The sequence below is a fragment of the Cytobacillus sp. OWB-43 genome, assembly GCF_034651445.1.
GTDB lineage: Bacteria > Bacillota > Bacilli > Bacillales > Cytobacillaceae > Cytobacillus > Cytobacillus kochii.
The window spans coordinates 1-115,343 of sequence record NZ_JAYEFF010000007.1; the positions used below are offsets into that span (position 1 = coordinate 1).

Below are 115,343 nucleotides of genomic sequence, written 5' to 3' on the forward strand. Positions count from 1 at the left end.
CGCCAGCGTTCGTCCTGAGCCAGGATCAAACTCTCCAATAAAGTGTTTGATTAGCTCATTTGCACCTATGGTGCTTTGTTGCTGATAAATCAGCTTTTTAGAATTACGCTTGACGTTTTATGTTCGTTCAGTTTTCAAAGAACAATCTCGTTCGCTTTAAAAGCGACTTTATTATCATAACATCCCGTCTTCATCACGTCAACCATTTTTTTAAAATAATTTAAGTGATTAAATTAGTAAATTTTTCTTTTATCGGGAACAAAAATAACTATATCATGATTAAAAAGTGTTTGCAATATAATTTTAAAAGTTTTAATCAAGTTTTTCATATTTTTATTAAGTATCGTAACTATCATATAGTTAAGCGTTTCCATTAATTGATAACCACAAGAAACTATTAATTATCTTTTGCTTTACTTATATATAGATACTCTTCAGATACTCTTCAATCATTCTTCCCTTCTTCTAAGCTCCCGTCTTAACTCAATAAGTAATCTCTCTTTCTCTTCATCCTTATCATAAATATTTGTCATAAAGTTGAGAATGGGTCATATAATCTACTAATCTCATTCTATTATATATGAAAGGTGTGAATAGAGCTGGAAGATGTAGCACTATACGTATCAGTAATTATGGCCCTTTTTTTATTTTCATTCGCTTATGTGGAAGGTATTCGTATCGCTAATTCACCAGGTAAAGTTTATGGAGGAACTTTCATCTTCACCGTAACAGCTGCATTTATTTTTAGTAGATTATCCTATTTATTTATATAAAAAAGGTGAGCTCATTCTTGGCTCACCTTTTGCTTCATTTTCTAAACTTGATCTTCATTATTTGCCTATAATCGTTTCTTTCTTCTTCTTCTTTCATCTATTAAAAAGGAAGATAGCCCTACTATAACAAATAGCCCACCCAAAATTTGTGACCAAGCTATTCTTTCTTGTAGTACAAAATAAGCTAAAATGGCTGCACCCACAGGTTCAAACAAAGTAGCCATCGAAATAACAGAAGTACTTAAATACTTTACAGACCAATTAAATAATGTATGGCCTAATAATGTTGGAAAAAGTGCTAAGAGAATTAAAAAAATCCAGTCATTTACTTGATAAGGATACAAAGGTTGTTTGTTAAGCATGACATAGATAAAAAGTGTCAATGTGCTAATACTGTATACAATAAATGTATAAGTAATCAGGGATACTCTTTGACGGACGGTCTGCCCAAACAGTAAATACCCTGTTACTAGCCCACAGGCGATGAGTGCTAACAAATCTCCATAGAGCGCCTTTTCACTTAGTAGAAAATCACCCCAGCTAATAATGATACAACCGCCTATCGCAGTTATAGTTGACAAAATGGATTTCCAAGAAGTTTTTTCTTTAAAGAAGAGATAAGTACCTATAAATGCAAAAATCGGTTGTAAGGCAACTAACACAGTCGAGCTAGCAACCGATGTGTATTGAAGAGACTCAAACCATAAAATAAAATGGAAAGCTAAAAAAATACCCGCAATGATAGAAAACAGCCAATCCTTGCTTGTAATATGACGAATTTCATGAACATATTTTAAAAGAAAGATTGGCATCATAAGCACGACTGAAAAAAGGAGACGATAAAAAGCAATAATACCAGGGGGAGCTGAAATCAACTTTACAAAAATGGCTGAAGTTGAAACTGAAACAACTCCTATAGCTAATACAAAAAGCGGATTCATCTTAACTACCCCATGCTATCACCTTGTCTCTATATATTGATATTTAGGTATAGACTATTTTACACCTTAAACCTATAGTAAAGGTAACTTATTTAAAATTTATTAAATGATAAAGCAGGCGATATTATGTACGGATTAGAAATGGATGTCCTAATGAAGTTAGGGATTTCAGCTGTGCTTGGTCTTATTATAGGACTAGAAAGAGAACTAAAACGTAAACCAGTTGGCTTAAAAACAAGCCTAGTCATTTCAATCGTTAGCTGTCTTCTCACTATTGTGTCAATAGAATCAGCATACATATTTCCAGGTAATGACGATATTAATATTACAATGGATCCTTTACGTTTAGCAGCTCAAATTGTATCAGGAATTGGCTTTCTTGGTGCAGGGGTCATATTGAGGAGAGGGAATGATAGTATTTCCGGCCTTACAACAGCCGCCTTAATTTGGGGCGCAGCTGGAATTGGTATCGCTGTTGGAGCTGGATATTATATGGAGGCTGTTGCAGGCGTCGTATTACTTATTATTTCAGTTGAAGTTGTTCCCTACTTATTAGGGCTTATTGGCCCAAGACAACTACGAGAAAAAGAGATTACGATGAAAATGGCAGTTGAAACGAAGGAACAGATCACGACGATTATTCATACCATTAAAGAGCAGCAAGCGGCTATTCGCAGGATGAGAATTAAAGATACTGAAGAGGGCTACCCACAAGTTTATTTAACTATTGCAGTAGATTATCGTAAAAAAACAACTGACTTTTATCATACAATTTCTCAAGTGCCGGGAGTAAAGTCGATGGAAATAGAAAGCTTGCACTAATTTTTTATTTTGACTATTGAAAAATATTCATTCTCCCGCTATAATTTCAATATATCTAGCGGGGGATTAGCTCAGCTGGGAGAGCGCATCGCTGGCAGCGATGAGGTCAGGGGTTCGAGCCCCCTATTCTCCATACCAAGAAGCCTTGATTTATCAGGGCTTCTTTTATTTTTGTCTAATTATCCTCCCCCACTACAAACCTCATTCAACACCTTTAGAAGCATCACATAAATTGTATAAGCACATAATCAAGTGCAAACATTCTGAAAACAAGGGTTGCCATTAAAGTACATGCTGTAAACCCAGAAGATGAAGATGTTATTAGAGAGGAGCAGGGTTGGACAGAAAATGAATCGGTTCCATAAGTTACTAACTCGATTATAAAGATCCTGAATATACTCACCTTAACAATTGTTTCTCCTGCTTCTGCTGCAGGTGAAGTAAAACCACAAGAATGCACTAAATGGTATTGTCATATTCCATGGTAATTCTGTACCTCATTTGACTGAATAAGGCTAGTAAGTCCGTTGTTAAATGCAGCTCCTGTGCCTTATTCTCTTATTCTTCCACTTACTTCTACATCACTCCTCTAATCTTGTTTTTTAAATGCTCAACTAATCCTCTTTAACACGAACGTTTATTCGTGTATATTAAAGATATAATTTTCAAGGAGGATATTATGAACTCAGTTAATTTAATTATTTTAAACTTCAACGAAATTAGAAGAAGAAGTATTAAGGTCTGGACATCTATTCCTCAAGATAAGCTAGAATGGAAGCCTGATGATGAAGCCTTGACATGCCTAGAAATGATTAGGCATGTGTTAGAAAGCGAACATTATTATCACCTAGCAATTAAAAATAGAAGGAGTTTGTCCAAATTCAATTCTCCATTCGAAAATCGTCCTTTCACTTCTGTAAATGCAGAATTGGATTTTGCTGAACCTTATAGACAGCATTTTATAAATACAATTAAATCATTTTCAGAAGAAGACCTATTTAATATAAAAATTGACCGTTCCGATGCAGGTTACATACGAGATTTAGGTGACATGCTATTACGAATTGCTTATCATGAATCTGTTCATACCGGTCAGTTATTGGATTACTTAAGATCAGCAGGAATACCTAGAATCCATATATGGGATTAAGTCTCATTGGTGTTATCAACAACTCGCTGATACGTATGGTGTAGAGAATGAATACAAATTGATGGCTACAAAGTCTTTGAAAATTGGCTGAAATGATAACTTCTTGATATCCTGCTTTCATTCTGACGTTCTCAAGAAAAAGTATCGAGATTTAACCATTGATGGTTTTGTAATATTATCCAATATTGGTTATACTATTTTTTTGAAAGGCCACTTTCGTATATAAGAGCAACGTTTCAAGTAGTAAAGACGTAAGAATGAATCAAAAGAATAATAATCGTTGAGAGGATGGTTCAGATGGCAAAAACATCAATAACAACCCTTAATATGAAACGCAAATTTAATGTTCCAGCAGAAAAAGTATTTGACGCGTGGACTAAAGCAGACACGATTAAAAAATGGATGTTCACCATGGAACATACAAATAAAGTGGCAAAGAGTAATCCTCGTGTAGGTGGAACATGGGAAGTTGTGGATCATCGGGATGGGAAAGATTATCGAGCTATTGGAGAATACAAATTGGTTGAACCACCAGCGAAACTTGTTTTCACATTCAAAATGCCTCAATTTAGTGATTTAGAAGACGACATTACAGTGGAAATCGAATCGCTTGAATCAGGCTGTGAAATGATTTTCACACAAGAAATTAACGTAATCCATGAAAAAGATTGGACAACTGAAGATATTCAAAAAGCACATGAAGATTGGAAAAAAGATACCGAACAAGGTTGGCATTATATGTTCTTAGGTTTGAAAGAATTGGTAGAAAAAGGAAATATTACATATCCATCATTTTAATAAAAATAAGGCTAACTTTAACAAGAAACTTGTTTGAAGCAAAGTATAAAATAGTCAGATTCAATATCACAATTAGCAAAGAAGAGAAATTTAAAAGTTTCTCTTCTTTGCTTTTTTTATTTATTTCTGTGCAAGTTCAGAAGCAATTTTTTCGACTTCAATATAAGCATTTTCTAAAATTGTCTCTCTTTCTAGTAAAGCTGTCCCTTGCGCTCTAACCATATGATAATCTTCAATTCCAATAAAATTGAACATAGATTTCAAATATTTGTGTGAGTATTCGACTTCAGTATACCAGTCATTATTAGTATAAATACCACCACTTCCTTGTATCACCAACATACTTCTTCCATCATTAAGTAAGCCAATAGAACCATTCTCTGTATATTTAAAAGTCTCTTTCGCAATTAAAATATTATCCATATAGTCTTTTAATTTTGTTGGTACATTAAAATTATGCAATGGGAGAACGATTACATACTTATTCGCACTTTTAAATTGTTGTAACACTGCGCTCATACGGTTTGTTACTTCTTTTTCTTCATTCGTAAGTTCTTGATTCTTAGCAAGCTTAGCCCATGCATTTAAAACTATCTTATTTATCATAGGTACTTCTTCGCTATATAAGTCAATTTGTTCAATGACCTCATCTTCTGATTGTAATCCCTTATATACATTTTTAAAGTGATTAAGAACATTAAGACTAACAGACGAAGTAGATTCCACTTCTGGATGTGCATTTATAATAAGTAATTTGCTCATTAGATAATTCCTCCTGAATAAATGTTTCTTTAATGGGTAAACTAATTGTCTCTTACATAAATCGTCGATTAATCTTGTCGACGTTAATCAATATAACGCTATTAGTAATTTGTGTCAAACAAAAAAAACTATGTTAAGATACAAATACAATAAAAAGATAATTAAAGATGTTTTAAATAGAGCAGGTGATTACATGAAATATAGTGTTATGGTTGAATATGCGTTGCATAGTTTAGTGTACTTAATTGATGTACCATCAGATGAAGTTATTGGGATAAAAGAACTTTCAGAATTTCAAGGGCTTTCAGAAACATATCTTTCCAAAGCATTTGGTAAATTATCAAAGGCTAAAATTGTGAGTTCTGTTCCAGGAGTCAATGGAGGTTATAAATTAGCTAAGGCTCCTGAAGAAATTTCCTTTTGGGATGTAATAGAAGCTGTTGAAGGTGTTAAACCAATTTTTCAGTGTAAAAACATTTTAAGTAATAACCTTATGTATGTAGGTAAAGAAGAAAAAGAGGATAGAGACTGTTCATCTTGTATATCAGGTAATTCCACTTGTACAATAAATTTAGTAATGTTAGAAGCCGAACAGCAAATGAGAGAGTATTTACGAAACAAAACGATTGCTTGGTTAGATGAAGAACTTGATCGTGTTTTACCAAAAAAAATCCGTGTTGATAGCCGAGAATACTTTAAGGATAAAAGTCTTAAATAGCAAAAGAGAGTAGGAGAATGATTTCTACTCTTTTTTTGTCTTTTATTAATTAAAAATTAATATTTTGTTTATTTTATCCAAAAGATTATTTAGAAGGGGATCATAAGACAAAAATCTTGGAAGCATTCTTATAATAAATGTACTTATTTAAGGAGTTAATGAAGGGTTTTCCTTAAAGAAACGGAGAATTTAGGTGAAGAGGCTATTCATTTACTATGGTGAAATATGTATTTAAGGTAACATATAAAGGAGGCTAGATACTATAAGAAATGTTTGTAGAATAAAAGCAAGGGGGAAGAACTAACTTGAATATCACAACAGAAAGACTACTAATCAGACCTTTTAAGCGTAATGATTTACAGGATGTATTTGCTATTTATAATAATGATGATACTTGTAAGTTCTTATTACATGAGAAGTGGACTGACGAAGATATGAATAAAAGGTTTGATAAAAAGTTAGCAAACTGTGCACTCACTAAAGAATCCATGTTAAGTTTGGCAGTTATATACAAGAATAAAGTAGTTGGTGATTTATCCGTATGGTATACAGAAATGAAAGATACTGTTGAGATTGGTTATAGTTTTTCAAATGAAGTTGCTGGTAGAGGTTTGGCAACAGAAGCAGTAAGTAGTTTGGTCTATAAATTATTTGATGAATTTAATGTACATCGTATACAGGCTAATCTAGATGCACGAAATATAGCTTCACAAAAATTATGTGAAAGAATTGGTATGAGAAAGGAAGCACATTTCATACAAGATTTTTGGAATAAAAATGAATGGACAGATAGTATTGTGTATGGCATGTTAACTTCCGATTTGAAGTAACTGACTTATTAATTTGTATTAATGGTGACTTATGTTAAAAAGCCCTTCCAACTGGAAAGGCTTTTTAACATAAGTGCAAGTTCATTTAGTGGTATAAAATTTTTGTTTGTTTTTGCAGAAAATTTAATTGACCTATTTAGTAGTTATTAATAATTTTATAAGAGCTTGCCTCAATGATGTAGCAGGACGTTTTAATAAGAATTCCAAATCGGAATGTGTGGATTCTAAGCCACCTTCACGTATCCCTTTTTGAGTCATTACCAACATAGGGTGGTAAGCTTCTGGTACTCCGGCATCTTTTAACATTTTTTCAAAAGAAGCATCGTCTACTGCTACTAAAGGAACTTCCTTACCTGTTACTTGATTTAATATATCAACAAATTGCTGGTGTGTTAAATTTTCACCAGAAAGTTCATAAATGTTATTTTCATGACCATCTTCTACTAAAATATTTGCAGCTGCTTCAGCTAAATCTGGTCGGTATACCCAACCGATTTTCCCCTCACCTGCAGAAGTTACCCAAGGGGCACCATCCATACAACCTTGGATTGTATTAAGCTCATTTTCTATATACCAGTTGTTACGTAGAATTACATAAGGGATACCTGATTCAATAATAGCTATTTCACGTGCTCTATGAAGAACTGCTAGGAAGAAATCATTTTCTTCTGATCTAGTAACACTTGGATAAATAATTTGTTTTACGTTTGTTTCTTTGGCAGCTTCAACTGCATTTAAATGTTGTCGCATAACCGTTTCATAATCACCAAATGTTGATATAACAAATACTCGATCTATATCTTTAAATGCAGTAATTAGGGTAGCTTTCTTTTCAAAATCCGCTACTCGCACTTCCAAGCCTTTTTTCTTATAACCCATTGCTTTTTGAGACTTGTCGTCACGTACACCAACAACTACTTCTTCTACTGATAATTTGGCAAGTAAATATTCTACAACTTTAGAACCTAAATTTCCAGTTGCCCCAGTTATTAAAACTTTCATAGAAACTCCTCCACTATGGTGTATTTTTGATTTTTAATTCTAATATCTATACTATTTGTTATATAGGATTTATGTAAGTAGGCACATTTTAATAACATAGTCATAAAAATAGCACCTAGAGAAAAAGGAGGTTTTATTATGGCACGTTTTAGTTATCAAGATGAATCAATCACTGAGGAAATACAACAAGAAATCTGTCCATTAACAGTCACCCAAAATGCAATTGCGGGCAGATGGAAAATCGTGATTTTATGGCATTTAAGCCAAAATAATATCATTAGGTTTAATGAATTATTGAGAATGTTACCTGGAATATCAAAAGGAATCTTAACAAGACAATTGAGAGAACTTGAAGAGGACAACCTAGTACACAGAGAAGTTTATAAAGTTGTACCACCAAAAGTAGAATATTCATTAACCGAACAGGGGCGAAAATTTATACCTATTTTAGAAGCAATGCAAACCTGGGGTAAAGATTTGCTAAATAAAAAAATAGAGATGAATGAAAAATCTAAGTATTAATGAACTCTTACTAACTTACGAAAGAACTAAACCAGGCTACCATATAAAAAAAACAGCACCTAGTATTGTTTATTTAAAAAAATCTAAATACTACTTAAAGGTGTTTAAAATTTGTATAGCCCTCAATATCAAGAGGGCTCTCTTTAATATTCACTCATAAGCGCTAATCAAACCGATTTCTTCGGTTTTTTTCATACATTTAAGATTCTTAACATCTATTAAAAACATCCTCCTATATAAGATTAATAAGCACCAACCAATTAAATCTCTAAATTATTCACCTTCTATCAACTACGTATTTAGAAATAGATTTTTAAAATTCAGAAGATAACCCTTAAAAGGATGCTTCATTGATTTTCATCTGGTCAAAACGTTATAAATGATTGGAGCTTCTGTGTTTTTTCTAACATTCCATATTCTCTTGCTCACTCTCGGAGAACGTATTTGATTGGAGAAGTTACAGCTATACCCCTTCCGGCAATCTTCAATTCAATAAGGATTACTCCAACAAAGGGAAACAAGATTCCTAAACGACTAGAGCTATACGTTTTGTCTTCAAGCAATTAGAGAATAAAGCAGCACCATAAAATTGTGTATCCTCTTTTCAAAACTTTTCATCTTATAGTAAAATATACCCACAATGTATATAAGGAGGATCCATATGGATATTTTTAAGGGGATAGAATTTAACTACATGCAATTTATTGGACCATTGCTAATTCTGTTTATTACAATGTTTGGTGTAGCTTTCATTTATCGATTTTTGCTTTTTAAACTATTGCCAGTTAAACTCTACAATTTTTTTATCGGGCCAATAGCCTTATTAGGTTTTTTTATTTGGTTAATACCTATGGAATTAGGTTTCCATCAATTTTTTAAGTAGGCACCTTCATTTGGGTGCTTTTTTAAATAAACTTAAGAATTCTTTAATAAAGCTCATACATGCACCCAATCCCTTCAAAATCATAAGATGCTTTGAAGGAGTGATATCACCATGCCATGGCAACATAAAATTAATTATTTAATTGGCCAACCAATTGGTATCTCATTCACCAATGGTCAAGGGACATCAGGGAAACTTTGTGGTACATCTCAAAGAAAATTATTAGTGATTGAATATTTATATCAATCCCAATTCGCATTAAAACAATATGATTTTCATATGATTCAAGATATAAGTGGGTTTCCATCCTGTCATAACCAACAACCATTATATTGAAGCACAGCCCACATCAGTGGGCTGTTTTTTAAGAGACATTATACATAATCTGTAATTCATCCTGTGCTCGCAGATACATTGGTTAATTAAAATATACATCTACTTCGAAGCACATAATTCTGAGATTAAATACAAAAGCATACCTGGTAAAGAGCATGAAATATGTAAATGACTTTATAATTTATGAATACTTAAGTCCATTTAACGTCACTCTAAGTTAAGATAGTATACCTTAAAGGGGAGAGTTAAAATTAAGAGGATCCTCATTACCATGATTATGTTTCTTTTGTTAAGTGGATGTCAAAAGCCTGTAGAAATTCAATATCAAGCATACGCCATTGGTTTTGGTGTTGACTTTATTGACGAAGAATATGTGGTATATGTTCAATTCTTGGATTTTTCAAATGTAGCTAAGACCGAGAGCAGCTCTATTAATCAAGATAAACCTGTATGGTTGGGTGTAGGAACAGGCAATACAATAAATAAAGCATTAACTAATATTTATAAAACCATGCAAATAAAAATTAATTTTGATCATATCAATAGCTTTATTTTTTCAGAAAATATAATCAAGTATAAACTAAAGGAAACGACTGATTCACTATCTTCGAATTACAACATACGTGTCCATGGGTGGATTTATGGCACTAGTGAAGATTTAGAGGAAATATTGACACTTAAAATGCCTTTTTATTATCCCTATACAAGCAGTATTATTAATCAACCTCTAGACACACAAACACAAGTTTCAGAAGTACCTGCTATTGATGCAACTAAATTTCTTATTGGTTTAGGTGAAGCGACAAAGACTATCTTACTACCACGAATTGAAATAACTAATAATAATGTGAGAAAAAATGAATTGAAATTTTTAGTACCCTATTTTAATGGAGGATATTTTATTAAAGGCGGGAACTACAAAGGTTTTTTAAACTCATCTCAATTAAGTGGTTATATCAAAGCTAATAAGCAGGCAGATGTTGAAAGAAGTTTAATTCAAGTCAATATGGAAAATAAAAACGATCCTGTTGAAGTCGAACTTAGAGATCCTAAAACGAAATTAACGTTGGAGGAAGACAACTTTCATTCTAAATTCAAGTTAAACATAAAATCCACAATCATTTTAAGGGAGGGAGCCTCCGAAGTAAATCAAGATGCACTTAAACATAAAGTTGAAGATAAAATCAGAGATGAAGCGTTCTTATCTTTAAAATCTGGGAGGGAAAAAGGTATAGATGTATACCTTTTTGAAGATTACCTCTTTAGGCATCATAATAAAATTTGGATGCAACACAAATTTCAAGACATGTTTAAGAATATTACTGCCGAAGATATAAATGTAGAAATTAAATATTCTCATAGTCCAAATAAAGTATTTAAATCAAGAAGCAAGTAAAAGTGAGTAATTATTCGCTTAAAAGACTCTTACCTATTCATAGGACTTCAATTAAAAGTAATATAAGGGCATAAAGTAAAATAAAGAGAGGCAAAGGTCCTTTGAATGACAAATTTGTATTTTTTTCATCAGTTTCCTTTGCCATCTTCTCCTATGCCAAGTTTCAACTACCTCTCTATATCAAGCACCTAGGAATCCTTTTGTTACATATTGAGCAATTCATTCTTCACTTTCTAGCTTTCAAATAGCCCCTTAAAGTTTTAATTGAGTTATTCCTATAACGGTGTCCGGTAGCAATAGCCTGACTGAGACAAACTATTCATCTGGTACTCATACATTTAATGATGGCCACCCCTTTAGAAATAAAACGGTACATGACCTCCAATGTCTGCTACAAGATTATTACAAAAAAACTAATATAAGTTGGCAAACACTTTAATACAATGTAAAATTTTACATATTAACGAAGTCTATTGGGAGGATGAGGAGATGAAAGACAAACCATCATCAAAGAAAAGTAACTTCAAAAGTATCATTGGGTCAACTATCGCGATAAGCATCATTGTTCTGTTGGTCTTATCATTCGTTCTTGCTCTTTACTTTTTTAGTACTCTAGGAATCTTTCATTTACTTAACATCAAATTTGAATCCTTCCCATCCATCATTTCATTTATTTTGCTTTATTTTCTCATTGGAATCGTATCTGAAATTTTTATAGGAGCTCTCATTTTATTGATGAATCATTCGGGGAAATATACCCTGAAGCAACAGCAGGTTACATCTTTAGTGTTTTCTTTTTTGACAAACTGGGCGATTGTGTCTTTTTTGGATTATGTCATGCATTCCATCCAAATCGGATTGTTCGCTACAATTATTTTAGCTTTGATTTTTTCTTTAATAGAGTATGCATGTGAAGACTTAGGGAAGGATGAGGAAAAAGAATAGACTATAACAACTACCCATTTACTGCTTGCAATCATGAATACTCCCATAACGTAACAGCATTTTTTAGAATGGATGTACCAGAAAAAGAAGCTTGTACTATCTACTTAATATTTAAATATAATAGTCACAAAAAGGTTATCCATAGCCTGTAAGTCTTGCTTCATTTACTTTTCCTTCTGATTCCGTTATGATTATGATGAAAATATGTAAAAGAATTGAAAGGAGGGGAGCAGTCTAATGAGACATTTATCATTTAATCATACCATTCTCTTTGGGATGATATTTGCTGGTCTTTTTGAACTTGATTATCAAACGATTCATGACTTAACCTTAGCTGGTATTGTCTTAACAATCCTACTCCCCGCCTTAACGATATATTTCTTACAACGAAATACAGGCATGCTTTTTTATCGTCTTCAAGAAGCAGACGCTGATTTAATTAACCACTACGCATCTGTTCTTTCTAATGTGCTTAATTGGGCATGTAAACAAAACCGTTTACTTACAGTTCGTCGCAAAGAAAGTCCAGACGATAGCGATGAAGCATTTCTTTCTCTAATGACTAATTAAAACAATCATTAGAGGAGGAAATATTTTTGAAGAAAATGATATGGTTAGTAATTACAATTTCATTGGTTTTAGCTGGCTGTCAAGCAAATGGTGGTACAGACACAGGGTTTTTCCATCATTATTTTGTGCAGCCATTGATCTCTATCATCGACTTTTTTGCAGGCATATTCCACGGAAATTATGGTTGGAGTATTGTGCTAGTGACTTTATTATTAAGGTTGATCTTACTACCTTTAACCGTTAAACAAGTAAAAAGCTCTCAATCGATGAAGGTCAAAATGGAAGCGTTACAACCTGAAATGAAGGCTATACAAGAGCAAATGAACAAAACAAAAGATGAAGCTAAGAAGCAAAAATTACAACAAGAGCTTATTGGTTTATATGCGAAACATGGGGTCAACCCATTGAATATGGGGTGTTTGCCCTTGCTGATACAAATGCCGATTTTGATGGCTATTTATTATGCTATTAGAACATCTCCTGAAATCGCTACCCATGGCTTTTTATGGTTTAGCTTAGGACACGCCAATATTCCCATGGCTATTATCGCTGGTGTCATTTATTATTTGCAATTCAGAGTTTCCCTTATGCAATTACCAAAGGATCAACAACAAGGACCAATGAAAATCATGGGATACCTTTCACCGGCAATGATCTTGTTCATTTCCCTATCTGCACCAGCTGCACTGCCTTTATATTGGTCAGTGAGTGGATTATTCCTTATTATCCAGACATATGTCATCCAGAAAAAATATAAGAAATCACCCGTCGTGCAACCTAGTCTTTAATAATAGGTTAAAAAAAGTCCAATGATTAAATTAATCATTGGACTTTACTATCTGCTGAGGAAAAAAATTTAATCTCTGCCTACTAACTCACCACTTATCGCATTAATAATATAATCGATATCTTCACTACCATCTCTGACTTCGATTTCATACTGCTCTGTTCCATTCTCTACTTCTAATGTCCAACCGCCAATTTCATTACTCGTTTCTGCTTGAACAATTTTCATCGCTTCTGAAGGTGAAAGAATCTCATTTAAAGAAATACCTTGTTCTTCATCCCCTTTTTCAATTGCCTCTTCACTTTGATCTAAAATATCTCCAGTATGTGCATCAATCACAAGCTCATACTCTTTTTCATTAGAAGCTCCAGCCACATCATATTTCCATTGATCCATATCACTATCTAATTCAACTTTTGTAATATAATCCACTTCATATTCTCGCAGAAAGATATCTACGGCATTTTGAAGACTCACTTCAATTTCTTCATCTGCTAGATTAGGTTTATCAATGTTTCCACTCTGAGAATCGCCCTCACCATCGCCACATGCAGTCAAACAAAACAACGTCATTATCGATAATATAAGTAAAAATCTCTTCATCTTTAATCGTTCTCCTTTAACTATTATGTACTTATGTTTTATATTCCCTCTTCTTTCAAATAAAAAACAAGTATTAGATTGTATTCACTTAAAGTTAACCTTTAAGAGTAGGTGAATCAAGTTATTTGTTAAGTTTACTGCTAATAATTGGAGCTAAGATAATGGGATGAACAATAAATTTACGATTACTACTGGAGATATCTCTAGTATGAGCGCTACAGTTCTACTATATTTGCTAAAAAGGGGCAGAAGTAATTGTAACAGATATAGATGATCAAGTAAGAAAAATGCTTAAAAAAATTGAATGTTGCAAATGAGGGAAAGCTAAATGAATCAGACTTAACAGAATCCGATACTTGTACAAAAGAGTTCCTGAGGATAAAACAAATGATGAATAAAAAAAGTCAATGTTGATTAGATGTGAAATTCTTAAAAGTTCAAGCATTAAAGGAGACACAATCGACTGGCTACACTTCATGTTGCAAAAGAGAAGAAGATTCGTATGAATAGAGTCCAGCCAGGTTTCATTGCGATGAACTGGCAACAAACAATTTTAAAAAGATGAACTAATTGCCAAAAAACCGTTAGTCGATGAGGTTATGCTGTTGTACCTAGCTTCTAATGATTCGACTCTTACTACGGGTCGTGTACTAGTTAATAAATGGTCTTTATTTGGAAGAAGTAACCGGTAAATGTACATCTTTCATTTTTATCTCCTTAAGTACAAACCCACTTCCTTCACCACATACATATAATGAAGCGAGTATGGGAGGGATTAGGCCTGAATAGTCAACTAAAGGAGATTTTTGGCTCTGTATTGTCAACTATCGGTACAATTGAAGCAGCTTTAGGAAGTACTCCTCAACTCCCTATCAATGAACAGCTAAAAATTGATTTGCGTTTGCAAGGAAATATACTTCAAGCTACAGGCGAAGCACTTTCCGCTGATGGCCAAGGAACCTATTCACTTGAGCTTATTGGTGATGAAGTCCAAGCTGTTGGCAATTCTCTCGTTATCATTGGCATCCTTTTTGACCCAAATAAGGACTTGAACCAAAGAATAATCATTACTGGTAATTGGTTCCAGGCTTTAGGAAGTTTTGTTGCATTAAGTGATGAGTTTTTTGATTTAACACCCTCGGGTAGATTTTTAAATATAGTTGGTGGCTTCCTTCAAGGAATTGGCAATAGTATGCAAGCAAAAGGAGGGATTGAATCATTAAGAGACAAGAGTAGTGAGAGCGGTGAAGCATTGGGGTTTTATGGTAGCTGGATTCAGGCGATCGGGTCTGTTTTATCACTTATTGGTCAAATGAAAGAAGAGCTTCAAGAAATTGCACTTCATATTAATGAGTAAGTTTATAAGCCTCGTACAAGTAATCATGTTTACCTCTCTTTTTACATATACCTTTAAAGAAAGGATGTGTAAATTCATGAGTGAATTTGTACTTTGCAATAAATGTCAAGAGCTTGTTTATTATCATGAAATACTAATCGTAAAAAGAAAGACCATTTGTATGACTTGTTTAACTAAAAGAGTTGTTCACAAATCAAAATAAGCGGTGTCCCATATTTGATAATTACAAATATGGGATCCGCTTATTTTTTCTTAAATCTTAAAACCACGCCTTATTTTCAGTTTACGAGAATAGCATTGGTCACAAACACCATCATTATCGATATATTCATTCTTGTCTTCTATTACTTTCTCACATTTAGAGCAAATCCACTGTTGTTGTTTCACTTGTTTCATTACTCTCAGCTCCTTTTCAACTATCATTCGACAAATCTAGGTAAGTTCCTTTTCGTTTTTATATTTTTCGGAAAATAAATGTATCTTTCTTTGAAAAATAACAGAAGCTAATCCTATCACTCTTCTTAGGAGGGTTTTTTAATGGTATTTTTCATTGTATTGATGATTATAATGATTCCTCTTTTAATGGTTTTTGCTAATAAATATTGGGCACCTACACATATTGTGCTAATTTCTTTAGCTACCATTTCCCTTATCGTTTTTGAAAGTATAACAGCTACAACAGTTTATGAAATCATTAGCGAAAACTTAGTATTTATGACAACCGTCCATGTCGTCTTTCTCAACCCTTTATTTTTAATTACAGGGGGATATCTAGGGGTTTTCTTACTTTATTTACTATTTTTAAGACTTGCAATGAAATAACTAATTAGGTTTGAACCCATTTCTTTCACCATTCATATAGTATAAGGATTCTTTATTTGGTGGTGAACGGGATGATAACAATTAGCCTTTGTATGATTGTAAGAAATGAAGAGGAAGTACTTGCTGAATGCTTAAAAAGTGTGTCTGATTTATGTGATGAAATTATAATTGTAGACACGGGCTCAACAGATGAAACAGAGAAAATCGCTAAAGAGTTTACTGAACATCTTTTTCACTATGAATGGACAGATGATTTTGCCGCAGCAAGGAATTATGCTTTTGAGCAAGCCACACAAGATTATATTCTCTGGTTAGATGCAGACGATATACTTTTACCAGATGACAGACAAAAAATGAAAGACTTAAAAGGAGCGTTATCTTTTGACGTAGATGCTGTCGCAATGCTCTACCATTTAGCCTTTGATGAGGAAAATAAACCAACCTTTAGTTCTCGTAGACATCGGTTAGTTAAAAGAGACCGACATTTCAAGTGGCATGGTCCTGTCCATGAATATTTGGAAGTCGGGGGCCATATTATTGAGTCAGATATTGCCATTAAGCATAATAAAAGTAGGAAACAAACACATCATGAACAAAGTGACCGCAATATTAAAATATACGAGAAAAGGGTAGAAAAGGGTGAGGAGTTTTCACCAAGGGATTTGTTTTATTTTGCAAATGAACTAAAAGACCATGCTAGATTCGAAAATGCAATTTCCTATTATGCACAATTTTTACAGAGTAAAAAGGGATGGGTCGAGGATGAAATTAGGGCATGCTTATCTATAGCTGAATGTTATAAACATTTAAATATAGAAGAAAGTGAGCTTGAGGCACTCATTTTAACCATGAAGTTTGATACACCAAGACCCGAAGCCGCTTGTAAAATTGGTGATATTTATAAAGAAAAAAATGACTTTAATAAGGCCATTTTTTGGTATCAATTAGCAACTACGCTCAAGGAACCGACTCATTTTAATTTTAAAGATGAATCTTATACTACCTGGTACCCACATATTCAACTATGTTATTGTTACTGGCAAAATGGTAATGAAAATCAATCATATTTCCATCACTGTAAAGCAAAAGAGTACCGACCCAATGATTCAAGAGTCAATCATAACGAGCTTTTTTTCAAAGAATATTACATCAAATAAGCAATGTGAGGATAATGATTCCCACATTGCTCTTTTTATCCAATTTGGTGAATGGACCAAACAATGGGTAAAGTCCCTGATCCCAGATTCAAGCTAATTGTAAGCCCATTTGCATTATAGAATAAACCCACAGTATCTCCCGCATTTAAAGTCATATCACCTGAGAGAGTAACTGTTCCAGAACCCAATATAGTTCTCAGACTCAATAATAAAACAATATTCACATCTAGAATAGGAAATACACCAGTAATTAAATCAGTTGAAGTAGATATTCTTCTAACACTAAAAGTCGGACTAACTCCTGCACCGATAGCTATAGAAATAGTGGTAGTTGTTTGATAATTAATTGTTGCCTTAATAGAATATCTCCCTGTATTTGGTACTGTAAAAGTACCTGTAGTAGCATTAAAACTTGCACTACTATAGCTAGGCGAAGCAATATTCCAATTAGCAATTTGTTGCGAAGCACTAATCCCACTTAAGTTTGTTCTAGCCGAAAAACCGACAATAGGTACTGAAATGCCTGATGGACCAGTTACACCTGTGATTCCTGTCACTCCTGTTGGACCCGTGATCCCGGTAGATCCTGTTAGGCCAGTCAGACCTGTTACTCCCGTTGGGCCGGTTGTTCCTGTGAACCCTGAGGATCCTGTTAAACCCGTTAATCCCGTTAGACCGGTTGGTCCGATTGAGCCTGTTGAACCGGTTGGGCCCGTTAGTCCCGTAGGTCCTGTTGTTCCTGTTAAGCCGGTTGTTCCCGTTAAACCGATTGCTCCTGTGATCCCTGTTACTCCCGTTAGACCGGTTGGGCCTGCACTCCCCGTGATTCCTGTCGCTCCAGTACCACCCGATACTCCGGTACTTCCCGTGATACCGGTCACCCCTGTTGAACCCGTGACCCCCGTGGCTCCAGTTAGACCTGTTGCTCCACTCAAGCCTGTTGGACCTGTTAATCCGGTCAAGCCTGTTGGACCCGCTGTTCCTGTGATTCCTGTTGGTCCTGTTAAACCGGTGACTCCCGTCAAGCCGGATGGGCCTGTGGTCCCCGTCGCTCCTGTTAGCCCAGAATTTCCTGTCGCCCCAGTCAAACCGGTTACCCCTGTTAGGCCAGTTGATCCACTCAAGCCTGTTGGACCCGTTGTTCCTGTGATTCCTGTTGGACCTGTTGAACCAGTTACTCCTGTCAAACCGGTTGTTCCTGTTACTCCTGTTGTTCCAGTTAAACCAGTTACTCCTGTCAAGCCGATTGAACCGGTGATACCGGTCACTCCTGTTGAACCTGTTACTCCGGTTAAACCTATCGCTCCTGTGATTCCCGTTAGCCCTGTAGTTCCTGTCGCCCCTGTTAGACCCGTTACTCCCGCTATGCCTGTTGATCCAGTCGAACCTGTTACTCCAGTTACCCCTGTTAGACCCGTCGTACCGGATGAACCGGTGATTCCTGTTGAACCTGTAGCTCCTGTCAAACCGGTTGTTCCTGTTACTCCTGTTGATCCAGTTAAACCCGTTAATCCTGTCGAGCCGATTGAACCCGTAATTCCTGTTGTTCCTGTTATGCCCGTTGCTCCAGTACTTCCGGTGATACCGGTCACTCCTGTTGAACCCGTGGCTCCAATTAAACCAGTAGCTCCTGTCAAACCGGTTGATCCAGTTAAACCAGTTACTCCAGTCGAGCCGACTGACCCAGTAATTCCTGTGGTTCCTGTTAAGCCCGTTGAGCCAGTTAGACCTGGGATTCCCGTTAGCCCTGTGGTTCCTGTGACACCGGTTGAACCCGTATTTCCGGTCGTCCCTGTTAGACCTGTTACTCCTGTTAAACCTATTGCTCCGGTGATTCCGGTCGCTCCTGTTGAACCCGTAGCTCCTGTCAAGCCGGTTGTTCCTGTAATTCCTGTTAAACCTGTCAAACCTGCTGATCCTGTTATTCCTGTCGCTCCTGTTGGACCTGGTGCTCCAGTCAAGCCGATTGAACCCGTAATTCCTGTTGTTCCTGTTATGCCCGTTGCACCGGTAATTCCGGTGATACCGGTCACTCCTGTTGAACCTGTTACTCCGGTTAAACCTATTGCTCCTGTGATTCCCGTTAGCCCTGTAGTTCCTGTCGCCCCCGTTAGACCCGTCGTGCCGGATGAACCGGTGATTCCTGTTGAACCTGTAGCTCCTGTCAAACCGGTTGTTCCTGTTACTCCTGTCAAGCCGATTGAACCCGTAATTCCTGTTGTTCCTGTTAAGCCCGTTGCTCCAGTTGGACCTGTATTTCCCATTAGCCCTGTAGTTCCTGTGGCTCCAGTCAAACCGGTTACCCCTGTTAGACCTGTTAAACCGGTCAAGCCTACTGGACCCGTTGTTCCTGTGAATCCTGTTGGACCTGTTAAACCGGTCGAACCTGCTGATCCTGTTATACCCGTGGCTCCTGTTGGACCGGTGATTCCCGTTAGACCAGTTGAACCTGTGGCTCCAATTAAACCTGTAGCTCCTGTCAAACCGTTTACACCGGTTAGTCCAGTTGATCCGGTCAAGCCAGTTGGACCAGTTGTTCCTGTGAATCCTGTTAGACCTGTTACTCCAGTCAAGCCGATTGACCCTGTATTTCCTGTTGGTCCCGTTAAGCCCGTCGAACCTGTTGATCCAGTGATTCCTGTCACCCCTGTTAGACCTGTTACTCCGGTTAAACCTATTCCTCCTGTGACACCAGTTGGACCGGTTGTTCCCGTTACTCCTGTTGATCCAGTACTACCAGTAACTCCCATATTTCCTATTATGCCGGTCACTCCTGTTGAACCCGTGACTCCCGTGGCTCCTGTCAAACCGGTTGTTCCTGTTAAACCTGTTACTCCAGTCAAGCCGATTGACCCCGTAATTCCTGTTAAGCCCGTTGATCCAGTTGCACCTGTCACTCCTGTTGATCCAGTGATTCCGTTCGATCCTGTTAGACCTCTTACTCCCGTTGCGCCAGTTGAACCCGTGATTCCGGTCGTCCCTGTTAGACCTGTTACTCCCGTCAAGCCGGTTGAACCGGTGACTCCGGTGGATCCTGTTAAACCCGTTACTCCTGTCAAACCGCTTGACCCCGTAATTCCTGTTGCTCCTGTTAAGCCTATTGAGCCAGTTGGACCCGTTAGACCTGTATTTCCTGTGTTACCAGTTGAACCAGTAGTTCCAATGATTCCTGTCGGTCCAGTACCTCCTGGGATACCTGTCACTCCTGTTGAACCCGTTGGCCCCGTCAAGCCAATTGCTCCGGTGATTCCTATTGCGCCCGTTGAACCTGTGGCTCCCGTTAGACCCGTCGAACCGATTGAACCTGTCACTCCGGTTACACCCGCCAAGCCTGTTGGACCCGTGACCCCTGTCACTCCTGTTGAACCAGTAGTTCCCGTTATTCCTGTTGTTCCTGGTAAGCCCATTGAACCGGTGATTCCGGTTGATCCTGTTACTCCCGTCAAACCGATTGAACCTGTGACTCCTGTTGCTCCTGTTAAACCCGTTATTCCTGTTACTCCGGTGTTGCCAGTGGTTCCGGTACTCCCTGTAAGACCCATTAAACCAATTGGGCCTGTGATTCCAGTAGGTCCAGTCATTCCCGTTGAACCTGTGACTCCTGTCAAACCAGTAGGACCGGTTGAACCCATTATTCCAGTCTGGCCTATTGGCCCAGTGTTGCCTGTTGCACCAGTACTTCCCGTCACACCTGAAACTCCCGTAGCCCCTGTCAAGCCTGCGACTCCTGTTGCACCTGTTAATCCTATTTCTCCAGTTAGACCCGTGACACCGGTATTTCCTGTGCTCCCAGTGATACCTGGCGTGCCTGTGGGACCAGTAACGCCTGTGACTCCTGTTTCTCCAGTTGTTCCCGTCACCCCTGCGCTACCTGTTAAGCCAGTAGGTCCAGTCATTCCCGTTACTCCTGTCACACCATTAGGGCCGGTGGTTCCTATTGAACCAGTTACGCCAGTGGCTCCGGTTAATCCCATCACTCCAGTAGGACCGGTGATACCTGGCGCTCCAGTTAAACCATCTACCCCTGTTAGACCTGTCACTCCAGTAGCTCCAGTTAGACCGGTGTCCCCCGTTATACCAGTGATTCCCGTACTTCCAGTTAAGCCTATCGCACCAGTCATACCCGTTGGTCCAGTTGCACCTGTTATTCCTGTCTCACTGCCTGGTGGACCTGTTGGACCTGTTGCCCCTGTAGGACCCGTTATTGTTAATCCGCTTCTCCCAGGTATTCCTGGATAACCCCTCGGACCCATTGCACCTGTCGACCCTGTTGCGCCAGTCATACCTGTTACTCCGGTAACTCCTGTTGCACCCGTTACCCCTCTTCTGCACCATCTACACATCCGACAATTACATCTTTGATTACAAGCATGAGGGATATTTATTTCACCAGCTGCTCCTTCACTTACTTCTCTCAAGATTGGAACTAATATGGGATCTTGTAAAATCTCAGCCAAGAGTCTAAGAGACTCACCAGGAATCTCATGAATTTCCGGTGAAAATTCACCTATTCTATCCGGAAACAGCAATTGAAAAAGATATGTGAGCCTCTCTTCTACCTCTTCAACATCGAATAGGCCTTGGTCATACATATTACTTAACAATTGCCTCAATTGATTGATTTCCTCGATGATTCTCACATATCTCAAATTTCCTCTCTCCCTTATAGATTTTAATAAACTTTTTATCTATTTATTTTATATTCGTTTCATATTCAATTACCTATATGCTATTCCCATTAAAGTATTCTGTTTGTGTATTCGCCTGTAAAATAGACATTTGTAACAAAATAAACGGAATAAAGAAGCTTTAATTGAAGAGAAGAAATGGACACTGCAATTCACCACTTATACCTTTTCTTAACAATATAATAAACAATGAAAATACCGATAAAGTTCTTAAAAATATCAACAAAAGAGAAAGAACGATAAGGAACATATAATTGATGAATTTCATCAATCAGACTATAAAGTAAAGACAAAATGAAACAAACAATCATTTTCTTTTTTGTAAACTCTCCATTAGGATTGGCCTTAAAGGTACAGATAAGGAAAATAAATAAAATGCCAAACTCGATAAGATGCAATAATTCAAAAACAGTGCCAAGAATTACTAATATAGGAAAATCTAGTCTATAAGCATATATTTCAATTAATTGGGGGTTAAAATATTCAGATTGAAGCCAAATGAAAACCATATAACCAATCGTCATGAGCATCCAACTAACCTGTTTTCCGTATCTCCAAAGTACCAATGATTTACCCCCTAAGAATACGCACAGCTTTATTTTTCAATCGGTTTAATCCTGTTCTGAAGAAATATTTCCACAACAATAATTTATTTCTCCGCAAGAAAAGTGATTGTATGATTGTATCATCCTTCATTATTTGTTCTATCTGTATTACAACTGGAATAAGTGATGCTTCTGATCTGACAGTTTGTTTATCGACCCGTATCATTCGTCGACCAACAGACATTTTTAAAAGTCTATATAACTTTTTCTCTAATATAGCTATATAATATTTCGGCTGATGAAGAAGGGCATGATCATAAATGATTTCAAAAAAATGAAAGAAATACCCTTGTCTATGATAATCTTTATGTAAGCATAGTTTATCTATCTCCCATACCCGATCCTGTTGTTGAAAAATAGATGGGATTTTAGAAAAGCGAAAATACCTTTCTACTTCCACTTCTTCATGATAAGGAATAAATTCAATCGTACCGATAACGGTCGGGTCTCTTTTAGATAACAATAGTTGATACCTCTCGCCTGTTTGTGCATAAGGGTCTTTATGCCAACCATTTCTCTCACAAAAATATTCCCATGTAGCAGCAAAAGCCTCTTGTTCCTTCTGACTAGTTACTTTTTTAAACATATACTCACCACCTAAATAAAAAACGCAGAGCGCCCTGAAATAAACAAGTTAATCTCTTTTCTAGTAAAAAATCCTTATGTACAAAAGTACATAAGGACATTTCCTCAACTGTAGATATCTGTTTCCGGCTCTGGATCAGCAGGATCCTTAGGATCCTTTCCTCCCCCATGTCCTCCACCTTTCATGGTCATTTTTACATCTAGTACTTCCAGTTTTACTTCTCCCCACGGCTTTTTCATAAAATCACGAATCCTTTCTATTTTTTCTTTAGGAAAAGGAAATATTTACATTGCCTCCACCTGCCTCTGTAACAGTTGACTAAATAACTGGTTCTTATCTTTAGATAATTGAACAAATTCTCCGACTTGAACAACTTTACCTGCATCTAACACGATTACTTGATCGGCATCTCTAATGGTGGAGAGGCGATGAGCAATTACTATGATTGTCATTTTTCCTTTTAATTGTTCAATACTCTCTTGAATGTTCTTTTCATTTTCGGTATCTAAACTACTCGTTGCTTCATCAAGTATAAGAATTAAAGGATCTTTCAAAATAACTCTTGCTAAAACAAGCCTTTGTTTCTCACCACCAGATAACTTTATTCCTCGATCGCCAATGTAAGTTTCTAAAGATTCAGGTAATTTTTTCACAAAATCAGCTGCTGAAGCAAAGGACAAGGCTTGCCATAGTTCTTGATCTGTCGCATTCGGGCGAAGTAGTAGCAAGTTTTCTCTAATCGTACCGTTAAATAAGAAAGGCTCTTGAGAGACATAACCAATGCTCTGCCTTAATAAGGCAAGCGAATGATTGCTAATCTTTTGTCCATCAATATACAATGCGCCTTCCTGTGGTTGATTTAAGCCCATCAGTAAATCCACGAATGTACTTTTACCCGCACCTGATTTGCCGACAATTGCTGTCATCTTTTTTGATGGGATTATTACATTAATATCCTTTAAGGCATATTTCTCTTTAACGTAGCGAAAAGACACCTGTTGATAAGTAATACTGTTCTCTAATTTGAGTTTTTCATCTGATGAAATAAGTTCCTCGCGAGCTTGTTTACATTCACTTTGTAATAATTTTACCGCTTTAAAAGATGGGATAGCTGTTGTTATTTGTTCTAAAGAGGATTGAATACCTGCAACTCTCGGCCAAAGGCGAGAAAATATAACAACAATTAGTAATAGTGTTGCTGATTGAGCTTGAAATAATTGAATAGATAGATAAACAAAGACCGCGATGAATACAGCTAATGAAATTTTATAATTCAACTGTGAACGTAATCTCGTATTCATATAATTCACTTGCTCTTCTTGCATTTGAGCCGTCATTTCACCAGCCCAGCGTAGTTGTACTTCTTCTAAATGGTTAGATTTAATTTCCTTGATTCCCCCTAATTGGTCTGTTATTCCGGCTAGGAATTTTTTTCCTAACGTATAATTTTGTTTACCAAAAGCTTGTGTCAGCTTCAAATATTTCCTGTTCATATAAATGGCCACCATGCCAAGCAAAAGAACAAAGCTTGTAATATATGGAGACAGAATAAACGCCATGCCAATTTGCACGCAAGCGAAAATCAGATTCGTACATAATTGTAAAATAGACCTCGTACCACCACTTGTTTTAGCAATCTCGGTTAGCACGGTATGGATTAAATCGGAACTGCTCTTTTTCAGGAAAAAAGACCAATTACTCAACAATATGTCCTGATAGATACTCATCCGTAAATGTGTCAAAAAACCCATTTGTATGCGCGTATGCTTTATCATCACAGCTTTTTCAATAAGATGATGAACAGCTACAATGACAACAAAAATCAGTAAGATCAACGGCAGTACTACACTAGATGGTACATACTCGAATAAGGAAAAAGAGGATAAAAAGGAGTTTTCTAAGCCGAAATCGACCATACCGGTAAAATGAATCAATGGGATTAGTAAAAGGATAGCTAATCCATCTAAAAGACTGACAATTGTAACTGCTATTAAGCTAGCGAATAGTCTCCAACCAGCGTATTGGTAAACTTGTTTTAAAAAATAGATAATATCCTTCAAGTAACCACCCCTTGTTCCTAAAAAGAACATTTATATTCTATATAACGAACTAACATTATCAATTTACCATGATTCACCACTAGACGTCAATAAAAATTAGGTTAAACGAACTATGTTTAATTACATTCATAATGGTTTACACTGATTTCCTCATCTAAAGTACTATTAAACACAAATATATAGTAAAAAAGCGACAGTAAGCGCATAAGATAACCTATCTAGAAAAGGAGGCGAGAAAAAGTGATTTTTATTATCAAAGATTATTTCGAGAATAATGCACCAACGATTAAGAATTACGATACCGCGATGATTCGTTTAAAAATAACAAATTTACATCCAACCACTTCGTTGTCATTTAACATTCACAACATCACGATTACCGTTAGGGCAAATGAAACATTCGAGGGAAACTTTGCTCCGTTTAACACGCTCTCTGTGCAATCATCTGTCCCTTTTAGATGTTATGTAAGTTCTTGGTTAAATAATGACGAACTCAAACCTGAGCCTGAATCACCTCCAAGAAATGTAGAAAACTTAATGATTCATCAAGTAACTGCTACTAGCGTTACGTTACAATGGGACCCACCTCTTTATCATGATGGAATTACCTCTTATGACATTTCTCAAAATGACCAATTTAGAGAGAATGTCGTCAATCCTTCTGTCACTTTAGCAAACTTGTCCCCATCCACCTTTTATACTTTTACCGTACAAGCAAAAAATGAAGCTGGTCAAACCTCTACAGGGGTTAGCATTACCGTTACTACCTTAGAATTAGACGAAACACCACCTACTTTAACGGTGACACCTAGTGGCTTTTTTTCACAATCACACGAAATTACTATTACTTCAAGTGAACCAGCGACGATCTATTATACTTTAAATGGAGACGAACCCACTTCAACAAGCCCGGTTTATTCAGGTCCATTTATAATTACTGAAACCACAACCTTACAGGCTTACGCAATAGATAATACTGGAAACAAGAGTGCGCTACAATCTGCCTTATATCAAAAAATTGGCATTCAAACTGAGGGTATTATTCTTCATTATGACTTTACCAACCGTTCAGGGGAAACGAATAATTCTATTAGTGATACGATTCATGGGGTCGTTGCTTCCTTAATAGGTCTTTCACATGATGGAGTGAGCGATGGTTATGTGACAGATCAAGGTTTATTAGTCAATCGCGAGGATTATGTAGAAATACCGACAAATGCCTCCCCACTGAATCAACTCATTACTTTTGAAAATGGATTAACTATCCAAATGGCCAGCTTCAACACAAATGGATCGCACTGGAAAACAGTAGATGGGAAATTCACAGCTGCACGCTCAGATGTATTTATTCCGTATTTGACTACAACAGGACAGCAAAACACAAGAGCAATTAATTCATATTGGTTTAAAGATGAACAAGGACAAAAGAAAAGTTATCAAGATTGGCTAAACCCTATTGATTCACATGCGATTAATCTCTTTACACTCAGATTTAATACCGATCAAACAGCCAGTCTCTTTATCAATGATGCAATCAATGATAATGGTCCAAGACCTGTACCTAATGATTTTGCTAGTACCGTAAATGCGCTTATTCAATCACCACTTCAATTAAGAAAGGACTTTGTCGCACACAATCAAGCACCTGAAATCATTGTGGCTTTTGCAATTTATAATCGCGCATTAACGGATGAGGAAGTAAAAAACAATTATGACTATTATCAGCAAACAGAACAATTAATTGGCATTTCTGCGTTACCACAAACCATCTCTTTAGCCATTGGTGAAAGCCAAAAGTTATTTATTGAAGCCATTCCAAGTCAATACACTTCAGACCTCACCCTTGATTTCCAAAGTAATAATGAACAAATAGTAGAAGTAGATAACAGAGGCCGTATAAAGGCATTAACCGCAGGGACGACGTCCGTAAATGTAATGGCTGCCTACGAAGAACAGAGCTTTACGACAACTATTCCTATAGATGTGCAATTATCTCCCTCTCTCCCCCCATCTAATCGGACGATCACCGAGATTGTTATTAATAAGAAGAAGGAAACGATGGTTGTTGGTGAAGCGACTGTATTGATGGCGACTGCATTATCAGAAGGATTACCTTTTGATGTGCTAAATGATAATATTGTCTTCTGGGAAAGTGAAAATATTCATATCGCCACAGTACAATATGGAGTGGTTGAAGCACTTACGAGCGGTACAACGACTATTACTGCTTATGATAGTAGTAAAACAATTGCTGCAAGCTTTACTTTGACTGTATCTGAACGAGCGGAGCAACCGATTGAGGAAGCCGACATTTTGTATGTGAATGCAGAACAATATGATATACATTTGGATGAAACAAACGCTCTTGCAACTACTAACGGGATTCAAGCAGCATTTGATGATGCCTTACTAGGCCCATATAAAAAAGTCATTTTCCCCTACGGCCATTATTTAATTAATCCAACTGTTAGAACATTGTTTCCTCCGACTAATATCATCATTGATTTCAGTGATAGTAAGATTCAAATTGAAGCAAGTGAAAAGACAAAAACTGGGTACAGAATGTTCTATTTTACTAATCTTGAAAATACAAAACTCTTAAACGCCCATATTTATGGCGAAAGAAACGATACAACTGTTGCAGAATCTACTGAAGGTTGCCTGAGTGTGCTCATTGATGATTGTAAAAATGTCTCCTTTGAGTCATGTACGTTTAATCAATCACCAGGATTTAATTTCATCACTGGAACAATTCATAACCGTGAGCTCGGAGAAGTGAAAAGTGATACGGTTGTTAGCTGGTCACATTTTGAACCAGGAGATATAGATGATCAAGGGAATGCGCGTGCAGAAATAAACAATCATCGTTTTCGCTCATCTACCTATTTAAATATTTCAGGACTGGGTAGTTATTATTTGTTAGGTTACACTCAAGGTTATCAAGGGTTCCGTTATTTACGATCCAGACTGTATTCTATATACTTTTACGATGAAAATCACCTATTCATTTCTTCCCAAACTTATAATCTACAATTTTACAATTATGATAAGCCACAAGCGGCAAAATGGGTCAAAATTGTCATTTATCAAGAAGCCCCCCCTGCAGATGGCGATACCGACTTTAACGGCGCAGTCGCTTTCCTTCGTACCATTGGCATGCCAAGACAATGTAAAATTAAAAACTGTCATTTTGAAGAAAACACCAGCACAGGACTTGCGATGTGTGGTGGTCAAGAATGGTTAATTGAAGGAAATACATTTGTTAATAATAAAGGACGAACACCAGGCTGTGACATTGATTGGGAAGATGGCTGGGATGCAATGGCGTTGGATGTTGTTAGGTATAACCGTTTTACTTCGCCTCTAGGTATTATCTTAAGTGCTGGTAGCAGTTTAGCTATTTATGAAAACGAATTTACTATGTCAACAATGAAGGCATGGGGAAGAACACAAAACTTTAGAATTTATAATAATATTTTTATGGGTAAAGGCGCAATCACCAATGACTTTAGTACGCAGGCAGAATCCATTCTCGCCAGAAATATATTTACCGATGGTGCCGGTTTTACCACTGGTAAAGAACATGAGAATGGATCCTATCAAGTTCACACTTACCAGAATACTACTATTTAAAAAAGCCAATATCACGTCTAGGACTAGACAAGAATCACCTAAAATATTGCTGCTAAGAAGAGAGCATTCTATCTCTTCTCTTCGCTTGCAAGCGTCTTAGTATAGTCAAAACCATTTTTAAAATATATTGGAATTCGTCCGTTCGGTAAAATACGATTATATATAATAAATTAGGCAGCACTAAACTTACAAATAAGTAAATAAGAAAAGTAGAAAAACTGACAGGAGAAAACTGCATAAGAATGATTTTCGTTAATAAATAAGCTACCAATCCTATCAACATAAGAGACAAATAAGAAGTAAAATATTGTCTTACTGGTAGCTTAAACAATTTTTTATAGACCACATAGGGGGTAAACCAAAAAGGAACGAAAAGAGCACTAAGGAAATGCCCTAAAAATATGCCAGTAATCCCTAGAAATTGTACAAGGACAAGTGCAAATATTAAGCTGATTCCTGCTTGTAATAGCGGTGCATATTGATCTTCTCGAAATAAACCCGCTGTTGTTTTTATTGCTGATATAGAATTTCGCATGCCACGTTCATAGAACGTCAATAACAGAATGACGAGTAACGCTTCTTGATAAAACAAGAAGTCGCTTCCTAACCAGATTCTTATAAACGGCTCTAATGTAAATGCCAATACAATGGTTAACGAAGAATACAGCCAAAAATTTACTAAACGATAACATTTATAAATCGCTATGATCTTCACCATCGATTCATTAGCCACGAGATTGCCAACACTATGATACACATTACTAAATACCTGGTTAATAAACGTACGAGCAATATCAATGACCATTTTATAATTCGAATAAATTCCAACAGCCACTAAGCTAACAAAGGATGCAATCAGAAGATGCTCTGTCCCGAATAATAAATAATTCCCTATGTTTTGAATAACAATCGCCTTCACGTTGGTAGTGATTTGTCCCTTTGTTATTTCATCTAATTTACCCTCCACCTTCTCGCGCAAATATGGGTACATTCGATTGACCATCACAGCAAGGATAATGGAATTGGCAATTGTAATAACACTATCAATTATTAAATAAAGTAAATAATTTTGAGTATAAGATAAAATAGCTATTTTCATTACGGCCGTTACTATCGATGAAACTGTGTAAACAGCTGTAACAATATAACCACGCTGTGCGACATTCAGAAATGAATTTTTATGAATGTAAAAATAGGGAGCAACTGTATTAAGCAAAAAGATAAAGTAAATGAGTTCTACATCCTCAATATTCGCCCCTTTTACAAAAAAATCAAGGAACGGAAAAAGCAATAAACCGAGTACGAAGACAATTGCTGCAATAACCATATACGCTTGACGATAAAATTTCATAAGAATGCGGATCTTCATATAATCATTGTCCGCAACAGGCTTATATAAACTGTACATAATGCTAGCACCTAGTCCTGCTTCAGCGAGCGTAAGCATCGCTAAAAGATTCGTAAACAAACCATTAATCCCTAAATATTCTACACCTAATGTTTGGATAAAAATTGTTCTTGATAAGAAGCTTAACATGGTAATAATCAACTGATTGGTTAAACCTGCTGTTATATTAATTAGAGAGTAGCGTGATCTCATTTTGTCCCCTTCTCACTTTCTTTGTTCACACCCATTAGCTCACAGCTTGTCTATCTTTCTTTGTCTCCTGATATCTTCTTTTCTCTGCCAATAACCTTAGCGACATCCCTTGCGTAAACGGAAGGATATCAAACAATTGGGAATAAACGCCAATATCCTTTGTGTCTCCTTGTGAGAAGTCAATCGCTCCCGTCCTTCTCGTTACCTTCATCAAATAATGAATAGCTTTATCTCTACCTTGGCAACACTGATCCGCAATCTCCTCGATATAAGCAGCATGAGCTAAGAAATATCCTAATGTCGCCGTTGTCGAAGAGTCCGCTCTCGCTTCTTTTCTAGTCATTAACCAACTCCAGGAACCAGAGTCTTGCTGTAGACTCAAAATGACTTTTGCCAATTGTGTTATCCTTAACTCTAATTCATGTTTATAATGATGATGATTCGGTAACTCCTTCCACGAATCAATCACGCCTAGCGCTAACCATGCCATTCCTCGTCCCCATCCATATAGTCCAGTCCCCACCTTTGATTTTATATGATAAGCATGAGCGGGTACTGCCATCTGACTACTCATCCCATAAGTAAAAAAGGATTCTATTTGATGAATCGCAAGGTCAATGCATTCCGGCTTATTATTTTTCACACCGTAAGTAATCAGAAAAGGGCAAATAAAACCAATCGTATCGACGTACCGATAGTCTACCATTGACTTTCTATACATGACGGTTCCATCCTTCCCAATATGTGCTTGAATCACTTGCCACATTTCATCCATTGCTTGCTGATAACACTCACCATTTAACCGATTATTTTTAAGGATTGCATAAGCTAAGATTGCACCATCTATCTGTTGTGGACATGTTTTCCATTCACCAGAGGGAGTGATTTTCTTATTGATAAAACGATCGACTTCTGAAATAAACTGGGGTGATGGTAATGCCATTAACAAAGCTGCCTCTTGCCAATATTGGATCTCGCCTCTTGTATATTGTCCTTTGATGATATCTAAAGCCACCCAACGCCTTTGGTCGGTTAAAGGTACTTTCGGTGTTCGCTTTAACCAACGAGCGACTGTAGTGATGATAGGTTTCTCCCAATCGCGTTCATTTTCATATTTGCCAAAATGAATCCGTGAAAACCAAGTTTTAAATATAAGAAATAAATCCAAACCGATTGCTCCAACCAAAATCAGTATGAAAAAGGCTAACGGCCATATAATCATTAAAGATTCGCCTACCCTACTTTTATATATTGGTAAAAACGCTTGATTTCGTCTTCTGTTCCAAGTTTCTCTTTCCCTAGTCCCTCCATTAACTGATGCTGTAAAGATTCATCTGCAAATAATTGTACAATCGTTTCTGCAAGTGATTCTGCTGTCATATTTGCGATTAGCCCCGTCTGTCCATGATTAATTTGATCGCCTGCTGTGCTATAGTTTGTGACAATCACTGGCTTGTACAATATTTTGGCTTCCTCAACAGCAACTGACTTTCCTTCAAAGCGCGAAGGCTGAATATATATATCTGCCCAGCGAATATATGGATAAGGATTCTCCTTTATTCCGATAAATTTCACTTCTTCTTCTAATTGATACTTTGTAGATAACTGGATTAAATTCTCCCTTTCGCTACCTTCTCCTAAGATGAGCCATTTAAATGGTACACCTTTTTTCTTCAGTAACGCAGCTGTCTCTAAAGCTAAGTCAAAACCTTTTTGTCGATGTAATCGTCCAATAGATAAAAGCTTCAATCCTGGAAATGGTAAAGGCATCTCATTCATAGACAACGTTTGAATAGTCGATTTAGATAAGATATTTTGTATGACTTTTATTTTCTGTTGATATTCTGGAAATTGTTGACGTAATACTTCGGCACAGGAATCTGACACTGTCATAATACCGTCCAACTGCTGAAAGTATGGAGAGTCCAACGTTTTATCCATGCCCATTTGTTTATAATCATTATGGATAAACCCTATTTTCCTCTTTGCTTTTACTTTTTCTAGACAAAAATAAATAGGATTCTTTTCTAAGAATCCTATGGCAACATCATATTCTTTTTTTACACTAGATAAGCATGGGGATATATATTTCCACACTTTTTGTTCACAAACAGCTCCATTATTTTCCGTTCTAAAAATACGGGCTGCCCTTATACGAGAAATGGCGAGATCAAACCTTCGAGATGAAATAGCTTTTAACACATTATCGATGACTCTGCCATCAAAGTAACGAAATTCCTCTTGTTCATTTAAAATGGTTACTTCATTTGGCACGATATTCAAAAATACACCTTCCTTTTTAAATAACAGCAAGTCCACCTCATATCTTTTATAGTCAATGGCATGTAATAATGAGATAAGTGCCTTTTCTGCACCGCCACATTGGAGGTTATTCATCACAAAGAGTAGTTTTGTTTTCATGCTTATACCCCTCTATACGATTTGATAAAACTTGTCTATTTCAGATTCTGTTCCATAAGAGTGCCCGCTTAAATTGACTGTTAACTGTTCTCTTAAAGCATCATCTTTCATTAATAAGCTAATTCCCTTTTCGATCCCATCCACGTTTAAATCTACGATGAGTCCCGTTACTCTATCTATAATTTGATCTTTTGCTGTCGTATAGTTTGTTACGACAATCGGTTTGTGCAGTATTTTTGCCTCGTCTATAGCAATTGCCTTACCTTCAAACCTTGATGGCTGTACATAAATATCAGCTACATCGAGCCAAGGATAGGGGTTCGCTTGTTGTCCAAGCAAAATGAAGTGTTCCTCTAGTTGATGAATTCTAATCAATCTTTCCAATTTGGTTCTTTCTTGCCCCTCGCCAATAATGTACCATTTCAGTTTCATTCCTTTTCGTACTAAACGGCTACAAGCCTCAATTGCCATATCTAGACCTTTTTGCGGATGCAAACGGCCAATGGTTAGTAACGTAAACATTTGCTTTTGTAACGGTATGGACTGACGTGACATTTCGTAAATGATTGTTGGTGACACAATGTTATGAATCACCTTTACTTTATATTTCAATGAAGGAAACTGTTCGATAAACACGCGTGCACATTCATGAGAGACTGTGACAATAGTGGACATTTCTTTAAAATAAGTATGATCGTATGTTGCATCCATACCCATTTCATTGTAATCAATATGTACCCACCCAATTTTCTGTTTCGCATTTACTTTCTCCACACAAAAATAGGTTGAAGATTTCTCTAAAAATCCGATCGCTGTATCGTACGTTTTGACTAGTTGTGGACATGCTTGTTTTAAATATTTCCAGGCATACTGTTCTTTTTGAGCTGTATTTCCTATTCTTCTATTAGCTAAAAAGTATAATAGACGGTTATACACGAGCTTCCATCTGCGTCTCTTGGCTAGAGCCCATATAGCTGAATGGACTGGTAAAGAGAAATGTTCAAAATCTACGGAGTGATTTAGCACAGACACTTGAGGAGGTAGAAACGATAGAAATACACCTTTTTTGGCAAAAAGAAAAACATCCACCTCATACTGGTCATAATCGATTTGTGATAGAAGATTGATCAAGCTTTTTTCTCCTCCACCTGCTGCTAAACTAGGGATAATAAATAATAGTTGTCTTTTCATTATCCTAGCAATTCCTTTAAAGAATGCACGGCTTCATACGAACGGTTTTGTATAATGGGGATGACTTTTAGCAATTGCTCTTTAATCTGGGCTTCTTGTTCTACCATTTCACCAAAATATTGAATCAGTTTATTACTATTTGACACTTCCTCAATCGAAACTACAAATCTTTCACTATTGAATAAGTCATAGGCGATACCTCTTGACTTCACACTATAGCCTAAAACGAGGGTCGGGACAAAACTGGAATAGGCCGCAATGGTTGCATGTGTTCTTGCGCCAATGAAAAAACGCATTTTTGCAATATACCCTTTATACTGTAATGCGTTTAAATCCGCTGGTAGCAATATGACTCTTCGTGAACTTTTATATTTTTGATAGTATTCTTGTAATAAATCATAATCATTATTCCCCTTTTGCATGACATGTGGTGTGAGCGCGATGACAGATTCGGTATTTTCTAAAATATATTCAATTAAATGAGAGACAGCTTGTTTACTACCTTGATTCTTACTAACTAAAAGTGGACTGATATTTAAGCCAATCGTATCCCCATCTTTCCAACCAAAGGGCAGGTCTACTTCTTCTTTCTCTAGTGTAAATGCAGGATCACCACAAAGTGTCACATGATGAATGCCTCTCTTTTTTAACATTTGGTACGTATATGTCTCTCGAGCCAAAATTAAATCAAATGTTTTGAGATCTGCTAGCTTTCTTGCCGACATATCTTCCTCTCCGATCGAACACCCCCATAATACTAATTTTTTCCCTTTCTTTTTGACCATTTTATCAACTTCATACCAACCGGGCTGTTCACCATAACAGTAATTATCTCCGCCAATTGAAAGACAAATGTCAGCCACATCAATTTGATTAATCGTTTTTTGTTGCGCTTTTTGCAAGGCGTATGTTTCGTCTTGAAAGAGTTTATTCCGAATCGCAGCCTTCCACCAATCTGTTGAATATTTTCTTATGATTGTTTCTGAACCATCAAAGATTCCATCTAGCTGTTGTATATGTTGATCTGTTTCAGGTTGATAAGAGGAAAGAAAAACAGCCACATCTTCCACTTTTTCTTTGAGCATAGTTGACGTTGATCGTACAATCGCCTCACAACCGCGATTCTCACTTCCTCCATGGGCAAACATCAATATTTTCATGAATGAACCTCCCCTTTTTATCTATTTCGCCACCTACTATATGCAGTTGCACTATATAAACCAAGAAGCGATTGATGCTTTATACACTTCATTAAGAAGCGGTCATATCTGCCGAGCATTCTTACCTTTTCTAACGGGTAGAGTCGTAAAGCTTCTTGAACAACTGGATGATGAATCATTGTTTGTACATATTGCCTTCTTTCTTTTTTACTTAATTCATTTGTAGGTAAAATATAGATGTGAATATAAGCTAACACTTGATGAAGCAGCTTCATAGCCTTTAGTGTCTTGATTTGAGGGCTACTCATTTCAATCCGATCTGGTATACTACGCTGATAAGAGCGTAACGCATGAGAAAAGTAATCTTTTTCTTGGAGATTTCTTGTCGCACTGCCTGCTACTTCACGATAATAATAACCAGGAAAATCGCTATAAATCGCTGAATTCGCACATAAAAAAAAGGACCAATTAAATTGTCCATCTTCCCCAAGTACCTCGTTTATCGGAAATTGCAGTCGAAGCTTATTCAATGTTTCTCTTCTATATAACTTGTTACACACACTATTAAAATCTTCTTTTTGTAACATATGTGGAATGATAAACTCATGAATGTCCTTTTTATGTAATTTTACCCGCATTGGAAAGGGATAGCTAATCACTCTTTGAATGCCATTGACCTCTTCAACTAAGTGAAAAATAACGACCTCACTATCGAATTGATTAGCAAGCTGATATACGTGCTGATAAGTATTTTCTGTTATTGTATCATCAGCATCTATAAATCCGATGTATTCACCTTTAGCTATTTCAACCCCCTTATTCCTCGCATAGCTGACCCCGTGGTTTTCTTGATTCAAAAGTTTAATGCGATGATCTTTTTCTTGATAAGCTTCAATGAGTTGTTGACTGTGGTCACTAGACCCGTCATTGACGAAGATAAATTCACATTGTTGTAAACTTTGCGTAAGTAAGGATTGAATACATTCTTCCAAATAATCGGCTGCGTTATAAACGGGGATGACGACACTTACTTTAGGTTGTTCCAATGGCCCTATCCCCCTTTTTTATTCACAAATAGCATGTAATTTTTCGAGCTCGGCTTCATTACTAAAGTTCGTTCGTTGACAATTCTTGCTCAACCTCTCCCTTTCCTCCGGATGTTCATATAGCTGAATAATGCTTGAAGCTAATTCCTCTGGATTGTTGCCAGCGATATAACCATCCACTCCAACACGAATTTGGCTTTTTGCTGTAGGATAATTCATAAGTAGTACTGGCTTTGCTAGTATTTGCGCTTCACTTACTGTAACGGCTTTCCCTTCATAACGAGAGGGTTGAACATAGAGGTCACATGCCTTCATAAATGGATAAGGGTTGACCTTTTTACCAAGTAATATAAACTGACTTTCTAAATTACAAGCTTGAATGAGTTGTGTCAGTTCTTTTTCATCTCCACCAAAACCAATCACATACCAAACAATGTTGTGATAACCTTTTTCTTTAACTATTTTCATCGCCTGTATGGCAATATCTATTCCTTTTGCTTTTGAGAGTCTAGCAACTGTAACAATAGTAAAACGATGATCTAAGAGAATAGGATTTTCGACTATTTCCTCAGACAATTCTTGTATAAATGTCGGCGATATCAGATTTTCCATCACCATCACCTTATCGGCTAACTGTGGATAAACGGTAAGAAATGCTTCTCTACAAGCATCAGAAACTGCGATAATATGATCAAATAACCTCCAAACTTTTTCATCTTCATTCGTATCAATATGAAGAGAGGAAAAGTCAGTATGAATCCAAGCAATCTTCTTTTTAGCCTTTACTTTATAGGCTACAAAATGGTGGGGCCATAAATAACTAATAGCCACATCGTAAGTTTTATCCATTGTAGGAAGGAAGGGTGATGAATATTTACCGATTTGCTGCATCTGATAGTAACCCCACTCTTCATCACGTGCGTGCAGGCTTTTCCATTGTGTTTGCCATTTGGCTAGTAGTCTTACAGAAGCCAATAGCATATGTTTCTTTTGGATTGTTTCAATAATGGACTGACGAAAAGTAGCCATACTTGAAAACTCTTGCAACAAATGCACTTGTTTAGGAAGCAAATGAAAAAAATCGCCTTGATGACGATATAATAATAGATCCACCTCATACTTTTCGTAGTTAAGTTGTTTCAATAATTGTAATAAACTTCTTTCTACCCCGCCAATCTCCATATCATATGTAGCAATGAATATTCGGCTCATGACCTCACTCCCGAAAACTTCTTACGTAAATTAGCTAATTTTTCTCCGCCAATCAATTTGACTATATTCCTTTTCACGATTCGTTTAACTAACACATGAGGAGGCAACCAACTCTGATAAAAATGATGCTTCGTTACTGTTTCATCTGATTGCAGGTCGCGACAATTAATATAATCATATGGGGAGAAAATAGCTTGCTCGAATATTACTCCCAAATCTTCTATCACTTGCTTTTGTCCGTTACATATAACACCTTTTTTCTTCATTTCTTCTGTTATGGCGGCAACATTTGTCCATTCGTTAAAAGTCCCGTCATCATTGATAAAATGATTAGATTGATAGGATTCTAAAAAATACTGGATAAGCGGATGCCCCTTACTGGCACCAATCGTGCTTGTTGCAATATAATTGCCTTCTTCAAATCCCCAAAAGGATGGATAATGAAGGAAACGATCAAAAGATTGATAAACCTCGACATCTGTATCAAGATAAACCCCACCTTCTGTATACAAAGCATACATTCTAAAATAATCACTCACAAAAGCATACTTTTTCGCTTGATACGCTTCGTGTACATAAGCATTGCATGTTACATCTACATTGCTTTCATCCCATTGCTTTAGCTCATAATGAGGGAGATGTTCTTCCCAGGACCTTATACACTGTTTCATTAACTCTGGCTTTTCCCCGCCACCAAACCAACAATAATGAATAATTCTTGGTATCTTCTCCATCATTCCAGCGCTCTCTTCCTTTTCTTAAAACTGAGTTATTTATTCTTTACTTCATAAATTCTTTGTTTAACTGTCTCCATCTGATCTTTTTCAATACCTAACTCTCGCATTTCCTTAATAAGTATTTGCCATTGTCTATTTTGCTCCGTGATATAAACGCCTCTGATGACTTCTTCTATTTCAACACCGAGTACGAAAATAATTTTTTCAATGACTTGAATAGAAGGATTTTGATGGACCTCCCTTTCAATATTACTAAGATATGACTTCGCTACGCCCGCTCGTTCGGCTAGTTCTGTTAATGTTAATCCTTTTTGTTTACGTAGTTTTGCAATATTCTTTCCAATCATTCTCTGCCACCTATCCTAATAAATATGGATGCAGATGAAGATTTGAGGTAATGGTTGTTTGAATACAATGTATCACTCTGTTTTGTTGCTCAATTGTCAAATCAGATCCTGAAGGTAAACAAATTCCTTTTTCGAATATCATTTCAGAGATAGATTCGTGCTCGACATCATGTGGATAAAAACTATAACCTTGAAATAACGGTTGTAGATGTAATGGTTTCCATACTGGACGAGCCTCTATATTCTCATTCCTAAGAGCGAAAATTAGCTCCTCGACAGTTACACCAATTGTCTCACTATCAATCAATATAGTAGTTAGCCATCTATTGGAATAGGTTCCCGGAAGCTCAGGTAAAAATGAAATGCCTTCCAATCCTTGAAGCCCTTCTTCATAACGCTGAAAAATTTTCCGACGTGCATTTATTCTCTTTTCCAGATAGGTCAATTGGGCTCTACCAATACCGGCAGCGATATTACTCATACGATAATTAAACCCGATTTGGCTATGCTGGTAATGTAGTGCTATATCTTTTGCCTGTGTGGCTAAAAACGAAGCATACTCCACACCTTCTTTATGATTGGAAACGAGCATCCCCCCTCCAGAAGTAGTAATGATTTTATTACCATTAAATGAGTAAATACCATAACTGCCGATTGTGCCGGTTGGCTTCTCCTTGTATGTAGAACCGAGAGATTCAGCAGCATCTTCAATTAAAGGCACACCATAACGTTGACAAATCATTAGCAATTCATCCATTTTGGCAGGTTGCCCATATAAATGAACGACAATTACCGCTTTTGGTAAATTTCCATTTGCACTCGCTTCCTTTAGAGCTCTTTCTAACGCATCAGGAGACATATTCCAAGTTTCGGGTTCTGAATCAATGAATACCGGTTTTGCCCCAATATAAAGAATAGGATTAGCCGTAGCTACAAATGTAAATGTAGAACAAAAAACGGTGTCTAGAGAGCTAATACCAAGTGCTAATAATGAGAGGTGAATGGCAGCAGTACCCGAGTTCACCGCTAAGCAAGATTGGACATTCACAAGTGTTGACATTTCTTGTTCGAACAAATCGATATGAGGACCGACAGGTGCCACCCAATTATCCGTAAATGCGGATTGTACATAATGAATTTCTTCACCAGTCAAATGGGGAGGCGATAAATAAATACGCTCAGTCAATGTCATCACTCCATTTCAATATTTTCTTTGCTTGTGCGGGTAATCCCACTGCCATTACTCGCTCTGGTATTGAATGAATCACTGTCGAACCTGCCCCTATGACAGACCATTTTCCTAATGTTACTTGTGGAATGACAACAGAAGCAGAACCGAGATGCACCCCCTCTTCAACTTTTACTGATCCAGTTAAAGTTGAACGCGGGGAGATGTGCACATAATCACCAATTTCATTATCATGTTCAATCACTGCTCCTGTATTAATGATTGTATGATGACCAATCACCGCATCCGCATTAATAACCGTCTGCGGCATGATGACGGTTCCTTTACCAATTATTGCGCTCGGACTAATACAAGCAGAAGGATGGATACAAGTGGTGTAGTATTCTATTGGTAAAGCTAGCCTTTCGAACATTTGCTTGCGGATTTTATTATTGCCTATAGAGATAACAAACCGCATATTAGGGTTGATTTTTAGGACATCATGCACATAATCAATCGGTGCTAAAAACGCATTCCCTTTCATTTTTAATGAGCGATGCTTATCATCAAAAATACCAACCACTTTATTTTTTTGCATTGTAATAATGTCAAAGATTACTTTGCTATGCCCGCCATAACCAATTAATGCAATATCCATTTATGTCACTCTTTCATTTTTATTTGGCTTCCCTTAAACACTTCAGTTGTGGCAGCACCTGGCTGATTAATTCCTTCTGAACGGATGACCTTACTAATCGTAAGAAAAAGAATTTTTAAGTCTAGTAAAAAATGTTGATGATCGACATACCATACATCCATTTTTAATTTTTCTTCCCAACTAATCGCATTGCGGCCATTTACTTGTGCCCAGCCTGTGATTCCAGGTTTGACACAATGTCTTCTTGCTTGTTCTGGTGAATATAATGGTAAATAATCTATTAGTAACGGACGAGGTCCAACCAAACTCATTTCACCTTTTAAGACATTAAGCAGTTGTGGTAATTCATCCAAACTATATTTTCTTAACTTATTACCGATTTTGGTCAATCTTTTCTCATCTGGTAACAGATGACCTTGCTCATTTGTTTCATCAGTCATTGTACAAAATTTATATAAGCGAAAGGATGATCCATTAAGTCCAGGTCTTTCTTGTCTGAAAAAAATGGACGATCCGTTGATAAGCAAAACGGTAGATATAATTGCCATTACAGGTGCAAATAAAAGAAGCAGTAAACATGCGCTAATAAAATCAAATAATCTTTTCATTTCCTTCCTCTTCTTATACGGGTTCCGACATCTTATTAAGAAAAAGAAAAAGCCCCACTTTGCATTAAGTGCGGATTTTTCTTATCACTATATCCAGTGGGGTTATTTTTCTGCCAACGCCAGGCGTCTATACACATTTCCTCTAATCCTCTTTGAGCCTTCCAACCTAACCCCGTCGCAGCAGCTGTTGGATCAGCATAACTAATAGGGATATCACCCATACGGGCATCCGTAATGATATACGGTATATTCACATGATTTACTCTCTCAAAAGTTTGGACAATTTCTAAAACACTATAGCCTTTCCCTGTACCTAAATTATAAAAATTAAAACCGGTTACCTTTTTTAATTGTTCTAGTGCACAGATATGTCCCTCAGCTAAATCCATTACATGGATATAATCTCTTACTCCTGTACCATCTTTAGTAGAAAAGCCATCGCCGAATATTTGTAATACCGGTCGTTTACCAATAGCTACTTGGGTAATATAAGGCATGAGGTTATTAGGGATACCTCGTGGATCTTCGCCTAAATTTCCACTTGGATGGGCACCGATTGGATTAAAATAACGTAAGCATGTAATCGCCCAATCATTATCGGATGCATAAATATCTCTCAACATATCTTCGATTATTAGTTTTGTTCTGCCATATGGATTAGTTGCCGATAGATGAGCATTCTCCGCAATCGGTACCTGCTTTGGTCTACCATAAACAGTCGCTGAAGAGCTAAACACCAGTTTTTTTACGTTAAACTGTTTCATTACTTGCAATAAGTAAATCGTGGAAATGAGATTATTATCATAATAGGAAAGTGGATTAACAACTGATTCTCCAACTGCTTTATACCCTGCAAAATGAATCACTGCCTCGATTTCATTATCAGCAAAGACAGAATGAACTGCGTCTTTATCCTTTAAATCAATCGAATAGTACTTTACCTCTTTCTTCGTCATATGCTCAATCCGCTGCACCACTTTTTGATTACTGTTGGAAAAGTCATCAAGAATAATGACATCCATACCACGGTTTAATAAAGAGACACATGTGTGACTGCCAATATACCCTGCTCCACCGGTGACGAGAACACTCATTTTTTTCCCCTCTTTCTCTCGTTATCCTAACCAATCACTTTGGTACTGAATATTTAAACTAATGACTGTTTCATAAAAATAATAGAAAAAATATAGCACAAGGATACAATAATAAATAAAGCGTTGATCCTTTGGTTGAAATAATTTGACTATCCAAGCAACAAGAATCAATTGATAAAGACTAAAATAGATAGAAAATCGCGCAAAAATCCAGTTTTGTGTAGAAATAATCATAAATACTAAACCAACTAGTGCCATATTCACAATAAAATCACTTTTAGGAAAGATAGTCCTTAACTTCTCTCGCCCAAGATAAGCGATGAATAAAGGGGTTGCTTCCACAGCCACGCGTAAAATATTTGCTCCTCCTTCTTGGAATTCTGCATATTGCCCATATTGTGTATCTTCTATCGCTGAAAAAAGGAGTGTCGAAAACTCATTAAAGCCGACAACAATAAGAACGGCTATCAGAAGTAATATCAACGTCGCTTTCGACCAAGCCTTATAACGTACAAAAAAGTAAATAGGTAATAAAATGAGCGCACTTTGATGAATTGAAGAAGCAAGGATAACAAATAAAAAGTACACAGGCCAATTCCCATTTATAAGGAACTTTGTTGCCGCAAATACTATCGCCGCTGCTAAGCATTGGCGAATACCATTCATCGTAACTAAAAATAAACCACCAGTTATATAAATATAAATACTCAACTCAAATAATCTTGCATAGTGTGCGAGAACAAATACTATTAAACTGTTCGTCAATAACGAGACAACGAAAATTAACACTTGCGGGTCATCAGTATAAAACTTCAGAACCATTTGTAATAATCCGAAGCCAATATCCTTTCCCTCTACTATTGTTGCCCAGCTAAAATCATTGACTTCATATGCATGCATATAAAAAAAAGTATCGCCAATATTGGTTCTTGCCCCTGAAACAGCAATAAGAATGAAAGCAACACAAGTAATCATCAGTTTATTAGGATAAACAGTCTGAACTGAATCCCCTACAAGTACAGGTCTAGAAAAGTATCTAGCTATTAAAGCAACACTAAAACTTGCGAATAAACACATCCAAAAAACAGTCATGATTACTGGTCACTTCCCATGGCATTCCTCTTTCGTTGCTCATAGCGTACATAAAATGAAAGTAGATATCCAAATGGTAGCGCAACAAATGTCATTCCTTTTAAAGGTGACGCTTGAATGAAGTGTTTCTTTCGACTTAATAAACAACTAGAAACATAATGTATACATTCTCTTAATTTTTCTTTCAATGATGGAGCATGGATCATTGCTGTTTGACGAAAGAATGCAAAACCTTTCGGGTTTTTATAATATTGATTAAGCATATTTAAACTCGATCCGTCTGGTAAATATTCGACATGGCATAATACTTCATTGAGAAGTAATAACGGTTTTAACTGATCAATAAAAATATACTTATAGCTTAATGGGTAATACTTTTCTCCTGAGAAAATCGGATAAGCAGGGGTCGTTTTTGTCAATGCTGTTCGATAGACAAGCTTCTTATCACCCTTCACTTTATGAACACCATACAATTCCCCTAGAGTACAAGTAGACAAATCAGCGGGTAATTCGGTCCCTATGATATCCCCATTTTGATAGGCATCAAGCCCGACAATTCCAGCTACCTCCTCACTCCCAAATTGGTTCCAATAAGTAATGATTTTCTGTACCGCATCCACTGGCATATAATCGTCAGAATCAATGCACACATTCAATTCTGTTTCGATTAACTCATAGGCTGTATTATGTGCCCCATGCATACCTGAATTTTCCTGGTAATGGTAGCGAATAGAAATGATTCCCTCTTCTATCCACCCTTGAACCAATGACCTTGTTCCATCATTCGAACCATCATCAATGATTAACCACACAAAGGATTGACATGTTTGTTTCTTTAAACTTTCATAGCCTAAATGTAGGGTGTAAGCACGGTTATAGGTAGGGGTAAAGATTGTTAATATTGGTTTCATCTTATCTCGTCCCGCTTGCATGATGTTTAGTATCGTTATATTCGTTATAAAAGGTAGATAACCACTGACTCGTGGTCTCGATATCATAACCAGCTACTTTTAACTCCGTAGAGGTATCCTTATGTTGGTTATCTAATTGCAACAGTTTATCTGCCCATTCAGAAGCCTTTCTAGATAAGCTCACAAATGTTACCCTATTCGTCAGATTCACTTCTGCCGTTATCGTATCAGAGACAAGGCAACTGAGACCTGCAGCTTGTGCTTCAATTAAAACTACAGGTAAACCTTCAAAATGAGAAGGGAATAAAAAGACGTCCAAGGATTGCAAAAGCGAAGGAATATCTTCTCTAACACCTAAAAATTTCACTTGTTGTTCTAGCCCTAGCTTGTGAACTTTTTTCTTTATTTGTGGCATTAAGTCACCATCTCCAGCTAAAATTAAAACAGCGTCTTTTCTTTTATCAGATATAGATTGGAAAATATCTATGATGAAATCATGATTTTTCTGATAATTAAAGCGCCCAATATGACCAATTACAAAAGAATCATCCACGCCCAATTCTCTTCTTATCCGCTTTCGCTCTGGCAAATGATAAAGATATTGACTCACATTTACTGCGTTAGGTAAAACAATTACCTTGTTCTTAGATGATGATGTAAATAACCATTCCCCAGCACGTTCTGAACATGCAAAGTAATAATTAGGATATTCCTTCATGCATAATCTTGCATACTTGCGAAACGGCCATTTAAAATCTATATGTAAATCGCTCAAATGGCTATGCGCAATCCGACACGGCACTCCAGCATCATATGCTGCACGCATAACAAAACTACTGTTTTCGTTTAAATGAGCATGTACAATTCGATAATATGCGTGTTCGGCAAAAAAGGTGTCCAATTGTTTAAAGTATTTTTGGTAATTGCCTGGGCGAATGGATGGCATATGAAATATACGACCACCTAGCCTCTTAATTTCCTTGTCATAATGACCTTCTTCCTGCCGATGGACAATGAAGTCAAATTGAATGCCAACATGCCTAAGCCGACGATAATAATTCATTAACATGGTCTCTAACCCACCACGATTCATAATCGTTACCACTTGCAACACTCTTAATTCCATTATGACCTACCCCCCCAGCGTTTTTTTCTTAATTTATCAATCATCATAAGCATATAGTAGACACTGCTAGCTGAACGTGAACGGGCACAAACAAAAAATACCCTCCAAACGAATGGAAAGTAGCTGAGATCCAACGCTTTAAAAGCCTCTCTAACAATAGGTGCACTTAATATGTTATCTATTTCATTGATTTTTTCTCGTATCGTTAGTTGGCTTTTAGAAGCAAGGATATTTAAGCCTAAACCAATCATATTTAAGCAAATACGATTATTTAAAGCTGATTGGGCATGACGACTGAATGAATATTCCTTTATGCAATGATTCATTTCATCATAAAGTTGTTGCCAAAGCTGAAATAAATCCGATTTATATTCACTCGTTTGTGAATGTTCATTTTCTTTCCAGTAATGATATAAAGGCCGATCGACATAAACAAAAGAGTCAGCTAGGCTCATCACTTTCATATTGAAAAGGGTATCCTCATTTGATCCAATATGATGTAAATCTGTAAAAAAGATAGGTTGTTTTGTTAATAAATTTTTACGGTATAACTTTGACCAAACGGTTCCCATAGCATCAAGCATACTAGGATCAGATACTTCTTCCTTAATTGGACCTACTAATCGCCTGACAATTTGTTCTTTATAGGCTTGATCTCTATAGGTTTTTTCTTTCAAGTGATGGAAGTATCTTTCCTTAGAAAAGTGTTGATACGCTCGTGTGTATCGGCACATAGCGATATCTGCCTGCTCTCGTTGAAGCGCTTCATATAATGCCTCATACATCTCTTGGTGAACCCAGTCATCAGGATCGACAAAACCAATATACTCTCCTTCCGCGTGCTTTAGTCCAAAATTACGGGCCTGGGAGACACCTTTATTCTCCTGGTAGAAGACCTTCAGCCTTTTATCCTTCTCTTGAAATTTTGAAAGAATGTCCCCCGTTTGATCGGTTGAACCATCATTGACGGCAATAATTTCAATTCTTTTAAATGTTTGTGTGAGCAAACTATGTAGACATCTTTCAATATACATTTCCATATTATATATAGGCACGATAATGCTGATGATTGCTTTCATCTTTCTTCTCCTGCGTGTATTTAGCGTAAAGGATCATTAATTCTTCCATGACGACTTCAGTTGAATATTTGCTAATAAGTTGCCTATTTGCTTTAGCGAACCTCTCTCTCTCTTGTTCAGAATGTATAAGACTCTCCATTTTTTCGGCGAAATGATGAACATCAGTCGCTGCTATAAGATATCCATTATGCCTGTCCCTGATCAATTCATGATGCCCTCGATTCATAGTAGCTACAATGGGTAGGCCACAAGCCATTGCTTCCAAAATATTCACTGGGAGGCCCTCCCTTAAACTAGAAGCCACAGCCACATCACTCATTTGTAACCATTCCTTCACTTCATTTGTAAAGCCGAGAAATACTACCTGACGATCAATTCCAAGCTCAGTAGCAAGCCTTTGACAATCTGATAACAGCGGTCCTTCTCCTGCTAATAGTAATTGGCTAGATGGGTGTTGTTTCGCTATTTTCTTAAACGCTTGTAGTAAAAGCCTTTGGTTTTTGTTTCGATTAAACTCTGCTGCATAAAAAAATAAAAAAGCCTCTTTTTCAATCAGATGCTTTTCTCTTAGTTTTTCCTTTATTTCCTTATCAATTGGCTGATATTGCGCTACATTGACGCCCACTCCATGGATAAAAGCTATTTCCTTCGCTTTCAATGCCTTAGTGGCTAAGGCATAATCTTCTTGATTAATCGTAATTAAACAGTCCGTTTTCCGCGCCAAGGTTTTTTCAATAGGATAATAGATAAGCCAATTAAGTAGTGGTGCACCTTTGCAAAAATGAAATCCATGGGCAGTATAAAATAGTAATGGCTTCTTCTTCAAACTAAAAGTTGCCAATCTACCAAGTAATCCACCAGTGGGTGTATGGCAATGAACAATATCGTATTGATGAATCTCCATTAAGCTTTTCAACTGCTTGTACGCATATAGATTGGCTTTTTTCAACGGATGCCTTTCTATTGGGAGGCGATGCTGTTTGGATACAAAAGGTAAGGTTAAGTCTCCTTTAGCCGCTATATGGATTTCCCAACCTTGTTCGTATAGTTGTCGCATAAAGGGGAGATGAAATGCCTTGAAATGATAGTCGACTGTGGCAACTAATAGCAGTTTCTTTGCTGTCATTTGATTGGATATCTTTCTGTTATCGTTTGTAGAAAACCTAACAGCTCCTCTTGTAAATCCTCACGTTTTAAAGCAAATTCAATGGATGTTTGAATATAACCAAGTCTCTCACCAACATCATAGCGCTCTCCTTGAAATTCGAATGCAAATATCGGTTCACTATGATTTAAAGTAGCTAACGCATCTGTTAGTTGAATTTCATTCCCCCTCCCTGGCTCTTGATATGAAAGAATATCAAAAATACTCGGTGGTAGGATGTATCGCCCCATGATAGCTAAATTAGATGGTGCCTGATTAAGGTCTGGCTTTTCAATTAAAGAACGAACCGTATGAAGTCTTTCCGTCACTATTTCACCATCAATGATGCCATACCTTGATACTTCTTCGTCTTTCACTTTTTTCACCCCGAGAATCGTGCCTTTATGCTCTTCATACTGTTCTATCATTTGAGCTATGCAAGGCGTAAATCCTTCAATAATATCGTCACCTAACAAGACCGCAAACGGCTCATCGCCAATAAACTTCCGTGCACACCATATGGCATGTCCTAACCCAAGCGGTTCTTTTTGTCTGATATAATGAAGGTTGGCCAGTTGAGATGACTTCTTCACTTCTGATAATAATTCAAATTTACCTTTGCTCATTAAATTTTGTTCTAGTTCAAAAGAATAATCAAAGTGATCCTCTATTGCCCTTTTCCCTTTACCTGTAACAATAATAATATCTTCAATACCAGCAGCAACTGCTTCTTCTACAATGTATTGAATTGCCGGTTTATCGACAAGTGGTAGCATTTCTTTTGGCATTGCTTTTGTTGCAGGAAGAAATCTAGTTCCTAAACCGGCAGCTGGAATAATCGCTTTTCTTACTTGCCTCATACTTACTCACTCCTTCTTCATTAAGATAGTGATAACATATTAGCAATTTCCTGCTGTTTCTCTGGCGTTTCTTTTCGGTTTGCAAGGGTTAACAATCGTTCTCTTAATTCCTCTTTACTCATCACAGGATATAAATCAATTAAACTTTCAATCTCTTCAATATAAAGAGTGGCGCTTTTCCCAATATAAATATGTGGGTAAATTTGCTGATCGTCCATTTCTTCCTTATTCAATAGTTCTTCAAATAACTTCTCCCCTTGGCGAATACCAGTGAATTTAATACTTATTTCCTGAGTTGTATAGCCGGAAAGTTTAATTAAATTTTTTGCTAAATCATATATTCTTACCGGTTTACCCATATCTAAAATAAATATCTCACCACCTAATGCTAGTGCACCTGCCTGTAGCACAAGCCTTGACGCCTCAGGAATGGTCATAAAATATCTCACCATATCAGGGTGCGTGACAGTAATTGGTCCCCCTTTTTCGATTTGCTTTTTAAAAAGGGGAATAACACTCCCTCTACTACCTAATACATTGCCAAACCTTACCGCAACAAAACGAGTTGTACTTACTTTATTCATTTGTTGAACAAGCATTTCTGCAAGACGCTTCGATGAGCCCATTACACTTGTTGGATTTACTGCTTTATCTGTTGACACCATTACAAATACATTGACTTGTGACTGATGAGCTGCCTCTGCCATATTCCTTGTACCAATTATATTATTTTTTACTGCTTCCTCTGGATGTTCTTCCATTAATGGTACATGCTTGTGGGCGGCTGCATGATAAACAACTGCCGGTTGATATTTTTTCATGACTTGAATCATGCGTTCTTTATCTTGAATATCAGCAATAACAGGAATCAGTTCGCTATCACTTTTCATATCTACCAGTTCTAATAATATGGAATAAATGCTGTTTTCTCCATGACCGAGAAGAATCAAACGCTTCGGTGAAAAAATTAAAATCTGTCGACAAATCTCTGAACCAATTGAACCACCTGCACCAGAGACAAGTACCGTTTGATTGGCAATATACTCCGAAATGCTATTGTCCTCTAAGAGAATCGGCTCTCTTCCGAGTAAATCTTCCACCTTTACATCTCGTATATGATTGACTTTTACTTCTCCCATGACAATATCTTCAATAAAGGGTAGTGTTTGTGTCTTGCTATTCGTTTTGGTACATTCATTAAAAATGATTTCGAGCTCTTCTTTTTTAAGTGAAGGGATAGCAATGATTAAATGCTCTATACCCATTTCCTGAACAATCTCTCTTAATTGTTCTACCTTCCCTAAAACCTTTAAGCCTGCTAAATACAAGCCTTGCTTCCTAGAGTCATCATCAATAAATCCGACTGGAATTAATTGATCATGTCCTTGCATCAATTGTTTGGCAAGCATCCCTCCTGCTGAACCAGCACCAATAATTAATGTTTTTTTCTTATTAATAGCTAACTCTTGCATTTGTTCTCGATAGACTCTTACGCCATATCTCGAACTTGTTAATATAATAAGCAACACTAAACTATAAATGATTGTAAATTGTGGAAGAAACGCTTTTAATAACATGTAGTATGTAATCATTGTTAAACAGACTGTCGTTCCTACAAGCCTGAGAATAATGAGAAATTCTCGAATACTAGCATAGGACCATAATTGCTCATAGAATTGCTCTTTATAAGCAAAGATATAATAAAATAGAAGTGATAAACTATAAATTATAATAGCTTGATTGTATGAGATCGAAGTTGGGAGTAATAGATACGTAAATATAAAAGAACTCAATAGTAATACTGCATCCATCAATAACGAAAATATAAGCTTTAGTCTGTATGACACAATATCATCCCTCCCTTGCTTCAGGATTTCAAATGACTTATACCATCAGTGAATGATTAGAACTAATACAAGTCTCAACACATGTAAAGACATTAAATATTTTAAAAGTAAAACAGGGCATCTAACCCCCCCTCTCACCACACTCTTGACGACAGGGCGTCTAAGGTTTCTTTCAACCCACAGCATGACCGAGTATCTCTCTTAGATAAAGGCAAGGAGACATCACCTTAAATATTCTTTATAACGAACAATCATAAAAAAATTAATGGCTTCCATTCAAGATGGTGCCAATAATGTTCGACTTTGCATATTGTAGTGTTTTTTTAGCATTGTAGACATGTTCTGCTTTTGTTTGCCCTTGTTTTACGACGAGTATCACACCATCACTAACATTCGCTAACACCTTTGTATCAGTAACATCTAATAAACAAGGGGAATCAATTAAAATTACATCATATAATGGACTAACTTTAGCTATGAGCTTCTTCATGACACTAGAACCAAGTAGTTCTGAGGGATTGGATGGAATCTTCCCACTAGGCAATAGTTTTAGGCCAGGAATTTGCGTAGAAATAGTCACTTCTTCCTGTATTGCATCGCCTTTCAATACATCTGTTAAACCAGGCTCTTGAGCTGCCATAAACATTTGATGTAATGCTGGATTTCTTAAATTAGCATCAATCAAGAGTACTTTCTCTTTTTGGTTCGCAATTGATACAGCAATATTGCCTATCATTGTCGTTTTACCTTCATAACGATCTGGTGAAGTAATAAGCAAGACCATATGCTTTTTCTCACCATTGATAAATTGGATATTTGTTCTTATCGTGCGGAATTGTTCAGAAATGATAGAATGAGGGTACAAATAAGTGACTAAGTTTCGTCCCTTATTGCTCGTACCGATTTTCCATTTCCGCATATTGACCATTAGTCTTCCTCCTTTCTTTCATTGTTTGTTTTTGTTTCTTTTGTTTCAAATTTTTTGTATGTATGATTGAAACAGTACCAATTGTTGGCACATCGATTAATCTCTCAAGCTGGCTTTCTGACTTTACAGAATCATTTAATGAGTCTAATAGAAAAATAAAGCCTATTCCCGCAACTAAACCTAATACCCCTGCAATTACTATTATATTCAGCCCATTACTTTCATTAATAGGGGTCGGGTTTGTTCTTGCCTCCGACAAAATGCTGACTTCATCAAAATCCATAATTGTCGGGATTTTTTCAATAAACACTTTTGCTGTAGTATTAGCAATTAAAGCGGCTCTTTCTGGATGTGAATCAACTACGGTTATATTCACCACCTGCGTATCATCAACACTCGTAACAGCAATCTTATTCGCTAATTGATCACTTGTTTCCGCTAATCTCAATTCTTTAATTACTTCCTCTAACACCACTGTGTCTCTAATGATGACCTGTAGAGTATTTCGATACCCTACTTCTGCCCCAATAATAATATTCGTATCACTTTGATAGAGTAACGTTGGTTTATTTAATAAGTGATAAATAAAAGCAATCCCACAAGCAAGCAACGTAAAAAGAAGCACCAGCCAAAACCTTTTCTTAATGACTTTAAATAGTTCAGGTAATTGTATTTCTTTAGCCTCAGGTTCATTCAAATATCTGTTCATTTGTAATCCACCTTTTGTATTTTCTTTATAAAGAACAAAAAGAGTAAAAAAATAGAATTAGATTAGATTGATTTTATTTTAGTTCTTTATAAAGAACAAGTCAACAAGTTTTCTTTCTTGCATTTTGTAGTATTTGCCGTTTCCTATTTAGCCATAGAAAAGGTTTTATCACATAATAGAGTGGGAACCATTTTTTCGGTAACGGGAATGCTTGATAATCTTCGGACAAAGGATAGAACCATTGCAAATAATGAATGAACTTCTGCTTCAAAGTAAATAAACTACGTAAATATTGCGCATGATAATGAGCAATTTCCTTTGGTACATGATGATCATGTAACGAAACCAATTGGTGAAAATAAAACGATGCCCCTCTTGCTAATTTTATTGATGCGCGCTTATCCATGCATGTTGATTTTACATTTGAATTAAATAGTTTCACTGATAATAATAATGCCTGCCCAGCGATTTTATCGTATTTGTATTGGGTTAAATGATGTGACCAGTCCTTATCATTCACAAAACTTCCCTGTAACAAGATCTGATGAATGTCGAACAGCCATCTTAACCTTGACCAACCGTGCCTAGCACCGTGAGTACTTAAGAAATAGAATAAATCTTTTTCACCTAAATAAGGAAAGCTAATTTGACTACTCCATTGGCTTTCTCTTCTTCTCTCCCATAACTCGGTAAAATGGGGCTCTGTGCTTGGTGCAGGGTGAAGGCGCCAGTGAACTTCTACCTTCGTTCGATGTTGCTTATGAAAATAGGTAAAGTGGTGATGTCGCCATTTCCAATCATCCAGCACCGATTCAATATATTCATCTTTTTCATAACCTTGTAGGAGCATTAATTGTTCTGCTTGTTCAATACGTTCAATCGGCACCAGCAAATCAATATCAGCACAAGTACGCAAAGACAGATCACCGTAAAGCTCTTTAGCTAGTATCGGACCTTTGAGAAAAAGAAGCGGTAGAGATGCTTGTTGAAACTGCAAATAGAGTGTGTGCATTTCCGCAGTCAAATGCAGCATACGATAGATATTCTGCTCATAATCTTTCTTTATTTTTGTAAATATATATGCTGGCATCTTATCAGCTACCCTTTGTTCATTTATTGCATGATATATTTGCGGGAATATTCGATGATGCTTTACTGCTAGCAGGAACTGATCCCAATCTACCTTGGTACATAATGAAAGTACTAATTGCTTTTCATTTTTCATCAATGATACGATCAACTGCATTTCTAAAGGTAAATTTTGATTATCCAATGACGTTCTTACCATCTCTCCTTCTCCTTTTTCGGTATACATGCAAACATACTAACAATTGTAAACTTATCTTTTTCATGCGCCCCGCTCAGAAAGAAAGTACCACTTCTTAACCATGCATGAGCGACAAACTCACCGTAATCATCCCTTGCAGTCCCTAAATATAAAGTACTTTCTATTCCTCTTCTTTCAAGCATTTTCATACAAGCAACAGCCTTCACTAAGCATTCACTCTCCCAAAACGTATACCGACTCATATGATGTACTGCTTCAGAAATTTGTTGAATAGGATTCTCTCTATGAAGGTCCTGTGTTTGTTCTGTCTCTTTCATATGCTTACCTAATAGATGTGAAACTTTAGAAAATGGTAACTGCTTATAGATTCTTGCATAAGCTAGATAAATTAGGGCCTCTATTAATAATTGTTTTTTCTCCCAGGGAAGAGCAAGAAAATGTTTAAGTTTATGAAAAAGTATGCTATTCATGTTGATGTACTTCAATAAGCCCTTCTTTTAAAAGCTGATCAAGAAAGGAAAACACCTCTTCTTCACACTTGATTTGCTCCACTTCGTATTCTGCTTGCATTTGCACAATGAGAGAAGAGATTAACACGCCTTCTTGCATCTTTCCCCAGATTTCACCACCAATGACACCTAAATTATAATACTTACCGTTTTCAATATTCAGCATCACTTTCTCACCGTTCATATCACTTACCATATTTCCACTTACTTGTTTCACGATATCATTGATTGACAATGGCTTCTTTGTTATCATTCTGCTCCTCCTCAAACAAGTTATGAATCGTATCTGCCAGCTCATATGCTGAAAATAAGTTCGACCGCTCGATCGCATACATAGGAATTTGACTAGCAATCTTAACCGATAAATCAAAATGCCAAGCTAATAGTCCTAACCGCCCGATCATAAAAGGACGATATGTATGAGCATCCAAAACTTCAATTTTTTGCAACCCATTTAAAGGGTGTATTTCTTTTGGTCTTTCATTCACCTGATGTAGGACGAAAATACCTGCAAGTGGAACCGAGTGATGTGTGAATACATTCTGTACAGGTATAGCATATTTATTTTCTCTATCAAAAAGAGGATGATAACTTGTAACTGATAAACCTAACTTTTTAATACTTTCATCCCATAGTTTTTGTTGTGGGTAGCTCGGTACTACATAGGCCGTGCCGTTTACTAATTGAATAGGTATGACATCATCACTTAATAACGACCATCCTTTAAGAATAAGCGTCGAAGCTAGTGTCGACTTTCCTGCCCCTGAATCTCCGACAATTAAATAGGCTTTGCCATCCTTCATTACTGCACTTCCATGAAGGGGTAATATCCGCCTTTGCATTAACAGTACACCCATACACGATCCTAATATAAACAAACGGACCTTATCTATTGAACTACTAGGATGGGGATCAAAATAAATGCTCCTGCCCCCCTCAATATAGAAAGTTGCCGTTTCATTAACTGTAAATAGAACGGATTGATCTGTTAATACTTTAAATTTTCTTTTCTCTCCATAATTATCCCATATAGATGATAAATCTCTTTGTTTAATACTAATCATCTCAATAGGATTAGAAGGCTCAGATTCTTCGGTAGCAACAAGTTCTTTAAATGGAATATCACTTAATACATATAAACCGAATGCCCGATATTTATGTGTCTTCTTATCCAAAACGATCCTCCTTTCTTAGAAAAGCGCCAGACACCACTGCCTATAAGCGTAAAAGAAAGGACGCTGCTTATCCTGTTTTTTTAAGCTATACCAAAGAGTAATAGCGTCCATATTTAGCGCACGAAACGTCAATTAAACTAATTATCTCTCCAACTCTTTTCTAAGAAGCCCTTATACATAAGCACAAGGGCCGTTTCCTTTAATGTGCTTACGAATGATGAATGGTTTCATCTTCATCTGGTTGGACAGCATCCGGGATTTTTAATCCTGGTCCTCCCATTGTTCTTTTTATTTCAAGTTCTTGCAAAGTGGGTGTTTGCCAAATTTTTGTCACTTGTTTCACCTCCTTTAATAAGAAAACGGTAAAGAATGAGTGTCCGCATCGCTATGCGAAAATCATCATCAAACACCTGGTTTGCTTGTGGTTGCTGAATACGCTTTAGATGGTTCCGGATGACTGACACATCGATAAAGTACTGAATGCGCTGATCGTTTAGTGCTTTTTCCATTTCATTTAGAAAAGACGACCAATTTGGTAGGAGACGCAGCAGCCCATCTGCACCTTGCACACCCTTGCTTTTCACATTTAATCGATTAAGATTCGGTAAATATCCTTTTGTTGCTCTACGAATAAAGGCACGATTGAATCCATTTTTCACAAATTGATCCTCCGGAAGCGATAAACAAAAACGGACCACTCGTAAATCATCTGTAGGATCTCTAGGAATTACTCCATATTTCAAGGCCATTTTTGCGCCATATACCCCTGTTGTATGCCAATAATAGAGGTCATTGAATTGTTTTTCTCTCACTTGATATGCATTAGTTAGCCCGTTCCCCGCTTGGTCAATGCCGTTGTCTCTTAATTTTTCATACACCTTTGTTTGCCTTGCAAATGCAGGATGAATAAATTGTGGAAAAGGATGCCCCCGATTCACATGGGATGCTCTTATTTTTTTATTTATAATAGTCGACCAAACTTTTTTTCGATCAACACCTAAAGCGATACTATAGGAATTAGTCTCTTTAAAAAAATGTAATAATCGATACTTTTTAAGAAGACTTGCATAGTAATCAAGCGCTGGACCCCAAGAAATGGTCCAATTGCCACGTTGGCCATTGAGGAGAATACCTATATCTAAAGCTGATGCTTGTTCGTAAATCCCTCGTAACCAATACGTATTATCGAAGTATTTATAAGGTGATTCAATCACATTCAACCACTCATCCATTTCTGTATAAGCATTACGGTCAGAGAAAGATAAGAAGTGCGGAACGAGAGTAGGGTATAGCTTAAGCATCTCTTCAATCCATGGTCTTTCGTTCGCTTGTCTGCTTTTGGGTGTCCAATCGTCAAACTTGGGAATAGGGATGTAACTGAAAGTATGTAACGGTTCCCCTTGTAATGATTTGGCCGCAAATGCAGTGACTGTACCTGAATCCAACCCCCCACTTAAATGAGCACCTTTTCCCTTAAATGTTCTTAATTTAGAATCAACTACTTTTTGAAATAATTCTTGAAATGCTTCAATATATTGTTCATCATTCTTTAGTTTAAGCGGTTCTCTTTCTTCTAGTAGGTGACAGTATTGTTTAAACTGCGTATGATGTTTCGTTATCGTGATTGAGTGTGAAGGTGGAATTTGATAGATTGATTGATAGACTGTTGAGGTTAAATCTACTGATTCTATCGTTAATGGATTAGCAAGATATTCAGCGATCCAGTTCTCATTATATGTATCTTCTACTTCTGGTAAAGTCAGTAGTGCACCCATAGTCGATGCGAATGAAAAGAACAAAGCATTTTTAGTAAAATATAATGTTCTCGTGCCTGAGAAATCTCTAGCTCCAAACCATGTTTGTTTTTTGTCATTCCAAATCATGAATACAAAATCACCGACTAAAAACCTAGGACAATCTTCTCCCCATTTTTCATAGGCATATAAAATCAGTTGACTATCGGTAATCATATATCTCTCATACTTCCGAATATTTAATAGCTGGTATAAGTCTTCGCGATTATCAATAATACTATTGCATATAATAGCTAACCCTTTTTCTCGATTATAATAAGGAATTTCCTCACCCATAGATTGTGGTGTAATCCAATTTAAAGAACAACTTAAGAATAGGCGGCGCTCTCTTATTGTTTGCACTTGATCATAACGGAACCCTTGAAACTGTTGCAACATCCTATCCCCATAATGAACGGGAATTTCCCACTCATTGAAGCTCCATATACCAGTAATTGCTGTCATGCGCTACCTCCCTCTTTGTTAGTTCTTTATAAAGAACATGTAAGTACTTTTAAACTAACATCATACAAATCAACTGTCAATATTGTTTTTGATACAAATGGCTTATTTTTTTAAAATTAAAGTTATTTTGTTTATTGCTAAAATGAGCCTGCCTTTCATTCTCGTGAAGTAAAAAAAGTCTGGTTGAAATGTAAAAAAATTTACAATTATACCAGACTTACTCTATTCCACTTTTACTGTTCATCATCCCAAATAGCAAATGCCCATTCAGGATTATCAATGAAGGGATTGCGGTTATTTTGAAATTCTTCATAGATGAATTGATTTCTACGTTGTTCATTCTCATCTACAGGGTCCTCTTTATGCCACTTTAACAAAACGGATAATTTTCCATGCAAAGGCGTGCGTCCATTATTGACTCTATCGTTCAATTCTAAATCTAACTCGCCATCATCTCCCTCATAACGTACCGCCATATAGAAAAGCATTCTGGCAATATCACCCTTCACTTCATCACGAGGTTCAAAAGAATCATGATCATAATAATTACCCTTTGCTTCCTGATGTTCTTTTCCACCATTATCAAAATCTAAGTTTCCTCTAGAAGCATTTACACTTACATCCGTCGGCCTTAAATGATGCAGGTCTGTTCCTACACCTGGATCAGTATCAAATCCACCATGGGATTTTGCCCAAATATGTTCACGGTTCCAGTCATCTGCATCTGGACCTTTTAAGTCCTTGTCTTGCGATCTTCCACTATAGAATAAAATTACATTGTCTCTATTTTGTGGATCTTCATCTGTCACCATTAACGCTTCCCATACCTCACGATAAGTCAGTTCATTATGATCATCTATAATCTCATGAAGTGCTGCTTTTAATTCATCTCCCGTTTTCCCTTTTGCCTCTTTATAATAGTCACTATCAACCTGATAATCATTTGTTTGTCTTCCCTCTGTAAATGGGGATTCCCCTTCTGGCGTACAACTAACTAACAAGCTCAATAAAACTAATAATGGGATAAAAGAACGTATGCCCATTGTTTCCTCTCCTTCATAAAGTACTTAAAAGAATATTATCTATGAAAAATAAATATTTGAACAGCACCAACAGGAAGGTTTTATTTAATAGAAGTTTTCCTCCCCTCATATGACTATTTTTTATGCAATGAATGCTGAAAGTAATATCTATCTAAAAACTGCAGCAATGAATTGGAAATATCATTTTAGGCAGCTGAGTACTCTTCGTCGTTTTTTAATTTGAATTGGAGGGATTCCTTATATGAAGAAAAATTCATGAGTATGTCGGCAACGAAATTATAAACAGATTGTTTCCAAATGAAACTAGAGCAAATTCTCTATTAGAATTTGCTCTAGTTTCTTTCTATTTATTTCCATGTCTCTGTATTTTTTTTACTAAATCCCTTTTAGCGCCTCACCTATCGTTTCCTCCCCTGTAACGAGGTCGAATGATTTATGAATGGTCTGATCATTATGAAGCACCTCAACGATTGTTGCAGCCACATCTTCACGTGGAATTGTATTTCTTTCAAGAGAAGCAGCAGCCTTCACTTTCCCTATTCCTGGTTCATTTAATAAGCCACCAGGACGTACGATCGTGTAGTCTAATGAGCTATTCATCAGCATTTTATCAGCATAATGTTTAGCTGCCATATATGGCTCAATCGCTGACCATTTTTCTCGGTCATTCGCATGTATGGCACTAACCATCACAAATCTAGAAACGTCGGCTTTTTCCGCTGCTTCGATTGCTTTACCTGCGCCGTCTAAATCGATGAGCAATGTTTGGTCATATCCTGTATGGCCTCCTGATCCTGCTGTGAAGACAACAGCATCACATCCTTGCATAGCCTTAGCCAAATCTTCAACCGTACCAGTTAATGATGCATGGACCGCTTCCATCCCACGGTTTTTAAAATCAGTTAATTGTTCTTCTTTTCTTACCATTGCTACAGGTATATCACCGGTTGTTTCACTTAATTTATCCATCACTTGTTTACCAATTTGCCCGTTCGCTCCTATTACTAATACTTTCATTCTCTTTCTCCTCTCTTCCTTTTCATTTATCGGTGAAAATCGTTTATGAAAATGGATTTTCACCTATACTAAATAATACTATTTTCTAGGGGAGTTTATAAAATGCCACATTATCTGTATTCTTATTTCACTCGCTTACCATTGGTCTTTCGTATACTCATCATGGCACTGATGACAATTATCCTATTTGGCGGTTTTGTTCACTTATTAGAGCCAAATAGTTTTCCTACTTGGTTTGATGGTATCTGGTGGGCTGTCATAACTGCTTCAACTGTCGGGTATGGTGACTTTGTGCCTCACTCTGTTGTCGGAAGACTAGCAGGAATTGTCCTTGTTTTGACAGGAGCAGGTTTTATTGCTTCTTATTTCGTTGCATTGTCTACTGCCGCTGTCGCTAAGCAAAATGACTATATTCAAGGAAATTTCAAGTTTAAAGACCGTGATCATATTATTGTCATCGGTTGGAATGCTCGTTCGAGAGAAATTTTGAAAACGATATGTAGCTATGTTAATAGCGTACCCGTCACATTAATTGATGAAACATTGGAGGAAAATCCATTGCCCCACCAAAACCTTCATTTCGTCAAAGGCAATCCACAAAGAGATGATGTGCTCATGAAAGCAAGTGTAATGGACGCTAGACAATTGATTATTACCGCTGATCAAAACAAAGACGAACACCAAGCAGATATGCACAGTATCTTGACGTTAATTGCTGTTAAAGGAATGAATCCATCCTTACCTTGTATTGTAGAAATCCTAACAACTGAACAGATGAAAAATGCGAAGCGAGCAGGCGCAGATGAAATCGTGCAAACGAACTTATTAACAAGCTTTGTCATGATTAGTAGCCTTACTTCAAGAGAAATGGTTACGGCATTTCTCAGTTTACTAAGGCAAATTGATCAAAGAAGACTAGGTATTGAGCCCATATTGACTGACCATATTGGGGCTAATTTTCGTGATGTAAGTATTAGCTTAATGAATGAAGATATATTGATTCTTGGCATCAAACGAGGAGAAGAGATGATTATTCATCCCCCTCACCCGTTTTCACTTCAAGCAGAGGATTTGCTTATCACGATAAAAAATTAATATTGCAAAATCCCCTCTAGTTCTTTAACAAGCTCGTGACCTATAGCTACATATCTTTCGGTAACTTCTCCGTCCTTATCAACTGGTGCCTGAAATTGATTAAATGAAGCAGAGAAATTACCGATATTTGCGTTATTTTCATCAATATTGCTCTCGTAAATATGTGACAAGAGGTAAGGTGTTCCCAGTTCTACTGTACAATTGCTTGTATCTAATTGACCATCTATGGATTTGAAGGGTATACGTAAGAAATGATAACCATTGTTCGTATCAATCTTGTAATCAAACGCACCATGGTCATAATCCCAATTCCCTCCAATTGTATAACCCATTGGTTTTAATAACTGCTCCAGTTTAAACAAGTGATATTGCTTTCCCTCGATATTAGAATGAATTTCTCTCATTGCTTTCATTCCTTTCAACATCATATTTTGCTTAGTTTTACCCTATTCCCTCTCACTAATACTAGCGCTTTTCACTTCTCTTTAGGCTTCTTCGCAAAAATAGCTAACCTTAATGGACAAACATACAATCGTGATAAGTGCTCAACTCATAAGTTAAAGCAGATGAAGGGTAAATGTATACAGAGTGCCTTCAGTTAACCTCTTTTAAAAATACATCTATATAATTTTATTAACCCGTATGAAAGGAGAGAATTATGTAATGGCAGAATGTAATCGCAATGCAAATGGTGCCTGTTCTGATGCAGGTGGAATAAATACAAATGCAAACGGTGAAGCTGCTCACGCGGAGGGGAATTCAACGACTGCTGATGGTAATGCTTCTCATGCGGAGGGGTTTGAAACATTAGCTACTGGAGTCGCTTCTCATGTGGAAGGGAGCCAAACAAATGCTATTGGCACAGCTGCTCACACAGAGGGGTTTCAAACCACTTCTGTTAGTGACGCTTCTCATGCGGAAGGGAGTTTAACAACTGCTGAAGGTGAGTCAGCTCATGCGGAAGGAACACTCACCTTAGCCAGTGGTCTTAGTGCCCATGCAGAAGGGAATACAACAACAGCTAGTGGTGACTACACGCATGCGGAAGGAATGGACACTGAAGCAAGTGGTTTTGTTGCTCATACAGAAGGAAGAAGTACAGTTGCAAATAATTCTTATGCTCATGCGGAAGGCTTTCAGCCAAATGCTTCTGGGAGTATTTATCATGCAGAAGGGCAAGGGTCTATCGCTTCTGGTACTAACTCTCATGCAGAAGGATATTTAACGACTGCATCTGGCTCCACTTCACATGCAGAAGGTGGTACCAGCGTAGCATCTGATAGCTTTGCTCATGCAGAAGGTCTTTTCACCCAAGCAAGCGGTTATGTTTCTCACGCTGAAGGAAGTTCAACTGTTGCTTCAAATGCTTTTACCCATGCCGAGGGAATAGAAATGACAGCAGCAGGATACGCGTCGCACACCGAAGGATCTCGTACAAGAAGAGAAGGTATAAACGCTCACGCTGAAGGAAATACAACACTAGCAAGTGGGGATTATTCTCATGCAGAAGGAAGAGGAACCACCGCTAGTGGAAACTATGCACATGCAGAAGGGTTCAATAATATCGCCTCTGGAAATGGGGCCCATGTGGAAGGGGAGCGAATGCAAATAACGCTTCTTTACCCAATACTGCTTCTGGTAATAGTTCGCATACTGAAGGTTACGGAACCACCGCAAGCGGCACAGGTGCTCATGCAGAAGGTTTAAATACCCTATCTACAGCGAATGCCTCACATGCGGAGGGTGTCAACAATAACGCGACTGGTCAAGCCGCTCATGTAGAAGGACAAAATAATGTAGCCCAAGGTGTTTTTTCTCATGCTGAAGGGTTTCAAAATATAGCTACAAATATCGGTTCACATATAATGGGAATATATGGAGAAACAACAGACAATTATTCTTGGCATGTCGGTAATGGAACAAGTGCTAGCAACAGAGGTTCAGCTGCGCTACTCCAAGGATGTACAGGAGATTTATTTATCGATGGTACACTTCATGAAAATGGCGCTGACTATGCTGAAATGTTTGAAACGATTGATGGAAACAGCATTACACCAGGTAGATTTATCACATTACAAGGTAAAAAGGTGAAAATAGCAACCAGCGCAGACAGCTATATTTTAGGCATTACAAGTGCTGCCTCCGCCATTAAGGGGAATGCCGCTGAACTGCATTGGCATCATAAGTATCTAAAGAATCAATGGGGCCGTACTCAATATGAACAAATTCCAAGTGACTCTAATGATGAGTACCTCGCAAAGTAACGCGAGTGGCACCAAAATTAACCCCCGCATACGATTCACAGCAATCTTATATACCAAGAAGTAAACGTAAAGAGTGGGTAACAGTTGGATTACTCGGTCAATTGCTAGTGACTGATGATGGTAGTTGCTCAATTAATGGTTACTGTTTACCGAATGATGAAGGAATCGCCACATATTCAGAAACAGGTTACCGTGTGTTGGATAGAATAAGTTCTAATCAGATACTAGTCATGTTTAAATAGAGTTGGCAAGTACTATGGAAGGATCAAAGTTAACTGAGCACAGAGACGTTTCTCATAGCTATTATCGAGAGCTGGTTAACTTATAATTACCACTCTTAAGCCGGTTCTCCTATTTTTCGATTATCATTTCCACCTTTTGGCTCCTCTCAAGAATCTCCAAGGAATTATAATAGGCTACTTTTATGGAAAGAATGAAGTAGGATTACCCTAATTATAAAAGAGAGGATGGATGGATATGAAAGAAAAAATCATCTATATATATCACGATTTTGGAGGTACCCATACCACCTCTTTAGCCGCTGCCTATCACCTAAATATTTTGAGTGATACTAATTTAATACCAAGTAAAGAAGAGATTTTATCTGTTCCGTACTTTAACAAGCTAAAAAAGAAGGACGCTGGGGAGTTTATTTATCATGGAATTGATAGTGATGGTAATACGGTTTATACTATCGGGAGAAGATCATCCAAACTAACTGTAAAATCACTATATAATTTTAGTGAACTTTTATCTCTACAGCATCAAACTATGAATAAAAAAATAATATTTTCTAATACCTCTCCTGTTGTACCGTTAGCTATGACACTCGGAGGCTTTTTTTCACGAGGTCTTGGAATTGATTCCATAGGGGTGCCACTTTTAATTAAAGGGGCACAGCGTTGTAGCGAAAACATCTTTCAACTTGTAATGGAGACAAAAAAAGTGGCTAAAGAATCGAATCAATTAATCGTTAAAATCGAAAACAAAAAATACCAGGCTTGATGTTCTTTAAAGTATATAATAAGGTTGTCACTTATACAAAAAAACCCTTCTATATAGAGGGGTTTAACCATTTAAAAGTCTCATATAAGCTTGGTAACCTACAATTGCTGCTATTAATGATCCAATTAAAAATAAAACTGACCCACCCAATGTAAATAATCTTCCTATATAAATATTTTTAGCTTCTTCGATTTCAATTGAACTATTACTATTTTTATTCATATTGAACTATACCTCCATCTAAATAATCTAAGATATGAAGGATCTGAATAATATAAATCCTATACCTAAACGCCCAGAGTTGTTATTTTTGAATATACTTAAATTATATAATTAAAAAGAAGAACAGCTTTAAATGCATAAAATACCAACAACTTCTAAAACCACACAATGACGATATCAAATGCAATATTTTTCATCTAATAAATTTATGGTACAGTTCGTCTTTTAGCATTATGATATTAGCCTAGAAATGTTTCTTGGCTAATATCATCATTTCACCTGATTTTTTCTGCTTATCATATTTAATAATTGAGCTAAGAAATAAGGAGTTAAACAAATTGAGCATGATAATTGAATAATTATTTCTAATCCTAGATTAAGAACAAGTAAAAAAATTCTCCAGGATGCTTTAACAAAATTAAATAATGCAGTAAATGCGACAGGTATTTTAACTAGAGATCAAATCCCCTTATTAAAACTCTTTATATAATTACACCTAAAATAATATAAACCATTCCTTATTAGCATATAAGTTTTACTTGTTTTTTTTATTTATTTTTTCTATCATTTGCATTGTAGCTAAATATAGTTCTGTTTCTATTTTTTCTAGATTAACAAAATGGGTACTTAAATTTTCAATTTTGATATTTGGTGATCCCTTTATTTCCTGTAATAAATCTTCTAAACATATTATTAGTTTCCTATATGCTTTTACTAAAGATTTAAGCTCACTGTTCATTATTGTTGATTTTTCAGTATTTTCTATCGAAAATAAACAATTATAGCCTGAATTAATGCATTTAGTAATATTATCAATATATTCAATTTTATTTAATATAAGTCTATTCTTATTTATTTTTGGAGATATCACTTGAGAAATATTAATGATATTCCCACCAATTAGTTGTATTGTTTGTGCATATTGTTTACTCATAATAACACCCCCTTACTAACATTTCTCCTTAAAAAAAGTTTGTAAAAGAACTAAGTGACAAACTCTTTATTTATTGCGAATATTAAAATAAAAGATCCGATCACTTGTAACCAACTTCCAATGAAAAGTATTAAATCTCCTTTATCTCTAAAATTATTTAATATAAAGATATTCCCAATTGCTACAACAAAGGATCCGAAAGATATAAGTCCATTACCTAAAATGCCTAGAGCTCTAAAGTTTGAATCCTCCGAAATATATGCACCATATGCTTCAAGTCCTGCACCTAGACCTTGAACTTCACTACCAAGAGTATCAATGAGAATTCCATCTTCTTCTAACCCTGACAGTTCAATACTTATTCCTACCGCATTCCCTGTATTTCCTGCAGCTTCTAGCCATGCTCCTGTAATAGTATAAAGCTCTGAAGGTGTGACCTCTCTTTTGTCATTTAGTAGTAGCGTTCTCCCCACAGCCTGCAAAGAATTCCCAAATGCTTCAACTGAATTTCCTTCTACAATAAGATCCTTACCTAAATCTGTGCCCGTAAAAGATGATTCTGTTTGACCTATGCCCTCAACAACGGCACCTATAGCAAGTATAATGGCTCCAGAAATTACAAGCTTTTCTCCTGAAATAATCATTAACTTAATAATCCTTTCGACAACTAAAGGGGTAATTGATACTCTTACTTATTAAAGAGTTATGTGCCGTTGTTTTCATTTTAAGGTATTATATTTTCATAAATGTTCCCTATACCATCTTCAGCTAAAATCTGTTCTCCTCCAATTGCTTGTAGCCCTGCTCCTATGGATTGAAGTAAATCTCCGGCAACCGCAATTTCTTGAAATTTAAGCAATGTTAGATCGTCTAAAGTTTCTAATTGTTTAGTTACTCCAGTAGCCTCTACTAATTGTCCTATTGTTTGTACCCATATGCCAGATAATATTTTACCCTCCCCAGTTAAGTTTATATTGTCGTTATCTTTTAAGAGATATAGTTTAGTAAGAAGAACAGCTTCGGATAAAACGCCAACTACTTGTATCCACTGTGTAATTACAATATTGCTTTCGATGTTCTTAATTTTTTCTTCAACAGATTTCTCAGATTTATCAGTAGAATTAATTGGCATAAATAATGTCACTCCGGCTCTTTATTATTTTCCTTCTTTCTCTTGCTTTTCGTTCATCCATACTTTTTCTTTTTCACTGTTACTCACCTTTTATACATTATGATATCAGCCTACAAATGTTACTTGTTTAAATCAAAGTTTCCTCATAATTTGTAACCGCCATATAACTTCTCTAAAAAAACTATAATTTCACCTAAAGTCCATGAGTTACCATTATTGAAAGTTCTGAATGTGAAGAGATAAAATTGAAGGTAGAACAAATGAAAGAAATTTTACACAAAGCTTTTAAAGAACCATGGGCGGTGTATCTCCTAAACGATTAAACATTATTTACCACATGCCTTGACCTGTATTAAAGGTGCTCGTTCCCCGTTACCCTTTGAATAGATACCCTAATTAAAAAAAGAGCTTAATCATTTTTTCTTCGGTAGCTCTTTTAAAAAGAAATTCTTTCGTCATAGGGTCTTCAAATCACTATGTACCAAAGACAAGCCTCAGCTATAAATTCTTTTACTTAATGGGGAGGAATGAGAATTGTTTTTCACCAATTTTCACCTTATTCCCTATAGCGGCCTTCCACCCTCTGTTTAGAGCATGGGTGAAACCGTTGAGTTTGTTCATCACCATTATTCTCAGTACTAGTAGTCTTAATAATTCTTGTGGACAAATTCCTTAATTTTTCAAATTGCATATTCTAAACTGATTTAGATTAAGGAGTTGATTAAATGTACTATATGAGTAAGCCAATACAATTCAGAGACAATCACGAACTTATAATGGATATTTCTAAAGCCATTAATGGTGAGTACTCTGCAATTAATTGTTATAAGAAACTTCAGCAATTAGCACCTAATGAGAAAACTAGGACTATTATTAAAGAAATAAGACAAGATGAGAAAAAACATTTTAGGATTTTTAACGAAATATACAGACAACTAACAGGGCATGAGCATTCGCCTCAATTAACTGATCAATGTCCAAATTCTTATCAAACTGGTTTAGATTATTCATTTAACGATGAGCAACAAACTGTGGATTTCTATTTAGAAATTGCCGATAAAACCAGTGACCCATATATTAAAGAACAATTTATTAGAGCAGCTAAAGATGAGCAAAATCATGCTGTTTGGTTTGTCTATTTAATGAATAGAGGATATTAATTTTCATTATTCTTCAAAACATAACAAAAAAGTAGTAATATAAACCCTTCACGCTATAAATACCGATACCGGGATAAACAAACCCATAGCCAATATGTATTTCATTTACTGATCTTCATTTACTGATCTTATGTTTCGGTACGCTTATCTAGTAAACGAAAACAACCTAGGGCATTTCTCTATCTATGACCTATTCGGACTTTCAGTATCGAAGCAAGGAAGTGCTCGGTGGATGGAAAGTAGCATCTAAGACCAACCAGGTCTTATTTTTTTAAAAATAAGAGCATATATTTTAGAGGAGAATGTAAAAATTGTTGATTAACATACCTAAAAGGAGATATTGAAGGTTATATGAAAAGAGGCTGGGTATCATTTGAAGAAATACAAGTTAATCTTGGACATAGAAACCTTATGATTGATAAAATCTCAAAAATATATGGCTGATCTATAGACTTTATGCATGAATTGTGGTCAATCAGCCATATACAATTGTTTTATGTTTACTTATTAGACCATTAAGAGTTGAAGGCTTTTATTTCAAGCGTTCTTCAAGCTCTTTTTTCTTCTCTTCATAACCTGGTTTACCTAGCAATGCAAACATATTCACTTTATATTCTTCCACACCAGGTTGGTCAAATGGATTCACCCCAAGTAAATACCCGCTAATAGCGCAAGCTTTTTCAAAGAAATAGACAAGATAACCAAAAGTGAATGCATCCATTGCTGGAATCGTTACAATGAGGTTAGGTACATCTCCATCTGTGTGGGCAAGCATTGTTCCTTGAAATGCTTTATGATTCACAAAATCAATCGATTGATTAGCTAAATAGTTTAAACCATCTAAGTCATTTTCAAGGTTTTCAATTTTCACTTCATGTCGTGGTTTCTTCACTTTAATAACTGTTTCAAATAAATCTCTTCTACCTTCTTGCACATATTGACCAAGTGAATGAAGATCAGTAGAAAAATTGGCAGATGAAGGATAAATTCCTTTTTGATCTTTTCCTTCACTTTCACCAAATAATTGCTTCCACCATTCTGAAAAGTATTGTAACCCCGGCTCATAATTAACAAGCATTTCAATTGTTTTGCCCTTATTATAAAGGACATTCCTTACTGCTGCATATTGATATGCGATATTCTCTTCTATATCGGCAGAACTTAACTCTTTACGAGCGGCTTCAGCCCCCTCCATTACTTGATTAATATCAATATTCGCAACGGCAACTGGTAATAATCCAACGGCTGTTAACACAGAGTATCTTCCACCAATATCATCCGGAATAATAAATGACTCATAGCCTTCTTCATTCGCTAATGTTTTTAACGCGCCCTTTTCTTTATCAGTGGTAGCGTAAATTCGTTTTCTAGCTTCCTCTACGCCATATTTCTCTTCTAATATTTTTCGAAATAAACGAAAGGCAATTGCTGGTTCTGTCGTTGTTCCAGATTTAGAAATGACATTAATAGAAAAGTCTTTACCTTCCAATAAATCGATGACATCATGTATATAACTTGAGCTAATATTATTGCCTACAAAAACGATTTGAGGTGTTTTCCTTTTTTCTTTTGAAAGAGCATTATAAAAACTATGTTGTAACATCTCAATAGCAGCTCTTGCGCCAAGGTAAGAACCACCAATTCCGATTACTAAAAGAACATCAGAATCTTGCTTGACTTTTGTTGCTGCCTGTTGAATTCTTGCAAATTCCTCGCGATCATAATTTTTCGGTAAATCTACCCACCCTAAGAATTCATGACCTGCTCCTGTTTTATTTTCTATAGCGGTATGCGCTGCTGTTACCGCTCCTTTTAAGTATGATAATTCATGCTCACTAAAAAAGCTAAACGCTTTCGTATAATCAAACTGTATATGAGTCATCGTTATTCCTCCGCTTATGTATTTCATGAATCAATAGTCCTCTATCACTTTATCGAAAGACAAGGAATTTTTCAAGAATCAGTCTTCGCCACCGACGGTTTGCACAACCAGTTTAACCGTTATATAGTTCATGATTACATCATTTCCAAAAATAAGGTTTATAACCCATCACTCGTGCATAAGCCAAATTATCCTTCACATTTTTTACTATGCTTGTATAAAGCAAACTCATACCAGGTGATCACATTTCCATTAAACCCAAATATGATAAGAACCTATAAAGAAAGCTCCCGTTTCACACGAGAGCTTCTTCCTTATAATGCTGAACGATAGATTGAAAGAACATCCTCTTTATCTAATACTTGAAAACGACCAAAAGGACCATTATGAACGGCTTTATTTGCCATATCTTCTAGTTTGCTATCGTCTATACCATAATCTGATAATTGTTCTGGTGCATCAATACTGTTCCAAAACAGTCTTAAACGAGCAATCCCTTCTAATGCGACTTCCTCATCTGTTTTACCTGTTGGATCGACTTCAAACACTCTTATTGCTAATTGTTTCATTCTCTCAGGCTTGGCATGTAATGTATGCTTAATCCAATGAGGGAATAAAATGGCCAAACCGCCACCATGAGGGATATCATAGACTGCCGAAACGGCATGTTCAATATTATGCGTTGCCCAGTCTCCTTTATAACCCATATTGAGAATACCGTTTAACGCCATTGTACCGCTATATAAAATGGTCGCACGATGCTCATAATTTTCTAAGTCATCTATTAGTTTTGGAGCTGTATCCATTATCGTTGTTAAGAGAGATTCGCACATACGATCTTGAAAGTCCGTATTTTCTTCCAAATGGAAATAATGCTCAAGTACATGAGACATCATATCGACTATGCCATAAATCGTTTGGTCTCTTGGCACTGAATATGTATGTTCTGGATCTAAAATTGAAAATTGAGGGAATACAGCTGGGCTTCCCCAAGACAATTTTTCATGTGTTTCCCAATTAGTAATGACCGCTCCAGAATTCATTTCAGAACCCGTTGCAGCTAATGTAAGGACAGTACCAAAGGGAATCGCTTCTTCCATTCTTACTTTATTTGTCACCATATCCCAAGCATCACCAGCAAATTTCGTTGCCCCCGCAATAGCTTTTGTACAATCGATAACACTCCCACCACCAACAGCTAGAATGAAATCAATTTCTTTCTCGCGGCAAATATTCACACCTTCACGAACAGAAGAGACACGAGGATTTGGATCAACCCCACCTAGTTCATACACTTCTGCATCCATTTTCTCAAGCTCATTCATTACCTTATCATATAGACCATTCCTTTTAATACTTCCACCACCATAAACTACCAGCACCTTACGGCCAAAAGGAGAAATCTCTTCACTTAATTTACTAAGTTCACCTTTACCAAAAATCAATCTCGTTGGATTCCAAAATGTAAAATTCTCCATTCTATCACCTTCCTTTTTTGTTATTATCATTTTTTTTACTAAGGATTGCAAAGAATACATCTTTTTTTATTTATTTTAAAAAATAAAATAAATGCCTCTCTGTAATTGTTTCTCCCAAGAAACTAAATGATTCTTTCATTCAACAAAAAAAGACACCGAGATTTCCCGGTGTCTTCTATGAAGCTGAACTAGCTTATTTTTTGATTAAATCTTCACGCTCAGATTGTGCAATCCACTCTTGCAACTTATCTTTTAGTGTATTGAAACCTTGGCTACCATTATCCTCTACTTTTTGAGCTACAGGATTATTTGGACGCTTACGAGGTTTTTTCTCTTTTTCTGTTGGAGCTGGTGCTTCTTGTGTTGCACGAATAGAAAGACCGATTTTTCCGGCATTTTCATCAATAGAAAGTACTTTTACTTGTACTTCATCTCCAACACTTAAATGTTCATTAATATCTTTAACGAAGCCATGAGTAACTTCTGAAATGTGAACAAGTCCTTGTGTATTTTCATCTAATGCAACAAAGGCACCATAAGGTTGAATACCTGTTACTTTACCAGTAATCACGCTGCCTACTTCAATTTTCTCTGACATGGGAACACTCCTAATTATTAATATTTTATCGTTTATATACGCAATAAAAAATTATATCATACTCTGTAGCTAATATCAAAAGTAAAATGGATAGTCAATAAATAGTCACAATTAATTAACGAAATGTTCATACAATTATCCATTAAAAAAGTTTATTGGTGGTAAAATAAAATATAGAAGGGGGGATAAAAATGAATCACATTGGTGAAAACATTCGCTTAGTCCGTGAACAACATGGGTTAACAAGATTTGAACTTGCAAAAAGAGCGCGGGTAGGTAGTGCAGTAATCGAAAGATATGAGTCAGGTATTTCCACCCCAGATACGCTAACAATCCTCAAGCTATGTACAATATTGGACATCCCAGTATCAACTATTACAAATCCACAAGTTGACCTTCAAAATCAGAACGAGTTGAACCATCCTATGCTTCATCAACAGGATACGAATGAAACTATTTCCAATTTTTACGTATAAACATGTAGGTATTCGGAAAGGCTTGTATTGTAAGTCTTTCTAGAATTCCCCCTTTGTTGAAGGCAATCTGTTATAGGATTGCCTATTTTTTATTTTATGCCGAAAATACAATGTTTCTCCTTGTAAGTAATGGCCACGAATGATATGACTTATAGTAACACCTTACATCACTGTAAAGAAATGAGGACAACCATTGCCAAACGATAAAATGCTTCTAAATGGAAATGACTTTTATTATGAATATTACCCACACCCAACCCCTAAACAATCATTTGTATTATTGCATGGGTTTCTTTCTTCCAGTTTTAGTTTTCGAAAGCTCATACCATTGCTACAAAAAGAAAATACAGTACTCACAATTGACCTCCCACCATTTGGGAAGAGCGGAAAAGCAAAAAAGTTTATCTACTCTTATGAAAATATTGCTTCAACTATTATTTTACTTCTTGAAAAATTATCTATTCAACAAATCGTGATGGTTGGGCATTCAATGGGAGGACAAATTTGCCTAAACATTGCTCATCAAAGACCAGACTTGCTCGAGGCTGTAGTCTTATTATGTAGCTCTTCTTATCTACCGAAAATGCCAGCAAAGTATGTTTACGCAAGTCACCTACCTTTCTTTTCTCATTTTGTAAAAAGATATCTTGAGAAATCAGGTGTAGAAAAAAACTTAAACAACGTTGTATATGAAAAAGAAATGATTGATGATGCCATGAGGGATGGTTATCTAGAACCATTTTTAAACAAGGATATCTTCTATTCCTTAGCGAGAATGATACGTGACCGGGAGGGAGATTTGGATGAGACCTTATTAAAAACAATTAACACTCCTTGTTTACTCATATGGGGGGAGGCAGACAAGGTGGTCCCTCTCTCTATCGGTCAAAGGTTACAGGGAGACCTACCGCATAGCGAATTACATATCCTTAAGCAGGCAGGACATCTTATACCCGAAGAAAAGCCTGAGGAGATTGTAGCAATTATCGAACAATATTTACAGAAAAAAGAGAATGGTGGGGTGAGATAATTTTTATTCCTTCACCCATTCATTCAATCTCGCAAGAACTATTATTTTTTATAACCAGGAGTTTCTTCGCGTATTTTTTACATTGAGCAAGAGGAATTACTTCATCAAAAGAGAATTCATATATAGCTTGGATGTTATGGGCCAATTCATTAGTATCGTCAACAGTTTGTACTATTTGGAGGATATCAGCTATTTCCGTATCGTAATTGCCTGTACCGATTTGAAATGGGTCCCAATCATTTAAACAATCTACTAACAATAGATTCATTTGTTGTGTATTCATTATACATTCACCTTATTATTTTTCATTTATGTTTACATATCTTATCATATAGATAGAAATCGATAAATAAAGAAATGGTGGGATAGAAGTGGAAAATCAATATTTTCATGAAATTTTTGATCGTAAAAATACGTCATCAGTGAAGTGGGAATTGACCAAAACGGTTTTTGGAGAAGAAGACGTCCTTCCAATGTGGGTCGCAGATATGGATTTCAAACCGCCTAAAGAGGTAACAAATGCACTACAAAAACGTTTAGATCACGGAATTTATGGTTATACATTTGCGTCCCCATCCTTACCAAAAGCAATCAAGGATTGGGTAAGTGTTCATCACGGCTGGGATATTCCCCTGCAGTCCATATTATACAATACCGGTGTGGTTCCATCTTTGGCAGCGGTCGTACAGACCTATACAGAAGAAGGGGACAATATATTAATACATACCCCTGTTTATCCACCATTCACAAATGTCATTGAAAGTAATCATCGTAAAGTTTTACGTTCTCCACTTAAGCTTGTTAATGGACATTACAAAATTGATTTTGATGACTTTGAACAGCAACTCAAAAAAGGGGCGAAAATGTTTATTCTCTGTAATCCTCATAATCCAGGAGGAAATGTGTGGTCAAAAGAAGATTTACAGAAGATCGGTGACTTATGTATCGCTTATGATTGCTTAATCCTATCAGATGAAATTCATGCAGACCTCGTCTATAAGCCAAAAAAACATGTCGCTATCGCTAGCTTAAGCGAGGAACTGAGAGGCCAGACGATTACATGCATTGCACCAACGAAAACTTTTAATATTGCTGGGTTGCAAGCATCCGCCCTTATTATTCCAAATGAGACATTAAGGAAAAAATTTGAAGATTTTCAAGCAAGACAAGGCTTCCATCAATTATCCATCTTTGGAATGGTCGGCATGGAAGCTGCTTATACCCATGGAGCAGAATGGTTAGAAGCTTTACTCTCATATTTACAACAAAATATCCAGAGTGTAAAAAGTTTTATTGATAAAGAATTGCCTGATATTGATGTCGTTGATCCAGAAGGGACGTATTTAATCTGGCTAGATTGTCGTAAACTCGGCTTAACTGATGATGACATTCAGCAAAAGCTTGTAAAGAAAGGAAAACTTGGATTAGAGCCAGGACCAAAATATGGCCCAGGTGGTGAAGGGTTTGTCCGTATGAACATCGCCTGCCCTCATGATATACTTATGGATGGACTTCACCGTTTAAAAACAGCATTTTCATAAGGATTCTGTAAAAACATGTCCGAAAAACTATTTCCGACATGTTTTTTTATTTCAATAAATTCTCTTCTATATGCTTTTTTATTTCTAGCCAATCTTCTATTGTCACACTATACATCACTGTGTGACGAATTTCTCCATTCCTACGAATCATATGATTACGTAATATTCCCTCCTTCTTAGCACCTATTCTCTCAATTGCCTTTTGTGATTGGAGGTTCTCATGGCCTGTTTTTATTTGTACTCGATTAAATTTCAGTTCTTCAAAACAATAAGACAATAAAAGGTGTTTACAATTTGTATTGATTGCACTGCGCCAATAATGAGGATGAATCCATGTTGAACCGATTTCTAACCTTTTATGGGTAAGGTCCACATCTAAAAACCAGGTACAGCCAATAATTTGCTGCTCCTTTTTATTAAAAATAACAAAAGGGAACTCTCTTCCTTCTTCACGCTTTTTGATACCCGCTTCAACATATGTAACGACGTCACTATATTGGGTTAAATCCACTGACATATGTGTCCAAATTGACTCGTCTTTCGCTGCCTTGCTTATCCCTTCAATATGACAAGTTTCCATTGGAATCAGTTGTACTACACTATTTTCTAGTAGCTTCATAAAGTCCCCTCCCTTTAACCTATTAAAGCATATTTACTATAAAATAAATACGCTTTTTACATAATATTCTTACTTTTATTCACGCAATGATTTTCATAAATTTTATTTTAAAAAACTTATGACTCACTTCGTTCACTTAATGGTTTACTCTCTTCCATCGATAAACCAGCCTAGTTTTTTATCGTTTCCTAAGCAATAAAAAAGAACAAATTCCTTCCAGAATTTGTTCTTTCTTCCATTCATATAATATTGGTTAACTCTTACTATTTTGTGCTTCTTTCTGCTTTGGTTCTTTGTCTTTCGAAATCACTCCACAGGCAATTCTTTCCCCGGAGTCGCCAGAAGGCTGTGTCATTCCATCATCTGTTTTTTCATCAATGACAATAGATGTACCATCTTTTGTTAATAATGAAGACTTTTCATCTTTCATTGTAACTTCAGCTGCAACTAAGTCTGTCTTCACTTTCCCATTATCTTCCACAATAATATTAGGTAAATCACCCGCATGATGACCATCTTGATTCAGTAAACCATGATCTTTATCTTCGGGATTAAAGTGATTACCAGCCGATTTAAAGTCAGGAGCCTCACACTCACCTTTCTCATGGATATGAATAGCATGATCCCCAGGTGGCAGACCTTTTAAATCTAACCCTAACTTGACCCCACTGGCTTGCTCTTCTAATTTAACCTTACCAAGAGAATCCCCAACTGCGTTAAACATCTCTACATCTACCTTTTTTACTTCCTGTTCTGTACAACCCATTAATAAAACAGATAGACTAAATAATAAATAAACTATCTTCTTATTCATAAAGAAAGCCTCCAAAAAGAAAATCATGCACTTAGCTTTTCCCAATCCAAAAAAAATACAACCACTACTCAAAGTGGTTGTCGAAAAGTTTACAAACATGAAAGTTGTCTTCAATCAACAGAAGAGTTTTTACTTTTTTGTTTTAATTGGTCTTCGAGTTCGCGTGTTTTTTCACTCTCTTTTTTTGAGTGGTGAATAAACCATCTCATTACAAATGCTGCGAGAATCATAAAGGCAACTAACCATATAACGGCCGGAATATATTCTGTCTTGTCTTCTGGAAAATAAAGAAATAAAGAAAACACATAAGTTTGAAGCACGGCTATGTTCCTTTCTTACTTTCGTTGATATCCTTATTATAACAGTCGATGTAATCTATACCAACCTTTATTCGATGACTTGTATTTTCTCAATAATCACGTCTTCTACTGGTTTATCGTTTTCATTTACTTCTACTTGTGCAATATCATCAACAATATCCATTCCATCTATCACCTGTCCAAAAACAGTATGACGCCCATCTAGCCATGGCGTTCCACCACTTTCCACATATTTCTCAATAATTTCAGCTGGATATTCATTATCTTTCATCTGTTGTTCTAGGCCATCCCCTAATGTTGTATTCTGAACAATGAAAAATTGACTACCATTTGTATCAGCACCTTTGTTAGCCATCGATAAGGCACCGCGAATATTAAATAATTGATTAGAGAATTCATCCTCAAAGTATTCCCCGTAAATACTTTCTCCACCAAGTCCTGTGCCTTCAGGGTCTCCACCTTGGACCATAAACTCTTTCATAACACGATGAAAGATAACGCCATCATAATAGCCTTCTTTACTATGAGTGATAAAGTTTTCTACTGTCTTTGGTGCAATATCGGGAAAAAGTTTAATCGTAATTTCGCCTAATGATGTTACCAACTTAACGACTTGCTCATTTTCCCCTACTTCATTGGAAAGCTGTGGGAAACCTTTTACTTTAGCAGCTTCGCCTGTATCATCTTCTTGTGTTTTTTCCTCTGCTGTTGACTTGTCCTCTTTGTCTGCATCAGTTGTATCGTTATTCTCACCACAACCAGCAAGTAATAAAAGAAGCGTGGCAAATAAAACAAACCATTTTTTTCTCATTTTCTCACTCCCAAGCATATGTATTATACTACCATTATTTTAATATTGTACCGCTTTGTAAAGAGCCTATCTATCTGTTTTATGGATTGTCTTTCATTTCTTTCTCATTCATAATATAGGCAAGATCAATTGTTAGGAGGTACATCAATGAGTGAATTAAATATTGGAGATAAAGTTACCGGGATATACAAAACAGGGAAATATATTGGAGAAATCACAGACATCCGTCCGCAAAGTTATTTGGTAAGGGTCTTAGCAGTGCTGAAGCATCCTACACAAGGTGATCTTCACCATCCTAAAGAAGTAGACGGCGTTTTCTTTCAAGAAAGAAGAGCCTTGGCATATAGGGAACAAACGAATGTCCCTTTAAAAATGGTGAAACCTTTTACCGAAGATATTCCCGACTATCAAGATTCACTTCAAGAAGCCATTGAAAAAATGCGTGCAGAATTACTTAGCAAAAACACGCAATGGGCAGAAAAAAGCTTAATGAACTTAAAATCATTAGAAAAAGACTATTTTAAATAATTGTTTTTAAACGAACTGTCACAGATTGAGTCCTAAATCACATTGAGTAATTTAGGACTTAAACACCCCTTAACAGTCCATCTCTTTTGCCTACAGTTCTGGCTGATTTTGAAATCATTTATGTGGGCATTTCTTTGTACTCCATATTTCTAGTTAGCTCCTTTGCTTTTCTGATATTTGCTTTCTCAATAGTATGTGTGCGCTTCGGCTTGCTAACCGTCATTCCTTCTCTCACACCATGAATCCAATGCAAGCTAGTACTGGATTAAGTGGAGTAGATTAGCAACAGTACTGTAAAAACAGCGACTTTTTTCATTCGTAGTTTAGCAGCACCTTGACCACTTTTTTTGCATAAGGTTTGATATTAAAAACAGGTTTACATGCAAAAAAATAAGACCCAATTTCACTTTGAGTCCTTACACATGTTGCTTCAACAGCTTAGAAAAATCTATGACATCCCCGATTGTAGCAGGCTTTGGTTTCTTTAGATAGCGCTTATCTTTTTCCACAAGCTTAAAGATCTGATAAGTCGTTAAGGCATCATCCAATGCTTTATGGTGCTTCCCCGTGCCTTCTTTTCCATACTCTTGCACAGCTCTCCATAAACCTGTCTGATTCTGATTACCGAAGAATCGTTTATATTCCATTGATAAATCTATTTCTTTACCATCAAAGGGAAACGGTAACTCCGTATGTAAACAATTATTTCGCAGCACCTTCATATCCATATTTCCCCATGTAACGATTTTTAAGGAGGAGACAGTTGGTATTTTCGAAAACTGGTCTAGCATTTGTTTAAAAGTGATGCCTGTATCAACCTGTTGTTGAGAAATTTTCAAAAACGAGCTACACCTTTTAGATAAATGAGGGTACTTAATTGGTTTCACATAAGATGAAAACTGGTCAACGATGTTTCCACCCTCTACCAAAATATAGCCTACTTCAATGATTTCAGGATAAAACCCTTTCCAATTCCGTTCTGGCATTGTAAATTCAAAATCAATAAATAAATACCTTGCTCCTTCCATCAGCTGAGATCCCCCTTTTTACGTAAATAATAAGAAAAGATCCTTTCTTTAAACGGATTTTTCCGTGTACTCTTTATTGTTATTATAGCATGCTATTTTTTTATTTTTCAGTTATTTGAATTAAAACCTAAATATACTCCATCATATTCCTGACTGTCCCAAATATGTACCTTTTTATTTCTCATGTGATGTACGCTCATTTCAGAAAAACCCCAAAACCCCTTACCTAAATAAACCAAAGAAGTTATGCATCGTATTAGGATTGCATTATTCATTATAATCTCATAATCATTTCAAATAAAAAAGATCCGAGCAAAGTCAAATTTGCCCGGACCTTCCAAGTCTCATTAGTCATATTTACCACGTATTTTTGAAAATTTTCTCAAGACACTTCTCTAATTTTCACGTACTCTCTCGGAGCAAAATCAGATACATCCGCTTCTATTTCCAGATTACTCCATTCACTTTCATACTTTTTAGATTGATCTGCCTTCAGTTTATTTGACATTTCCTGAGATTCAACGAACCAAGCACTGCAGAAAATAATGGCAAATATGCCTATAGCAGTTATTATTTTCCCAAACATTTACAAACCACCACCTAAAAATAGTTTGTATAATTATTCGTTTTTTTATTCATTTAAAAAATTTTTGCCAAAAATCGACGTGTTTCTACTTATTTATAAAGTTTATGGGGAAACCTACTGCTAGAGGATTTCTTCAATGCAACTGATAACTTTTTACGTTATAATTACTACCGTAGCTGTTGAACTTTAGTATGAATAGCATATTTCTCTGCATTATCTTGCAATTCACAGATTTTTTCTTCAAAAGGGGGTAATTTCTTGTCACTGTTACATTTGGCGATTATTGCGCCATTTATTATCGCAGTGTTTGTACCGCTAATATATAAAAATATTAAGTCAGTACACACAGGGTGGTTTATACTACCACTTCCTATTCTGCTGTTCATTTATTTCAGTAGTTTTATTTCTAAAACAACAAATAAACAAGTAACAATGGAATCGTTTTCATGGATCTCTTCTTTAGGAATTGACTTCACAGTTAAAGTGGATGGACTAGGTTTATTATTCGCTTTATTAATTACTGGGATTGGTTCGTTAGTTATTCTGTATTCTATTTACTATCTTTCTAAACAGAAAGAGAAATTAAATACATTCTATGTTTATTTATTGCTGTTCATGGGGGCAATGCTTGGTGTTGTTTTATCAGACAATTTAATTGTCCTTTATGCGTTTTGGGAATTAACTAGCTTTTCATCTTTTCTCTTAATTGGCTATTGGTACAATCGAGAGAAATCACGTTATGGTGCACAAAAATCAATGATTATCACCGTTTTAGGTGGACTAGCTATGTTGGGAGGAATCATCCTTCTCTATAACATGACCGGAACGTTCAGTATTACCGAAATTGTCGCACAAGCTGACACAATTATTGATCACCCACTTTTTGTTGCCGCTCTTTTATGTATTCTATTAGGTGCATTCACGAAATCGGCACAATTTCCATTCCATATCTGGTTACCAGATGCGATGGAAGCACCAACCCCTGTTAGTGCTTACCTTCACTCAGCTACAATGGTTAAAGCGGGGATCTATCTAGTAGCTAGAATGAGTCCAGTTTTTGCCGAAGACACTTTATGGATGGGGCTCATCATTGCTTTTGGATTGTTCACATTATTCTGGGGATCCTTCTCAGCGGTCAAACAAACAGATCTAAAATCTATCCTAGCCTTTTCGACCATAAGTCAACTTGGATTAATTATGTCTTTACTAGGCGTAGGAGCTGCTGCGCTGCATTACGAACAACCTGAATATTTTATGGTAGCAACTACTGCTGCAATTTTCCATTTGATGAACCATGCTACCTTTAAAGGAAGTTTATTTATGGTCGTAGGGATAGTCGACCATGAAACAGGTACAAGGGATATTCGTAAGCTAGGTGGTTTGATGAATCTCATGCCAATTACATTTACGATTGCTATAATTGGCACCTTTGCTATGGCTGGGTTACCACCATTCAATGGCTTCCTTAGCAAAGAGATGTTCTTTACTGGTATGATTAATGCACTTCATATGGATTTTGATTGGAGCATTATTATTCCAGTTATTGCTTGGATTGCGAGTGTGTTTACTTTCATATACAGTATGATCCTTGTTTTCAAAACATTTACAGGGAAATATCAACCAGAGAAATTAGAGAAAAAACCGCATGAAGCCCCTATTGGTATGCTTATTTCTCCAATTATTTTAGCATCATTAGTTATTGTAATCGGCTTTTTCCCTAATCTCGTAAAACCTTTGTTAGTACCTGCTATAGAAACGATTATGCCTATGTATGAGTTTGATGTTCATATTTCTATGTGGCACGGTTTTAATACAGAATTATTTATGACAATCGGTGTTATTATTGTTGGGATTCTAATGTACCTTGGATTAAATAAATGGCGTGGCATTTATGGTATTTTCCCGGAGAAAATTACACTTAACCGCTTCTATGATGGGTTACTTGATTCAATGTATAAAGGCTCTTACAGCTTAAATCGCAATGTAATGTCAGGATCCATTAACCATTATTTAAGCTATATGTTTATTTTCATGGTTGTGCTTATTATTGGTTCATTATTTGGGCTAGACGCTTTCGCCTTTAGCACTGATAATTTAGCGCCAATTGAATTCTACGAAGTAATACTAACATTTATTGTGGCTGCTGCATCTATCGCTCTATTGTTTACTAAGTCTCGTATTGTTTCTATTCTACTAACTGGAACAATAGGATATATGGTTGCCTTGCTATTCATCGTTTTTAGAGCGCCAGATTTAGCGCTCACTCAATTGGTGATTGAGACAATTTCTGTATCACTATTCTTACTTTGCTTCTATCACTTACCGAAGAAATTGACAGACGATCCTGTACCAGTGAAAGTGCGAAATGCCATTATTTCAGTAGGGGTTGGCTTATTCGTCATTTTAGTTGGATTAACAGCGCATAGTACGAAACTATTTGATTCTATTTCACAATATTATATTGAGAATACGTATAGTGAAGCTGCTGGGAAGAACATGGTTAATGTAATCTTAGTTGACTTTAGGGGCTTTGATACGATGTTTGAAATCGCCGTGTTAGGTATTGCTGCATTAGCTATTTTCGGTCTGATTAAGCTAAGGAGAAATGGAGGAAAGAAAATTGAAAACAAGTAACGTTATCTTGCAATCGATGACGAAAGTGTTATTATTTCTCATCATGATTTTCTCCATTTATATCTTTTTTGCTGGACATTATACACCTGGAGGCGGATTTGTAGGCGGCTTATTAACGTCAGGCGCCATCCTGCTTCTACTCTTAGCCTATGACCTTCAAACAGTAAGAAATATTTTACCATTCAACTTCTTATATATGGTTGCACTTGGTTTAGTTTTTGCTATTGGAACAGGTGCAGGTGCATTTATTTACAACAAACCTTTTTTAACACATGCATTTGGAGACCTTCATGTACCTATTTTAGGTGAGCTTCACTTGCATACAGCGACATTGTTTGATCTAGGGGTATATCTTGTTGTTGTAGGTGTAACGATGTCCATTATTCAAACGATAGGAGGAGATGATGAATAATGGAAATACTAATGATTTTTATTGCCGGCATTCTTTTCATGTCTGCAACCTATTTGATGCTTTCACGAAGTGTTGTGCGAATCATTTTAGGGACAACTGTATTAAGTCATGGCGTACATCTTCTCTTATTAACTATGGGAGGCTTGAAGAGAGGTGCACCACCTTTAGTGGGTGAAGAAGCAAGCGCATATACAGACCCTCTTCCTCAAGCACTCATTTTGACAGCAATCGTTATTGCTTTTGGAGTTACTGCTCTATTCCTCGTATTAGGGTATCGCTCATACAAAGAACTTGGCACAGATAATATGGAGAAATTGAGAGGAAATGATGGCAATGATTAATTTTTTGATACTCCCTATTCTAGTTCCGTTAATTACCGCCGTCATTCTGATCTTTTTAAATAAATCAGTTATTGCTCAAAGGTGGGTTGCTGGTCTATCAGCCTTTGCTACAGTCATTCTATCTGCACTATTAGTGAATCAGGTAAAAAATGACGGTATACAAACATTAAACTTATCGAACTGGGATGCCCCTTTTGGTATAACCCTTGTTTCTGATATGTTATCATCTTTACTTGTATTAACAACGAGTATCGTCGCATTTGCATGTATTATTTATTCATTTAAAGGAATTGGCGAAGATCGTGAAAAATATCATTTTTATGCCGCTTTACAATTTTTAATTGTTGGTGTAAATGGTGCTTTTACGACAGGCGATATTTTTAACCTTTTTGTATTTTTTGAAGTCATGTTAATGTCTTCTTATGCTTTAATTCTACTCGGTGGAACGAAAATTCAATTAAGAGAATCCATCAAGTATATTTTAGTTAACGTTATTTCTTCCGGTTTATTCGTCATTGCAGTTGGTTACCTTTATTCGGTCGTAGGAACTTTGAATATGGCGCATATTGCTGAGAGAGTGAGTGAAATAAGCGGGGTTTCTCAACCTGGTGTGATTACGATTATTGGAATCATATTCCTCATCGTCTTTGGTTTGAAAGGGGCAATATTCCCGTTATATTTCTGGTTACCGGGCTCTTATTATGCACCTCCAGCACCTGTAATGGCTATTTTTGGAGCACTCCTCACAAAAGTCGGTGTATATTCTATTATTAGAACTTACTCCCTATTCTTTTACGAAGAAGGTGGATATGTTCAACAAGTGATCATGATCTTAGCGATTTTAACTATTATTACTGGGATTATCGGTGCACTGGCTTATTGGGATGTTAAAAAGATTATCATATACAACATTATTGTTGCTGTCGGTATCATTCTGTTCGGAGTAAGTACAATGAATGAAAATGCTTTAACAGGATCAATATTCTATCTTATTCATGACATGATTATCAAAGCAGGGTTATTCTTACTTGTTGGGTTAATGGCAACCATTACAGGTACAAATAACTTAAAGCAAATGGGCGGATTAATAAAGAATTATCCAGGGTTCAGCTGGACATTCTTCCTTGCAGCACTTGCATTAGCTGGTATTCCACCATTAAGTGGTTTCGTTGGAAAAGTCCTTATTGTTCAAGGTGGATTTTCATCTGAACACTTCATTGGCGCTGCAATTGTGTTAGCATCTAGCTTATTCGTGCTCATCTCTATTATGAAAATCTTTATTAATGGCATTTGGGGCGAACCAAAAACATTTGCAAATGAAAAGACAGTTCCTTATAAGCAGTTATTAATCGCTCCAGTGATCTTAGTCATTCTTTCTATCTGCTATGGTGTAGGTGCAGATTTTGTTTATCCGTATATCTCTCAAGCTGCTGAAAGTTTAATCAACACCAATTTATATATCGATGCAGTTCTAAAGGAGTAGTGAGTATGGCAGTTCAAATTTTATTAAATGTTTGTCTTGGGTTTATGTGGATGTTTCTAACAACAACGTATGATCTAGTGGCATTTATCAAAGGATACTTTTTTGGCCTACTCATTTTGTTTGTATTTAGAAATTTCTTCAGCAGCCGTTTTTATTTGTACCGTGTTTATGCAGTGGTTAAATTGCTCTTTATCTTTATACGAGAGCTAATTCTAGCCAACATTGCTGTCGTTAAGATTGTGTTAACACCTAAGCTACACAACACGCCTGGGATATTTGCCTATCCAACAAGTTTAGAAAAGGACTGGGAAATTACCACACTATCTAACTTAATTACCCTAACACCAGGTACGTTAGTAGTAGATATATCAGAAGATAAGAAAATCCTTTTTGTACATGCTGTAGATATGAATGATGTCCAGGATGAAATAGAAGCGATTCAAACAAGCTTCGAAAAGGCGATTATGGAGGTGAGCCGAAAATGATACAAACTGCCGTTACAATTGCAATCATTTGTTTAGCTCTATCCATGCTTGCATTAGTCTACCGAATCATTAAAGGCCCAACATTGCCGGATCGTATCGTTGCTTTAGACGCCGTTGGTGTAAACATTGTTGGTATTGTCGCGTTAATATGTATCAAAGTAGATACAACTGCCTATGTAGAGTTCATTTTACTATTTGGGATATTAGCGTTTATCGGGACAGTAGCCTTCTCCAAATATCTAGAGAAGGGAGTCATCATTGATCATGATAGAGATCGCTAATATTATCATCGTCATATTTATTATTCTCGGAGCGTTCTTTCACTTAATAGCTGCGCTAGGTGTAATCAGATTACCTGATGTATATACGAGAAACCATGCTGCTTCAAAAGCTGCTACACTTGGTGTCCTTTGTATATTATTAGCTGCATTCTTTTACTTTTATTTTCATGAGAGTGAGTTTAATACAAGAGTACTTCTCTGCATCGTCTTTATGTTTTTAACAGCTCCAGTTGCTGGCCATTTACTTGGAAGAGCAGCCTATCATCATGGCGTAAAAATGGAAGGTAGTAAGGTTGATGATTACCAAGAATACCTCGAGATAAAGAAATCTAATGAACAACAAAAATATGAAGAATTTAAAAAGAAATTAGGGAAGAATCTATAAAAAAAAACGCTACCATATGCAATCTAAACTGCATGTAGGTGGCGTTTTTTTTATTTTAATAAACAAATTTTCCAATCGTGACTAATCAAATGAATGAAACGTAACTAAGTGCGGTTTATTAAAAATGATTGTTGTGTGGATACTGGACACCATGCGAAGGTTTAACTTTCATATCATACAATGCCACATATAAAACCAAAAAAAAACAGGGTAGAAATTACCTTTCCACCCGCATTTCATTAAGACTTTTTCAATTTTAAAACAGCCATTGTACACCTTGATGCACATATTAATTTTTCTTGTTCATCGACGATCTTTATTTCCCAAACCATCGTTGTTTTTCCTTGATGTAGAACTGTTGCAATTGCTGTCACAACGCCGTCTTTCTTTGACTTAATATGGTTAGCATTAATCTCTAGTCCTGCTACACCTTCTGTTTCTTTATCAACGAGTTCATAAGCACCTAAGCTCGCTACAGTTTCAGCAAGCGCTACAGAAGCCCCTCCATGAAGGATACCAAATGGCTGTCTCGTTCTGCCGTCTACAGGCATAGTGGCAACAACCTTTCCCTTTTCAAGGCTTGTAATTTCAATACCTAACGTTTCTATCATTGTTTTTGGATACATATGTACGCCTCCCCTCAACTACCATTATAACCGAACATATATTTTATGGGAATATTCTGTTTAATCATAGAATAAGCCTTAGGCACATATATTTATGCTAATGCGATATTGAAAGGAGACCTATGATGTATCCTACACGTTTTAATCCCTCTCCTATTTGTCCGTATCCTTATACCTATCCTATATATTGCCACCCTTATCCACCAATACCTATACGTTCATTCCCTCCAGTTAATCCGGATCAGTTCATTCAATCAGCAAAAGCAATGGAAGTATTAATGAATAGTGCTAGTAAATTACTTGATAAAATGGCGAAGTCCAGAGAATACTCCTATAATATTATGACTGCTGCCCAGGAATCAAATCAAACAAAAGTTAATCAATTAATTGATTCTGCTAATCTGAACAATCATCCGAAAGTTACTTATACACCAGATGGATTAACATTAAATTTTCAATCTGCCGGTGATCAAAGTGCGAATTTGTCATTAAAATTAAAATGGACTACGATGCAAATGTAGGGGTAAGCCATATTTTCAAACCTAATATAGAAGAGCAGTCAATTTACGACTGCTTTTTATTTTTTTATAATCTTGGTTATGATTTTGCTGTACTATCCTTCAATATATAAATTTAAGCTTACAAAAAAATACCACAGCATCTCTCCGTGGTATCATTTTTATCTAGTTAATCTCATTATTTATATTAATATTTGGTCCATAAAGATTGGGATTGCCAGCATAGGGATTTTGGTAGCCACCAAAACCTTGATTGCCATATGGAACAGGGCCGGGGCCGTAACCGTATCCATATGGTGGACAAGGTCCTCCAAAACACGGCCTAGGTCTAAAGAACAGCGGTGCGGCTAACGCCCCTCCCGCTAATCCTCCAAGAAAACCGCCAACAAATGGCGCCGCCAAAAAGGGAAAAAAGCGTTCATCCGCAACACCAGGATGTCGATAATAATAATGCACTAGGGATTACCTCCTTTAATTAAAAGCTGGGTACCTTCCCTATTACATATGCATCTATCATCAATTAAGCGTGGGCTTAATGTGAGTTATTATCATTTACTCTTCGTTAAAATAGCATCCGCGATTCCATAATCCACCGCTTCTTGTGCGCTCATAAAATAATCACGTTCTGTATCCAACTTCACCTTGTCTAATGGTTGATTTGTTTTCTCGGCAATCATTTGGTTGGTTACGTCTTTTAGCTTTAATATCCTTCTTGCAGAGATCTCAATATCTGTCGCTTGCCCTCTTGCACCACCTAAGGGCTGATGAATCATTACTTCGCTATGAGGAAGCACAAATCGTTTTCCTTTCGTGCCAGATAGAAGCAGTAGTGCACCAAATGAGGCAGCCATCCCTGTACAGATAGTGCGAATATCACACCTAACATAGTCGAGTGTATCTAAAATAGCAAAGCCCGCTGTTGTTGATCCTCCAGGACTATTAATATAGAGTGAAATATCTTTTTTCTCATCTTCTGCAGCTAAAAATAGTATTTGAGCAACAATATTATTCGCCATATGATCATTGATTTCTTCACCAATCATAATAATCCGATCTCTCAATAGTCTTGAATAAATGTCATAGGACCGTTCACCTTTAGCCGTTTGTTCAATTACATAAGGTATTGTACTCATTAGGAAACCTCCAAAAGGCAAGCATTAAGCTGCCATCATATTGAAAGCATTTGAAGGGGTGCTTTGCTTGGAAGTACTATAATGATTAATTATTGGCAGTAATTTGATAAGCTCAGTGGGATGTTGATGCTCAAATGCACGATGGAAAACTTGAAAGATTTTTCTCTCGACCGGCTCATCCCATTGCTGATTTAATTCTTTCATATCTGTTCCTAAACGTCTTCTTGCTCGATGCAATAAACTCTTAACAGAGGCTTCTTTCATATTTAACATCTCTGCAATTTCACTATTCTTAAATAAAAACGCTTCTTTTAATGAAAAAGCTAGCGCCTGTTGCACAGTTAATTTCTCTAATAATAATTCAATTGTTTCTGTCAAATGATGATTTCTTGTTTCGATATCAACATGATTTTCTGTTAATTGCTCTTTTTTCTTTTTTCTAACCACATCGATCCATTGATGATAAGCAATTTTCTTTAACAAAGCTCGTGTTAATTTAGCCTCGTTATACTTCATTGCCTTCAAGATGGTTTCTTGCGCTATGTCCTCTCCATCCCACTCATTTTGGCAAAGAAAGGTGCAATAGCTTACTAAGTCTCGATAATACTTTTTCGCAATCAAATCTAACGTTGCTGACCGGCTTACCATCTGCTCCTTCTGCATTGTTTCCTTCACCCCTTCACACTTTCTATTACTTAAACGGCTATAAGTGAAAAAAAGATATGGGTCAATAAAATTTTTTTCTTAATAAGCTTTAGCCCAATAGACAAGATGCTGTGCTTCTTCTTTACAGCAAACACACGCTTTAGCAATCGCCGTTTCATCAAATGGCATACATCGGGAAGTCACACTTGTGTCTTCTTTTATTTTCTCTTCGCATGCTTGATTGCCACACCACATCGCTTTGACGAATCCTTGTTTTTCATTAAATATCTGCTTAAACTCTTCATAAGTATATGCTTCATACGTATGTTCGTTGCGATGTTCTTTTGCCTTATGATAAAGTGAAGTTTGAACCTTTTCTAAGAGTTGAACAATTGTTTCTTCTAGATTTTCTAATGGAGTGACCATTTTCTCCCCTGTATCTCTTCTTGCAAGTACGACTTGGCCCTTTTCAATATCTTTAGGACCTACTTCTAAGCGAATGGGCACACCCTTCATTTCATATTCATTAAATTTCCAACCTGGCTTTTTATCACTTGCATCAATATCTACGCGCGCTACTTTACTTAGTCTTTCTTTTAAATCATAGGCAAAATCTAATACGCCACCCTTATGTTGCGCAATAGGAACAATCATTACCTGCTTTGGGGCAACCTTTGGCGGAATTACTAAACCTCTGTCATCACCGTGGACCATAATCATCGCACCGATAATTCTGGTTGTGAATCCCCAAGAAGTTTGCTGCACATACTGCTCTTTTCCATCTTGGTCGGTAAATTGAATCCCAAATGCCTTTGCAAAGCCATCTCCTAAATGATGAGATGTCCCTGATTGTAGCGCTTTACCATCATGCATTAAACTTTCAATTGTATAAGTTAATTTAGCGCCAGCAAACTTTTCTTTTTCCGTTTTCTTGCCTTTAACAACAGGGATAGCTAAAAGATTTTCACAAATATCTGCATAGACTTCTAGCATCTTTACTGTTTCTTCTAACGCTTCTTCATCCGTCGCATGACAAGTATGGCCCTCTTGCCATAAAAACTCCAACGTTCGTAAAAATGGTCTTGTTGTTTTCTCCCATCGAACAACATTTGACCATTGATTATAAAGCTTTGGTAAATCACGATAAGAGTGAATAATATTTTTATAATGTTCTCCGAATAGTACTTCTGATGTCGGGCGCACACAAAGTCTCTCAGCAAGCTCATCTTCCCCACCATGAGTTACCCAAGCGACTTCTGGGGCAAATCCTTCAATATGATCTTTTTCTTTCTGAAGAAGGCTTTCAGGTATAAATAGAGGCATATAAACATTTTCATGCCCAGTTTCTTTTATCTTTTGATCAAGTGCTGATTTAATGTTCTCCCAAAGGGCGTAACCATATGGACGAATAATCATTGAACCTCTCACACTCGAATAATCGACTAAATCAGCTTTCTTTACGACATCTGTATACCATTGTGGAAAATCTTCATTCATTGATGTTATTTCTTTCACAAACTGCTTACCCATATTGACACCTCATTTTTAATTTTTATTCTTTCAAAGACACAAAAAAGCCCTGCTTTCAAATAGGGACCCAATGACTGGTGGTACCACCCTATTTCAAAGCAAAGCTTTGCACTCTTATTGATAACGGTTCAACAAGTAAACCGCATATTCTAAAGAATATGTACTCAGAGGGCAGGTTCAGCTTTTCATTAATAGATATCTTACAGCACAAACGGATACCTTCTCTGAAAATAATGATGAAAACTTACTATTCCTCATCAACGATTAACTATTTTTTGAAGATTATATAGAGTTTAATGAAAAATGTCAAATTTTGATTGAAGGCTCTTGGTCTAATGGCTTTTTACTTCTCTTTTTAGCCCTCTCAAGTGACCTTTTTTCTATTACTAGACTAATTGGTACACAAGAAGAGGCAAAAAAATAAGATGATCAATAACAGAATGTGAAAAGATAAACCTTTCCGTACAAAGAATACAATCCATTTTTCTATTTTAATATTTTGAAGGAATTCGATTATCCCCTATATGTGTAACTAGAAAAATACAGCCCTATTAAATCCTTGAATGGTAAAGGGGCTCCTGAAGATACGTTAACCATCATAGCAAAAGAATACTAAATGAAGGCTATAAGAAAATCGCGTTCAACATGATTTAGTATCAACTGAACTACTCCTACAAATTCATACATCGTCTAATATATCATCCAAAAAGTAAAAAAACCTACCCCTATTAAGAGGTAGGAGAAAGTATCATTAGTTTGTTATTTCTTCATTTGCGAATGCTGCATCGACTTGAACATAATCATAACCTAAGTCCCTTGCGACTGCTTCATACGTTACATGCCCATTTACTACGTTTACCCCTAATTTCAATGCTGGGTTTTGTTCAACAGCTAGATGTGCACCTTTAGTCGCTATTTGTAATGCATAAGGAATTGTTACATTCGTTAATGCGATTGTTGATGTTCTTGGCACGGCACCTGGCATGTTTGCCACAGCATAATGCACAACACCATGTTTAATATATGTTGGATCATCATGTGTAGTTACATGATCAACCGTTTCAAGAATACCACCTTGGTCAACCGCAACGTCGATAACGACTGCACCAGGTTTCATCGTTTGAATCATTTCTTCTGTTACTAATTTTGGCGCTTTTGCTCCTGGAATGAGTACAGCACCAATTACAAGGTCAGCTTCTTTTACAGATTCAGCAATATTTAATGGATTAGACATTAATGTTTGAATGCTATTACCGAAAATATCATCAAGTTGACGAAGTCTTTCAGGGCTTAAATCAATGATTGTTACATCTGCACCAAGACCAATGGCCATTTTCGCAGCATTAATACCCACAACGCCCCCACCAATAATCGTCACTTTTCCTCGAGATACACCTGGCACACCTGCAAGTAATATTCCTTGGCCACCGTTTGTTTTTTGTAAGAATTGCGCTCCAACTTGTGTAGCCATTCTACCGGCAACTTCACTCATTGGTGTTAATAATGGAAGTGTACGGTTCACTTCAACTGTTTCATATGCAATAGCCGTTACTCCACTTTTCACTAGCGCATCTGCCAATTCTGGTTCTGCTGCTAAATGCAAATAAGTAAACAATACTAGGCCTTTACGGAAATAGTCATATTCAGTTGGTAGCGGTTCTTTTACCTTCATTACCATCTCCGCTGCCCATGCTTCTTTTGCCGTGCCTACGATTTTCGCGCCTGTTAACTCGTAATCTTGATCTTGAAATCCACTTCCGAGTCCTGCAGTCGTTTCAATAAGTACTTCATGTCCAGCTTTTACTAATGCATCTACCCCCGCTGGTGTCATTGCTACACGGTTCTCGTTGTTTTTAATCTCTTTAGGTACGCCGATAATCATATCCTTTTGGCCCCTTCCATTTATTATATTAATTTTTAAGTATGAATAAATTGCATAGAATAAATTGTCAAATAATAAATGACAATTTTATGTTTCCCTATTGTCAGTATAATAATAGAATGTTGAAATGACTTTGTTTATATTTGAAAAATGAAAAAGCATCATTTGTGTAATTTCACAAACGATGCTTTTTTTCTATGTATTTGCGGATTTGCAGTTCTAAATACAAGGAAAATTTCTCATGTGTACTTTTAAAGTTCACATGAGTGAGTTCTGTAATTCTCTTCAAACGATAATTTAATGTATTAACGTGAACATGCAGGACTTTAGCAGCGTCATTTACATTGCTATCATTTAAAATAAAGGCCTCTAGCGTCATTAATAGCTCCGTTCGATGAGCATGGTCATAATCAATTAAACGTTGGATGACGGGATGTTCATATGCATCACGGCTTCTTATATCAAGAATGGCATCCAAATATTTAAAGACACCTAATTGGTGATAAGTATAGATTTCTTGCATTTCTTTCGGATATTGTGATTTTAAACGAAGTACTTCTAAGCATTCTGAATAGCGATCTTCAACATGGTCATAGGTCAATTTCAAACTACTGCTGCCACTAATGATATGATCAATTTCAAACCTTACATACATTTGATTGATAACAAACTGTACAAACTCAGATAAATCTGTTTCATTTGCCTGTGTAGATGGCGGAGATGCTAGTAAGATAAAATCATTACCCATCGTTGCATAAAAAGTCATATGGATTTTTTGGCTCGTTGAAATAAGATAAATCATGCTTTGTTCTGTTTGCATGTCTATATCGTCAATAAAACGAAAAATAATGACAGCAGAGTGTAGAGATGGTTTGATATGAAAATCATCTAACTTGTCTACTACTTCTGCATGCTTGGGATATCTGCCAGTTAACAACTGCCAGAAAAAATCCTGATAGCTTTCTTCTCTTTTCTTTTTTTGACGATAAAGCTTCAACAATTCAATTCTTGCCGATTGAGCAGCCAGTTTTAGTAAATACATATCTTCTGCTGTAAGAGACTTATCTCGTTCGACCACCCAAATATAGCCAAGCACCTCTTCTTGATGCCTGATAGAGATTGCTACCCTATTCCCCAGCCCAATTTCTTTAATTTCTGGAATCTTTAATGGTTCAGCACTCCTTAATAATTGAGGTATAGCATCTGCTTTCCATAAACTATTTATTACCTTTTCGGGAACTTTTCTGCTAATAATCGTTGCAATTCTAGCCTGATCGGTTTGGTCATCATGCGTACTATAAGCTAATAACCGATGATTAGCATCTTCAATAGTAACTGGACATTCAAGAACATCTCTAATTTTATCCACAAATGTTTCTAAGTTATCAAATGATCGTTTAAATGGATCTTTCCCGTACTGTTTTTCTCTCCCCATTTCAAACCTCCAACTGCCTCTTTTTTTTATTATATCTAAACCTTTACATGCTGTCGAAAAGCTCTTTTTAAACTTATTGATTATTATAAATAGTTAAACTTTTTTAAAATTGATTGAAGTTATCCTTGTATAATTTTACAATAATAAGTATTCTTATAATTTTCCGTGCACTTCAATCATTTTATTAAGATAGTATGATTTTGGTTTATGTTTAAGAAAGCGATTACATCTAAAAAAATATAGTATGGTATGATATTCAACTATAGAGAGGAAGATTCATCTGTGGACATTATGAACATACTTGAAAAAGTTAATTCCTTTTTGTGGGGAACCCCCAGTTTAATCTTATTGTTTGGGACGGGCCTACTTCTAACAATCATGCTTAAAGGTCGTACATTTACGAAACTCTATTATGCTTTTAAATTAGCATTTACAAAGGAAGGGAACGCTAAGGATACAAATGATGAAGGCGATGTAAGTAATTTCAAAGCGTTAATGACTGCATTGGCAGCAACAATAGGGAATGGAAACATTGCTGGAGTCGCCACAGCTATCACTTTAGGTGGACCAGGCGCCATTTTTTGGATGTGGATTGTTGGGCTTTTCGGGATGGCTACTAAATACGCGGAAGCCTTACTAGCAATGAAATATCGTGTAAAGAATAGCAATGGTGAATATTCAAGTGGACCCATGTACTATATTGAGAGAGGATTAGGAGCTAAGTTTAAATGGTTAGCCATTGCCTTTGCCATTTTTGGTGCTTTTGCCGCTTTAGGTATAGGGAATAGCGTGCAATCTAATACGATTGCTCAAGTAGCTAGTGAATCCTTGGGTATCAACAGTGTTATTACTGGCATCGTTTTAGCTGTTTTTGCTTCACTCATTATTTTTGGAGGCATTCAAAGAATTAGTACCGTCGCTGGATACTTTGTTCCCATTATGGCTTTTCTTTATATTGGTGGCGCCTTAATCATCATTGCGGTTAATTATGAAATGATTATTCCGTCATTTCAATTAATTTTTCATTATGCTTTTAATCCGATCGCAGCAACCGGTGGTTTTGTAGGAGTTGTCGTATCAGAGGCAATTAAAAATGGTGTCTCAAAAGGAATCTTTTCTAATGAAGCTGGTTTAGGTACTGCTGCTTTAATCGCCGGTAATGCCAAAACAGACCATCCTGTGAAGCAAGCACTTGTTGCTATGACAGGCACTTTCATTGTTACCATCATCGTTTGTACAATGACTGGACTTGTATTAATCATTACTGGTTTTTGGGATTATACAGGAGGATTACTTTCTGGCGTAACCCATGACCCTAATCTCGATGGTGGTGCATTAACGAGTGCAGCGTTCGCATCAGTATTAGGAACAGCAGGAGAATATATCGTCGCTTTTTCTGTTATCTTTTTCGGATTTACAACAATTGTAGGCTGGTATGTATACGGTGAGAAATGCTTTGAATATATAGCTGGGACAAAAGGAATTGCAGGCTACCGCGCGATTTATATTATTGCTTGTGCAGCTGGTGCAATGGTTAACTTAGCTACCGTTTGGGCATTTGCTGATATGGCTAACGCATTAATGATGATTCCGAACTTAGTTGGTCTACTCCTGTTGAGGAAAGTTGTTGTACAAGAAACAGACGAATTCTTCACACAACATTATAAAATAAAATAATTGCCTTCATTACTCAAGAAATAAGAGCCTCACAAATTGAATGATTTGGGGGCTTTTTTATTATTTACTTGTTCATTTAATAAAAGGCATTCTTCTTCTTTATGTTTTTAAAGATCTTATAATGAAATAAGAATTCCTTACAATATAATTCTTCGTTGTGGTCAAAATCATAAATATTTAGAAACTCGGATAATATATTTCGATCTGCCTCTAGCCATTGATAAGCAATCCATAATTTATACTTTAATTGTTCATATAAGTGGTAATGCCCTGACTCATGGAAGATGTCTTCTAATTCGTATTCTGTCATTTTACCTGTCCTCCCATCTGTTTTCTTCATTGTCCCCACTAAGAACGATTATTACTCAAAAGGTTGTAAAATATTCACTATCTTTGACGAAGCAACACTTGTTTTGTCAAACGTAAAGGAAAATATATTTCTTTAAGCGAATGCTTCTTAATAAAGTAATGATAAGGAGGAGATTACTTTTGAATACAGGCGCTGTAGCGAAACTACTCGGTGTATCCCAAAGTACTATTCAGCGATGGATAAAACAGCTAAATTTAAATATGACAAAAAATGAGCATGGCCATTATGCTTACTCAGAAGAAGATATTCAATTATTAAAAAGAGTTCATGATCAATTAAATACAGGTGTCCTTCTTCAAGACGTAAAAGTAACTAGCAAAAAAATTCGGCACGCCACTATATCTAGTCCACAGATATCCAATGATGAACTAAGCGCAAGAATGGATATGTTAGAACAACGCTTAAATGCAAAAGCAGATGATGTGACTTCTTATCAGTTGCTACATCATCGGCAGGAGTTAGAAGAATTACACGCAGAAATTGAACGTTTACATGAACGTATACACATACTTGAAAAGAAGAATTTCATGCAAGTGTCTCCTATTCCCTCTGACAGCCCTACTGCTAGTATCTTACCCAAAAAAAGAATAAAAAAGCGTAATATTCTTACAATGCTTTTCGGCATTAAATTTTAAACAAAATTGGTTCCTCCTCAGATTTGGTTGGAACCATCTTGTTATCCTTTATGCGGTTATGCTTAAACGAATATCTGGTTCTAAAGATCGCGTTGGAAAACTAAAAGCAGATTGACTGAGGGTACTGATATTATGTCAATATCCTTTAATAGTTACTATTCATATCTTTTTGTTAAATCCTAGCTTCCTTTAGGTGTATATAGTGACATATGCAATGTTCGACTACATTTAGCTTTATGTGGCTTAGACTTTATTACTTTTTTATTTTTTTACTTGATTCTGCTTTGACGGTCAGATTTACAAACATTCTTAGTGTTCATTCATGAATCAGAAAACTTGACCTATATCCATTGCCTCAGGTCGAGTTCACAAAAATAAACCCAATCAAATATGATCGGGTTTAAATAATACTCGTTTATTCTTTTTATAATACCATTGCAGCAATCCAGCCAAATATAATGACAGGGATATTATAATGGATAAATGTTGGTACACATGTATCCCAAATATGATTATGATTACCATCCACATTCAAGCCCGATGTCGGTCCAAGTGTACTATCTGAAGCAGGAGAACCAGCATCACCTAAAGCAGCAGATGCACCGATTAACGCAATCGTAGCCATTGGACTAAATCCTAGCTCTAAACACAATGGCACAAAAATGGTCGTAATAATTGGGATGGTTGAAAAGGATGAACCAATACCAATCGTAACCAACAAGCCGACTAAAAGCATTAGTAATGCACCAAGAGCTTGATTATTACCTATCATCTCAGCTACATTCGACACAAGGACTTCAACATCCCCTGTTTCTTTCAGTACATCACCGAAACCAAATGCCGCGAGCATAACAAATCCGATAAATGCCATCATTTTCATTCCATCTGTTAATAAGCTATCTGCTTCAGCGCCCTTTATGGTCCCACTTAAATAGACAGTTATAATACCGGCCACTGCTCCCATAATCATTGAATCTAGTTGTATTTGTACAACTAACGCAATAATGATTGATAATACAGCAAATAAGACACCGCGCCTACTATAAGATACCGTTTCAGTTTCTATGATTTCTGATGATTGATGATAGTCTCGCGGTTTTCGATAAGATATAAATACGGCTATTATTAATCCAACAACCATACCTAAAGCTGGCAGTAGCATAGCTAGTGGTATTTGTTGCATATCAACATTCAAACCACTACTTGTCATATTGTCTGCTAAGATTTGGTGAAATATTTGGCCAAACCCTGCAGGGATAAGCATATAAGGAGTAACTAAACCAAATGTAAGAACGGAAGCAATCAGTCTTCTGTCTATCTTCAATTCATTCATCACTTTTAATAATGGTGGGACTAAGATAGGGATAAATGCAATATGAATAGGAATTAGATTTTGTGAGAAACACGCCATAATTAACAATGATAAAATGACTAATGTTTTAGATAATCCTTTCTTCCTTGTCTCTCCTTCTTTCCCTACCTTTTGAATAATTTTATCAACAAGGAGATTAGGTAGACCTGTACGAGAAATAGCAATAGCAAAGCCTCCTAATAAAGCATAACTAAGCGCTACTTCTGCACTGCCACCTAAACCATTTGTAAAGACTTCAATTGTGTTTGTTATACCAAGTCCACCTGTTAATCCTCCCACCAATGCACCTATAATAAGGGATAACACGACATTTACACGTAATAGACTTAGTATTAACATGACTAATACAGCAAGTAAAACAGCATTCATGATTAAAACCTTTCTTTCTATTTATTATTTGCTTTATTTTAGTAAAGTGTTAGAGTAATAAATTAACATACTCATTCAAGTTCGTCAAATAATGGATTTTTAAGAAAAGTGTCATAATTCCCATTCTTATTCATCATGTTATCGAAGGTTTCACCTTTGCAAATGTGAGTTCTAAGGAGGAACAAAAAAGCATCTTAAGGAGCTTCTCATCCTTTAAGATGCTTTTAATGAATGGTTGATTACTTTACTTCAAATCTTTCTACAAGTAGAGCTAGTGTACGTGTCATTACACCTGTGGCACCAGCAGGACCTAATTCGTAAGGTTTATTTGTTGTAGATGTACCAGCTATATCCAAATGCACCCATGGTGTATCTTCCGCAAATTCTCCAATAAAGCCGCCTGCCATGATCGCATGGCCTTCTCTTCCTGGTGAATTGTTTAAATCTGCCACTGGGCTATTGCGAATTCTTTGTTTATCTTTTTCAAATAATGGGAGTCTCCACATCGCTTCACCTGCTTCGAATGAGGCTTCTAATACTTGTTCAAAGAAGGTTTCATGATTAGTAATCGCACCTGTTGTGTCTTCTCCTAAGGCAACAATAACACCTCCCGTTAAAGTAGCAACATCGACTAAATAATTGGCACCATGCTGTTTTGCGTACGTAATGGCATCAGCTAAAACGAGACGCCCTTCTGCATCTGTATTTAAGATCTCTATTGTTTTTCCACTTAATGAAGTAATAACATCATCTGGTTTAAAGGCAGATCCACTTATCATATTATCTGTTGATGGAATAACGGCTAATACATTCTGTTCTGGTCTTAACTCCCCGATGATTTCCATCGCACCCAGAACGGCTGCTGCTCCGCCCATATCTGTTTTCATTCCAACAATCCCTGTTTTCGGTTTTATCGAGTAACCACCAGTATCGAAGGTAATTCCTTTTCCAACTAAACTAATGACATCTTCCCACTGATCTTTCCCTTGATATTTTAGAACAATCATTTTCGGTGGCTCTGTCGAACCTTGATTGACAGCTAACAGCGCACCCATCCCAAGCTCTAACATTTCTTTCTTATCTAGTATTTCTATTTCAAAATCATATTTATTAGCTAACTCAATCGCATACTCTGCCATTGTTGTTGCTGTTAACATATTCCCAGGCATATTCACTAAAGTTCTTGCAGAGTTTGTTCCCTTACCATAGGCATAACCAACTGTTAAAGCAGATAAAACATCTTCTCTATTTTCAGTCGTATAGGCTGTGATTTTATCAATTGTCTTTTCAGGTTCATTTGACTTTTGTTTATATCCCTCAAAACGATAGGTAGCAAGGGTATATGCTTCACTAACTGCATGACCAACATCGAGGGCATCAAGCTGATCGGCAACCGTAAATGTGTCTAAAAAAACAGCTACTTCCGAAAGTTTACTTTTTTGAATTTCTTTAAAGGCTAATCCTATCGCTTCTTTTAATTGATTGAATTGTAATGTCTTTTTCTTACCTAGCCCCACAAATAATAATCTCTTTGCACCAATTTTATTGAAGGTATGTACTTTACTTACTGATTTTAACTTCCCTGATATATCACCTTGCTTAAGAAAATCATTCATTTGTCCTTCAAATTTTTCGTCCAGAGAAGATAATGCATCTTTTATTATATTCGGTTCATCGAACAAACCGATGATTAAAACTTCATGAGCTGAGTCATAAAGATTTTCTTTTTTAACTGTAAACATGTTAACACCTCCATAAGATATATAATCATTATATCTAATCTTTCACATTATTTCGACTAGCTAACTTTATCGTCTAAGAAGATCTGATTTTCAAATCAAAATGTTTTGTGCTAATCTGTTACTAATAGAAAATCCTTCCTTATAGTAATAATTAATTAAAATTAAACACGAACAAAGAATACAAACATCGATAAGGTGGTTAAATAATGGAATTATTTTTGAACTTTCCTCTTTGGTCAGCATTAGCTGCCATTCTCTTTGCACAATTTGTAAAAGTCCCTATTACCTTTTTTGCTACAAGAAAGCTAGATTGGTCACTGTTAACAAGTACAGGAGGGATGCCAAGCTCTCACTCTGCTGCCGTTACAGCTTTATCGACAGGGGTGGCCATCGAGGCAGGATTAGATTCAGTTCCCTTCGCAATATCAGCCATGTTTGCTATCATTACTATGTTTGATGCAACCGGAGTTCGAAGGCAAGCGGGTGAACAAGCCATTGTGCTTAATCAGCTTGTCAATGACTTTAACCGTTTTGTCGATGAAGCGAAATCATGGCCCAAAAAGCCAGACCAAGTAAAACGTAAAGAACTGAAAGAATTATTAGGCCATAAACCAGTAGAAGTGTTTTTTGGAGGATTAACAGGTATTTTATTAACATTACTCTTATATGCATTGATATTTTAAGATATTGGAGGTTTCAATCATGCGAGTCGCCTCTCTTTGCCCTAGTAATACAGAAATTCTCGCCTACTTAGGGTTAACCGATCAACTTGTTGCTGTTGATGATTACTCTGATTGGCCAGCAGCAGTAAATACTCTACCAAAGCTGGGGCCAGACCTCTCTATAGATATGAACGCTGTAGAAAAGGCTAAACCAGACCTTGTGCTGGCATCCTTAAGTGTACCGGGAATGGAAAAAAATATTCTAGCATTGGATGAACGAGGCATTCCCTACATAACATTAAATCCACAAAGCTTAACAGATATAGAAAATGACTTAATCACTGTAGCCACAGCCCTAGGTGAAAAAGAAGTCGGCATGCAGGCCGCAGCAAGCTTTCATGAAGAAGTAATGAACTTAAAAAAGTTAGCTAAACAGGTGAAAAACCCTCTCTCTCTTTATTGGGAATGGTGGCCAAAGCCAGTTTTTACACCTGGAGGTACAAACTGGCTAACTGAAATTAGTGAACTTGTGGGCGGCAAAAACCTTTTCGCATTTAAAGAACAAGCAAATATCCAGACAGACTGGGACACCATCCGTTCGCAAAATCCTGATGTCATTTGTTTAGCCTGGGTAGGTGTAAGACAGGAAAAAGTGAATCCAGTCATTTTACAGAAACGTCCAGGTTGGTCAAATATGGATGCAATGAAAAACAATAACGTTTATGTCCTAGAGGAAGAATTGTTTTGCCGTCCTTCACCAAGATTAATCGAAGGGGCAATCAAATTGGGGCAGTTATTACATCCGAAAATATATTCTTCTCCACTAAAAAAGTAATGGGTACTCATCCCCCATTACTTTTTTAGTTTAGTTATTCTTTTGTATATTGCTGTCTAAATACTTGTAGTGATTCCGTTTCATTTAACTCTTGTAAATCTTCTTCAGTTAACGTACCATCACCGATTGATATTACATAAACATCCAAAGTTTTCTTCCCCCAAGAATTATATACATCATCTACTGTTTCATAATATAAGTCCAATTTATTTCCTTTAATGGCGCCACCTTTGTCAGCAACTACGCCAAACCCATAATCAGGAATCCACAGTATCGTACCAATGGGGAAAACAGTTAAATCTGCAGCAATCGTAGAATATAAATCCCTTTTCACCTTTACACCAGAATATGTAATACCAAATTCAGGATGACCAGGATTTTTACCTGTCGACTCATAATAGGCCGTATATCCGGTTGCGATAACTTCCTTAGTGTCGTATTGTGACCAATCCCAATCATTCAAAGAAGGTGGTTCCTCAGCAACTGTGCTTGCTGATAATTTCAAGTGATCTGCTTCCAAAGTCTTATTTAAATCTTTAAAGGCCAGTCCAATCGATTTTAAAGCATGTTTGAAAGATAGGGTAGATCCCTCTCCTTCATTAGCTTGTTCACTCATATAATCAATCACTTGCTTTGCTTCTACACCTGAAATCGTTTGGAATGTGGATAATAAAGCGAAAGAAAACGCTACAGCTATCACCATTCTTTTCGCCCATTTTTTTATATCATACATCAGTTAATCACTCCTCCCAACAATAGTCATTTCCCTTAATTCAAGGTAATATTCATTTTTTTTAGAAAGAAGCTAAACATACGGTCCTACAATCAAATAAAACCCTTATGAAAATTCAATATTCTTCATCATTTGATAGCTAACTAATAACCGCTTGGACTTTCATATCAAAAAAACCAAGAGATTCACTCTCTTGGTCCAATAGCTTTCTGCTCGAACCCTTCTACTTTTTCTTTGATCATTGGGGTTTTTGACGTGTTTATGCATGAATCCTACCACTTTTTTCTTCGATTACGGATTTCTGACGCGTTTTCGCCTGAATCCTACCATTTTTTTCTTCGGTCACAGATTTTTGACGCGTTTTCGCCTGAATCCTACCAAATTACTCATCAACCACGCATGTTGAAGCAATCCTTGCATTGTTCTATTTTCTTTCATAATAAATACCTCGGCCACTTCCTTTTAAGGAATAATTGTTTAGGAGGACTCTTCGAATAGTTGATTTGCTTATGATCCCATTACACCAATTAAATATGACTTGGTTCGTTACTTTCAAAGCAGGAAAAAGAATGGAAAAATCATGAATCAGATCTAACAATGCATTTTCTAAGGAACACTGACTTTTACACGTAGGGCAGATGACCCGATTAGCTTTCCTTTCCATCTTATTCCTACATTTGTTACAAAATAGCCCTTTGGCTAATTCCTGATATGTATACTTCGGGATGACGAACAATGAAGACTCGGTTTGATGGGTTAATAAAGTTTGAATAATCTTTGTATGATGGGTTGTGGGGGTGTGACGCATTTGGCTTAAATTTCTTATTAGATTTGGGATTTGTGGGGGAAGAATGAGATTCTTTCTTGGCTTAGAATCATACAGCATAAATTCAGGGTTTACAAAAACCAACAAATAATCAAAGGTTAGTTGTAAATGATGTTGATCTACAAATTGTCGAATCAGTGTTTGATTCCGTTCTATTTGAATCAATGGATTTTTTATTTCTTTATTTGAATGATACCAATGCCCATCTTTTATCGTAAAGTTACCGCTAAAATTTTTAGTCTCAAAAAAAGTAATATGATGCTGGTGAACCATGAGTGCATCTATCTGAAAAATCGTATGATTACTTTTTAGCGTGAGGTCAAATAGAATAGGAATCTCAGAAGGAAAGCCGTTTAAATATTCTCGCCACCTTTTTTCTCCTTCGTAACCTTTAAGCAATAAGTGAAAGTATTGTTTTTCATCGAGTGAAAATTCCTTTCGCACACTCAGTGCACGTAAAAATTGGAGCTGATGTGAGGGATTCAGGGGGTTAATAATGGCCATGATGTACCGCCTTTCTTTTTACATTATAAAAGATTCCATCACAATAAACGACATTATTTTAAAATACAAAAAACTCTACTTTAATATATAGTAGAGTTTCTTTCCCTATGTATAGATTAAAACATACGATATCCTCTTTTGCGGAGCATGTTAATGACTATGCCAGCAACAATGGCACCAACAAAGCCACTGCTCAAGATGAGAATATCAGCTAATTGGAGGCTCGTGATTTCCGTCCAAAGACTAGAAAAGGCAGCACGAGTGTCATTAAAGTATTCAATGAGTCGAACCTTATCAATAATCCTAATAACGACAATTGGATAAACAATTGCCATGATCCATGACATTCTTAAAAGCATATTTAATATAAAACCAATTCCGAAAAACAAAACAAAAAAGAGTAACATAGAAATCGGCAATACGAAAATGGTCATTTGCATTCAGCTTGTCCTCCCTTGCACATCAATATTAAGTTTACTGAAACTTCTCTCTATGCGTCAACATGTTCTTACAATAGAAATGACAAAAAATAAAGATTTTTCTACTTTAAAGTTAAATTTACCTTTAAATAGCATTGAAAATGTAAAAAAGCTAGAAGTGCCCATCAAGTACGCACGCCTAGCTTCATTATGATTACTGTTCACACCTTAACGGATTTTTTCTCATTCGGTTTCATATGAATCGCACGGTTATTCAAGCCCTCAATAGCTTCTAAAATGGTTTCGTTAAAACTCGGGTGAGGGTACAGTGGGAAATTTAAGTCTTCGTCACGACCAACGAGTTCCATGGCTGTGACTGCTGTACTAATTAATTCAATAGCTGAAGAACCAATGGCATGAAAGCCGAGTAGCACATCATTATCTGCATCTTTAATAATTTTCATGATGCCACTTTTTTCACTAGTCACCATCGCATAGCCATTGCCGCTATAATTGAATTGACTAACAGCAATGTTTAACCCTTTTTCTTTTGCTTCTTGTTCTGTCATCCCCACTGTTGCAAGAGGTGGTATTGTATGGGCAACTGATGGCATTAAGCTTAAATCCACTTCACTATTCAAGCCAGCTATCCTCTCAGCGACCACTTTTCCTTCTTTAATTGACTTAACAGCCGATTGCCCGCCACCCGTGACATCACCAATAGCGTATATTGTCGGTATATTTGTTTGTAATTGCTGGTTTACTTTAATAAAACCATCAGTTGTACATTCCACACCTATTCTTTGTAAATCGAGGGTCTTGATATTCCCATGATGCGTTCCTTCCATAAATACATGACTACCTTCACATGTGATCTCCTGGTCTGATTTAGATAACTTCAGCTGCAAGAGAGTATGACTTTCTTTTATATCTATTAATTGATAATCACGGTATACTTTGATTTTTTGCTTCTTTAATAATCGCTGTAACTCCCTATTAATACTTTCATCAAATGAGAAATTTTCTTTATTTAAAATGAGGGTCACATCTGCACCAAGTTGACGATAAGTAAAGGCCGCTTCTAATGCAATATAACTATGACCATAAATGATAAGATGAGGAGGAATCTCCGTTAACCGATAAAGTTCAGCTTCTGTTAGGATTTTGGCAGAGCGATACTCTGTTGGTATTTCAGCAGTGCTTCCGGTCGCTATAATGACTTTCTCAAAATCATATAAATCAAAATGATGAGACATTTCAATACCTAAACGCTTTTGATTTATAAATTGAGCCTTGCCACGAATTAACTCAATTTGGTTTGCTTTACAAAGTTCTTCTACCCCTTTACGCAACCGTTCAATTGTCATATTCTTATAATCATTTAACGATTCAATAGCAAAAGTAGGTTCATCAATAGCAATACCAAAAGAAGCATAATGCCCTAGCGCTTCTAACTTCTTTGCAGCTTGCGCGTAAACCTTTGAGGGTATACAACCTGAGTTCAGGCAAACACCGCCCAATTCATTCTGTTCAACTAAAGTTACCTTCAACCCTAATTGAGCTGCTCGAATCGCCGCGTTGTATCCTCCAGGACCGCCTCCAATAATGATTAAATCCCGCTTTTCAGCGAATTCGCCTACAACCATTTAAATCAGCTCCACTAATAGTTTTGTTGGTTGTTCAATTAGTTCAATGAAACGGTTAGAAAAAGCAATTGATTGCGCACCATCTATGACGCGATGATCAAAAGAGATAGAAATATTCATGATAGAACGAATAACGATTTCATTTTTAGCATTTACTACCGGTTTTTTCTTCACTGCATGGAAGGTAATAATACTTGTTTCAGGATGATTGATAATTGGCGTTGCCCCTGTCCCGCGGCCAAGGGGGCCAACATTATTAACTGTAAAAGTTCCACCCTTCATATCACCAGGAGTTAGCTTACCTTCTTGTGCTTTTTTCGTTAACGATTTCATCTCCTCATGGATCGCCCGGACTGACTTTTGATTAGCTTGGTGAATGACCGGTACCATTAAACCTTCTTTTCCTTGTGTCGCCACACCTATATGATAATCCTTTAACAACCGAATGACACCTGCTTCTTCATCTAATCTTGCATTAAATAATGGGTGTTCTTTTAAGCAGATAACAACTGCTTTCAAGAAAAATGCGGCTGGAGAGAGGCGATCACCTAAATCCTTTAATTCATTTCTTGCTTCTAATAATTGGGTGACATCGACCTCATCATAATGCGTAACATGAGGAATTGTTTGTAGAGAATGACTCATTCGTTGAGCGATGACTTTTCTAATTCCTGTAAAAGGAATAGTCTCCTCTAATTTTGTTGTTTCTACTTGTGGCTCTGTTCTCTCTTTTTTCGTTTCTTTAGCACGATATCCTTCCACAAATTGATACACATCATCATCCATTACTCTTCCCGCTGGTCCTGTACCAACAATTCTTTCTATATCTATATTTAGATCTCTTGCAATTTTTCTTGTATAAGGTGCTGCAAGTATACGTTGATAGCGATTCCCATTCGCTTCAGCAATAACTTCTTTTTCCTTACGCGGTGGAACGGTTTCAATCACTACTTCTTCTCTCTTTGCAAGGCTCTGTCCATTATCGATTGTCATAATCACCGTTCCAACCGTAACGACTTCTCCTGTTTGAAAAGGAATGGAGGTGATGACACCAGCTGAGGGAGCAGGGATTTCAGCCACCATTTTATCTGTTTGTAGTTCAACCAATGGCTGATCTATCTCTACTGTATCTCCTTCTTTGACAAAGTAATGGATAATCTCTCCTTCTGTCATTCCTTCACCTATATCGCTAAATTTCACATCAGTCATATCATCTCACCCTCCCCTCTAAAATGTGTAAGCTTTACGAATTGCTGTCTCTACTCGTTCTGTTGATGGTAAATAATCATTCTCCAAAGAAAATAATGGCACAGGTACATCGAAGCCAGTCACTTTCTCCACTGGTGCTTTCAAATATAGAAAAGAAGTATCATTTATTATAGAAATAATTTCGCTACCTAACCCGCCTGTCTCATGCCCTTCATGAACAATGACAACTCTCCCTGTTTTTTGCACAGAATCAGCAATCAAGTCACGGTCTAGTGGGTAAAGGCTTCTTAGATCAATCACATCACAGGAAATACCGTCTTTTTTCATTTTTTCACTAACTTTCATGACTAATGGAATCATTGCACCCCAAGCAAAAATGGTGACATCATTGCCTTCTTGCACACGAGTGCCTTTGCCTATTTCAATTCGATAATCACCCGTAGGTACTTCTTCTCTACTTCCACGGTATAGACGCATCGGTTCTAAAAAAAGGACGGGATCTGGGTCATCTACTGCTGCTAACAATAAACCTTTTGCATCATAAGCGTTAGATGGGCACACGACTTTTATTCCTGGTAAATGTGTAAATAATGCTTCGACACTTTCCGAATGGATTTCTGGTGAGCGGACTCCTGCACCGTATGGAGCGCGAATCACCATGGGAATATGATATTGACCGAGTGTACGCATACGCATTCTTGTCACATGAGTCGCAATTTGTTCAAATGCTGGATAGATAAAACCGAGAAATTGAATTTCGACGACTGGTTTTAGTCCCGCTAACGCCATCCCTACAGCTGTTCCGACGAACCCTGCTTCACTTAGTGGTGTATCGATGACTCTTTTTTCGCCAAAAGTCTCCTGTAAACCATCAGTTGCTCTAAACACACCCCCATTGCGTCCAACATCTTCACCCATAATAATCGTGTTTTGATCACTGTCTAGCATCGTCTTTAATCCATCCGTGATTGCTTGGATCATCGTCAACGACTGACTTGTTGCTTTCGTTTTTATTATTTCATTTGACATGACCATGATTATCGATTCCCCCCAATCAAGCCTAATTGTTCTTTTTGCCTTGATATCGTCCAAGTAGGTTCTCTAAAGACATGATCAAACATGTCGTCTGTGTTAGCAGCAGGTGCATTTTCCATTTTCTCTACAGCTGCCTCTATCTCCTTACGTATATCAGATTGAATACTCTCTACCCACTCTTCACTCCAAAATCCGCGAAATTGCAAATGCTTTTCCAGCCGAAGAAGAGGATCCTTCGCCTCTTTTTGACGATTGATTTCTTCCTGATCACGATATTTTGAAGGGTCATCTGCTGTTGTATGTGCCCCAAAACGAATAACAACTGCTTCAATAAGCGTTGGTCCCTCCCCTTTTCGCGCCCGTTCTAAAGCTTCTTTCACTGCATAATGTACAGCAAAAACATCCATACCATCTACCCGCACACCCGGTATCCCATAAGCAACAGCTTTCTGTGCAATCGTTTCTGAATTCATCTGTTTTTCAATAGGTAACGAAATAGCGTAACCATTATTTTGATTAAAGAAAACGACTGGTGCCTTAAATACACTTGCTATATTTAAACCCTCGTGAAAATCACCTTCAGAGGTAGCACCATCTCCAAAATAAGCAATGGCAGCGTTGTCAGTTCCTTTATACACCTCCGCTATTGCAGCGCCTGTAGCATGTGGTAAATGGGTAGCTATTGGTATGGAAGCTGGCATAATTCGCTTTTCTTTTGATGGTAAACAACCTTCAATTCTACCATTCCAATGAAGGAGCATCCGATCTAAATCTGCACCAAATGTGAGAGAGGCACCGTGATCACGATAAGTAGGAAACATCCAATCATTTTCTGATAGTGCCAGTGCGCTTCCTACTTGTGCTCCTTCGTGACCTGGAAAAGGCACATACGTACCAATCCTCCCTTGACGCTGCAATGCAACCCCCTTCTGGTCATAGGTGCGTATACGCAACATGTGATAATAAAATTCCTTTACTTTTTCCTCATTGAATTCTTCTTCATGTGACTTGTTAACCCATTCCCCGTTCTCATCGATCATTTGATATAGTGGATAACTTTCCATAGTAATGCCTCCCATCATTTAAAATCCCATTTAGGTCTTACATTCCGAGAGAAAAAGTTGCTTCTATGTTGCTGTTCTTTCATCTGTCTTTGTAGACGATCTTGGGCGGCTTCTACTGTGTTCTTTCCAGTTGTAGCAGATTCTCGATATAATTGTAGTAAGGTATGATAAATCGTTCTTGTTTTTTGCAATACTCGCTCTTTACTTGGTCCATATAATTCATCTGCTACTTGAATGAGCCCCCCAGCATTCACAATATAATCAGGAGCGTATAGGATACCCTTATCATGTAAAAGAGCGGCGTCAGAAGAATGTGCCAGTTGGTTATTAGCAGATCCGACAATGGCATGGACTCTTAATTCGCTGATGGTTCTTTCGTTTAACACTCCACCCATTGCACATGGAATGAAAATATCGGCCGATACGCGGTAAATCTCTAGATGATCAACTACTTGCACATTACCTCTTAACGTTTCTGCCTTTTCTACAAGTTCTGCTATTGCCTCTTGATTAATATCTGTAACAAACACATCACCACCAGCTTCAAGCAGTGATTCTGCAATCTTCATCCCAACTTTGCCTAATCCTTGAATACTGTATGTGCGCCCTTCCAAAAGGTCTGTACCATGTAAATAATGATTAGTTGCCTGTATAGCATAAACAACCCCTTGAGCAGTAGGGATGGACGAATCTCCTCCACCTCCATATGCTTCAGGTATCCCATTAATGAATCGCGTTTCTTTTGAAGCATGGACAAAGTCCTCCATCGTTGTTCCCATATCCGTTCCTGTATAAAATCTACCATTCAATGAATCTACAAATTGACCAAAAGCACGAAATAAGGCAGGTGATTTATCCTTTTTCGGATCACCAATAATGACTGCCTTACCTCCTCCAAAATCAACATCTGCTGCTGCACATTTTGCTGTCATGCCTTCAGCTAAACGTAAAGCGTCTTCTAAGGCGGCATCCATATTTTCATAAGGGTACATCCGCGTTCCACCAAGAGCTGGACCTAATGTGGTATTATGAATGGCTATAATTGCTCGTAAACCTGTACTCGGGTCATTACAAAAGACTACTTGTTCATGATTAGCCATCTTCTTAAAAATATCGTTTCCTACTTCTTGAGACTGATTAAGCTTCTCCATCCTTGCTCCCCCTTAATTGTTGGTAGCTAAAACTTTCTTCGCAATTACTTCTTTCGGAAGAACCGCTTGTTTGACTTCTCCTCTACCAATTAGTCCAAGTTCATTCATCACAATAACCTCCGTTACTAAAGAACGTTCAGTAATTGTCGTAACGGTCGCTGTTAAAGTCACTTTAGAATTTTCCCCAGATGGAGCAACATGTTGCATGTGGACAGCTGCCCCCATTCCCTCTTCATGATCCTCAAGAAATGGAAGAAGGATTTTTCTAGAAACCCACTCCATGTGATACACCATGGATGCAGTTGAATAGACGGGATGAACAACTTCTCCATCGAACTGCGCAAACATATCCTTTGTGATATTTATTGTCATTACTTCTGATAGACCAATATGTAATCCATCCTTCATTGCTACACACCACCCTTTTTGTATGCGCTTTCATTGTAGTAACAAAAGAAAATTACCCATGTTAAAATATTTACACCACACCACACTTCTGAATTTTCTTTATATTTCGGATATTACAACATTTTCTATTTTTAGTCAACGGAAAACAGTTAACCAACATACCTCTTAATTTAATATTCGCCTTGTTTGACTTGAAAGAGCGATATGAAATGAAGCTGAAATTGCTCTACCTCATACATAGTTTATGTAAAAAAAGGGTGAAAAAGACATACTCACTTTGTGCATTTAAACAAGTAAGGATAACGCAACAACAGGAAGAAGAAGTAGTAGAAAACTTCATCACTTTCAGTTACAGAGGAGGTATATATGCGTTTGTTGCTAGAACAAATATTAGCCAGCTCGAATGCGGGGATGAATTTAGCTATAGGCGGGATCATGTGTACACTATTTTTATGAATGAATAACCTAACTAAGTTAGTAAAAGGAATGGGAAATTACCATTGAATTCTCTATAATGACCTTCTCTCAAAAGAAATATATGGTCGTCACTACAAAGAAGAGCACACCATACGGGAGACTTTACAGATAAAATAAACAAGCTGACTTGTCTCACCAGTGTTACAATCAAACCTTTAAACTTAGAATCTGCCTTAATAATCAAACAAAGCTACTCTATGTAGGGCTCTACTTAGAGTAGCTGATCTTTATTTAGACACGCTTTTATCAATATGCATAAGGACACCATCAAGCCCTTTTCTGATATGCTGCCTGATATATTCTTGTGCTCCTTTTTCATCACCGCTAAATAATAAGTCTATAATTCTTTCATGTTCTTCTACTAACGTAGGATAGAAGTTTTCCTTTACCATATTACTACGCATATAATGAATCTTTGCCCGAATCATTTCTAATAACTCTGTTAACTGTTTATTCTTTGAGGCATAAATGATAATATCATGAAAGGCTTGGTCGAGCTTACCGAGTTCGATTATATCTTTCTTTTCATTTGCCTGATAACTAGCTATTAAATTCTCCTGTAACTTTTCTTTCTCATTCTCTGAAATATTATGAATAGCTAAGCTGATCGCAAGAGCTTCTAAACTTTCTCTACATTGGAAAAGATCTATTACATCTTGAACCGTCGGTGTATAAACCTTTACATAGCCATCATTATATACAAGGAGACCATCTTGAATGAGCATTCGAATCGCTTCTCTAACGGGTCCTCTACTTATGCCTAATTTACTTGCCGCTTTTGCTTCTACAATTCTCTCAGAAGGTTGATATACCCCTTCAAGAATTTCGCTCTTAATTATATGATATGCTTGTTGATGCAGAGATTCAGGTTTAACGATACGCATAAATTGCAACCTCCATTACAAACTTCGCCAATTACTAAACTTTATTATAGCAGAATTTTATTTAAAAATTTTGATATTTGATAGCATGATGAGATAATTCTACTGTATTTTAACAAAATTAAAAGCGCTCTAGAACTTAGAGCGCTATCATTACACCTTATTCAGTTGCTATATTTATTTTTCATGTTTACCAGAACCACCGCAACAAGCACATGTTTCCGATCCTCCAAGGATCAGTTGGAAATACCCTTGACCTGCACAATAGATACAAACTTTAGATTCATTTTTTACTGTCATGTTGTTCATCTCCCTTGGAATAATTGAATTTTCTGATAATAACTAAATAATACAGAAAAATATCAAAAATGGAAAGGTTCAAAAAACAGTAAAAACCCTTTATGTAAACGCATACAAGCATTATTATCTTTCTTATGCTTTAAATTATGCAATATATCACGAGGTTACAAAAATAATTTATAAGAAGTGTAACCAAATTGATCTCCAGGATTAATGCCATCAATTAATGTTTTGTTGTTATGATTGAGGCTCTCCCATATATACTGAATCATGACTGAAGTTGGTTGATGATGAATAAGTTCCAGTGGATCCATAAATTGGACATCATCTAATTCTTTGTCTTCTATTACAATTGCCTGATTTGTATCAGCTTCCAAAAGAAAAATGATCATATTATCGCTAATTTCACTTTTGATTACACCCGTACGAAGACCTATCATCTCTTTCACACGACAAGCTAGCCCAGTTTCTTCCTTCACTTCTCTAATTATTGCCTCATCTGCTGTTTCATCTTGCTCTACAAAACCAGCAGGTAATGACCATTTTCCTTTTAAACCACCGTATTTCTTGTTTACAACTAACCATTCATTCTTTTCATTGATTAAAAGACCACTAACCCCAAGCCATACTTTACCTCTATCGACTTTTCCCATTTTATCCCTCCTTAGATGAATTAATCTATAAAAAAAAGAGCAAACATATCGTTTGCCCTCTTATATTTAACGCATTAAAGAACGTTGAATTTACCTTTTTTTGCAACTAATGAAGCGCCACCGATCATTAATAATGCACGGTTATCAACCATTTTCTTCATAAATGAAGCTTTTTTACCAACCACTTTTTTACCAAATACAACACCAATCGCATCATCTTCACCTAAAGAACATACTGTACCTTTGTTATCAAAAGTAAATGACCCTAGTTCTTTATTTTGAATAAGTGCAGCAATATTTTTTGCAACTAATTCACCTTGTTGCATAGCAATTTGTGCAGTTGGCGGATAAGGACGATTAATTTCTTCATTAATTACTAATGAACTATCACCAATAACAAAGATATTGTCATGTCCAGGTGCTCTTAAATTCTCATCCACTTTTATGCGTCCACGCATAGCTTCGAATCCTGATTTTTCAATAATGGCATTCCCACGAATACCAGCAGCCCAGATTACAGTACCAGCTTTAATTTCTTCTACATCATCTTCGCCTTTTGCTACGATAATACCATCTGGCGTACCTTCTTTAATCGCTGTGCCAATACGGAATTGAACACCTTTCTTCTCAAGATGAGCAACAGCATATTCAACTAATTCAGGATCAAATCCTGGTAATACCATTGGAGCTGCCTCAACACATACAATCTTCACCTTTTCAAAAGGTACATCATATTCTTTGCATAATTCAGGAATACGGTTACCTAATTCACCAAGGAACTCGATACCTGTGAAACCAGCACCACCAACAACGATTGATAGGCGCGTATCATCTTTTACTTCTTCTGTATTATAAGTAGCAAATTGATACTCGATATGCTCACGAATTTGGCGCGCAGAATTGATATTAGAGATAGAGAAAGCGTATTCTTTCAATCCTTTAATACCGAATGTTTCAGATTCTCCACCTAGTGCAACTACTAGATAGTCATATTCAAGCTCACCTTTTTCAAGTAGAACTTTCTTCTCATCTGTTTTAATTTCAACAGCAGTACCTTTTACAAATTCAACTTTACCGTTGTCAATTACTTTACTTATATCATAACGTACTCGGTCGTGATGTAATGTACCAGCAGATGCTTCATGTAACCAAGTTGTTTCATAATGGTAATCATTTTTATTCACAAGAATAATTTCAGCATCATTTGCTCCGATTTGTTTCTGCAAACGAGTTGCAGTCATTAATCCACCGTAACCTGCACCTAAAATAACGATTTTTGGCTTTTTCAAGTGTATCACTTCCACCTTTAATATATTTTATAGTACTTCTTATCTCCTATTTTTCATAAAATAAAAGATTGTGATATTCTTCACTAATACGGACAAAAAAATGTTCGAAAAATGTCACAAAAAATTAATAAATATATCTTCTATTACATAGTATTCCTTTTCTATCTTATTTTCAAGCTAAATTGACACTTTAAGAATTTTAAGATTTTTTAATTTGATAATGATTATCAATACTATAAAATCAACATTGGTACCGCTTTCACATTTTACCTTTCTAAAGGAAATTTAACCGTATTTTTCTAGTCAACGCTTATTCTTAAAAGATCATTTGATGGTACATCTTTTCCTCATGCAACACCTAATGATACAGAATAGTCTAATATTATGGTAAACTAATTAAAACACCATAAATATACTTAGGGGGAATCACTTTGACTGAACAGAAGATTTACGACATCACGATTATCGGCGGGGGTCCAACTGGGCTATTCACCGCTTTTTACGGTGGGATGAGACAAGCATCTGTTAACATTATTGAAAGCTTACCTCAACTAGGTGGACAGCTTTCTGCCCTTTATCCAGAGAAATATATCTACGATGTTGCTGGATTTCCGAAAATCCGCGCACAAGAGTTAATAGATAATCTTGTTGTACAGATGGACAAATTTGATCCGACTATATCTTTAGAACAATCTGTACAAACATTGGAAAAACTAGCAGATGGAACATTCAAAATTACGACAGATAAAGATGTCCACTTTTCAAAATCTGTCATTATTACTGCTGGTAACGGCGCATTCCAACCCCGTCGTTTAGAATTGGAAAGTGCGAAAGAATACGAAGGAAAAAACCTTCATTATTTTATTAACGACCTCAATCATTTTGCTGGAAAAAGAGTCGTTATATTTGGTGGAGGAGATTCAGCAGTGGACTGGGCTTTAATGCTTGAACCTATCGCAGAAAAAGTTACAATCGTTCACCGCAGAGATAAATTCCGTGCACATGAACATAGTGTAGAAAACCTTGAAAATTCTAAAGTTGATATCAAAACACCATATATTCCAGCTGAATTAGTTGGTGATGAAAGCGGTGTAAGCCAAGTAATCCTTGAAAAAGTAGGCGAAGAAGAAAAAGAAGTTATCGACGTCGATGCCGTTATTGTTAACTATGGTTTTGTCTCTTCATTAGGTCCAATTAAAGAATGGGGCTTTGACATTCAGAAGAACTCTATCGTTGTAAATCAAAAGATGGAAACTAACATTGAAGGTGTTTATGCTGCTGGAGATATTTGTACTTACGATGGAAAAGTAAAATTAATTGCATGTGGATTTGGTGAAGCACCAGTCGCAGTTAGTCACGCTAAAACATATATTGACCCTAAAGCAAGAGTACAGCCTAAACATAGTACTTCAATGTTTTAAAAGAAAGGCCCGGATGTGATTCCGGGTTTTTTTACACCCTTAAACTGGAGGAAGTTTTGACCATTTTCACATAATACCTACCAACCACACTTCTGGTGGATTAAACATTGACTTTCTGACTTCAAATTATTATGCAAAGTAAAAAAAGACCTTCCCTTTATAAAGGAAAGATCTCTTCACTAAGATTAGCACTCTTCTGGCGTACCAACCTTTGTTGCGGTTCTAAAAGAAGATCCACAGCCGCAATTGGCAATCGCATTTGGGTTGTCGATAGTGAAACCGCCGCCCATCATGGATTCTTTATAGTCTATTTTTGTCCCTTGTAGAATCGGTGCATCTTCTTTACTTACAACGATTTTAAGGCCATGTAATTCAAAAGGAATGTCGTCTTCTTCTACTTCTTGAGCAAAGCCCATTCCGTAAGATAATCCGCTACAGCCACCGCCCTTTACTGCTACACGTAGCTTGGCGTTCTCTTCTTCATTTTGTTTCATCATTTCTTTAATGTGAAGGGCTGCCGCTTCTGTAATCTCAACAACTTGATTCATCATAATCCCTCCAAGTTTATATTATAGGCTTAGTATATACTTCTTTACAGTGTTTCACAAACTTACTGCCTTCATTAACGTACCTATACCTTATTATATGGCAACAAAAGAGTAAAGGAACATTATTCTTCATCTAAATGTTGATAAATGTTATAAACCAATTCCTCCGCATTTTCCCCATGAATGATGTCATTGTCAACTAAAGCGAATAATAAATGCCGGCACTTCCCACAATATCCTAAACAGCCATATTCAATGACATCTAAATCATAATCTTTTTTTAACTTTGCAAAGGCATGGTGAGAACCATTGGCCATATTTGTTATACAAAATTCTACAACAATCTTCCTCATAATATTAACTCCTTATTCGCTTCCTTTTCCTTCTTTTCAAGAAACTATAAATATCAGAATATTTTTACTCCGTCCTTTCTACATAAGTTTCCTTTTGTTTTCTGTTGTGATTTAGAGATAATTTCGTTATACTTTTTATGGGATTATGCAATATGGATGGTTATATTTATTTTTTTAAGATAATTTGGACACTTGTGTTTTTTCCATTGTATCAGATTATCTTCTTGTATGAGAACGGACAAAATAAAGGGGATATCAGCAAATGAAAAATCTTGTTATTCTAGGGGGAGGATACGGAGGAATGCGAGTGCTTGCTCGCCTTTTACCGAATCAACTGCCGGATGATGTTTCGATTACTCTCGTCGACCGGGTACCTTATCATTGTTTAAAAACAGAATACTATGCACTTGCCGCTGGAACGATTTCCGATCAACATGTACGTGTTGCTTTTCCAGAACACCCTCGCTTGAACATTCA

Annotated in this window: 119 protein-coding genes, 1 tRNA gene and 1 other annotated feature (1 of these 121 running past the window's edge); of the genes, 40 read left to right on the plus strand and 80 right to left on the minus strand. The window is 36.5% G+C overall.

What is annotated here, in order from left to right; all coding sequences use genetic code 11:
• Positions 1-838: 838 nt before the first annotated feature.
• Positions 839-1,714 (minus strand): DMT family transporter, encoded by an 876-nt coding sequence (locus U9M49_RS19130; RefSeq protein WP_322910393.1) that lies wholly within the window; start codon positions 1,712-1,714, stop codon positions 839-841.
• A 126-nt stretch (positions 1,715-1,840) separates the two neighbouring features.
• Between U9M49_RS19130 and U9M49_RS19135 the strand changes: the two genes are divergently transcribed.
• The 4 genes from U9M49_RS19135 to U9M49_RS19150 all read left to right on the plus strand — a co-directional run bounded on the left by U9M49_RS19135 (position 1,841) and on the right by U9M49_RS19150 (position 4,484).
• Positions 1,841-2,536 (plus strand): MgtC/SapB family protein, encoded by a 696-nt coding sequence (locus U9M49_RS19135; RefSeq protein ID WP_095372133.1) that lies wholly within the window; start codon positions 1,841-1,843, stop codon positions 2,534-2,536.
• A 60-nt stretch (positions 2,537-2,596) separates the two neighbouring features.
• Positions 2,597-2,669, plus strand: a tRNA-Ala gene (locus U9M49_RS19140).
• Positions 2,670-3,215: 546 nt separating this feature from the next.
• A complete protein-coding gene (locus U9M49_RS19145; protein ID WP_095372132.1) occupies positions 3,216-3,686 on the plus strand; it encodes a DinB family protein in 471 nt (156 codons plus the stop codon).
• A 297-nt stretch (positions 3,687-3,983) separates the two neighbouring features.
• Positions 3,984-4,484 carry an SRPBCC family protein gene (locus U9M49_RS19150; RefSeq protein WP_095372131.1) on the plus strand — a complete coding sequence of 167 codons (501 nt, stop codon included), beginning with the start codon at positions 3,984-3,986 and terminating at the stop codon, positions 4,482-4,484.
• Between the two features lie 120 nt (positions 4,485-4,604).
• Here U9M49_RS19150 and U9M49_RS19155 read toward each other — a convergent pair whose 3' ends face one another.
• Positions 4,605-5,246, minus strand: a complete 642-nt coding sequence (locus U9M49_RS19155; protein WP_095372130.1) for an FMN-dependent NADH-azoreductase — start codon at positions 5,244-5,246, stop codon at positions 4,605-4,607.
• Between the two features lie 193 nt (positions 5,247-5,439).
• Between U9M49_RS19155 and U9M49_RS19160 the strand changes: the two genes are divergently transcribed.
• Both U9M49_RS19160 and U9M49_RS19165 read left to right on the plus strand, forming a co-directional pair.
• Entirely contained in the window at positions 5,440-5,964 is a 525-nt protein-coding gene (locus tag U9M49_RS19160; RefSeq protein ID WP_095372129.1) for an RrF2 family transcriptional regulator, read from the plus strand.
• Positions 5,965-6,269: 305 nt separating this feature from the next.
• Positions 6,270-6,794 carry a GNAT family N-acetyltransferase gene (locus U9M49_RS19165; protein WP_095372128.1) on the plus strand — a complete coding sequence of 175 codons (525 nt, stop codon included), beginning with the start codon at positions 6,270-6,272 and terminating at the stop codon, positions 6,792-6,794.
• A gap of 132 nt (positions 6,795-6,926) precedes the next feature.
• On the opposite strand, the gene U9M49_RS19170 is transcribed toward U9M49_RS19165, so the two are convergent.
• Positions 6,927-7,796 carry an SDR family oxidoreductase gene (locus tag U9M49_RS19170; RefSeq protein WP_095372127.1) on the minus strand — a complete coding sequence of 290 codons (870 nt, stop codon included), beginning with the start codon at positions 7,794-7,796 and terminating at the stop codon, positions 6,927-6,929.
• A gap of 138 nt (positions 7,797-7,934) precedes the next feature.
• On the opposite strand from U9M49_RS19170, the gene U9M49_RS19175 reads away from it, so the two are divergent.
• The 6 genes from U9M49_RS19175 (at position 7,935) to yidC (ending at position 13,236) form a co-directional block, all read left to right on the plus strand.
• Positions 7,935-8,318: a winged helix-turn-helix transcriptional regulator gene (locus U9M49_RS19175; protein ID WP_307318079.1), complete on the plus strand. Its 384-nt coding sequence runs from the start codon at positions 7,935-7,937 to the stop codon at positions 8,316-8,318.
• Between the two features lie 994 nt (positions 8,319-9,312).
• A complete protein-coding gene (locus U9M49_RS19180; RefSeq protein WP_095372124.1) occupies positions 9,313-9,537 on the plus strand; it encodes a hypothetical protein in 225 nt (74 codons plus the stop codon).
• 259 nt (positions 9,538-9,796) lie between these two features.
• Positions 9,797-10,933 (plus strand): Ger(x)C family spore germination protein, encoded by a 1,137-nt coding sequence (locus U9M49_RS19185; RefSeq protein WP_322910437.1) that lies wholly within the window; start codon positions 9,797-9,799, stop codon positions 10,931-10,933.
• Positions 10,934-11,422: 489 nt separating this feature from the next.
• Positions 11,423-11,878, plus strand: a complete 456-nt coding sequence (locus U9M49_RS19190) for a YrvL family regulatory protein (RefSeq protein WP_095372122.1) — start codon at positions 11,423-11,425, stop codon at positions 11,876-11,878.
• Positions 11,879-12,115: 237 nt separating this feature from the next.
• Complete coding sequence (locus U9M49_RS19195; RefSeq protein ID WP_095372121.1) at positions 12,116-12,448, plus strand: hypothetical protein; 333 nt, start codon at positions 12,116-12,118, stop codon at positions 12,446-12,448.
• Between the two features lie 35 nt (positions 12,449-12,483).
• Positions 12,484-13,236, plus strand: coding sequence for a membrane protein insertase YidC (gene yidC, locus U9M49_RS19200; protein WP_095373619.1), 753 nt, complete (start codon positions 12,484-12,486; stop codon positions 13,234-13,236).
• A 68-nt stretch (positions 13,237-13,304) separates the two neighbouring features.
• Here the strand turns inward: yidC and U9M49_RS19205 are convergent, their stop codons facing one another.
• Complete coding sequence (locus U9M49_RS19205; RefSeq protein ID WP_095372120.1) at positions 13,305-13,838, minus strand: PepSY domain-containing protein; 534 nt, start codon at positions 13,836-13,838, stop codon at positions 13,305-13,307.
• A 754-nt stretch (positions 13,839-14,592) separates the two neighbouring features.
• On the opposite strand from U9M49_RS19205, the gene U9M49_RS19210 reads away from it, so the two are divergent.
• Positions 14,593-15,195 (plus strand): DUF6944 family repetitive protein, encoded by a 603-nt coding sequence (locus tag U9M49_RS19210; protein WP_322910394.1) that lies wholly within the window; start codon positions 14,593-14,595, stop codon positions 15,193-15,195.
• A gap of 252 nt (positions 15,196-15,447) precedes the next feature.
• Here U9M49_RS19210 and U9M49_RS19215 read toward each other — a convergent pair whose 3' ends face one another.
• Positions 15,448-15,591, minus strand: coding sequence for a hypothetical protein (locus tag U9M49_RS19215; RefSeq protein ID WP_180316941.1), 144 nt, complete (start codon positions 15,589-15,591; stop codon positions 15,448-15,450).
• Positions 15,592-15,732: 141 nt separating this feature from the next.
• Between U9M49_RS19215 and U9M49_RS19220 the strand changes: the two genes are divergently transcribed.
• Both U9M49_RS19220 and U9M49_RS19225 read left to right on the plus strand, forming a co-directional pair.
• On the plus strand, positions 15,733-16,017 hold the full coding sequence (locus U9M49_RS19220) for a transposase (protein WP_095372119.1): 285 nt from the start codon (positions 15,733-15,735) through the stop codon (positions 16,015-16,017).
• Positions 16,018-16,088: 71 nt separating this feature from the next.
• Entirely contained in the window at positions 16,089-17,174 is a 1,086-nt protein-coding gene (locus U9M49_RS19225; RefSeq protein WP_095372118.1) for a glycosyltransferase family 2 protein, read from the plus strand.
• A gap of 35 nt (positions 17,175-17,209) precedes the next feature.
• On the opposite strand, the gene U9M49_RS19230 is transcribed toward U9M49_RS19225, so the two are convergent.
• The 5 genes from U9M49_RS19230 to U9M49_RS19250 form a co-directional block, all read right to left on the minus strand.
• The gene (locus U9M49_RS19230) at positions 17,210-21,517 is read right to left on the minus strand and encodes a beta strand repeat-containing protein (RefSeq protein WP_416337111.1); all 4,308 of its coding nucleotides are present in this window, start codon (positions 21,515-21,517) and stop codon (positions 17,210-17,212) included.
• A 497-nt stretch (positions 21,518-22,014) separates the two neighbouring features.
• The gene (locus U9M49_RS19235) at positions 22,015-22,428 is read right to left on the minus strand and encodes a VanZ family protein (protein ID WP_095372117.1); all 414 of its coding nucleotides are present in this window, start codon (positions 22,426-22,428) and stop codon (positions 22,015-22,017) included.
• Positions 22,429-22,432: 4 nt separating this feature from the next.
• Positions 22,433-23,053, minus strand: a complete 621-nt coding sequence (locus U9M49_RS19240) for a hypothetical protein (RefSeq protein ID WP_095372116.1) — start codon at positions 23,051-23,053, stop codon at positions 22,433-22,435.
• A gap of 104 nt (positions 23,054-23,157) precedes the next feature.
• Positions 23,158-23,292, minus strand: coding sequence for a paeninodin family lasso peptide (locus U9M49_RS19245; RefSeq protein WP_157733909.1), 135 nt, complete (start codon positions 23,290-23,292; stop codon positions 23,158-23,160).
• Between the two features lie 45 nt (positions 23,293-23,337).
• Positions 23,338-25,113, minus strand: coding sequence for an ABC transporter ATP-binding protein (locus tag U9M49_RS19250; protein ID WP_322910395.1), 1,776 nt, complete (start codon positions 25,111-25,113; stop codon positions 23,338-23,340).
• Positions 25,114-25,353: 240 nt separating this feature from the next.
• On the opposite strand from U9M49_RS19250, the gene U9M49_RS19255 reads away from it, so the two are divergent.
• Positions 25,354-28,746, plus strand: a complete 3,393-nt coding sequence (locus U9M49_RS19255) for a chitobiase/beta-hexosaminidase C-terminal domain-containing protein (RefSeq protein WP_095372114.1) — start codon at positions 25,354-25,356, stop codon at positions 28,744-28,746.
• Positions 28,747-28,798: 52 nt separating this feature from the next.
• On the opposite strand, the gene U9M49_RS19260 is transcribed toward U9M49_RS19255, so the two are convergent.
• The 30 genes from U9M49_RS19260 to U9M49_RS19405 all read right to left on the minus strand — a co-directional run bounded on the left by U9M49_RS19260 (position 28,799) and on the right by U9M49_RS19405 (position 58,974).
• Entirely contained in the window at positions 28,799-30,346 is a 1,548-nt protein-coding gene (locus U9M49_RS19260; protein ID WP_095372113.1) for a lipopolysaccharide biosynthesis protein, read from the minus strand.
• A gap of 34 nt (positions 30,347-30,380) precedes the next feature.
• The gene (locus tag U9M49_RS19265) at positions 30,381-31,568 is read right to left on the minus strand and encodes a glycoside hydrolase family 88 protein (RefSeq protein ID WP_322910396.1); all 1,188 of its coding nucleotides are present in this window, start codon (positions 31,566-31,568) and stop codon (positions 30,381-30,383) included.
• Positions 31,569-31,579: 11 nt separating this feature from the next.
• Complete coding sequence (locus tag U9M49_RS19270; protein ID WP_307318098.1) at positions 31,580-32,767, minus strand: glycosyltransferase; 1,188 nt, start codon at positions 32,765-32,767, stop codon at positions 31,580-31,582.
• A gap of 12 nt (positions 32,768-32,779) precedes the next feature.
• Positions 32,780-33,958: a glycosyltransferase gene (locus U9M49_RS19275; RefSeq protein ID WP_322910397.1), complete on the minus strand. Its 1,179-nt coding sequence runs from the start codon at positions 33,956-33,958 to the stop codon at positions 32,780-32,782.
• Complete coding sequence (locus tag U9M49_RS19280; protein WP_322910398.1) at positions 33,958-35,118, minus strand: polysaccharide pyruvyl transferase family protein; 1,161 nt, start codon at positions 35,116-35,118, stop codon at positions 33,958-33,960. The genes U9M49_RS19275 and U9M49_RS19280 overlap by 1 nt, the downstream gene beginning before the upstream one ends.
• Positions 35,119-35,135: 17 nt before the next feature.
• Positions 35,136-36,164: a glycosyltransferase family 2 protein gene (locus U9M49_RS19285; protein WP_322910399.1), complete on the minus strand. Its 1,029-nt coding sequence runs from the start codon at positions 36,162-36,164 to the stop codon at positions 35,136-35,138.
• Positions 36,165-36,182: 18 nt separating this feature from the next.
• Positions 36,183-37,376, minus strand: a complete 1,194-nt coding sequence (locus U9M49_RS19290) for a glycosyltransferase (protein WP_095372107.1) — start codon at positions 37,374-37,376, stop codon at positions 36,183-36,185.
• Positions 37,373-38,110, minus strand: a complete 738-nt coding sequence (locus U9M49_RS19295; protein ID WP_095373617.1) for a glycosyltransferase family 32 protein — start codon at positions 38,108-38,110, stop codon at positions 37,373-37,375. Before U9M49_RS19295 ends, U9M49_RS19290 begins: the two co-directional genes overlap by 4 nt.
• Before the next feature lie 35 nt (positions 38,111-38,145).
• A complete protein-coding gene (locus U9M49_RS19300; protein WP_095372106.1) occupies positions 38,146-38,460 on the minus strand; it encodes a helix-turn-helix domain-containing protein in 315 nt (104 codons plus the stop codon).
• A 10-nt stretch (positions 38,461-38,470) separates the two neighbouring features.
• Positions 38,471-39,652, minus strand: coding sequence for a DegT/DnrJ/EryC1/StrS family aminotransferase (locus U9M49_RS19305; RefSeq protein WP_322910400.1), 1,182 nt, complete (start codon positions 39,650-39,652; stop codon positions 38,471-38,473).
• Positions 39,639-40,286: an acetyltransferase gene (locus U9M49_RS19310; protein WP_322910401.1), complete on the minus strand. Its 648-nt coding sequence runs from the start codon at positions 40,284-40,286 to the stop codon at positions 39,639-39,641. The genes U9M49_RS19305 and U9M49_RS19310 overlap by 14 nt, the downstream gene beginning before the upstream one ends.
• Positions 40,287-40,291: 5 nt before the next feature.
• The gene (locus U9M49_RS19315; RefSeq protein WP_322910402.1) at positions 40,292-40,894 is read right to left on the minus strand and encodes a sugar transferase; all 603 of its coding nucleotides are present in this window, start codon (positions 40,892-40,894) and stop codon (positions 40,292-40,294) included.
• Positions 40,895-40,929: 35 nt separating this feature from the next.
• A complete protein-coding gene (gene galE / locus U9M49_RS19320; RefSeq protein ID WP_322910403.1) occupies positions 40,930-41,988 on the minus strand; it encodes a UDP-glucose 4-epimerase GalE in 1,059 nt (352 codons plus the stop codon).
• Between the two features lie 21 nt (positions 41,989-42,009).
• Entirely contained in the window at positions 42,010-43,080 is a 1,071-nt protein-coding gene (locus U9M49_RS19325) for an EpsG family protein (RefSeq protein ID WP_095372102.1), read from the minus strand.
• Between the two features lie 2 nt (positions 43,081-43,082).
• Positions 43,083-43,991, minus strand: coding sequence for a glycosyltransferase family A protein (locus U9M49_RS19330; RefSeq protein WP_095372101.1), 909 nt, complete (start codon positions 43,989-43,991; stop codon positions 43,083-43,085).
• Position 43,992: 1 nt separating this feature from the next.
• Entirely contained in the window at positions 43,993-45,117 is a 1,125-nt protein-coding gene (locus U9M49_RS19335; RefSeq protein ID WP_233435205.1) for a glycosyltransferase family 1 protein, read from the minus strand.
• Positions 45,117-46,196, minus strand: coding sequence for a glycosyltransferase family 2 protein (locus tag U9M49_RS19340; RefSeq protein ID WP_322910404.1), 1,080 nt, complete (start codon positions 46,194-46,196; stop codon positions 45,117-45,119). Before U9M49_RS19340 ends, U9M49_RS19335 begins: the two co-directional genes overlap by 1 nt.
• On the minus strand, positions 46,159-47,322 hold the full coding sequence (locus U9M49_RS19345) for a glycosyltransferase family 4 protein (protein WP_095372098.1): 1,164 nt from the start codon (positions 47,320-47,322) through the stop codon (positions 46,159-46,161). Before U9M49_RS19345 ends, U9M49_RS19340 begins: the two co-directional genes overlap by 38 nt.
• Positions 47,319-48,200, minus strand: coding sequence for a UTP--glucose-1-phosphate uridylyltransferase GalU (galU, locus tag U9M49_RS19350; RefSeq protein ID WP_095372097.1), 882 nt, complete (start codon positions 48,198-48,200; stop codon positions 47,319-47,321). Before galU ends, U9M49_RS19345 begins: the two co-directional genes overlap by 4 nt.
• A gap of 20 nt (positions 48,201-48,220) precedes the next feature.
• The gene (locus U9M49_RS19355; RefSeq protein ID WP_095372096.1) at positions 48,221-50,047 is read right to left on the minus strand and encodes a polysaccharide biosynthesis protein; all 1,827 of its coding nucleotides are present in this window, start codon (positions 50,045-50,047) and stop codon (positions 48,221-48,223) included.
• Positions 50,048-50,309: 262 nt separating this feature from the next.
• Positions 50,310-50,975, minus strand: a complete 666-nt coding sequence (locus U9M49_RS19360; RefSeq protein ID WP_095372095.1) for a CpsD/CapB family tyrosine-protein kinase — start codon at positions 50,973-50,975, stop codon at positions 50,310-50,312.
• Complete coding sequence (locus U9M49_RS19365; protein WP_095372094.1) at positions 50,935-51,684, minus strand: YveK family protein; 750 nt, start codon at positions 51,682-51,684, stop codon at positions 50,935-50,937. The genes U9M49_RS19360 and U9M49_RS19365 overlap by 41 nt, the downstream gene beginning before the upstream one ends.
• Positions 51,685-51,784: 100 nt before the next feature.
• Positions 51,785-52,972, minus strand: coding sequence for a nucleotidyltransferase family protein (locus tag U9M49_RS19370; RefSeq protein ID WP_157733907.1), 1,188 nt, complete (start codon positions 52,970-52,972; stop codon positions 51,785-51,787).
• Positions 52,966-53,442, minus strand: a complete 477-nt coding sequence (locus U9M49_RS19375; protein ID WP_095372092.1) for a lasso peptide biosynthesis B2 protein — start codon at positions 53,440-53,442, stop codon at positions 52,966-52,968. Before U9M49_RS19375 ends, U9M49_RS19370 begins: the two co-directional genes overlap by 7 nt.
• Positions 53,435-53,734, minus strand: coding sequence for a lasso peptide biosynthesis PqqD family chaperone (locus U9M49_RS19380; protein ID WP_095372091.1), 300 nt, complete (start codon positions 53,732-53,734; stop codon positions 53,435-53,437). The genes U9M49_RS19375 and U9M49_RS19380 overlap by 8 nt, the downstream gene beginning before the upstream one ends.
• Positions 53,703-54,656, minus strand: a complete 954-nt coding sequence (locus U9M49_RS19385) for an aldolase (RefSeq protein ID WP_095372090.1) — start codon at positions 54,654-54,656, stop codon at positions 53,703-53,705. Before U9M49_RS19385 ends, U9M49_RS19380 begins: the two co-directional genes overlap by 32 nt.
• A 208-nt stretch (positions 54,657-54,864) precedes the next feature.
• A complete protein-coding gene (locus tag U9M49_RS19390; RefSeq protein ID WP_157733906.1) occupies positions 54,865-54,990 on the minus strand; it encodes a paeninodin family lasso peptide in 126 nt (41 codons plus the stop codon).
• The gene (locus U9M49_RS19395; RefSeq protein ID WP_095372089.1) at positions 54,950-56,914 is read right to left on the minus strand and encodes an asparagine synthase-related protein; all 1,965 of its coding nucleotides are present in this window, start codon (positions 56,912-56,914) and stop codon (positions 54,950-54,952) included. The genes U9M49_RS19390 and U9M49_RS19395 overlap by 41 nt, the downstream gene beginning before the upstream one ends.
• 233 nt (positions 56,915-57,147) lie before the next feature.
• On the minus strand, positions 57,148-57,957 hold the full coding sequence (locus U9M49_RS19400; RefSeq protein WP_095372088.1) for an endonuclease I family protein: 810 nt from the start codon (positions 57,955-57,957) through the stop codon (positions 57,148-57,150).
• Between the two features lie 375 nt (positions 57,958-58,332).
• Positions 58,333-58,974 (minus strand): SDR family oxidoreductase, encoded by a 642-nt coding sequence (locus U9M49_RS19405; RefSeq protein ID WP_322910405.1) that lies wholly within the window; start codon positions 58,972-58,974, stop codon positions 58,333-58,335.
• 75 nt (positions 58,975-59,049) lie between these two features.
• Between U9M49_RS19405 and U9M49_RS19410 the strand changes: the two genes are divergently transcribed.
• On the plus strand, positions 59,050-60,069 hold the full coding sequence (locus U9M49_RS19410; protein WP_322910439.1) for a potassium channel family protein: 1,020 nt from the start codon (positions 59,050-59,052) through the stop codon (positions 60,067-60,069).
• On the opposite strand, the gene U9M49_RS19415 is transcribed toward U9M49_RS19410, so the two are convergent.
• A complete protein-coding gene (locus U9M49_RS19415) occupies positions 60,066-60,473 on the minus strand; it encodes a YugN-like family protein (protein WP_095373616.1) in 408 nt (135 codons plus the stop codon). The two genes, U9M49_RS19410 and U9M49_RS19415, sit on opposite strands and share 4 nt — an antisense overlap.
• Positions 60,474-60,732: 259 nt before the next feature.
• Here U9M49_RS19415 and U9M49_RS19420 point away from each other — a divergent pair, with 259 nt between their 5' ends.
• The 4 genes from U9M49_RS19420 (at position 60,733) to U9M49_RS19435 (ending at position 63,338) form a co-directional block, all read left to right on the plus strand.
• On the plus strand, positions 60,733-61,776 hold the full coding sequence (locus U9M49_RS19420; RefSeq protein ID WP_322910406.1) for a hypothetical protein: 1,044 nt from the start codon (positions 60,733-60,735) through the stop codon (positions 61,774-61,776).
• A 158-nt stretch (positions 61,777-61,934) separates the two neighbouring features.
• A complete protein-coding gene (locus tag U9M49_RS19425; protein WP_322910407.1) occupies positions 61,935-62,333 on the plus strand; it encodes a peptidase G2 autoproteolytic cleavage domain-containing protein in 399 nt (132 codons plus the stop codon).
• A 5-nt stretch (positions 62,334-62,338) separates the two neighbouring features.
• A complete protein-coding gene (locus U9M49_RS19430) occupies positions 62,339-62,575 on the plus strand; it encodes a peptidase G2 autoproteolytic cleavage domain-containing protein (RefSeq protein ID WP_322910408.1) in 237 nt (78 codons plus the stop codon).
• Between the two features lie 247 nt (positions 62,576-62,822).
• Complete coding sequence (locus U9M49_RS19435) at positions 62,823-63,338, plus strand: DUF3189 family protein (protein ID WP_180317064.1); 516 nt, start codon at positions 62,823-62,825, stop codon at positions 63,336-63,338.
• Between the two features lie 63 nt (positions 63,339-63,401).
• Here U9M49_RS19435 and U9M49_RS19440 read toward each other — a convergent pair whose 3' ends face one another.
• The 4 genes from U9M49_RS19440 to U9M49_RS19455 form a co-directional block, all read right to left on the minus strand.
• Positions 63,402-63,560, minus strand: coding sequence for a hypothetical protein (locus U9M49_RS19440; RefSeq protein WP_180316939.1), 159 nt, complete (start codon positions 63,558-63,560; stop codon positions 63,402-63,404).
• Between the two features lie 535 nt (positions 63,561-64,095).
• Entirely contained in the window at positions 64,096-64,494 is a 399-nt protein-coding gene (locus tag U9M49_RS19445; RefSeq protein WP_095372083.1) for a hypothetical protein, read from the minus strand.
• Positions 64,495-64,544: 50 nt separating this feature from the next.
• On the minus strand, positions 64,545-65,138 hold the full coding sequence (locus U9M49_RS19450) for a DUF6944 family repetitive protein (protein ID WP_095372082.1): 594 nt from the start codon (positions 65,136-65,138) through the stop codon (positions 64,545-64,547).
• A gap of 80 nt (positions 65,139-65,218) precedes the next feature.
• Positions 65,219-65,626 carry a hypothetical protein gene (locus tag U9M49_RS19455; protein ID WP_095372081.1) on the minus strand — a complete coding sequence of 136 codons (408 nt, stop codon included), beginning with the start codon at positions 65,624-65,626 and terminating at the stop codon, positions 65,219-65,221.
• A 725-nt stretch (positions 65,627-66,351) separates the two neighbouring features.
• On the opposite strand from U9M49_RS19455, the gene U9M49_RS19460 reads away from it, so the two are divergent.
• Entirely contained in the window at positions 66,352-66,786 is a 435-nt protein-coding gene (locus U9M49_RS19460) for a ferritin family protein (RefSeq protein ID WP_095372080.1), read from the plus strand.
• A 532-nt stretch (positions 66,787-67,318) separates the two neighbouring features.
• Here U9M49_RS19460 and U9M49_RS19465 read toward each other — a convergent pair.
• From U9M49_RS19465 to yugI, 3 genes are all read right to left on the minus strand, one after another.
• Positions 67,319-68,668: a glucose-6-phosphate isomerase gene (locus U9M49_RS19465; RefSeq protein ID WP_095372079.1), complete on the minus strand. Its 1,350-nt coding sequence runs from the start codon at positions 68,666-68,668 to the stop codon at positions 67,319-67,321.
• 314 nt (positions 68,669-68,982) lie between these two features.
• Positions 68,983-70,146 carry an iron-containing alcohol dehydrogenase gene (locus U9M49_RS19470; RefSeq protein WP_095372078.1) on the minus strand — a complete coding sequence of 388 codons (1,164 nt, stop codon included), beginning with the start codon at positions 70,144-70,146 and terminating at the stop codon, positions 68,983-68,985.
• Between the two features lie 193 nt (positions 70,147-70,339).
• Entirely contained in the window at positions 70,340-70,744 is a 405-nt protein-coding gene (gene yugI, locus U9M49_RS19475; protein WP_095372077.1) for a S1 domain-containing post-transcriptional regulator GSP13, read from the minus strand.
• A gap of 191 nt (positions 70,745-70,935) precedes the next feature.
• Here yugI and U9M49_RS19480 point away from each other — a divergent pair, with 191 nt between their 5' ends.
• Both U9M49_RS19480 and U9M49_RS19485 read left to right on the plus strand, forming a co-directional pair.
• Entirely contained in the window at positions 70,936-71,220 is a 285-nt protein-coding gene (locus U9M49_RS19480) for a helix-turn-helix domain-containing protein (RefSeq protein WP_095372076.1), read from the plus strand.
• A 193-nt stretch (positions 71,221-71,413) separates the two neighbouring features.
• Positions 71,414-72,250 (plus strand): alpha/beta fold hydrolase, encoded by an 837-nt coding sequence (locus tag U9M49_RS19485; protein ID WP_233435204.1) that lies wholly within the window; start codon positions 71,414-71,416, stop codon positions 72,248-72,250.
• A gap of 19 nt (positions 72,251-72,269) precedes the next feature.
• Here U9M49_RS19485 and U9M49_RS19490 read toward each other — a convergent pair whose 3' ends face one another.
• Positions 72,270-72,533 carry a DUF1871 family protein gene (locus tag U9M49_RS19490; RefSeq protein WP_095372075.1) on the minus strand — a complete coding sequence of 88 codons (264 nt, stop codon included), beginning with the start codon at positions 72,531-72,533 and terminating at the stop codon, positions 72,270-72,272.
• A gap of 88 nt (positions 72,534-72,621) precedes the next feature.
• Here U9M49_RS19490 and U9M49_RS19495 point away from each other — a divergent pair, with 88 nt between their 5' ends.
• Positions 72,622-73,791, plus strand: a complete 1,170-nt coding sequence (locus tag U9M49_RS19495; protein WP_095372074.1) for a MalY/PatB family protein — start codon at positions 72,622-72,624, stop codon at positions 73,789-73,791.
• Positions 73,792-73,837: 46 nt separating this feature from the next.
• On the opposite strand, the gene U9M49_RS19500 is transcribed toward U9M49_RS19495, so the two are convergent.
• From U9M49_RS19500 to U9M49_RS19515, 4 genes are all read right to left on the minus strand, one after another.
• Entirely contained in the window at positions 73,838-74,410 is a 573-nt protein-coding gene (locus U9M49_RS19500; protein ID WP_322910409.1) for a GNAT family protein, read from the minus strand.
• 253 nt (positions 74,411-74,663) lie between these two features.
• Positions 74,664-75,224: a superoxide dismutase family protein gene (locus U9M49_RS19505; protein WP_322910410.1), complete on the minus strand. Its 561-nt coding sequence runs from the start codon at positions 75,222-75,224 to the stop codon at positions 74,664-74,666.
• A gap of 110 nt (positions 75,225-75,334) precedes the next feature.
• The gene (locus U9M49_RS19510; protein ID WP_095372071.1) at positions 75,335-75,544 is read right to left on the minus strand and encodes a hypothetical protein; all 210 of its coding nucleotides are present in this window, start codon (positions 75,542-75,544) and stop codon (positions 75,335-75,337) included.
• Positions 75,545-75,611: 67 nt separating this feature from the next.
• Positions 75,612-76,355 carry a peptidylprolyl isomerase gene (locus tag U9M49_RS19515; protein ID WP_095372070.1) on the minus strand — a complete coding sequence of 248 codons (744 nt, stop codon included), beginning with the start codon at positions 76,353-76,355 and terminating at the stop codon, positions 75,612-75,614.
• Positions 76,356-76,502: 147 nt separating this feature from the next.
• Between U9M49_RS19515 and U9M49_RS19520 the strand changes: the two genes are divergently transcribed.
• Positions 76,503-76,883, plus strand: coding sequence for a kinase-associated lipoprotein B (locus U9M49_RS19520; protein ID WP_095372069.1), 381 nt, complete (start codon positions 76,503-76,505; stop codon positions 76,881-76,883).
• A gap of 416 nt (positions 76,884-77,299) precedes the next feature.
• On the opposite strand, the gene kapD is transcribed toward U9M49_RS19520, so the two are convergent.
• Complete coding sequence (gene kapD, locus U9M49_RS19525; RefSeq protein WP_095372068.1) at positions 77,300-77,914, minus strand: 3'-5' exonuclease KapD; 615 nt, start codon at positions 77,912-77,914, stop codon at positions 77,300-77,302.
• Between the two features lie 379 nt (positions 77,915-78,293).
• Positions 78,294-78,497 (minus strand): hypothetical protein, encoded by a 204-nt coding sequence (locus U9M49_RS19530; RefSeq protein ID WP_095372067.1) that lies wholly within the window; start codon positions 78,495-78,497, stop codon positions 78,294-78,296.
• A gap of 258 nt (positions 78,498-78,755) precedes the next feature.
• On the opposite strand from U9M49_RS19530, the gene U9M49_RS19535 reads away from it, so the two are divergent.
• From U9M49_RS19535 to mnhG, 7 genes are read left to right on the plus strand one after another with little or no spacing between them, the layout of a single operon-like run.
• A complete protein-coding gene (locus U9M49_RS19535; RefSeq protein WP_095372066.1) occupies positions 78,756-81,131 on the plus strand; it encodes a Na+/H+ antiporter subunit A in 2,376 nt (791 codons plus the stop codon).
• The gene (locus U9M49_RS19540) at positions 81,103-81,543 is read left to right on the plus strand and encodes a Na(+)/H(+) antiporter subunit B (RefSeq protein WP_180316937.1); all 441 of its coding nucleotides are present in this window, start codon (positions 81,103-81,105) and stop codon (positions 81,541-81,543) included. The genes U9M49_RS19535 and U9M49_RS19540 overlap by 29 nt, the downstream gene beginning before the upstream one ends.
• Positions 81,543-81,884, plus strand: coding sequence for a Na(+)/H(+) antiporter subunit C (locus U9M49_RS19545; RefSeq protein ID WP_095372064.1), 342 nt, complete (start codon positions 81,543-81,545; stop codon positions 81,882-81,884). Before U9M49_RS19540 ends, U9M49_RS19545 begins: the two co-directional genes overlap by 1 nt.
• A complete protein-coding gene (locus U9M49_RS19550; protein WP_095373614.1) occupies positions 81,877-83,367 on the plus strand; it encodes a Na+/H+ antiporter subunit D in 1,491 nt (496 codons plus the stop codon). The genes U9M49_RS19545 and U9M49_RS19550 overlap by 8 nt, the downstream gene beginning before the upstream one ends.
• Before the next feature lie 5 nt (positions 83,368-83,372).
• Positions 83,373-83,852 (plus strand): Na+/H+ antiporter subunit E, encoded by a 480-nt coding sequence (locus tag U9M49_RS19555; protein ID WP_095372063.1) that lies wholly within the window; start codon positions 83,373-83,375, stop codon positions 83,850-83,852.
• Positions 83,849-84,133, plus strand: coding sequence for a Na(+)/H(+) antiporter subunit F1 (locus tag U9M49_RS19560; RefSeq protein ID WP_095372062.1), 285 nt, complete (start codon positions 83,849-83,851; stop codon positions 84,131-84,133). The genes U9M49_RS19555 and U9M49_RS19560 overlap by 4 nt, the downstream gene beginning before the upstream one ends.
• Positions 84,117-84,518 (plus strand): monovalent cation/H(+) antiporter subunit G, encoded by a 402-nt coding sequence (mnhG, locus tag U9M49_RS19565; protein WP_095372061.1) that lies wholly within the window; start codon positions 84,117-84,119, stop codon positions 84,516-84,518. Before U9M49_RS19560 ends, mnhG begins: the two co-directional genes overlap by 17 nt.
• Positions 84,519-84,757: 239 nt before the next feature.
• On the opposite strand, the gene U9M49_RS19570 is transcribed toward mnhG, so the two are convergent.
• Positions 84,758-85,144, minus strand: coding sequence for a hotdog fold thioesterase (locus U9M49_RS19570; protein ID WP_095372060.1), 387 nt, complete (start codon positions 85,142-85,144; stop codon positions 84,758-84,760).
• Between the two features lie 125 nt (positions 85,145-85,269).
• Between U9M49_RS19570 and U9M49_RS19575 the strand changes: the two genes are divergently transcribed.
• The gene (locus tag U9M49_RS19575) at positions 85,270-85,665 is read left to right on the plus strand and encodes a hypothetical protein (protein WP_095372059.1); all 396 of its coding nucleotides are present in this window, start codon (positions 85,270-85,272) and stop codon (positions 85,663-85,665) included.
• A 162-nt stretch (positions 85,666-85,827) separates the two neighbouring features.
• On the opposite strand, the gene U9M49_RS19580 is transcribed toward U9M49_RS19575, so the two are convergent.
• The 6 genes from U9M49_RS19580 to U9M49_RS19605 all read right to left on the minus strand — a co-directional run bounded on the left by U9M49_RS19580 (position 85,828) and on the right by U9M49_RS19605 (position 92,287).
• The gene (locus tag U9M49_RS19580) at positions 85,828-86,118 is read right to left on the minus strand and encodes a hypothetical protein (protein WP_180316908.1); all 291 of its coding nucleotides are present in this window, start codon (positions 86,116-86,118) and stop codon (positions 85,828-85,830) included.
• Between the two features lie 92 nt (positions 86,119-86,210).
• Positions 86,211-86,795 carry an ATP-dependent Clp protease proteolytic subunit gene (locus U9M49_RS19585; RefSeq protein WP_307318159.1) on the minus strand — a complete coding sequence of 195 codons (585 nt, stop codon included), beginning with the start codon at positions 86,793-86,795 and terminating at the stop codon, positions 86,211-86,213.
• A gap of 24 nt (positions 86,796-86,819) precedes the next feature.
• The gene (locus tag U9M49_RS19590; protein ID WP_322910411.1) at positions 86,820-87,458 is read right to left on the minus strand and encodes a sigma-70 family RNA polymerase sigma factor; all 639 of its coding nucleotides are present in this window, start codon (positions 87,456-87,458) and stop codon (positions 86,820-86,822) included.
• A gap of 81 nt (positions 87,459-87,539) precedes the next feature.
• On the minus strand, positions 87,540-88,970 hold the full coding sequence (gene proS / locus U9M49_RS19595) for a proline--tRNA ligase (protein ID WP_322910412.1): 1,431 nt from the start codon (positions 88,968-88,970) through the stop codon (positions 87,540-87,542).
• 58 nt (positions 88,971-89,028) lie between these two features.
• Positions 89,029-89,240 (minus strand) — a binding site (T-box leader).
• Positions 89,241-89,721: 481 nt separating this feature from the next.
• On the minus strand, positions 89,722-90,852 hold the full coding sequence (ald, locus tag U9M49_RS19600; RefSeq protein WP_307318163.1) for an alanine dehydrogenase: 1,131 nt from the start codon (positions 90,850-90,852) through the stop codon (positions 89,722-89,724).
• A 175-nt stretch (positions 90,853-91,027) separates the two neighbouring features.
• Positions 91,028-92,287 (minus strand): PucR family transcriptional regulator, encoded by a 1,260-nt coding sequence (locus U9M49_RS19605; protein WP_322910413.1) that lies wholly within the window; start codon positions 92,285-92,287, stop codon positions 91,028-91,030.
• A gap of 291 nt (positions 92,288-92,578) precedes the next feature.
• Between U9M49_RS19605 and U9M49_RS19610 the strand changes: the two genes are divergently transcribed.
• A complete protein-coding gene (locus U9M49_RS19610) occupies positions 92,579-93,964 on the plus strand; it encodes a sodium:alanine symporter family protein (protein WP_322910440.1) in 1,386 nt (461 codons plus the stop codon).
• 76 nt (positions 93,965-94,040) lie between these two features.
• Here the strand turns inward: U9M49_RS19610 and U9M49_RS19615 are convergent, their stop codons facing one another.
• On the minus strand, positions 94,041-94,274 hold the full coding sequence (locus U9M49_RS19615; RefSeq protein ID WP_095372053.1) for a hypothetical protein: 234 nt from the start codon (positions 94,272-94,274) through the stop codon (positions 94,041-94,043).
• Between the two features lie 179 nt (positions 94,275-94,453).
• Here U9M49_RS19615 and U9M49_RS19620 point away from each other — a divergent pair, with 179 nt between their 5' ends.
• Positions 94,454-94,969, plus strand: coding sequence for a MerR family transcriptional regulator (locus tag U9M49_RS19620; RefSeq protein ID WP_322910414.1), 516 nt, complete (start codon positions 94,454-94,456; stop codon positions 94,967-94,969).
• A gap of 424 nt (positions 94,970-95,393) precedes the next feature.
• Here the strand turns inward: U9M49_RS19620 and U9M49_RS19625 are convergent, their stop codons facing one another.
• Both U9M49_RS19625 and U9M49_RS19630 read right to left on the minus strand, forming a co-directional pair.
• Positions 95,394-96,710 carry a Na+/H+ antiporter family protein gene (locus U9M49_RS19625; RefSeq protein WP_322910415.1) on the minus strand — a complete coding sequence of 439 codons (1,317 nt, stop codon included), beginning with the start codon at positions 96,708-96,710 and terminating at the stop codon, positions 95,394-95,396.
• A gap of 239 nt (positions 96,711-96,949) precedes the next feature.
• On the minus strand, positions 96,950-98,452 hold the full coding sequence (locus tag U9M49_RS19630; RefSeq protein ID WP_095372050.1) for a leucyl aminopeptidase: 1,503 nt from the start codon (positions 98,450-98,452) through the stop codon (positions 96,950-96,952).
• A 206-nt stretch (positions 98,453-98,658) separates the two neighbouring features.
• Here U9M49_RS19630 and U9M49_RS19635 point away from each other — a divergent pair, with 206 nt between their 5' ends.
• Complete coding sequence (locus U9M49_RS19635; protein ID WP_095372049.1) at positions 98,659-99,135, plus strand: divergent PAP2 family protein; 477 nt, start codon at positions 98,659-98,661, stop codon at positions 99,133-99,135.
• Between the two features lie 19 nt (positions 99,136-99,154).
• On the plus strand, positions 99,155-99,949 hold the full coding sequence (locus U9M49_RS19640; RefSeq protein WP_322910416.1) for a cobalamin-binding protein: 795 nt from the start codon (positions 99,155-99,157) through the stop codon (positions 99,947-99,949).
• A gap of 34 nt (positions 99,950-99,983) precedes the next feature.
• Here the strand turns inward: U9M49_RS19640 and U9M49_RS19645 are convergent, their stop codons facing one another.
• The 13 genes from U9M49_RS19645 to U9M49_RS19705 all read right to left on the minus strand — a co-directional run bounded on the left by U9M49_RS19645 (position 99,984) and on the right by U9M49_RS19705 (position 112,544).
• Positions 99,984-100,682 (minus strand): 3D domain-containing protein, encoded by a 699-nt coding sequence (locus U9M49_RS19645; protein ID WP_224938001.1) that lies wholly within the window; start codon positions 100,680-100,682, stop codon positions 99,984-99,986.
• A 424-nt stretch (positions 100,683-101,106) separates the two neighbouring features.
• The gene (locus U9M49_RS19650) at positions 101,107-102,012 is read right to left on the minus strand and encodes a nuclease-related domain-containing protein (protein WP_322910417.1); all 906 of its coding nucleotides are present in this window, start codon (positions 102,010-102,012) and stop codon (positions 101,107-101,109) included.
• A 116-nt stretch (positions 102,013-102,128) separates the two neighbouring features.
• Positions 102,129-102,452 carry a YuiB family protein gene (locus U9M49_RS19655; protein WP_224938003.1) on the minus strand — a complete coding sequence of 108 codons (324 nt, stop codon included), beginning with the start codon at positions 102,450-102,452 and terminating at the stop codon, positions 102,129-102,131.
• Positions 102,453-102,652: 200 nt separating this feature from the next.
• Entirely contained in the window at positions 102,653-104,077 is a 1,425-nt protein-coding gene (locus U9M49_RS19660; protein WP_322910418.1) for a dihydrolipoyl dehydrogenase family protein, read from the minus strand.
• A complete protein-coding gene (locus U9M49_RS19665; RefSeq protein ID WP_322910419.1) occupies positions 104,078-105,286 on the minus strand; it encodes a dihydrolipoamide acetyltransferase family protein in 1,209 nt (402 codons plus the stop codon).
• An 18-nt stretch (positions 105,287-105,304) separates the two neighbouring features.
• Complete coding sequence (locus tag U9M49_RS19670; RefSeq protein WP_233435203.1) at positions 105,305-106,321, minus strand: alpha-ketoacid dehydrogenase subunit beta; 1,017 nt, start codon at positions 106,319-106,321, stop codon at positions 105,305-105,307.
• A 2-nt stretch (positions 106,322-106,323) separates the two neighbouring features.
• A complete protein-coding gene (pdhA, locus tag U9M49_RS19675) occupies positions 106,324-107,385 on the minus strand; it encodes a pyruvate dehydrogenase (acetyl-transferring) E1 component subunit alpha (RefSeq protein ID WP_095372041.1) in 1,062 nt (353 codons plus the stop codon).
• 14 nt (positions 107,386-107,399) lie between these two features.
• Positions 107,400-108,536, minus strand: a complete 1,137-nt coding sequence (locus tag U9M49_RS19680; RefSeq protein ID WP_322910420.1) for a Glu/Leu/Phe/Val dehydrogenase — start codon at positions 108,534-108,536, stop codon at positions 107,400-107,402.
• A gap of 12 nt (positions 108,537-108,548) precedes the next feature.
• A complete protein-coding gene (locus U9M49_RS19685; RefSeq protein ID WP_095372039.1) occupies positions 108,549-108,944 on the minus strand; it encodes a thioesterase family protein in 396 nt (131 codons plus the stop codon).
• 704 nt (positions 108,945-109,648) lie between these two features.
• A complete protein-coding gene (locus U9M49_RS19690; RefSeq protein WP_095372037.1) occupies positions 109,649-110,305 on the minus strand; it encodes a GntR family transcriptional regulator in 657 nt (218 codons plus the stop codon).
• A gap of 174 nt (positions 110,306-110,479) precedes the next feature.
• Complete coding sequence (locus U9M49_RS19695; RefSeq protein ID WP_233435202.1) at positions 110,480-110,602, minus strand: YuiA family protein; 123 nt, start codon at positions 110,600-110,602, stop codon at positions 110,480-110,482.
• A 164-nt stretch (positions 110,603-110,766) separates the two neighbouring features.
• Complete coding sequence (locus U9M49_RS19700) at positions 110,767-111,255, minus strand: NUDIX domain-containing protein (RefSeq protein ID WP_095372036.1); 489 nt, start codon at positions 111,253-111,255, stop codon at positions 110,767-110,769.
• 74 nt (positions 111,256-111,329) lie between these two features.
• The gene (locus tag U9M49_RS19705; RefSeq protein WP_095372035.1) at positions 111,330-112,544 is read right to left on the minus strand and encodes an NAD(P)/FAD-dependent oxidoreductase; all 1,215 of its coding nucleotides are present in this window, start codon (positions 112,542-112,544) and stop codon (positions 111,330-111,332) included.
• A gap of 431 nt (positions 112,545-112,975) precedes the next feature.
• Here U9M49_RS19705 and U9M49_RS19710 point away from each other — a divergent pair, with 431 nt between their 5' ends.
• Entirely contained in the window at positions 112,976-113,965 is a 990-nt protein-coding gene (locus U9M49_RS19710) for an NAD(P)/FAD-dependent oxidoreductase (RefSeq protein WP_322910421.1), read from the plus strand.
• A gap of 185 nt (positions 113,966-114,150) precedes the next feature.
• Here U9M49_RS19710 and U9M49_RS19715 read toward each other — a convergent pair whose 3' ends face one another.
• Positions 114,151-114,513: an iron-sulfur cluster assembly accessory protein gene (locus tag U9M49_RS19715; RefSeq protein ID WP_322910422.1), complete on the minus strand. Its 363-nt coding sequence runs from the start codon at positions 114,511-114,513 to the stop codon at positions 114,151-114,153.
• A 122-nt stretch (positions 114,514-114,635) separates the two neighbouring features.
• Positions 114,636-114,866, minus strand: coding sequence for a DUF1450 domain-containing protein (locus tag U9M49_RS19720; RefSeq protein ID WP_224938063.1), 231 nt, complete (start codon positions 114,864-114,866; stop codon positions 114,636-114,638).
• Between the two features lie 262 nt (positions 114,867-115,128).
• Here U9M49_RS19720 and U9M49_RS19725 point away from each other — a divergent pair, with 262 nt between their 5' ends.
• A protein-coding gene (locus U9M49_RS19725) for an NAD(P)/FAD-dependent oxidoreductase (protein ID WP_095372031.1) crosses the window boundary here: on the plus strand, positions 115,129-115,343 show its 5' portion. The gene runs 853 nt beyond the window's last position; 215 of the gene's 1,068 nt are visible here — the first part of the coding sequence; its start codon is at positions 115,129-115,131; its stop codon lies beyond the right edge, outside the window.

Bases quoted from the DNA above. Each gene is read 5' to 3' on its own strand.
- U9M49_RS19295 (WP_095373617.1), bottom strand. From the start codon at position 38,110: ATGGAGAAGATACCAAGAATTATTCATTATTGTTGGTTTGGTGGCGGG.
- U9M49_RS19340 (WP_322910404.1), bottom strand. From the start codon at position 46,196: ATGAAAGCAATCATCAGCATTATCGTGCCTATATATAATATGGAAATG.
- U9M49_RS19420 (WP_322910406.1), top strand. From the start codon at position 60,733: ATGGCAGAATGTAATCGCAATGCAAATGGTGCCTGTTCTGATGCAGGT.
- U9M49_RS19180 (WP_095372124.1), top strand. From the start codon at position 9,313: ATGCCATGGCAACATAAAATTAATTATTTAATTGGCCAACCAATTGGT.
- U9M49_RS19445 (WP_095372083.1), bottom strand. From the start codon at position 64,494: ATGAGTAAACAATATGCACAAACAATACAACTAATTGGTGGGAATATC.
- galU (WP_095372097.1), bottom strand. From the start codon at position 48,200: ATGAGGCAAGTAAGAAAAGCGATTATTCCAGCTGCCGGTTTAGGAACT.
- U9M49_RS19640 (WP_322910416.1), top strand. From the start codon at position 99,155: ATGCGAGTCGCCTCTCTTTGCCCTAGTAATACAGAAATTCTCGCCTAC.
- U9M49_RS19470 (WP_095372078.1), bottom strand. From the start codon at position 70,146: ATGGAGAATTTTACATTTTGGAATCCAACGAGATTGATTTTTGGTAAA.
- U9M49_RS19690 (WP_095372037.1), bottom strand. From the start codon at position 110,305: ATGCGTATCGTTAAACCTGAATCTCTGCATCAACAAGCATATCATATA.
- U9M49_RS19145 (WP_095372132.1), top strand. From the start codon at position 3,216: ATGAACTCAGTTAATTTAATTATTTTAAACTTCAACGAAATTAGAAGA.
- U9M49_RS19490 (WP_095372075.1), bottom strand. From the start codon at position 72,533: ATGAATACACAACAAATGAATCTATTGTTAGTAGATTGTTTAAATGAT.
- U9M49_RS19650 (WP_322910417.1), bottom strand. From the start codon at position 102,012: ATGGCCATTATTAACCCCCTGAATCCCTCACATCAGCTCCAATTTTTA.
- U9M49_RS19190 (WP_095372122.1), top strand. From the start codon at position 11,423: ATGAAAGACAAACCATCATCAAAGAAAAGTAACTTCAAAAGTATCATT.
- U9M49_RS19245 (WP_157733909.1), bottom strand. From the start codon at position 23,292: ATGAAAAAGCCGTGGGGAGAAGTAAAACTGGAAGTACTAGATGTAAAA.
- U9M49_RS19530 (WP_095372067.1), bottom strand. From the start codon at position 78,497: ATGTTTGGGAAAATAATAACTGCTATAGGCATATTTGCCATTATTTTC.
- U9M49_RS19700 (WP_095372036.1), bottom strand. From the start codon at position 111,255: ATGGGAAAAGTCGATAGAGGTAAAGTATGGCTTGGGGTTAGTGGTCTT.
- U9M49_RS19680 (WP_322910420.1), bottom strand. From the start codon at position 108,536: ATGGAGAAGCTTAATCAGTCTCAAGAAGTAGGAAACGATATTTTTAAG.
- U9M49_RS19695 (WP_233435202.1), bottom strand. From the start codon at position 110,602: ATGACAGTAAAAAATGAATCTAAAGTTTGTATCTATTGTGCAGGTCAA.
- U9M49_RS19400 (WP_095372088.1), bottom strand. From the start codon at position 57,957: ATGGGCATACGTTCTTTTATCCCATTATTAGTTTTATTGAGCTTGTTA.
- U9M49_RS19310 (WP_322910401.1), bottom strand. From the start codon at position 40,286: ATGGATATTGCATTAATTGGTTATGGCGGGCATAGCAAAGTAATCTTT.
- U9M49_RS19240 (WP_095372116.1), bottom strand. From the start codon at position 23,053: ATGTTTAAAAAAGTAACTAGTCAGAAGGAACAAGAGGCTTTTGCTGCT.
- mnhG (WP_095372061.1), top strand. From the start codon at position 84,117: ATGATAGAGATCGCTAATATTATCATCGTCATATTTATTATTCTCGGA.
- U9M49_RS19515 (WP_095372070.1), bottom strand. From the start codon at position 76,355: ATGAGAAAAAAATGGTTTGTTTTATTTGCCACGCTTCTTTTATTACTT.
- U9M49_RS19175 (WP_307318079.1), top strand. From the start codon at position 7,935: ATGGCACGTTTTAGTTATCAAGATGAATCAATCACTGAGGAAATACAA.
- U9M49_RS19330 (WP_095372101.1), bottom strand. From the start codon at position 43,991: ATGAAACCAATATTAACAATCTTTACCCCTACCTATAACCGTGCTTAC.
- U9M49_RS19395 (WP_095372089.1), bottom strand. From the start codon at position 56,914: ATGACAGCAATTACTGGTATATGGAGCTTCAATGAGTGGGAAATTCCC.
- U9M49_RS19655 (WP_224938003.1), bottom strand. From the start codon at position 102,452: ATGCAAATGACCATTTTCGTATTGCCGATTTCTATGTTACTCTTTTTT.
- U9M49_RS19635 (WP_095372049.1), top strand. From the start codon at position 98,659: ATGGAATTATTTTTGAACTTTCCTCTTTGGTCAGCATTAGCTGCCATT.
- U9M49_RS19215 (WP_180316941.1), bottom strand. From the start codon at position 15,591: ATGAAACAAGTGAAACAACAACAGTGGATTTGCTCTAAATGTGAGAAA.
- U9M49_RS19590 (WP_322910411.1), bottom strand. From the start codon at position 87,458: ATGCAGAAGGAGCAGATGGTAAGCCGGTCAGCAACGTTAGATTTGATT.
- U9M49_RS19170 (WP_095372127.1), bottom strand. From the start codon at position 7,796: ATGAAAGTTTTAATAACTGGGGCAACTGGAAATTTAGGTTCTAAAGTT.
- U9M49_RS19520 (WP_095372069.1), top strand. From the start codon at position 76,503: ATGAGTGAATTAAATATTGGAGATAAAGTTACCGGGATATACAAAACA.
- U9M49_RS19555 (WP_095372063.1), top strand. From the start codon at position 83,373: ATGGCAGTTCAAATTTTATTAAATGTTTGTCTTGGGTTTATGTGGATG.
- U9M49_RS19645 (WP_224938001.1), bottom strand. From the start codon at position 100,682: ATGTATGATATAAAAAAATGGGCGAAAAGAATGGTGATAGCTGTAGCG.
- U9M49_RS19160 (WP_095372129.1), top strand. From the start codon at position 5,440: ATGAAATATAGTGTTATGGTTGAATATGCGTTGCATAGTTTAGTGTAC.
- U9M49_RS19630 (WP_095372050.1), bottom strand. From the start codon at position 98,452: ATGTTTACAGTTAAAAAAGAAAATCTTTATGACTCAGCTCATGAAGTT.
- U9M49_RS19380 (WP_095372091.1), bottom strand. From the start codon at position 53,734: ATGATAACAAAGAAGCCATTGTCAATCAATGATATCGTGAAACAAGTA.
- U9M49_RS19605 (WP_322910413.1), bottom strand. From the start codon at position 92,287: ATGGGGAGAGAAAAACAGTACGGGAAAGATCCATTTAAACGATCATTT.
- U9M49_RS19305 (WP_322910400.1), bottom strand. From the start codon at position 39,652: ATGACATTGACTGAGCGTATTTATTTATCGCCTCCCCATTTGACTGGT.
- U9M49_RS19460 (WP_095372080.1), top strand. From the start codon at position 66,352: ATGTACTATATGAGTAAGCCAATACAATTCAGAGACAATCACGAACTT.
- U9M49_RS19685 (WP_095372039.1), bottom strand. From the start codon at position 108,944: ATGAAGGATGGATTACATATTGGTCTATCAGAAGTAATGACAATAAAT.
- U9M49_RS19225 (WP_095372118.1), top strand. From the start codon at position 16,089: ATGATAACAATTAGCCTTTGTATGATTGTAAGAAATGAAGAGGAAGTA.
- U9M49_RS19660 (WP_322910418.1), bottom strand. From the start codon at position 104,077: ATGGTTGTAGGCGAATTCGCTGAAAAGCGGGATTTAATCATTATTGGA.
- U9M49_RS19270 (WP_307318098.1), bottom strand. From the start codon at position 32,767: ATGAAAACAAAACTACTCTTTGTGATGAATAACCTCCAATGTGGCGGT.
- U9M49_RS19615 (WP_095372053.1), bottom strand. From the start codon at position 94,274: ATGACAGAATACGAATTAGAAGACATCTTCCATGAGTCAGGGCATTAC.
- U9M49_RS19260 (WP_095372113.1), bottom strand. From the start codon at position 30,346: ATGAGATCACGCTACTCTCTAATTAATATAACAGCAGGTTTAACCAAT.
- U9M49_RS19155 (WP_095372130.1), bottom strand. From the start codon at position 5,246: ATGAGCAAATTACTTATTATAAATGCACATCCAGAAGTGGAATCTACT.
- U9M49_RS19500 (WP_322910409.1), bottom strand. From the start codon at position 74,410: ATGAAGCTACTAGAAAATAGTGTAGTACAACTGATTCCAATGGAAACT.
- U9M49_RS19720 (WP_224938063.1), bottom strand. From the start codon at position 114,866: ATGAGGAAGATTGTTGTAGAATTTTGTATAACAAATATGGCCAATGGT.
- U9M49_RS19670 (WP_233435203.1), bottom strand. From the start codon at position 106,321: ATGGTCATGTCAAATGAAATAATAAAAACGAAAGCAACAAGTCAGTCG.
- yugI (WP_095372077.1), bottom strand. From the start codon at position 70,744: ATGTCAGAGAAAATTGAAGTAGGCAGCGTGATTACTGGTAAAGTAACA.
- U9M49_RS19540 (WP_180316937.1), top strand. From the start codon at position 81,103: ATGGAGGAAAGAAAATTGAAAACAAGTAACGTTATCTTGCAATCGATG.
- U9M49_RS19570 (WP_095372060.1), bottom strand. From the start codon at position 85,144: ATGTATCCAAAAACAATGATAGAAACGTTAGGTATTGAAATTACAAGC.
- U9M49_RS19335 (WP_233435205.1), bottom strand. From the start codon at position 45,117: ATGGAATTAAGAGTGTTGCAAGTGGTAACGATTATGAATCGTGGTGGG.
- U9M49_RS19315 (WP_322910402.1), bottom strand. From the start codon at position 40,894: ATGAAAAGATTATTTGATTTTATTAGCGCATGTTTACTGCTTCTTTTA.
- U9M49_RS19450 (WP_095372082.1), bottom strand. From the start codon at position 65,138: ATGATTATTTCAGGAGAAAAGCTTGTAATTTCTGGAGCCATTATACTT.
- U9M49_RS19405 (WP_322910405.1), bottom strand. From the start codon at position 58,974: ATGAAAGTATTAGTAATAGGAGCGAACGGGCAAATTGGTAAACAAGTG.
- U9M49_RS19220 (WP_095372119.1), top strand. From the start codon at position 15,733: ATGGTATTTTTCATTGTATTGATGATTATAATGATTCCTCTTTTAATG.
- U9M49_RS19715 (WP_322910422.1), bottom strand. From the start codon at position 114,513: ATGAATCAAGTTGTTGAGATTACAGAAGCGGCAGCCCTTCACATTAAA.
- U9M49_RS19480 (WP_095372076.1), top strand. From the start codon at position 70,936: ATGAATCACATTGGTGAAAACATTCGCTTAGTCCGTGAACAACATGGG.
- U9M49_RS19545 (WP_095372064.1), top strand. From the start codon at position 81,543: ATGGAAATACTAATGATTTTTATTGCCGGCATTCTTTTCATGTCTGCA.
- ald (WP_307318163.1), bottom strand. From the start codon at position 90,852: ATGATTATCGGCGTACCTAAAGAGATTAAAAACAACGAGAACCGTGTA.
- U9M49_RS19375 (WP_095372092.1), bottom strand. From the start codon at position 53,442: ATGAATAGCATACTTTTTCATAAACTTAAACATTTTCTTGCTCTTCCC.
- U9M49_RS19625 (WP_322910415.1), bottom strand. From the start codon at position 96,710: ATGAATGCTGTTTTACTTGCTGTATTAGTCATGTTAATACTAAGTCTA.
- U9M49_RS19585 (WP_307318159.1), bottom strand. From the start codon at position 86,795: ATGAGTACAATACCTTATGTAATTGAACAAACGGCTAAAGGTGAACGG.
- U9M49_RS19130 (WP_322910393.1), bottom strand. From the start codon at position 1,714: ATGAATCCGCTTTTTGTATTAGCTATAGGAGTTGTTTCAGTTTCAACT.
- U9M49_RS19345 (WP_095372098.1), bottom strand. From the start codon at position 47,322: ATGACAGCAAAGAAACTGCTATTAGTTGCCACAGTCGACTATCATTTC.
- U9M49_RS19360 (WP_095372095.1), bottom strand. From the start codon at position 50,975: ATGGTCAATATGCGGAAATGGAAAATCGGTACGAGCAATAAGGGACGA.
- U9M49_RS19440 (WP_180316939.1), bottom strand. From the start codon at position 63,560: ATGAATAAAAATAGTAATAGTTCAATTGAAATCGAAGAAGCTAAAAAT.
- U9M49_RS19665 (WP_322910419.1), bottom strand. From the start codon at position 105,286: ATGACTGATGTGAAATTTAGCGATATAGGTGAAGGAATGACAGAAGGA.
- U9M49_RS19550 (WP_095373614.1), top strand. From the start codon at position 81,877: ATGATTAATTTTTTGATACTCCCTATTCTAGTTCCGTTAATTACCGCC.
- U9M49_RS19195 (WP_095372121.1), top strand. From the start codon at position 12,116: ATGAGACATTTATCATTTAATCATACCATTCTCTTTGGGATGATATTT.
- yidC (WP_095373619.1), top strand. From the start codon at position 12,484: ATGATATGGTTAGTAATTACAATTTCATTGGTTTTAGCTGGCTGTCAA.
- U9M49_RS19505 (WP_322910410.1), bottom strand. From the start codon at position 75,224: ATGAATAAGAAGATAGTTTATTTATTATTTAGTCTATCTGTTTTATTA.
- U9M49_RS19290 (WP_095372107.1), bottom strand. From the start codon at position 37,376: ATGAGCCGAATATTCATTGCTACATATGATATGGAGATTGGCGGGGTA.
- U9M49_RS19575 (WP_095372059.1), top strand. From the start codon at position 85,270: ATGTATCCTACACGTTTTAATCCCTCTCCTATTTGTCCGTATCCTTAT.
- U9M49_RS19265 (WP_322910396.1), bottom strand. From the start codon at position 31,568: ATGATTATATGGCCGTTAGCCTTTTTCATACTGATTTTGGTTGGAGCA.
- U9M49_RS19135 (WP_095372133.1), top strand. From the start codon at position 1,841: ATGTACGGATTAGAAATGGATGTCCTAATGAAGTTAGGGATTTCAGCT.
- U9M49_RS19560 (WP_095372062.1), top strand. From the start codon at position 83,849: ATGATACAAACTGCCGTTACAATTGCAATCATTTGTTTAGCTCTATCC.
- U9M49_RS19275 (WP_322910397.1), bottom strand. From the start codon at position 33,958: ATGAAAAGACAACTATTATTTATTATCCCTAGTTTAGCAGCAGGTGGA.
- U9M49_RS19465 (WP_095372079.1), bottom strand. From the start codon at position 68,668: ATGACTCATATACAGTTTGATTATACGAAAGCGTTTAGCTTTTTTAGT.
- U9M49_RS19150 (WP_095372131.1), top strand. From the start codon at position 3,984: ATGGCAAAAACATCAATAACAACCCTTAATATGAAACGCAAATTTAAT.
- U9M49_RS19280 (WP_322910398.1), bottom strand. From the start codon at position 35,118: ATGAAAATATTGATGTTTGCCCATGGAGGAAGTGAGAATCGCGGTTGT.
- U9M49_RS19415 (WP_095373616.1), bottom strand. From the start codon at position 60,473: ATGAGAGAAATTCATTCTAATATCGAGGGAAAGCAATATCACTTGTTT.
- U9M49_RS19610 (WP_322910440.1), top strand. From the start codon at position 92,579: ATGAACATACTTGAAAAAGTTAATTCCTTTTTGTGGGGAACCCCCAGT.
- U9M49_RS19455 (WP_095372081.1), bottom strand. From the start codon at position 65,626: ATGCCAATTAATTCTACTGATAAATCTGAGAAATCTGTTGAAGAAAAA.
- U9M49_RS19210 (WP_322910394.1), top strand. From the start codon at position 14,593: ATGAAGCGAGTATGGGAGGGATTAGGCCTGAATAGTCAACTAAAGGAG.
- U9M49_RS19325 (WP_095372102.1), bottom strand. From the start codon at position 43,080: ATGACTGTTTTTTGGATGTGTTTATTCGCAAGTTTTAGTGTTGCTTTA.
- pdhA (WP_095372041.1), bottom strand. From the start codon at position 107,385: ATGGAAAGTTATCCACTATATCAAATGATCGATGAGAACGGGGAATGG.
- proS (WP_322910412.1), bottom strand. From the start codon at position 88,970: ATGGGTAAGCAGTTTGTGAAAGAAATAACATCAATGAATGAAGATTTT.
- U9M49_RS19425 (WP_322910407.1), top strand. From the start codon at position 61,935: ATGGGAATATATGGAGAAACAACAGACAATTATTCTTGGCATGTCGGT.
- U9M49_RS19300 (WP_095372106.1), bottom strand. From the start codon at position 38,460: ATGATTGGAAAGAATATTGCAAAACTACGTAAACAAAAAGGATTAACA.
- U9M49_RS19370 (WP_157733907.1), bottom strand. From the start codon at position 52,972: ATGGTAAGAACGTCATTGGATAATCAAAATTTACCTTTAGAAATGCAG.
- galE (WP_322910403.1), bottom strand. From the start codon at position 41,988: ATGAGTGTTCTCGTCACCGGTGGAGCAGGGTATATTGGCAGTCACACA.
- U9M49_RS19205 (WP_095372120.1), bottom strand. From the start codon at position 13,838: ATGAAGAGATTTTTACTTATATTATCGATAATGACGTTGTTTTGTTTG.
- U9M49_RS19365 (WP_095372094.1), bottom strand. From the start codon at position 51,684: ATGAACAGATATTTGAATGAACCTGAGGCTAAAGAAATACAATTACCT.
- U9M49_RS19230 (WP_416337111.1), bottom strand. From the start codon at position 21,517: ATGTGTAGATGGTGCAGAAGAGGGGTAACGGGTGCAACAGGAGTTACC.